We start from the raw sequence: 113,744 nt of genomic DNA on the forward strand, positions 1-113,744 counted from the left end.
ACATGCGCGCGTACGGCGCTCGGGCCGGCGTGGGCATGACCGAGGTCATGGACATCGCCGAGCGCTCCGGCGCCGCCGTGCACGTCTCCCACCTGCACGGCCCGGCCGACGTGCTGCTCCCGCTGGTCGAGGAGGCGCTCGGCAAGGGCGTCGACCTCACCTTCGACACCTACCCCTACCTGCGCGGCAACACGATCCTGGCCATGGTCGTGCTGCCCGGCTCCGTGCCGGGCGCCGAGACCGACCGGGCGCTGGAGATGATCGCGTCCGACGAGCTGGACGACTGGTGGCCGACGCTCGACGCCGTCTGGCCGCGGCTGACGGTCTCGCACGCCCCGGGGATGGAGTGGGCCGAGGGCCTGACCATCGTGGCGGCGGCCGAACGGGACGGGTCGGCGCCCGCCGAGTTCTGCCGCCGCCTCCTGACGGAGACGCGGCTGGAGGCGGGCGTCGTGTCCGCCCGTCCCGACGAGGGCCCCGAAGGGGAGGAGTCGGTACGCAGGATGCTCCGGCACTCCTCGCACACCGGCGGCTCCGACGGCATCTACGTGGGCGGTCATCCGCATCCGCGGGGGTTCGGGGCGTTCGCCAGGTTCCTCGGCCGGCACGTGCGCGAGCTGGGCGACTGGACGTGGGAGCAGGCCGTCGTGCACCTGGCCTCCCACCCGGCCAGGCGCTTCGGGCTGGCGGACCGGGGGCTGGTGCGGAGCGGGTTCGCGGCCGACGTGGTGGTGTTCGACCCGGCGGCGGTGGGCGACCGGGCGACCTACGAATCGCCGCGCACGCTCGCGGCCGGGGTGGACGACGTGCTCGTGTCGGGGGTACGCGTGCTGGCCGGGGGAGAGCTGACCGGCGCCACTCCGGGACGCGCGCTTCGTCCATGATTGCGGCGAAGGTCTGAGATAAGGTCGGACGCGGAGAAAGGGGCGTTGTGCTCGGGCAGCAGGTCTTCGCGGGTGGTCTCGAACTCCCCCTCATGGTCGTGCACCGGGACGCGCTGGAGCACAACGTCGAGACGATGGCGGCCTTCGTCCGCGATCACGGCATGGAGCTGGCACCGCACGCCAAGACGCACATGTCCGCTGAGATCGCCGCGCTTCAGCTCGAAGCGGGCGCCTGGGGGCTCACCGTCGCGACGCCGCGCCAGGCGCGGGTGGTCCGCGGGTTCGGGGTGGGCCGGATCCTGGTGGCCAACCAGGTCGTGGACCCGGCGGGGCTCGACTGGGCGGCGGGCGAGCTGGAGCGGGATCCCGCGTTCGAGCTCCTGAGCTTCGTGGACTCCGAGGCCGGGGTGGACATTCTCGCTCGGCATGCCGCGTCCCGGCCGTTCCGGGTGCTGGTGGAGCTGGGGCACGAAGGCGGACGAGCCGGGTGCCGGTCACTGGACCGGTTGCTGAGCCTGGTGTCGTACGTGCAGGGGGTCGCGGGCGTCGAGCTGGCCGGGGTCGCCGGCTACGAGGGCGCGCTGAAGACCGCCGCCGATGTCCGGAAATATCTGGACTTGTTGCAGGAGGCCGTCGAGCACGTCCGCCTCAAGAACCCCATCCTGACCGTCGGCGGCAGCCAGTGGTTCGACGTGATCGGACGCGAGCTCGTCACCACCCAGGCCAGGATCCTGCTGCGCAGCGGCGCGTACGTCACCCACGACGACGGCTACTACCGCGAGCGCACCCCGTTCAACCGCATCGACGGGGAGCTGCGCCCGGCGCTGGAGGTCTGGGCGCACGTGCTGTCCACGCCCGAGCCAGGGCTGGCGGTCGTGGGCATGGGCAAGCGGGACGCGCCCTACGACGAGGGTCTGCCCATCCCGCGCCGCGACGGCGTCACGATCGTGAAGATGCAGGACCAGCACACCGTCGTGCGCGCCGACGGGCTCAAGCCCGGTGACCTGCTGGCCTTCGGCATCTCCCATCCCTGCACCGCGTTCGACAAGTGGCGCGTGCTGCCCCTGGTGGACCAGGACTACCGTGTCGTTGGCCAGATAACCACCAATTTCTAGGGAGACGCGGTGAAAAAGGAGCTCAGGACCACCGAAGGCGCCGCCCCGATCGGCGCCTACTCGCAGGGCCTGGTGGTGGGGGACTTCGTCTACACCTCCGGCATGGGCCCGCTCGACCCGCATACCGGTGAGATCGTCGGCGACGACGTGGCCACCCAGACGCACCAGGTCATGCGCAACCTCGGCGCCATCCTGGCCGCCCACGGCCTCGGCTTCGACGACGTGATCAAGTCCACGGTCCACCTGCAGCACGTCGAACGCGACTTCGCCGCCTACAACGAGGTCTACAAGTCCTATTTCAACCAGCCGTTCCCCGTGCGCACCACCGTCGGATCCCAGCTGCTGGGCATCCTGGTGGAGATCGACTTCGTCGCTCACAAGAGCGCTTAAGGTCTGCTTGTGGACAGTTCGGTGTACGTCTTCGTCGAGGACCTGCGCGGCGAGGGCGTCGAGCGGGTGCTCGACAGGATCAGCGCGTACGGCGTGAGCGGCATCACCGTCGGCGCCGTCCACCACGCCTCCCGCGACGTCACCCCGCACGGACTGTCCCGGCTGACCATCCGCCACGACGGGGCGCACTTCCCCCCGCCGCCCGATCTGTTCGCCGGGCTCCGCCTTTCTCCCGTGCCCGGCTATCTGAACGCCCTCGACGGGCTTCGCGAGGCCTGTGCGAAGCGGTCCATGAAGCTCCACGGATGGACGGTCTTCCTGCGCAACGCCACGCTCGGCACCAAGCATCCGGACGTGACCGTACGCGACTGCTTCGGCGACCGAGGCTCGCTCACCGACCTGTGCCCCGGCCACCCCGACGTGCGCGAATACGCGGTCGCGCTGGCCAGGGCGGTGGCCAGGCTCGGGGTCGACAGCGTGGTGGCGGAGTCGCTGCACTTCAGGCCGCTCAAGCCGCAGCGCTCGTTCGTGCCGCTGGGGCCGATGGACGCCTACCTGTTCGGGCTCTGCTTCTGCGACTACTGCATGCGCCGCGCCACCGACCTGGGCGTGAACGCCGAGGTGGCGCGCGACGAGTGCGCCAGGATCGTGGGCGGCGTGTTCGACGGCGACCCGCCCGCGCAGGGGGAGGTGACCCGGGCCGCGCTCACGGCGTACGCGGGGCCCGACGTCGTGGCCTACGCGCGGGCCCGGTCCGAGACCGTCACCACGCTGGTGTCCGAGGTGGCCTCGGCGGTGGCCGACGAGGGCTCCAAGCTGGTGTTCATCGACTCGACCGGCGCGGTCAAGGGCTACCGGGACGGGCTGCCCACGCCCGGGCTCGCGGCGCACGACGCCTGGCAGCTCGGGGTCGATCTGGTGGCGCTGGGCGACCTCGTCCCGGCCTTCGGCGTGCTCGCGTACGCGCGGGACGCGGCTCGGGTGGCCGACGACGTGGGCGCCTACCTGCGGTCCGTGGGCAAGGACCGGGAGGTGCGGGCGGTGCTGCGGCCCGGCTACCCGGACAGCGACTCGACCGACCGGCTGGTGGCCAAGGCCCGGGGCGCGAAGGCCGCGGGCGCGCTCGCCGTGGACTTCTACGCGTACGGGCTGGTGCCCCACCCCGTGCTGGACCGCATCCCCGCGGCCCTCTCCGAAGCCGGCGTTCACGGCCTCACTTCGTGAGGCGGCCCGGCCGCCGGGGAGCCGTCGCCGGCCCGTCGAGCAGGGCCGAGACCGCCGCGGCGGGGAAGTCGTCGGCGACCGGCAGGCCGCGGAAGACCGCCCGCATCCACACGGCCCCGGCCAGCAGGTCGACGATCAGCATCGGGTCCACCGACTCCTTCAGCTCGCCCCGCCGTACCGCCCGCTCGAAGATCTCCCGCTCCCGCGCGAAGCGGTCGGCGAAGAAGCGGCGGGCGTCCAGCTCGGGGTGGCGGACGGCGGCGGCCAGCGCGGCGACGGCGATCTCGCTGGACGGCGGCTCGGTGAGCAGCCGCCGCACCCCCTCGACCAGCGCGACCAGGTCACCGCGCAGGCTTCCCGTGTCCGGCGCCTCGAACCCCAGCGCGTCGGCCTCCACCAGCGCCGCCCCCAGCAGCGCGGCCTTGGACGGCCACCAGCGGTAGATCGTCGTCTTGTTGACGCCCGAGTGCTCGGCGACCCCCTCGACGGTCAGTCCGTCGTAGCCCTTCTCGGCCACCAGCCGCAACGTCGCATCGAAGATCTCCTGCTGCTTCCTCGGGGCCATAAGGTCATTTTCTCCCGGCGAACGCCGTGGCCACTCCCAGTCCCAGGTAGACGAAGCCGCTGACGTACCGGAGGGTCCTGGCCCGAGCGGTGAGCCGGGTGCCGAGGGCGCCGGCGGTGCAGGCGTACACGATGTCGGAGATCAGCCCCAGGAGCAGCAGCGTCAGTCCGAACACCACCACCTGGAGCGCGGGCGAGCCCGCCTCCGGGCGCACGAAGTGCGGCAGGAACGCCAGGAAGAACAGCGCCACCTTGGGGTTCAGCACGTTGACCAGCACGCCTTCGAGGAAGACCTTGCGCAGCGGCTGGGGCGGCGGCGCCACGCCCTGAGTCTCCTTGCCGGTGAAGGCGCGGACGCCGAGATAGACGAGGTACGCGACGCCGGCCCACTTGACGACCGCGAAGAGCGTCGCCGACTGCGCGATCACGTACGACAGGCCCGCGGCGGCGGCCGCGATGTGCACGAGCGTGCCGGCCTCCACGCCGAACGCGCTGGCCAGGCCCGCCGCCCTGCCCTGGGCGAGGCCCCTCGCGGTGATGTAGAGGTGGTTCGGGCCCGGGATGAGCACCAGGGCGAGCGAGGCCGTGACGAAGAGGACGAAAGTCGTTGGCTGAATCACGAAACAGCAGCGTAAAATGCCTTTGGTATGTCGATGAGGGCCAATCTTGCTTGAGTTTCCTGGACCAATAAAGTTGTCGGCGCAGCGTGGCATAGTTTCTGGCGTGAACGGTCTTCTCGTCGGGCGCTCTGCAGAGTTGTCCGGACTTGTGCGGGTGCTGCAGTCGGCAGCCGAGGGCACGGCCGGGGTGGCGCTCGTCGGCGGAGACGCGGGCATCGGCAAGACCCGGCTGATCTCGGAGCTGGTGTCCGAGGCCCGCGAGCGCGGTTTCCACGTGCTGGTCGGCCAGTGCGCGGAGCTGGGCGACGCGCTGCCCTACCTGCCGCTGGCCGACGCGCTGCGCGGCGCCGAGCCGGCCGTGCGCGAGGCCGCCGCCGCCCATCCCATGCTGGGCCAGCTGCTGCCGGGCGTCGAGAGCGCCCCGTCGGCGGGGCTGACCCAGCAGCGGCTGTTCGGCTCACTGCTGGGGCTGCTGGCCGACGTGCAGCCGGTGCTGTTCGTGATCGAGGACCTGCACTGGGCTGACCGGTCCACCCGCGACCTGCTGGTCTTCCTCAGCCGCATGGTGCAGAGCGAGCGGGTCTGCGTGGTCGGCACCTACCGCACCGACGACCTCCACCGCCGCCACCCGCTCCGCTCCGTGCTGGCCGAGCTGCGGCGGCTGCCCACGGTGATGGGCGTCGAGCTGGGGCCGCTGGGCTCCGGCGACATGTCCGACTATGTCGCCACTATGGGTGAGGTGGGCGCTCAGGAGCTCGGCCTCATCGTGGCCCGCGCCGACGGCAACCCGTTCTACGCCGAGGAGCTGTTCGCGGCGATGGCCGAGGGCGACAGCCTGCCCGACGGGCTGGCCAGCCTGCTGATGACCAGGGTCGAGCTGCTGTCGGAGGCCGGGCAGCGGGTGCTGCGGGCCGCCGCCGTGGCGGGCCGGCGGGTGGAGGACGAGCTGCTGCGGGAGGTGTCGGGGCTGCCGCTGGCGGAGTTCGAGGAGGCGGTCAGGGAGATCGTCTCGCGCGGGCTGCTCAGGGTCGACGGCTACGGCTACACCTTCCGCCACGCCCTGCTGCAGGAGGCGGTCTACACCGATCTGCTGCCCGGCGAGCGCACGCGGCTGCACGCCGCCTTCGCCAAGCTGCTGACCTCACCGGCCGAGCTGGCCCACCACCATCTGGCCAGCCACGACCTGGCCGGGGCGCTGGCGGCCTCCGCCGAGGCGGGGCGCCTGGCCGAGCGGCTCGGGGCCCCCGCCGAGGCGCACAGCCACTACGACCAGGTGCTCGGCCTGTGGGACCGGGTCGAGGGCGCGGCGGAGCTGGCCGGGGAGAGCCGGTTCGCGCTGGCGCTGCGCAGCGCCGTGTCGGCGGCCGACAGCGGCGACAACCATCGCGCGATCATCCAGCTCAAGGCCCTGCCGCCGACGTCCGAGGTCAGCGAACGCCTGGCCTACTACCTCTACGAAGCCGACGACCAGCCGGGCGCCATCGCGGCGGCGGAGCGCGCGGTGGAGAGCGCCGAGGATCAGCCCGCGCTCGCCCGCGCCCTGGCCACGCACGCCCGCACCCTGCTGTGGAGCTCGCGCCACCGCGACATCGAGACCCTGACCGCGCGGGCGCTGGAGACCGCGCGCGCGTCCGGCACCCGGGACGCCGAGGTGGGCGCCCTGCTCACGCTGGCCGTCTACGTGGAGCACCAGGGCGACGTGGACAGGGCCCACGAGCTGGTCGAGAGCGCCTCCGCCGAGGGCTCCGGCGACCTGGCGATGGACCTGCGCGCCCATTTTCAGCACGCCCGCATCCACTACGAGCAGGGCCTGCTGGTCAAGGCCGCCGAGGTGGCCGACGCCGGCGTCCGCATGGCCTCCGAGACCGGGCTCAAGTGGAGCACCTACGGCACCGACCTGCGCTTCCTGCGGTTCCTGATCCACTACGTGGCCGGCGAGTGGGACCAGGCCGAGGCGGTCGCGTCCGGCTTCGGCGCTCGGGTGGGCACGCTGCCGGAGGCGACCCTGTCGTCGTTCGCGCTGTTCGTCGAGGTGGCGCGGGGTCTGCCCGCGGTCGAGGCGCGGCTGAGCTGGGTGCGGCCGTTCTGGCACGAGGAGTTGCCCGCGTACATCTCCCGGGGCCTGGCCGCCGAGCACGCGCTCTGGAACGGCGACCCCGCGACGGCGCTCGACCACGTGCGGGCGGTCATGACGCCGATGGTCGATGGCTACGCGTGGGTGCTGCGGGTGGCCGCCATCGGGCTGTGGGCGCTGGCCGAGCTCGGCACCACCGAGGGCGCCGACGAGCTGCGCGCCCGCGCCCGCCTCGCCGTCGACTCCGGGCCCACCGGCGAGCCCGGCCACGTGGGGCCCGAGGGGCTGGCCTGGGCGGCGCGGGTGGAGGCCGAGTGGCATCGCGTGCACGGGCGGCTCGACGTGGAGCTGTGGCGCCAGGTCGTGAAGGCGTTCGACTTCGGGTTCGTCTACGAGGTGGCGCGGGCCCGCTGGCGGCTGGCCGAGGCGCTGCTGGCGGCCGGCGACCGGGAGGGCGCGCAGGCGGAGTGGGCCCTGGCGTGGGAGACGGCGGAGCGGCTGCGGGCCGCGCCGCTGGCCGGCGCGCTGCTGGAGTTCGGGCGGCGGGCCCGGTTCGGGCCTGCCGGCGGGCACGGCGGCGGCCAGGGCGACGGCGGGCTGACGGCCCGGGAGGCGGAGGTGCTGCGGCTGGTCGCCGAGGGCATGACCAACCGGGAGATCGCGGAACGGCTGTTCATCGCGCAGAAGACGGTCAGCGTGCACGTGTCCAACATCCTGGGCAAGCTGGAGGTCTCCACCCGCACGCAGGCGGCCGCGGCCGGGCGGCGGCTGGGGCTGCTGGCTTAGCGCGGGATCAGGCGGGCCAGGTGAGGGCGGCGGCGTGTGGGGCTGCTGGCTTGGCGCGGGGTCAGGCGGGCCGGGTGAGGGCGAACGCCTACGGGGTCAGGCGGGCCGGGTGAGGTGGTCGATGAGCAGGTCGATCCTGACCTCCTGGTGCTCGGCCGGGATCCGCCGGTCGTGGGCCAGGGTGGCCAGGCCGTGCAGGGCGGCCCACACCACCTCGGCGAAGACGCCGGGATGGTGCTCACCGGCCACCGGCTCCAGCGCGAGCACGAACTCGCCGAACGCCGCCCGCAGCTCCTCCGGCGTCTCCTCGGTGGCGAAGGGGATGGCGACGGGCATGACGAACATGGCCTCGTACAGGGCGCGGTGGGTGCGGGCGAAGTCGAGGTAGGCCGTCGCCACCCGGCGCAGCGCCGCCTGGGGATCGCCGCCCGCCGTCCGCGCCGCCCGGAGCCGGCCCGTCAGCTCCACGAACCCCTCGATCGCCACCTCCCGCACGATGGCGTCCTTGCCCTTGAAGTGGCTGTAGAGCACCGGCTGGCTGTATTCGACGCGTTCCGACAGTCGCCGGGTCGTCACGGCGTCCCAGCCCTCGGACTCGGCCAGTTCGCGGGCGGCGGTGATGATCAGCTGGTGGCGCTGCGCGCGTTCGCGTGCTCGGCGGGCGGCTATCGACATACCCGGAACGCTAGCATGACTAGCGGACCTAGCGCTGCTCCCGTCAGCTGGTGATGGTCAGGTCGCGGAAGAGGAAGTAGTTCGCGATGTCGCTCTGCAGATACTGGTGGTAGTAGGTGGCCATGGGCTTGGCGGCCTTGTCCGCGGTGAGGACCGTGATGACCACGTACTTCTTGGACGCGCCCGAGCGCATCTTGCCGTAGGCGTAGCTCTTGTGCGTCTTGTCCGTGTGCCACTTGACCGCGTCCGAGGTGAGCGACGCCAGGCGCGTGGCCGTCGTCTTGGCGGCGCCCTCGCTGGGGAAGGACAGCACGAGCTGGACCGCCTTGATGTGCCCGCCGTACGCCGAGTACGCGAGCTGGACGGCGTTGCGGCAGTTGTTCCTGGCCAGCACGCCCTGGCCGTCCACCGGGTCGCAGCTGTCGTACGTCCAGCCGGCGACCTTCTTGGCCTGGAGCTCCACGTCTCCCAGCTTGAAGTCCCAGTCCTCGAACTCGTCGTCGGTGAGCGGCGAGCCCGGATCCACACGCTTCGAGGTGGCGGACCTGGTGTCGCTGGGGGCCGGGGTGGGCTCGGCGGGTTCGGAGGCGGGTGGGTCCGACGGGGTGGTGGACGGCGGGTCGGACGGCGGTGCCGTCGTGGCCGTGGGGACCGGGTCGGCGGTCGGCAGCGCGACGGGCGGTTGCCGGCCGGAGTCGCGCACGTAGAGGAACGCGACGACGCCGCCGCCGATCAGGAGGACCGAGACCACGCCCACGACCAGGCCGATGACCAGGGCGTTGGTGCTCTTCCGCGGCGGGGCAGGGGCTGGAGGCGGGCCAGGGATGGGGCCTGGGGCGGGGAGCAGCAGCGTGCCTTGGGGGCCGGTCGGGTTGCCGTACGGCGGAGCGCCCGATCCCGGCGGCTGCCCCTGCCCGTAGCCGCCCTGCCCGCTCGGCGGGCCGTACCCGGGCGGCGGGGCTCCTTGCCCGGGAGGGGGCCCGTATCCGGGCAGAGGGGAGCCCTGTCCAAGGGGCGACCCGTATCCGGGCTCCGGCGACCCTTGCCCGGGGGCCGGGCCGTATCCGGATGGAGGAGCTCCTTGCCCGGGGGGACGGCCGTATCCGGGCGGAGGGGACCCTTGTCCGCTCGACGGGCGGTATCCGGGCGGAGGAGACTCCTGCCCGGGAGGGGGTCCGTATCCGGATGGAGGAGCTCCTTGCCCGGGGGGACGGCCGTATCCGGGCGGAGGGGACCCTTGTCCGCTCGACGGGTCGTATTCGGGCGGAGGGGACCCCTGCCCGGGAGGGGGTCCGTATCCGGATGGAGGAGCTCCTTGCCCGGAAGAGGGGCCGTATCCGGAGGTGGGGGGACTCTGTCCAGGGGGTGGGCCGTATACAGGTCCGGGGGCGCCGTGCCCGGGTGGAGCAGGGTGGCCGTATCCCGGTTGGCCCTGACCGTGGCCGGGCTGCGGCGGGCCGGCTTGGCCGGGCGGCGGGCCGTAGTGCTGCTGCTGCGGGCCGTACCCCTGCGGCGCTCCTTGCGCGCCCCACGGGCCTTCCGGCTGGGGCTGGGGCGGGGGAGGTTGCGGAGGGTATGCCATTGCTCCATTGTGGGGTAGCTGATCCCCATCTGCCCCAGCCACCCCCCGAATCTCACGAGGCCGTCCGCGCCTCCTCGCACACCTGGCGGCGGTATTTACCGGGCGCCAACCCGTACTGCCGCTTGAACGCGTTCCCGAACGCGAACTCCGACCCGTACCCGACCCGCTGCGCCACCTCCGCCACCGAGACGTCGGACTCGCGCAGGATGCGGGCCGCCGTGGCCAGGCGCCACCACGTGAGGTACGCCAGCGGCGGCTGCCCGACGAGGGTGGTGAAGCGGCGGGCGAAGCCGGCGCGCGAGAGCCCGGCGTGGGCGCCGAGCGACTCGACCGTCCAGTGGTGGGCGGGGGCGCGGTGGATGGCGTCCAGCGCGCGGCCGATGGCCGGGTCGGCCAGCGCGGCGGCCCAGCCTGACTCCCTGCACGCGTCGGACTGCAGGTCGAACCAGGCCCGCAGGATGTAGAGCTGGAGGACGTCGAGCAGGGACGTGACGACGGTGTCGGCGCCCGGCCGGGGGTTGTCGATCTCGCCGGCGAGCAGTTCGACGGCGGCCCGGAGCTCGGGGTGGTGGCCGAGCGTCGTCGGCAGGTGGATCACGTCGGGCAGCGCGTTCAGGATCGGGTGAGTCCTGGTGGGGTCGAGCTGGTAGCCGCAGCAGAGGGTGACCGTCTCGGCCCCGTCGCCGCCCTCGACGGTCGAGGCGAACAGCTCGGACTCCAGGTACGGGTCGCAGACCGGCGCGGCGAGCGGCGTACCGGGACTGTCGGCCAGGCCGTACCCGTCGCCGTGCGGGAAGAAGACCACGTCGCCCACGCTCAGCGGCATGGGCTCGCCGTCAGGTGGGATGAGCCAGCAGGACCCGCGCAGCACTATCTGGAATCCGGCGGACCCGGGCGCCTTCGGGAACTCCTTACCCCACGGGGCCCGCCAGGAGATGCGCACGGAGGTCGGGCGGCCGGTACGCATGAGGGCGACGACGTCGCTCAGCACATCCATGCCCACAGTCTATGTCAGGAGACTCTCGCGTATAAAAAGTAGTGTTTCGAGCATTGGATATCTCAACCCCGGCTCCTACTGTGGGTCAGGCATTCCCTGACCTTCTGAAAGGACCGATTGACATGATCAAGGTTGGCATCATCGTGGGCAGCACCCGTCCCGGCCGCAACGCCGAGGCGGTCGCGCAGTGGGTCCACGATCTGGCGGTCAAGCGCGGCGACGCCGAGTACGAACTGGTGGATCTGAAGGACTACGCCCTGGGCAACCTGGACGAGCCGCAGCACCCCGCCGCGGGGAACTACGCGCACGAGCACACCAGGCGGTGGGCGGCGAAGATCGCGTCCTTCGACGCGTTCGTCTTCGTGACGCCCGAGTACAACCACTCGATCCCGGGCTCGCTGAAGAACGCCGTCGACTTCCTGTACGCGGAGTGGACCAACAAGGCGGCCGGTTTCGTGGGTTGCGGAGTGGGCGGCGCGGTCCAGGCCGTCGGGCACCTGCGCGACGTCCTGTCCAATGTCGGCGTGGCCACCGTGCAGCAGCAGGTCGCGCTCTCGATCTTCACGGACTTCGAGAACATGACCGCGTTCAAGCCCGCCGCCGTGCACGAGGACAAGCTCGGCGTCCTGCTCGACCAGGTCCTCGCCTGGGGCGGCGCCCTCCGCCCGCTGCGCGCGGCCTGACCGCGATTCGCGACCGGCCGGGTGTCCTGGGCGCTCGGCCCGTCGGTGGTACGGCTGCGGCCCGGCGAGCCTCACCGCCCACCGATGGGCCGAGCGCGGGGGCCGGGACGGGCTCCCTGGCACGCGCGGTTCGAGAGGGCGAGTGCTGGGAGTCGCCCCCGACGCTCCGCCGGACGCCGACGCGGGGGATGGCGGCGTCGGGATGACGCCGTAGGACGGCGGCGCCGGGGTGACGGCACCGGAGAGCCGGGGCGGGGGGAGCGCCTGGCTTCGCGGTGACTGCCCGGCGGTGGGCTTGGCGCGGCGCCTGGAGGCGGTGGCCGGCCGTCCGTCTGAGGGCGCGGCCGGTCGGTGCCGTAGTGAGGCGGTGGGGGAGCGCGGCCAGGAGGGGGCGGGGGCTTGGGCGTTTTCCCGGTGGTGGAGGGGTGGCAGATCTTGGGGGCGTGCCGGGGGAACGGCTGATCGGGGGTGGGGTGGCGGGATGGGCGGGTGGCGCAATCCGACCGTTATCCCTATTTCCCTACCGGATTGCTAGGTTGTGCTTGTCGGAGGCCGATTGAGGACCGCCGGGAGGCACAAGTGGGACCCACACGGCGCCGGGCCGACCATGCCCGGCAGGTGGCCGACCTGCTGCGCAGGCAGATCGTCCACGGGCACTTCCCGCGCGGCCAGTTGCCGCTGGAGGCGGCGCTGGCGCGCGAGTTCGGCGCCTCGCGCAACACCGTGCGCGAGGCGCTCGGGCTGCTGCGCGAGGAGGGCCTGGTCGAGCGGTGTCCGGGCGTGGGCACCACGGTGGCCAGGGAGAAGTACCCCCATGGCCTGCACCGGCTGCTCGGCCTGGCCGAGACCCTGCACGAGCACGGCGAGGTCACCAACCAGGTCAGGACCATGACCCTGATGGAGCCGCCCAGGGCGGTCAGTCACCGGCTCGACCTGCCCGCCGGCGAGCAGGTCGTCTACCTCGAACGGCTGCGCCGCCTCAACGGCCTGCCGCTCTCGCTGGACCTGACCTACCTGGTGCGGGACGTCGGAGAGCCGCTGTTCGACGCCGACCTGGAGCACAACGACATCTTCGTGCTGCTGGAGAGCATCACGGGCAAGCCGCTCGGCACGGCGGAGCTCACCCTGGAGGCGGTCAACGCCGACGCGCACACCGCGGCCGTGCTCGACGCGCCGCCCGGCGCCGCGCTGCTCATGGTCGAACGGCTCACCCACCTGGCCGACAGCCGACCGGTCGACCTGGAGTTCATCCGCTTCAGGGGCGACCGGCTGACCATGCGCGGGCACCTGAACCGCGCCACGGACAAGGAGTGACGATGGCCCTGATCACCCAGCGGGTCGAGGTCCCGGTGACCATCGACGAGGCGCTCTGCATCGACGGCTGCACGCTCTGCGTCGAGGCCTGCCCGCTGGACTCGCTCGCGATCAGCGACGAGACCGGCAAGGCGTACATGCATGTGGACGAGTGCTGGTACTGCGGGCCTTGCGCCGCGCGGTGCCCCGTGGACGCGGTCACCATCAACATCCCCTACCTGCTGCGATGAGGGAGAGCACGATGCGCAGGGCCCTGGCGGCCGTCGCGCTGCTGGCGGCGGCCGGGTGCTCGGTCACCGGCGCGGCGGGCGGCGACGGCAAGACGAAGATCGTCATCGGATACCAGTCGAAGACCATCAATACGGTGACCGCGGGCACGCTGCTGCGCTCGCTCGGCTACCTGGAGAAGCGGCTCGGCGGCAGGTACTCCGTCGAGTGGCAGGACTACGACACCGGCGCCCCCATCACCGCGAAGATGGTGGCCGGGAAGATCGACATCGGCTCGATGGGCGACTACCCGCTCCTGATCAACGCCTCCCGCACCCAGGGCATCCCGGCCGCCCGCACGGAGCTGGTCTCGATCACCGGCTACAACCTGCGCGGCGGCCTCAACATGGTCGTCGTCCCGCCCGGCTCCGAGGCGAGGACCCTCGCGGACCTGAAGGGTGCGAAGATCTCCGCCAGCCTGGGCTCGGCCGGGCACGGGACGCTGGTCCAGGCCCTGGAGAAGGCCGGCGTCACGGGGGTCGAGGTGGTCAACCACCAGCCCGCGGTGGGCGCCTCCCAGCTCGAGTCGGGTGGCGTGCAGGCGTACGCGCAGTTCGTGGCCTGGCCGGGGCTGCTGGTCTTCCAGCACAAGGGGCGGCTGATCTACGACGGCTCCGCGCTGGACGTGCCCACGTTCCATGGTGTGGTGGTGCGTCAGGCGTACGCGAAGGAGCACCCCGAGGTCGTGGACGCCTTCCTCAAGGCGCAGATCGACGCCACCCGCTACCTGCACGAGCACCCGCTGGAGGCCGCCGAGTCCGTGGCCGGGACCACGGGCCTGCCCGCCGAGGTCGTCTACCTCTACAACGGCCCCGGCGGCATCTCCACGTTCGACGTCACGTTGAAGCCGCAGCTCAAGGCGGCGCACGAGCACGACGTGCCGTTCCTCAAGCGCATCGGCACCGACTTCGCCGGGGTGGACGTCTCCTCCTTCGTCGACGACGCGTACCTGCGCAAGGCATACGGCCCCTCGTACGACAAGGACCTGGCCTCCACCGCGAACCCCGCCCGGATCACCGGCGCCGACCCCGTCTGCGGCGGTCAGGTCACCGACCCGAGGACAGCGTCCGAGCTGTGGCCGGCCGGCGCGGCGACGACGCAGCCCGCGGCCACGCCGACCTGCCTGCTGCGCCAGATCGCCAAGGCCGGTACGGCGGTGCGCGCCGCGTACGTGCCCGACACGACCACGGGCACCCGGTGGTTCGCCGACGGCTCGGTCTGGCTCCGGGACCCGGCGGCGCCCGAGCGGTCGCGGTTCCTGCCGTTCACCACGCAGGACGGCGCCGACGCCTACCGCAAGGCGCACCCCAGGACCGAGCCCGTCACCTACGAGGCCGCGCTGAAGGCGGCCGGGCGGGGCGGCGACGCATGACGAGCGCCGAGGTACTCCCACGCGAGACGACCGGCTCGCAGAAGGCGCGCAAGGTCCCCGCGCCGCCCCGAGCCGGGAAGGGGCGGTGGGCCGTCAGGGTGGCGTCGGTGGCGGCGGCGGCCGGCCTGTGGCAACTGCTCACCGTCACCGACGCCCGGCTGTGGCTCAGGTTCGACCGGTTGCCGACGCTCGACGAGATCGCCCGCGAGGCGGCCAGGCAGCTCGCCACCCAGGTCTACCTGCTCGACCTGCTCCAGAGCCTGATCCGCATCCTCACCGGCTTCGGCCTGGCCACGGTGGCGGGCATCGGGGTGGGCGTGCTCGTGGGCAGGTCGGGCCGCACGCGTGACGTGCTCCTGCCGCTGCTCGAAGCCGTCCGCCCGATCCCGGCCATCGCGCTGGTGCCGGTGGCGATCCTGCTGTTCCCGACGGACGAGCAGGGGATCGTGTTCATCACGTTCGTGGCCGCGTTCTTCCCGATCATGGTGAGCACGCGCCACGCCGTGCGGGCGCTGCCGACGCTCTGGGAGGACGCGGTCAGGACGCTCGGGGGCGGACGCCGCCACGTGCTCCGGTACGTCGTGCTGCCCGGGATCCTGCCGGGCGTGTTCGGCGGGCTGTCGGTCGGCATGGGCGTGTCGTGGATCTGCGTGATCTCGGCCGAGATGATCTCCGGCGAGTTCGGGATCGGCTACCGGACCTGGCAGTCGTACACGCTCGTGGACTACCCCGCGGTGATCGTCGGGATGATCACCATCGGCCTGCTCGGCTGGCTCACCTCGGCCGTGGTCGAGCTGGTCGGCCGTCGGATCACCCGCTGGCTGCCCCGGGCGGAAGGGAGCGGGCGATGACGGCGGGGCTGGGGTTCGCCCTCGACGGGCTGTCCCTCGGCTACGGCGGCGGCCTGGTGCTGCGCGAGGTCGATCTGGAGATCGTGCCGGGCGAGGTGCTGGTCGTCGTCGGGGCCTCGGGCTCCGGCAAGTCCACGCTGCTGCGGGCGCTGGCCGGGCTGCTGCCGCCGTACGAGGGGCGGATCCTCGCGGACGGCGCCGCGGTCGCGGGCACGTCGGGAGAGCGCGCGATGGTCTTCCAGGACGACGGCCTGCTGCCGTGGCGGTCGGTCCGGCGCAACGTCGAGCTGCCGTTGAAGATCCGGGGAGTGGCGCGGCGCGAGCGCGCGGAGCAGGCCCGCGAGTGGATCGAGCGCGTGGGCCTCGCGGGGGCGGAGGACAAGCTGCCCCGCGAGCTGTCCGGCGGAATGCGGCAGCGCGTCCAGCTCGCCCGCGCGCTGGCCGGGACGCCCAGGGCCGTGCTGATGGACGAGCCGTTCGGCGCGCTGGACGCCCAGACCCGCGCCCAGATGCAGCGCCTGCTGCTCGACGTGCTGCGCGGCACCCGGGCCACCGTGATCTTCGTGACCCACGACGTGGACGAGGCGCTGCTGCTCGCCGACCGCGTTGTGGTGCTGGGCGGCCAGGACGTCCGCTCGGTGCTCGGCGTGGCCGGCGGCGACCGGAAAGAACTGCGCGCCAGGATTCTGGAGGAGTTGTAGATGGAGATCCCCCCGATCGAGGACCGCCTGAGCCTGGAGTGCGAGGTGCTCGTCGTCGGCGGCGGCACCGCGGGCACGATGGCCGCGATCACCGCCGCCGAGCGCGGCGCCGACGTCCTGCTGCTGGAGAAGGCGCACGTACGGCACAGCGGCGCGCTGGCCATGGGCATGGACGGCGTCAACAACGCCGTCATCCCCGGCAAGGCCACCCCCGAGGACTACGTCGCCGAGATCACCAGGGCCAACGACGGCGTCGTCAACCAGAAGACGATCTACCAGACCGCCACGAGGGGCCACGCGATGGTCCGGCGCCTGGAGCGGTACGGCGTGAAGTTCGACAAGGACGAGTACGGCGAGTACGCGGTGCGCAGGGTGCACCGCTCGGGCAGCTACGTCCTGCCGATGCCCGAGGGCAAGGACGTCAAGAAGGTCCTCTACCGGGTGCTGCGCCGCCGCGACATCAGGGAACGGGTCCGCATCGAGAACCGCGTCATGCCGGTCAGGGTCCTCACCTCGAACGGCCGGGCGGTCGGGGTCGCCGGGTTCGACACCAGGTCGGGGCGGTTCGTCACGGTGCGGGCCGGCGCCGTGATCCTGGCCACCGGCGCCAGCGGGCGGCTCGGGCTGCCGGCCAGCGGCTACCTCTACGGCACGTACGAGAACCCCACCAACGCCGGCGACGGCCACGCCATGGCCTACCACGCGGGCGCGGAGCTCAGCGGCATCGAGTGCTTCCAGATCAACCCGCTCATCAAGGACTACAACGGCCCGGCCTGCGCGTACGTGGCCAACCCGTTCGGCGGCTACCAGGTCAACAACCAGGGGGAGCGGTTCGTCGACTCCGACTACTGGTCGGGGCAGATGATGTCCGAGGTCGCCGCCGAGATCGCCTCGGCCCGCGGGCCGATCTACCTCAAGCTCACCCACCTGCCCGAGGAGACGATCTCCGCGGTGGAGGGCATCCTGCACACCACCGAGCGCCCCACCCGCGGCACCTTCCACGCCGGGCGCGGCCACGACTACCGCACCCACGACGTGGAGATGCACATCTCCGAGATCGGCCTGTGCGGCGGCCACTCCGCCTCGGGGGTCTGGGTGGACGAGCACGGCGCCACCACCGTGCCGGGCCTGTACGCGGCCGGCGACCTGGCCTGCGTGCCGCACAACTACATGATCGGCGCGTTCGTCTTCGGCGACCTGGCAGGGGCGCACGCGGCCGAGCACCACGTCCGGCCGCAGGACCTGCCGGAGGACCAGATCGCGGAGGCGCACGCGCTGGTCTACCGCCCGCTGGCCAACCCCGACGGGCCGCCGCAGCAGCAGGTGGAGTACAAGCTGCGCCGCTTCGTCAACGACTACGTGGCCCCGCCGAAGACGGCCGCCAAGCTGGACATCGCGCTGGAGTCGTTCGAGCGGATGCGCGAGGAGATCGCGGCGATGGGCGCGCGTACCCCGCACGAGCTGATGCGCTGCGCGGAGGTCACGTTCATCCGCGACTGCGCCGAGATGGCCGCCCGGTCCTCGCTCACCCGCACCGAGAGCCGGTGGGGTCTCTACCACGAGCGCGCCGACCTGCCCGGCCGCGACGACAGCACGTGGCTGTTCCACCTGAACCTCCGCAAGCGGGCCGACGGCGCGATGGAGTTCGTCAAGCGGCCGGTGGAGCCGTACCTGGTGCCCGTGCCCGAGTTCGAGCCGGTCGCGGGCGAGCCGGTGCTGCTGGGCGCGCAGTCGGCCGCCACCGTGCGGCGCCCGGACGGCGTGCGCGAGGAGCGGGCGGCCGTGGGCCGCTCGCCCCGGATCCTGGAGCTGCACCGGCTGGCCGAGGAGCAGCCCGACGTGCGGCGGCTCGCCCCCTACCTCGCCGACCCCGACCCCAAGGTGCGGCGGGCCGCCATCGCCACGCTGACCGAGACCGTCCCCGAGGGGGCGGGGGAGGCGCTGGTCGCCGCGCTCGGCGACGGCCACGGCACGGTGCGGCGGGCCGCGGCGACCGGGCTGAGGGAGCTGGTCGAGGTGCTGCCCGCCACCCCCTCGCTGGGCGCGGCCCTGGCCGGGTGCCTGACCGGCGCGGACGCGGTCGTCCGGGCCACCGCGCTCGACGTGCTGCGCGCGCTGCGGCTCGGCGACAGGGAGGCGTTCGCGGCGGGGATCGGCGACCCCGACCGCCGGGTGCGCATCGAGGCGATCCGCGGGCTGGTCTCGCTCGACGAGGCCGACCTGGTGGCCACGGCCGCCGCCGATCCGTCGCGCGAGGTGCGGGTATGGGTGGCGAAGGGCCTCGGCCTCATCGGCAAACCGGCAGGGTCGCTGGCGGTGCTCGCGGACGACGCCGACCCGCTGGTCAGGGCCGCCGCGCTGGAGGCGTCCGGCGCCGTGGGCGTCCCGCTGGAGTCGCGGGCCGTCAAGGGGCTGGAGGACCCCGACTGGCAGGTACGCGTGGGCGCGGCCCGCTGCCTGGCCGCCGCGGACCCGGCGACGGCGATCGAGCCGCTGGTCGGGGCCCTCTCGGACGCCAACCAGGATGTACGCAAGGCCGCCGTGCTCGCCCTCACCCCCTGGGCGACCGCCTCCGAGGCGGCCGCCGGACTGCGCGCCGTCGTTGACGATCCGGACGCCGACGTACGGGCCTACGCCCGCCGGGCGATCGGGAACGGCTAGCCGGCGGCGGGGTCCTTGGCCGCCGTGGTGACGACGTCGGCGAGCGTGACTTCGGTCAGCAGGGCGTGCTCGTGCTCGCGCATCGCCGTCCAGATGTCGGTGAGCGGGCCGGCCACGCCGGGGAAGCGCTCTATCTCCTCCTCGATCCCCTCCGTCACGCGGATGACGTCGGCGAGGGTGATCTCCTCGGCCGGCCGGGCCAGCCAGTAGCCCCCGTCAGGTCCCCGCTGGCTGCGCACGAGCCCGGCCCGGCGCAGCTGCAGCAGGATGTTGTCACAGAACCGGCGCGGGATGTCCTGGCTGGAGGCGATCTTCTCGGCGGGCACCGGGCCGGGCGGCGCCGCCGCGAGGGCGACGGCGGCGCGCAGGGCGTAGTGAGTTCGGGCAGAGATCCGCATCACGCCGTGGTCGTGCTCAGGGCCAGGGAGCGGGCGGCCGGGCTGGGCCACACGTGGATTACCTGGTCCGGACGCAGGTTCAGGCGTTCGACGGTGCTCCGGGTGACCTGGGCCCAGGCCTCCTGGCCGTCGATGAGCAGCTCCACGCGCACCTCGAAGCCGAGGCGGACGACCCGGGTGACAGTGGCGGCGACGCTGCCGTTCTCGGGGGCGGTGCCGATCTCGATGTCGTGCGGGCGGACCAGGTGGCCGTCCAGCTCGGTGACCGGACCGAGGAAGCGCATCACGAACGGGTCGGCCGGGTTGTCGTAGACCTCCGTGGGGCTGCCGATCTGCTTCACCTGACCATCGGCCAGCACGACGATGGTGTCGGCGACCTCGATCGCCTCCTCCTGGTCGTGGGTGACGAAGACGGTGGTGACGTGAACCTCGTCGTGCAGGCGGCGCAGCCAGGTCCGCAGCTCCTTGCGCACCTGGGCGTCCAGGGCGCCGAAGGGCTCGTCGAGCAGCAGGACCTGCGGCTCGACCGCCAGCGCGCGGGCCAGGGCCATGCGCTGGCGCTGGCCGCCGGACAGCTGGGCCGGGTAGCGGTCGGCGAAGCTCTCCAGATGGACCAGCTCCAGCAGCTCCATCACGCGCTTGCGGGTCTCGTCCTTGGGGCGTTTGCGGATCTCCAAGCCGAAGGCGACGTTCTTGAACACGGTCATGTGCTTGAACGCCGCGTAGTGCTGGAAGACGAAGCCGACGTTGCGGCGCTGGGGTGACAGCCTGGTGGCGTCCACGCCGGAGATCAGCACGGTGCCCGTGTCGGGGGTCTCCAGCCCGGCGATGACGCGCAGCAGCGTCGACTTGCCGCCGCCGCTGGGGCCGAGCAGCGCGGTCAGGGATCCGGGGGCCACGTCGATGGAGACGTCGCTCAGCACCGGCGTTCCCCCGAACGCCTTGTTGACGCCGCTTACTTGGATGGCCATGAGGTTCAGCCCTTCGGGCGCAGGATCTTGGTGAGCAGGAGCGTGACGACCGCCACCAGCGCGAGCGCGGTCGCGGCGGCGAAGGCGGAGGCTTCGTCGAAGTTCTGGAAGCGTTCCTCCACGAACAGGGTCAGCGTCTGGGTCTTCTCGACCAGGCGGCCGGAGACGACGGCGACCGCGCCGTACTCGCCCAGCGCCCGGGCCAGGCACAGCACGACGCCGTAGGCGAGCGCCCAGCGGATCCCGGGGATGGTGATGCGGCGGAAGGTCTGCCAGGGGCCGGCGCCGAGCGTGCGGGCCGCCTGCTCCTGCTCGTCCCCGAGCTCCTCCAGTACGGGGATCACCTCCCGGATGACCAGGGGCAGGGAGATGAAGACGGCCGCCATGACCATGCCGGGAACGGAGAAGATGATCTGGACACCGAGGTTCTCCAGCCAGCCGCCCACAGGGGCGAAGCGGCCGTAGACCAGGATCAGCGCCAGGCCCACCACGACCGGGGAGACGGCCATGGGCAGGTCGATGAGGGCGTTCAGCAGCCGCTTGCCGGGGAAGTCATGCCGTACCAGGAGAATCGCGGTGCCGACCCCGAAGACGGTGTTGGCCAGCACGGCCCAGAACGCGACGATCAGGGTGACGCGGAAGGCCGACTGGGCCTGGGGCGTGGTGAGCGCCTCCAGCACCGGGCCGAGACCGTTCTCGAAGGTGCGCCAGCCGATGAGCACGACCGGCAGCACGAGCAGGAACAGTAGGTAGAGGAGGGCGAGCGCGCGGAGTCCGTATTTAGCCACGGCGGCTGCCCCATCGCTGCAGCAAGTCCAGCAGGACCAGCGTGACCAGGGCGACGACGAGCAGGACCGTGGAGACCGCCGCCGCGCCGACCGGGTTGTCGGTTTCGATCTGACCGAAGATTTGCACCGAGGCCACCTGGGTCTTGAACGGGAGGTTTCCCGAGATCAGCACGACGGAGCCGATCTCGGCCATCGATCGGGAGAACGCCAGCGCGGTGCCCGACAACATGGCCGGCACCAGGTTGGGCAGGATGACGCGCCGGAAGATCTGCGCCGTGCTCGCGCCGAGCGAGGCCGCGGCCTGCTCCATGTCCCTGTCGAGCTCCAGCAGGACCGGCTGGACGGTGCGCACCACGAACGGGAGCGTGACGAACAGCAGGGCCAGCACCACGCCGGCGCGGCTGTAGGCCAGGTCGAGGCCGAGCGGGCTCTTCGGGCCGTACAGCGCCAGCAGCACCAGCCCGGCGACGATCGTGGGCAGCGCGAAAGGCAGGTCGATGAGCGTGTCGACCACGGCCTTGCCGGGGAAGCGGTCCCGGACCAGCACCCAGGCGATGACCGTCCCCATGACCAGGTTGATCACGGCCACGACCGCCGAGGCGCCGATCGTCAGCGAGAGCGCCGCCCAGGCGTCCGGCGTGGTGACCGCGTCCCAGAAGTAGGCGATCCCCCGCTCCTGCGAGCGCAGCACCACGGCTGCCAGGGGGATCAGCACGATCAGGCTCAGGTACAGGACGGCCGCGCCCAGCCCGAGCGCGGTTCCCCGCTTCTGGCCGAGCGCCGCCCTGGAGACGACAGTCTGTGTGGACACGTGGTCGCTACTTCTCGATCGAGACCCCGAGCTTGCGCTCGACGTCGGCCATGACGCTGCCCTTGGGGTCGAAGAACTCGGTGGTCACCTTCGGCCAGCCGCCGAGGTCGGCGATGGTGAACAGGGCCGGCGGAGCCGGGAAGGAGACGCCCTGCACGCCCTTGACCACCGGCCGGTAGCCGTTGTCGGCGAAGATCTTCTGGGCTTCCGTGGTGTAGAGGAACTTCAGGAACGCCTTGGCCTCGTTCGGGTGCGCCGAGTTCTTGGTCACCGCGACCGGGTTCTCGATCAGGATCGTGGAGTCCGGGACCGTGTAGTCCAGCTGCTGGTTGTTCTGCTGGGCGAAGATCGCCTCGTTCTCGTAGGCGAGGATGGCGTCGCCCTTGCCGCTGGTGAAGGTCTGCAGGGACTTGCGGGCGCTGTCGTCCTGCACCGGGACGTTGGCGAACAGGGCGTTGAGGTAGTCCACGCCGGCCTGCTTGTCGGCGCCCTTGTTCGACTTGGCGCCGTAGCCGGCCATGACGTTCCAGCGGGCGCCGCCCGAGGTGAACGGGTTGGGGGTGATGACCTCGACGCCCGGCTTGGTCAGGTCGTCCCAGGTCTTGAGGTTCTTCGGGTTGCCCTTGCGGGTGGCGATGACCACGACCGAGTCGGTGATCATGCCCTTGTTCTCGCCGGTGCTCCAGTCCTCGGCGACCAGGCCCTTCTTGACCAGGCGGGTCATGTCCGGCTCGAGGGAGAACGCGACGATGTCGGCCTTCAGGCCGGCCTCCACGGCCCGGCTCTGGTCGCCCGACGCCCCGAAGGACTTGGTGAAGGTGACGTTCTTGCCCTCCGGCGTGGCCTGGAAGGCCTGGATGATCTTCTCGTAGGCCGCCTGTGGCGTGGAGTACGCCACGAGCGACAGCTGTACCTGACCGCCCGACGCGCTGTCGGACCCGCCGCCCCCGCACGCGGCGAGAGTGGCGATCGACGCCATGACCGTAGTCGTCGCCAGAAGCCTGCGCACGTTCACCGATTCTCCTAATTCCCTACTTAACAAGTCGATATATGGATGTTAGAGCGCGCGACTTTTCTTGGCAAGACCGTGACCCGGAGTATTCCCTTCTTTGTAGGTAGGTTATAGTGCCTTTAGAGTCATCCCGCCTCGTTCATGAAGGGCAGATCCATGTCATCCTCCAGACTGCGCACCACAGCCGTGGCGAGCACCGCGATGTTCGCCGTCGTGGGGCTTCTCGGCGCCTGTGGCGGCGGCGGAGCTGCCCAGTCGGCCACGAGCGGCGGGCAGCCGGTCTACGGCGGCACGCTCACCTACCTCGAACACCAGCCCCCGACCTGCCTCTACCTGCCGGCGGCCGGGTTCTATCCCAACGGCGGCATCCTCAACCAGATCACCGACAAGCTCACCTGGCAGAACCCGAAGACGCTCGAGATCGAGCCGTGGATCGCCACCAAGTGGGAGGTGAACAAGGACGCCACCGAGTACACGTTCCACCTGCGCGACGGCGTGACGTTCAGCGACGGCAGCCCGCTGGACGCCTCCGCCGTGGCGGCCAACTTCGACGTCTACGGCCTGGGCGACGACAAGCTCAAGCTGCCCGTCGCCGAGTTCGTCAACAACTACGAGCGCAGCGAGGTCGTCGATCCGCTGACCGTGCGCTTCCACTTCGACCAGCCGTCGCCCGGCTTCCTCCAGGGCACCTCGGTCATCGGCGCCGGGCTGGTGTCCAAGAAGACGATCTCGCTGCCGTACGAGCAGCAGTGCCAGCTCAAGAACATCGTCGGCTCCGGCCCCTTCACGCTGAAGAACCAGGTCGTCGACAAGGAGGTGGACCTGGTCGCGCGCAAGGACTACAACTGGGCGCCGCCGTCGTCGAAGCACCAGGGCCGCGCGTACCTGGACGAGATCAAGATCATCGTGACGCCCGAGGACAACGTGCGCGTCGGCGCCCTCACCTCCGGCCAGGCCGACTTCGTCAGGTACGTCCAGGCGTACGACGAGAAGACCGTCAAGGACGCGGGCTTCCAGATCTACGCCGAGCCCACGCGGGGCGTCAACAACGGCCTCTACCTGCGCCCGCGCAACAGCATCCTGAAGGACCTCAAGGTCCGCAAGGCGCTCCAGGCCGGCACGAACGCCAAGGAGGTCGTCGACACCCTCTTCACCGGCAGCTACCCGCCGGCCACCTCGGTGCTCAGCCACCTGGCGCAGGGCTACGAGGACCTGTCGAAGGACCTCGCCTACGACCCCGCCAAGGCCAACCGGCTCCTCGACGAGGCGGGCTGGGCCAGGGGCGCCGACGGCACCCGGGCCAAGGACGGCGTGCCGCTGCAACTCGGCGTGTTCGTCTCCGGCCCGCAGCCGCTGTCGAAGCAGACGCTCGAACTCGTCGGCCAGCAGTGGGCCAAGCTCGGCGTGAAGCTGGAGATCCGCCCCGCCGACGCGGGCACCCAGGCCGTGGACATCAAGAACGCCGAGAAGACCGCCATCCAGCACGGCATGGTCGGCCGCGCCGACCAGGACGTGATCAAGAGCCACTTCCACAGCAAGAACCGCGACGTCATCCTGTCCGACGACACCAAGCTGGACAAGCTGCTGGAGGAGGAGTCGGCCGAACCCGACGTCGCCAAGCGCAACGCCAAGGTCGCCGAGATCCAGCGGTACGTGCTCGACCAGGGCTACGCGATCCCGCTCTTCGAGGAGCCGCAGGTCTACGGCGGAGCGCCGTACGTCCAGGGGGTGGCCTTCGAGGCGGTCGCCAGGCCGTGGTTCTACTCGGTGTGGAAGTCGCAGCAGTGACCAGATACCTGCTCGGCCGGGTCGGGCAGGCGGCGCTCGTGCTCTGGATCGCCTTCACGGCGAGCTACGTGCTGCTGCGGCTGCTGCCCGGCGACTCGATCCTGATCAAGTTCCAGAACCCCGAGCTGGGCCTGTCACCGCAGCAGATCGCCGAGATCCGGACCTACTACGGCGCCGGCGACCCGCCGCTCCTCGACTACCTGAACACCCTGCTCGGCTTCCTGCGCGGCTCGTTCGGCTACTCGATCGACACCGGCACGCCGGTCGTCGAGCGGCTGGGCGAGGCGCTGCCGGAGACGGCGAAGCTGGCCTCGGCCGCGTTCGTGCTGGCGGTGCTGATCGCCGTGCTGATCGCGTTCGCGGCCGGCTACAGCAGGACCTCCTGGATCAGGAACGCGCTGCTGTCGGTGCCGTCGGTGTTCGTGTCGGTCCCGGCGTTCTGGCTGGGCATCCTGCTCATCCAGGTGTTCTCGTTCCGGCTCAAGCTGGTGCCCGTCATCGGCGGCGGGCCGGTGCAGCAGCTCGTCCTGCCGGTGCTCACGCTGGCCGTGCCCATCTCCGCGCCGATCGCCCAGGTGCTGGCGCGCAGCATGGACCAGGTCTCCACGCAGGCGTTCGTGCCCGTGGTGGCGGCCAAGGGCGCCTCGCGGTGGTGGATCCTGTGGCGGCACGTGGCCCGCAACGCCGTGCTGCCGACCCTGACCGTGGCGGGGCTGACGCTGGGCGAGCTGATCGCCGGGTCGGTCGTGACCGAGACGGTCTTCGGGCGCGGCGGCATCGGGCGGCTGACCGAGCAGGCCGTCAACGCCCAGGACACGCCGGTGATGCTGGCGATCGTGGTGCTCGCGGCGGCCGTGTTCGTGCTGGTCAACCTGGTGGTTGACGTGCTGTTCCCGGTGCTCGACCCGCGGCTGAAGGCGGCCTCGTGAAGCGCCGGGGCGGGCTGGTGCTCGCGTGGGCGGTGATCGGCCTGGCCCTGTTCTGGGCCGTGGTGCCGGGCCTGTTCACCGGGTACGACCCGATCGCGGGCGTCCCGGCAGAGAAGCTGCAGGCGCCGAGCGCGTACCACCTGTTCGGCACCGACGCGGTCGGACGCGACCTGTTCGCGCGGGTGGTGCACGGGTCCGTGCACTCGCTGTCGGGCGCGTTCGTGGCCGTGGCGGTGGGCCTGGTGCTGGGCACGCTGCTCGGGCTGCTGGCCGGATCCGTCGGCGGGGTGCTGGACGAGGCCGTCATGCGGATCGTGGACGTGCTGCTGTCGGTGCCCGGCCTGCTGCTGGCCCTGACCGTGATCATCCTGCTCGGACCCGGCACCGTGAACGTGGCCGTCGCGGTCGGCGTGGGCTCGGTCGCGGCCTTCGCCAGGCTGTCGCGCTCGGAGGTGGTCCGGGTGCGGCGCACCGACTACGTGGAGGCCGCGTTCGGCAGCGGCGGCCGCTTCCCGGCCGTGCTGTGGCGGCACGTGCTGCCCAACTCGCTCGGCCCGGTCATCGCGCTCGCGGCGCTGCAGTTCGGGATGGCCATCCTGGCCATCTCGACGCTCGGCTTCCTCGGGTACGGCGCCGAGCCGCCCACGCCCGAGTGGGGCCTGCTCATCTCCGAGGGGCGCAACTACCTGGCGACGTCATGGTGGCTGACCACGCTGCCGGGCGCCGTCGTGGTCGCGGTGGTGCTCGCCGCCGGCCGCATCAGCCGTTCGATCGGGAGGCACGCGTGAGCCTGCTGGAGGTCCGCGACCTGGCCGTCTCCTACGACGGCAGGCGCGCGGTCGAGGGCGTCTCCTTCACCGTGGAGCCCGGCGAGGTCGTCGCCGTCGTCGGCGAGTCGGGATCGGGCAAGTCCACCACCGCGCACGCCGTCATCGGCCTGCTCCCCTCGAACGGCGCCGTGGACGCGGGCCGCATCCTGCTGGGCGACGCCGACCTGGCGACCTGGTCGTCGAAGCGCATGGAGTCGGTACGCGGCGCGCAGATCGGCCTGATCCCCCAGGACCCGTCCAGCTCGCTGGACCCGGTCAAGACCGTCGGGGCGCAGATCGCCGAGGTGCTGCGCATCCACAAACGCGGCGACCGCCGGGAGATCCGGAGCCGGGTCCTTGACCTGCTGGCCCGCGTGGGCCTGCCGGACCCGGAGGTGCGGGCCCGCCAGTACCCGCACGAACTGTCCGGCGGCATGCGCCAGCGCGTGCTCATCGCCATCGCGATCGCCCTCGAACCCCGCCTGATCATCGCCGACGAGCCCACCAGCGCCCTGGACGTCACCGTGCAGCGGCGCATCCTGGACCTCATCGACGACCTGCGGGCGGAGTCCGGCACCGCGCTGCTGCTGGTGACCCACGACCTGGGCGTGGCCGCCGCCCGATCCGACCGGCTGGTGGTCATGAAGGGCGGCCGGATCGAGGAGCAGGGCCGGACCTCCGAGGTGCTGGCCTCCCCGGCGGCCGGCTACACCAAGCGCCTGCTGAACGACGCCCCGTCGCTGTCGGCGTCCCCGTTCCGCGACCCCCCTGCCGGGAGCGAGCCCGCGATCGTGGTGCGCGACCTGGTCAAGGAGTTCAAGGGGTTCAGGGCGGTGGACGGGGTCTCGTTCGAGGTGGCCCGCGGCACCACGCACGCGCTCGTGGGCGAGTCCGGCTCCGGCAAGACGACCACGGCCCGGATGGTGGTGCGGTTCGCCGAGCCCACCTCGGGAACGGTGACCATCGCCGGGGCGGGAGATGGCCGCGGGTTCCGCCGGCACGTGCAGCTCGTCCACCAGAACCCGTACGGCTCGCTGGACCCCCGGCAGCCGATCGGCGACATCGTGGAGGAGCCGTTGCGCAACTTCCGGCTGGGTGACCGGGCCGAGCGCCGCGCCCGCGTGCTCGACCTGCTGGACCGGGTCGCGCTGCCGCGGGACGTGCTCGCCCGCAGGCCGCGCGAGCTGTCCGGCGGGCAGCGGCAGCGGGTGGCCATCGCCCGCGCGCTGGCGGCCGGGCCCGAGGTCGTCGTGCTCGACGAGGCCGTCTCCGCCCTCGACGTGACCGTGCAGGCGCAGATCCTCGACCTGCTCGATCAGCTCCAGCGCGACCTGGGGCTGACCTATCTCTTCATCTCGCACGACCTGGCGGTGGTGCGCCAGATCTCGCACACCGTCTCCGTCATGAACAAGGGAACAATCGTGGAATCAGGAACGACCCGGCGGGTCTTCACCGAACCCCGGCACGAATACACCCGCGAGCTCCTGGCCGCCATCCCGGAGCCGGCGATATGAGGCTCGGCTTCTTCACCCGGCTGCTGGACGACGCGCCCGCGGGCGAGCGCTACCGCCTGGCCACCGAGCAGATCGCGCACGCCGAGGCGTACGGGTTCGACACGGCCTGGGTCGCCCAGCACCACTTCGACGGCACGGAGGGCGGCCTGCCCGCGCCGCTGGTGTTCCTGGCCCACGTGGCCGCCCGGACCAGCCGCATCAGGCTCGGCACCGGGATCATCACGCTCCCGCTGGAGCAGCCGGTGCGGGTGGCCGAGGACACCGCCGTGCTCGACCTGCTCACCGGCGGGCGGCTGGAGGTCGGCGTGGGCAGCGGCGGGACGCCCGCGTCGTTCGCGCCGTTCGGGCACGACAGCGCGCGGCGTTCGGCCGTCTACGCCGAGCACCTGGCGGTGCTGCTCAACGCCTGGTCCGGGGGCGACCTCGGCGCCGGCAACCGGCTCTACCCGCCCGCGCCGAGGCTGCTGGAGGCGGTCTGGCAGGCGACGTTCTCGGTCGGCGGCGGCGTACGCGCCGGGCAGGCGGGCCACGGGCTCATGCTCTCGCGCACGCAGCCCCGCCCGGCCGACGACCCGCAGGCCACGCTGGCCCAGATCCAGCGGCCCATCGTGGACGCCTACCTCGAACACCTGCCGGCTGGCGCGGCCCCGCGGATCATGGCCTCCCGGACCGCGTTCGTGGCCGACAGCCGGGCCGAGGCGCTGCGCTACGCCGAGCTCGGGCTCGGGCGGGGGCGGCTGCCGTTCGAGCTGCCGGACAGCGACCTCGACCGGCGCATCGCCGCGTTCGACGTGCACGTGGGCACGCCGCAGGACGTCATCGAGAGCCTCAAGGCCGACCCGACCCTCGAACGGGTCACCGACCTGGTCCTCCAGGTGCACTCGGTGGACCCGCCGCACCCGCTCATCCTCCGCTCGATCGAGCTGCTGGCGACCGAGGTCGCGCCCGCGCTCGGCTGGGTTCCCTCCACAGAATTGAGCTCCACATGATCGCCGACGTCATCGACCACCTGGCGGGCATCCAGCCCGGCTCGCCGCTCGACCGGTTGCGCGCCCGCCGGCCCGCCGCCCGCGAGCACGCCCAGCGCAGCTACGACGCGCTGTTCACCCCCGAGACGGAGGAGGAGATCACGCTCGTCGAGCGGGACGCGGTCGCCGCCTTCGTGGCCGGGCTGCACGACGACCCCGGCATCGCGCGCTTCTACGCCGACCGGCTGGCCGAGCTCTCGCCCGGGCTGCTCGCGGCGGTCGAGTCGGAGGTCTCGGCCGGGGCCACGACGGGGCCGTACGGGGTCTACCCGGGCGAGGGCCCGCTGTCGGCGGAGAGCGACGAGGGGCTGCGCTACCGCGTGCGGCGTCCGGGGGACCTCGGCGTGCGGCTCGCCGCCGCGTTCGAGCACGCCCACCTGCTCGTGTTCCGGCCCAGGGAGGCCGGCCGGGAGTCCCTGGACGCGCTGGCCCGGGCGGGCTGGAGCACCACGGGCGTCGTGACACTGTCGCAGCTCGTCGCCTTCCTCACCTTCCAGATCCGCGTGGTGGCCGGCCTGCGTCACCTGCAGAACGGAGCGACCTCATGACCCAGCTGGCGTTCACGCGGGATCAGCTCGGGTGGGAGCCCTGGCTGGCGCCCCTGGAGACGGACGAGCTGACCGACGAGCACTACGAGGCGCTGGTCGACAAGGCCCGCGCGAAGTCGCCGTACTTCCTGCTCCTGGCCAGGGACCCGGCGATCCTGCAGGCCAGGACCAGGACCGACAACGACATCTTCTACAACCCCGACGGCGGGCTGCCGCGGGCCGAGCGCGAGCTGGCCGCGACGGCGACCTCGCGCCGCAACGGGTGCGTGTTCTGCGCCTCGGTGCACGCCCGCTTCGCCGCCCACTACTCCAAGCGGGCCGACGACGTGCAGCGGCTGCTCGACGAGGGGGCCGGCGCGCCCCAGGACGGGGAGTGGCAGGCGATCATCGACGCCTCGGTGGCCCTGGCCGCCACCCCTGCCGAGTTCGGCGCGCACCACGTCGAGGCGCTGCGCGCGGCCGGGCTCGACGACCTGGCGATCAGCGACGTCATCCACGCGGCCGCGTTCTTCAACTGGGCCAACCGCCTGATGCTCTCGCTCGGCGAGCCCGTCGAGGAGCCGGCGTCATGACGGCGGAGCTCGACCACCTCGTCTACGCGGTGCCCGACCTGGCCGCGGGTGTCATCACGTTCGCCGAGGCCACCGGGGTGACCCCGGTGGCGGGCGGCAGCCACCCGGGCGGCACCGCCAACTACCTGGTCGGCCTGGGGCCGGCCGCGTACCTGGAGATCATCGGCCCGGACCCGGCGGTGCCGGGCGCGCGGCCACGCGCGTTCGGCCTGGAGACCCTCACCGTGCCCCGGCTCGCCGGGTGGGCGGTGCGGCCCGCCGACATCGACGAGACGGTACGGCGGGCCCGCGCGCTCGGCGTCGACCCCGGCGAGGTCCAGCCGCTCTCGCGCCGCACGCCTGCGGGCACGCTGCTGGAGTGGCGCCTGACCAGGTGGGCCGACCCTGCGGCGATCAATCCGGTGCCGTTCCTCATCGACTGGGGCCGGACCGCGCACCCGGCCGCCTCCGGGCTGCCGCAGGCGCGCCTGGCCTCCTTCACCGCCACCCACCCGGATCCCGGCGCGCTGCGCCGCGAGCTGGCCGCGGTCGAGGCGGAGCTGGAGGTCTCGGAGGGGCCGGAAGCGGCGTTGCGGGCGATCCTGGACACGCCCCGCGGCTCCGTGATCCTGAGCTGACGATCACCCGTGCCCGTCCCCGCGCGGACGGGCACGGGTGTCCCCACGGCTCAGGGCGCCTTGTACTCGGCGGCCCTGCCGCAGTAGCCGATCCCGACCGGGGAGCTGCTGAACCGGCACACCTGCACGACCACGCGATCGATGGACGCGACCCCCGCCGGGTCGGACAGCGCGAGGGCGATCGTGAACTGGCTGTCGTCCGCCTTGGCCACCTCGGAGTCGACGAGGGTGGTGCCCTTGTAGGCGGAGAAGGTGGCCTGCGAATACATCTTGTCCGGGGCGCACGACGAGATCGGCGCGTCGTCGGCCAGAAAGCCGTTCACCCTGACGACGGGCTCTTCGGCCCATTCCAGGGTCCCTTCCGTGACCCCGCGCAGGCACTGGTCCCCGGAGTCGGCGTGGAAGGGGAGCGCGGCCTGGGCGGCGAGCGCGGGTTGAGCCGTCAGCAGGCCGGCGGCGAGCACCGCCCCTGACGCGAGCCGAGCACGTAATCGCATGGTGTCGACCTCTTTCGGGTGATGGATGGTGGTGCCGGGTCACGCACCCACGAGGGTGACCAGGATGCGCGAGGGGTCGTTCCCGGCGAGGGGGACGGCGAAGACCGCCGTGCGCTCGCGGGCCCCGAAGACGACGAACCGCAGGCCGTCCTCGTCCCAGGTGTCCTGGACGTCGGAGGTGATCTGCGCGGACGCCGAGCAGTAGGCGGGGCTGCGGTAGAGCAGGTGCAGCGAGGCGCCCAGCGGGACCTGCTCCGACGGCGGCACGGCCAGCGGGCCGCGCAGCCGTACGCGCAGCTGCCGCAAGGGGGTCAGCCAGTAGCGGTCCAGCTCCGCGGAAAGCGCCATCAGGGCCACGGCCTCCGCCAGGCCGAGCGCGACCAGCGGCGGGCCCTGGTCCGCCGGGACGGCCAGCAGGCTCGCGGCCAGCAGGAGCCCCGCGCGGGCGAAGGCCCGCACGTCCACCGGCTTGGAGTGGGCGCCGAGGCAGCCGCACGACGCGGCGGGCGCGGCCACGTACGAATAGGTGAGATACGCCAGGAACCCGGCGGAGAGCAGCGCGGCGATCGCGCCCTCCCACGGCGAGACGGGCGGCAGCAGCAGGACGGAGGCCACCGCGAGCTCGGCCACTCCGACGATCCGGAGCGCCGGGACCGCGCGCGCCGCGCCGACCAGCCGGGCCAGGGCGGTCTGCCCCGCCTGTACCCGCATCCGCCGGCTGAACAGCTTCATCAGGCCTGCCCAGGCGAGGAACAGGGCGATCACGTACGGCTGCGTCGCGGCGATCCCGTTCATGCTCAGGCTCCTTGGCTAGTGCGGGGAGAAGACGGTGGCGATGTCGACCTCGTTCGTGTCGGGCCGCCAGGCGCCGAGGATCTGCACGTGCTGGGCGACCCTCAGCATCGACAGGTCCGAGGTGGCCGGCGACTCGGAGTGGATCGCGACCGACTTGCCGGCCACGACGTGGCACAGCACCTCTTTGCCGTTGTGGTCGAGGTGGATGGTCTTGTCGGTGATGTTCTTGATGTGGCCCTTGATGTTGACGATGTTGAGCCAGACCGACTCGGCGGCGAGGGTGCCGTCCGGCATCCGCACGCCGCGGGCGTACAGGCCGTCGCCGGGCTTGGCCGCGTCGAACGCCACGGGGCCGAGCTTCCACAGGCTCGTGCCGTCCACGACCTTGATGTTGTGGATGACCATGTTCGAGCCGAGGACGAGCAGCGTGTTGTCCTTGATCGAACGGATCCGGCCCTCGGCGAAGTTGGGGTCGGGGGCGCCCGGGTCGACGTCGAGCGCGGTGTTGGCGAAGGCCGCCTCGGGACCGAGCGAGCCCATCGCGCTCGCGGCCACGACCGTGGCGCCGCCGCCGAGCAGGGCGGACCTGAGCATGTCTCTTCTGCTGGTCATCGTCGCCCCCTCACGCCGCGTCGATCGAGCAGGGACGCAGGCCGGTGGAGAGGCTGGCGATCTTGCTGTACGCCGCCGGCGTGAGGTCGATGATCCGGTCGGTGGCGCACGTCGAGCCGCAGCAGCTCCGCTCCCCGCAGAACAGGTCGGTCTGCGGGCCGCAGTCGGCGATGGAGGTGACGACGCTGACGCCGCTGCACAGGTTGGTGGTGCGGTGCTGGAAGCCACAGGTCCGGCGGGAGAGGTTGAAGCCGCAGGTGTCGGGGTGGGTGATGGCCCAGCAGGCGTCGGAGGTGTTGGGCCAGGCGTGCTGGAGGCTGCCGGAGTTGCAGGTGCCACAGGCGCCCTTGCCTGTGGTGCTGCACGGTCCCCAGGCGGTGCCGCAGCAGAACCAGGAGACCTCTCCTTGGACCGCGGCGTATAAGTCGATGGGGGTCTCGGGGGGCTGGGTGCGCGCCATGCGCGTCCTCCTCGGGTGAGCTCTGGACGGTCTCGGTGGGGGGTCCTGAAACTTTCCGACTCGATCTATGAGTACCATGTAAGGATTTTTCGTCAATGCCCCTATTTTTCGGCCTTTATCGGGTCATGGGATCGTCCCATGATCTACTGGGGGCATGACGACGACAGGCGTGGCGCAGGTGGACGGAATCCGGCTGCACTACACGCGGGCCGGCGACGGGCCCTTGGTGGTGCTGCTGCACGGCTGGCCGCAGACCGGTCACTGCTGGCGGCACGTCATCGAGCCGCTGGCGGCCGAGTTCACGGTGGTGGCCCCCGACCTGCGGGGATACGGGCTGAGCGACAAGCCGGCCGGCGGCTACGACAAGCGGCGGATGGCCGCGGACATGGCTGGGCTCGTGGACGCGCTCGGGTTCGGGCGGGCCGCCGTCGTCGGGCACGACCGCGGCGCGCGGGTGGCCCACCGCTGGGGGCTCGACCGCCCCGACCAGGTCGGCAAGGTCGCGGTGCTGGACATCGTCCCCACGCGCGAGATGTTCCGCCGCCTGGACGCGTCCGTGGCCGCCGGCTACTGGCACTGGCTCTTCCACCTGCAGCCCGACCTGCCCGAACGCCTGGTGGGGCATGACGTACGGGGCTATCTGGAGTACTTCTTCGAGCGCTGGACGTACAACCGGCACGGCCTGCCCGCCGAGGCGGTCGACGTCTACGTCCGGGCGTTCGGCCGTCCGGGGGCCCTGCGCGCCGGGTTCGACGACTACCGGGCGCACGAGCACGACCTCGCGCTCGACGACGAGGACGCCGCCGCGGGGCGCCGCCTGACCATGCCCGTGCTGGCCCTGTGGGGGTCGGTGGGGCTGCCGGCGCGGTTGCCGTCGGAGGAGATCTGGCGGCAGTACGCCGACGACGTCACCGCCGCCGAGATCCCCGAGTGCGGGCACTTCATCGCCGAGGAACGCCCGGAGGCCCTGCTCGCCCACCTGCGGGAGTTCCTGCGCCGCTGACCGCGCCTCGCCCGCGCCGATAGATCGCTACCGCACCGGGGTTAGCAGTACGTGTCCATCAAGACACTCTACGGATTGTGTCAGCCTGACTACGTTCAGTGGTGAATGCCTCACGGACATCTGCTGTCACAGGCGAGCGATTGCGAGGGAAAATGTCGACGGAGCCTCGGTTGAGCCTGGACACCCGGGCCGCGCGCAACCTGGCCACCACCACCAAGACGCGCCCGCAGATGCAGGCCATCACCTCCCGCTGGCTCCTGCGCCGGCTGCCGTGGGTCGACGTGCGCGGCGGCACCTACCGCGTCAACCGCCGGCTGACGCACCACATCGGCCGCGGCCGGGTGAGCGTGGTGCTCAACGGGGCGGATGACGTGCTCATCGTCCCGCAGACGCTCCAGGAGCTGCCCTTGCTGCGCGGGTTCGACGACCTCGACGCGCTGGCGGCGATCGCCTCGACGTTCGCGCCGCGCGAGTTCCAGGCGGGGGAGGTCATCGCCGAGGCCGGCACCCCGGTCACCGACACCTACGTGATCGCCCACGGCCGGCTCGAACGGCTGGCCGCCGGCGCGTACGGCGACGCGCAGCTCCTCGGCGTCATCACCGACGGCGCCCACCTGGGCGACGACGCGCTCGTGCAGGAGAGCCCCCGGTGGCCGTTCACGGTCAGGGCCGCCACCTCCGGCACGATCCTGGTGGCGCCCCGCCACGAGATCCAGCAGCTGCTCGGCGACACCCCCGCCCTGCGCGAGCACGTCGTCCACTACCTGGAGGAGACGCGCAAGCCGGTCAACCGCCGCGGCGAGGCGGCCGTCGCGCTCGCCTCCGGGCACGTGGGCGAGCCGGTCATCGACGGCACGTTCGTCGACTACGACATCCGGCCCCGCGAGTACGAGCTCAGCGTCACGCAGACCATCCTGCGGGTCCACACCCGCGTGGCCGACCTCTTCAACGACCCCATGAGCCAGCTCGAACAGCAGCTGCGCCTGACGGTCCACGAGATCCGCGAGCGCCAGGAGTGGGAGCTGGTCAACAACCGCGAGTTCGGCCTGCTCCACAACACCGACTACGACCAGCGGATCAGCACCTGGTCCGGCCCGCCGACCCCCGACGACCTGGACGACCTGATCAGCATGCGCCGCAAGACCAAGATGCTGCTCGCCCACCCCAAGGCGATCGCCGCGTTCTTCCGGGAGTGCAACAAGCGCGGGCTGGTGCCGGGCAGCGCGGACGTCGACGGCCACGAGATTCCGGCCTGGCGCGGCATCCCGATCTTCCCCTGCGGCAAGATCCCGATCTCCGGGCACCAGACCACCTCCATCCTGGCCCTGCGTACGGGTGAGGAGGACCAAGGGGTCGTCGGCCTCTACCAGACCGGCCTGCCGGAGGAGCACGAGCCGGGGCTCAACGCCCGCTTCATGGGCATCAACGCCCAGGCCGTGATGTCCTACCTGGTCAGCGCCTACTACTCGGCGGCGATCCTGGTGCCCGACGCCATCGGCATCCTCGAGAACGTCGACGTCTCCGCGCCGCGCTCCTGACCGCTCGACTCCGGCTCGACTCCAGGAAGGGGCGCGTCATGCCCGAGATCGCAGCAGGTCCCACCGGTCTGGGCACCTCCGCGCTGCGCTTTCCGCTCTTCGACCGCCATCCCGTGCCACGGCCCGACGAACGGGACGGGCACGAGCCGCCCAGGCCCGCTCCGATGGACCCCGCGCAGGCGGCGCGCGGCGCCGCCTACCGCCACAGTCTCGCCCCGCTGCCCTACCGGGAACGGCAGTGGGGCGACGGGACCTATCCGCCGCTCTACTGCCCCGAGCTCGTCAGGAACGACCAGGCGCTGGCCGACGAGGTGGACCGGCGGCTGCTGGCGTGGGCGGAGCGGATCGGCCTGCACGAGGGGCGCATGGAGGAGTTCGGCGCGACCGGCTACGGGCGGCTGGCCATGCTCGCCCATCCCGACGCCGACGACCCCGACCTGCTGCTGATCGCGGCGCAGACGAACGCCGCCTGGTGGGCGGCCGACGACTACTACGCCGACGAGACCGAGCTGGGCGCCACGCCGACGGAGCTGCCGCCGCGCCTCGCCCTCGTGACCTCGGCCATGGACCCGCCTCCGCCCGCGGGCGACTACACGCGCCAGCTCGAGGAGGCGATCGAGGCCGACCCCGTCCTGGTCTCCCTGCGGTCGTCCGTCAGCCACATCACCCGCCACGCCACCCCGTCGCAGGTCATGCGGATCTGCAACATCACCTCCCAGATGTACGTGAGCTGGGCCGCCTACGCCGCCTGGCGCTACCTGGAGACGCCGCCGCCCGTGTGGCGCTACCTCGCGGCCCGGCAGCACGACAGCTTCTACACGTCCATGACGCTCATCGACATCGTGGGCGCGTACGAGCTGCCCGCCAATCTCTTCGCCGACAGGAGGTTCCACACTGCGCTCATGCAAGCGGGCACCGCCAGCGTCCTCGTCAACGACCTGCACTCCGTCGCCAAGGAGGCGGCCGACGAGCTGCCCGACTCCAACGTGATCCTGCTGATCGCCGCCGAGGAGGGCTGCCCCATCCGCGAGGCGACCGAACGCGCCGTGGCCATGCACAACGACTTCGTCAGAGGGTTCGAGGCCAGCCGGCGAGCGCTCGACGCCATCCCGTCCGTCGAGCTGAAGCGGTTCCTGCGCGGGGCGCAGGGCTGGATGGCCGGCTGCGTCGAATGGCACGACACCACCAGCCGCTACAAGTCCTAGAGAGAGGAGCATTGCCGATGACGGCCAGTCCCGTACTCAGCACCTACTACCAGCACTCCGTCGCCGACTACTGGAACACCGAGAAGAACCCGGTCAACCTCCGCCTGGGTGAGGTCGACGGGATCTACCACCACCACTATGGCGTCGGCGAGGTGGACTGGTCGGTCCTTGAAGGCCCGGAAGACACCCGCGAGAAACGCGTCATCGAGGAGCTGCACCGGCTCGAGCACGCGCAGGCCGACCTCCTCATCAGCCAGCTCGGCGCCCTGCGGCCGGAGCACCGGGTCATGGACGCCGGCTGCGGCCGGGGCGGCTCCAGCCTCCTGGTCAACCGCAGGTACGGCTGCCAGGTCGACGGCGTGTCCATTTCCGAGTCCCAGGTGGCCTTCGCCAACGAACAGGCGGAAAAGCGCGGTGTGTCCGACAAGGTGCGCTTCCATTTCCGCAACATGCTCGACACCGGCTTCGAGCCTGGATCGTTCCAGGCGATCTGGAACAACGAGAGCACGATGTACGTCGAGCTGTCGCTGCTGTTCGCCGCGCACGCCCGCCTCCTGAGCCGCGGCGGCCGGTACGTGTGCATCACCGGCTGCTACAACGACGCCTACGGCCTGCCCTCGCGCGCCGTGAGCCAGATCAACGCCCACTACATCTGCGACATCCACCCCCGTAGCACCTACTTCAAGGAGATGGCGGCCAACCGCCTCGTCCCCATCGACGTCATCGACCTCACCGCCGCGACCATCCCCTATTGGGAGCTGCGCGCCAAGACCCACCTCGCGACGGGGATCGAGCAGGCGTTCCTCGAGGCGTACAAGGACGGCAGCTTCCAGTACCTGCTCATCGCCGCCGACCGCATCTGACGGGGTGATGATTCCCCCTCCATTCAACAAATCCAGCGCCAGGTCCGTCTGAGGGGAGACGGATCACGGAAAGGCGATGTCAGTGGAAGACGACCCCCGGTTCGCGGAGTTCGTCGCCGAACGCGCCAACGCGCTGCTGCGCTACGGCTACGCCCTGAGCGGCAATCCGCACGACGCGGCGGATCTGGCGCAGGAGGCGCTGGTCAGGCTGCATCGCGCGTGGGCGCGGGTGCGCAGGAAGGAGGACCCGGAGCGCTACACCAAGGCGATCATGGCCAGGCTGCACATCAGCGCCTGGCGGCGGCGCCGCCGCGAGCAGCTCGCCTGGGCCCTGCCGGAGACGCCGATCGAGGACGTGCTGCCCTCCGACGCCGACCAGGAGCTCTGGCAGGCGCTCGAAGGGCTGCCACGCAAGCAGCGCGCCGTCCTCGTCCTGCGCTTCTATGAGCAGCTCCACGACGCTGAGATCGCCGGCGTCCTCGGCATCTCCCAGGGGACCGTACGCAGCCACGCGTCGCTCGGCCTGGCCAAGCTCCGTTCCGCGATCGCCCACCGTACGCCCGCGAGGAGGAGCGCCCCATGAGCACGGAGCTGGAAGACGACCTGAGCCGGGTGCTCGGCCGCGCGGCCGAGGGGGCGCCGCAGGCCCCGACCGGCTTCCCCGGCCGGATCGCGGCCCGCTCGCGCCGCCGCAGGACGCGTACGCGCACGCTGGTGGCGGCGGTCGCCGTGGTGGTCGTCGCGGGCGGGCTCGGCGTGACGCTGCGCGGCGCGGACGAGGCGCGACCCGCCCAGACCAGGTCACCCGACCCCGTCGAGCAGGTCTGGCCCGACGCGGTCTGGAAGATCCCCCGGCAGCTCCCGAACCTGCCGGGTTTCCGCCCGCTGATCTTCATCGACGATCGCACGGTGCTCCTGTGGACGCCGAAGAGCGACGGGCGGGCCGACGCGATTCACGCCTACGATCTCGGCACCGGCCGGACCCGGAAAATCGCGGACATTCCCTCCGCGAAGTGGGAGTACTCCTCCTACTTCGCGGTCGGCGCGGGCCGGATCGTCTGGCAGATGATCGACAAGAACGACCACACGCGATTCTGGTCGGTGCCGGTCTCCGGCGGGAAGCCCGCCGCCATCGACACCGGCGGCCCGGTCAGGGCGCGCAGCGAGAAGCTGGCCGTGGCCGGCGACCGGGTGGCGTTCTCACTCGTCGACGGCGGAGTCTTCACGTTCCCTTTGAGGGGCGGGAGCGTGACCCCCGTCGCCGGCGCGGAGCGGCACCACATCCTGCGCTGGCCGTGGGTGGCGACGCCGAGCGACTACAGGCAGGACCGCGAGTCCAGCTTCCGGGAGCTGCTCAACGCCGAGACCGGGCAGGCGAGCAACGCGGTCGTCCGGCCGGGGGAGAGGTACGTCAGGTGCGGCGTGACGACGTGCGTCGGCATGAGGCCCGACGACACGCGCTTCTACCGGCTGCGCGACGGCTCGCGCGAACGGGACCTGCCGGGCTCCCCGGTGCTCGGGCTGGGCGACGACCGGTTCCTGGCCGCCGATCCGCCTGGTGCCTCGGGCGGTCAGGTGCTGCTCGATCTGGCCACCGGCAAGCAGGGCGACCTGGGCCTGCGGCCGAGCGGCAAGGGCCGGATGACCGGGGTGGAGCCGAACATCCTCGACGGCGGCCTGGTGTCCTATCAGCTCAAGGACCAGTACATGATCATCGACCTGGCCAGGATCCGCTGATCTCCGCTCAGGGCGAGACGGGTCTCGCCCTGAGCCGCTACTTCCCGCTGGCCTTTCCAGGCAGGATCAGGCCGTTCATGCGCCCGTTGTCATAGTCGGCCAGGTGCCGGGCCTTTCCGGTTTGGATGTTGACCACGTAGGTGCTGTAGTGCTTGCTCCCGCTGACGATCACGACCTCGGACGGGCTCTGCCAGACGGTGGCGCCCTGGAAGCCGCTGTTCTTCGGCAGGCCGCGGACCGGCACCTTCCGCACGATCCGCCCGGTCTTGGCGTCGAGGACGGTGAGCGTCAGTTTTTTGCTCTTGTAGTCGTCGTAGTCGTGGGCGACCAGCGTGCGGCCGTCCGGAGCGATCTCGCTGAAGAGAATGAACGTGCCGTCGAAGCGCACCGGCTTGCCTCCGCCGATGACGGGCATCAGCCACATGTCGGTCTTGACGTAGCGGACCAGCTCGGCGATGCCGTCCTTGATGCTGATGATCTCGAACTTGTCGGGGACCCGCACCGTCTTGCCCGTGCGCACGTCGATCACCAGCCCGGTGTCCCTCTTGCTCCCCACGCGCGGATCGAAACCCACGTACCGGCCGTCGTCGGAGACGACGAGCTGGGTGCCGATCTGGATCTGCTCCTCCTTCACCTTGAAGGGGGAGGTCGTCACGGTGCCGGTCGTCAGGTCGCGGACCACGTGGGCCTGGGCCTCGCGGCTGTAGTAGGCGAGCATGCGCCCGTCCCGGCTGATCGCGATGGGGCTGTAACCGCCCTTGCGGGTGGATACCAGCGCCTGCGGCACCCGGTACGTCGTGCCGGCTCGGGTGACCACCCGCCATTCCTGGACGCGGCAGTTGATGACCTGCTGGTCCTCGGACACGTCGCAGGGCGTCTTGTACCCGTACTCGACCGCCCCCACCTTCCCGTCGGGAAGGTCGGCCACCGTGTCGGCACTTTGGGGGGCGGCCGGATAGGCGTCACGGGGCCAGACCACCGCCCCGACCGCCACCGACGCCACCAGCGCCGCGATGGTCGCGACGGTGGTCGCCGCCATCGTGGCGCGCCGCCTGCGCCGGTGACCGGCGATGGCCGCGTCGGCCAGGCTCACCAGCGGCGCCTCCTCCGCGAGACCGCTCAGCGCCTCGCGCAGCCTGGTCATCGAACTACCTCCTGAAGGTACGGGTCAGCCAGCTCCGGCGCGAGCGCGCGCAGGCGGGCGAGGGCATGGTGGGTCTGGCTCTTGACGGTGCCGATCGAGCAGCCGAGCGCTTCGGCCGTCTGCGCCTCGGTGAGGTCCTCCCAGTAGCGCAGCACGATCACCGCCCGCTGCTTGCGGGTCAGCTTGGCCAGCGCCTGGCGCAGGACGATCCGGTCGAGCGTGGCGTTGTCGTAGGAGGCGGCCCGCTCGGGCGGTGCGGCGCTCAGCACCTCGGGACGGGGACGGCGCCGCCAGGCGAGGTACTGGTTGACCAGGGCCTTACGCGTGTATGCCTCGGGATTGCCCTCCTTGGCGAGTTTGGGCCAGTGCTTCACGATCTTGGTCAGGACGCTCTGCAGCAGGTCCTCGGCGAGGTGGGCGTCCCCCACGAGCAGGTACGCGGTCCGCATCAGCGCTTGCTGGCGGGCGAGCACGAACTCGCGGAAGCCGTCGTCACGATCCAATGTGCTCTCTCCTCTCGCCCCTTACCAATGCCGGCCATGGGACGAAAGGTTGCACATCCGTCTCTGCTTTCACATGGTGAGGGGGCCCCGCTCTGGGACCCCCTCGCATCTGATAGATCGCGTTTACGCGGGTGCGTAGACGCGGTGGACGAACTCGGCGAGCTTGTTGTCCGGCAGCTCCTTCGCCAGATCGGCCTCGGAAACCATGCCCACGATCCGGTGGTTCTCGATCACGGGCAGCCGCTTGATCTGGTGCTGCTCCATCTTCTGCAGCGCCTCCTCGACGCTGCTGCGGGCCTCCACCCAGACCAGCCCGTGTGCGAGCTCGCTCGCGGTGGTCTGGTCGATGTCCTTGCCCTCGGCGCAACACTTGATCACGATGTCGCGGTCGGTGATGATCCCTTTGAGCCGGTCGTCGTCCCCGCAGATCGGCAACGCGCCGACTGAGAGGTCACGCATCATCTGCGCGGCCGTGCGGAGGGTGTCGTGTTCGCCGACGCACTGCGCTCCGCGGTGCATCACGTCCTGGACTGTCTTGTCGACTCCCGATGTGCCCATTTCTACCTCCTCCGAGAGGGGTCGAAGGAATCTTCAATCTGAGCCCTACCCCGCCTGCGGGAGATCGCACGAGGTTTGGCGAAGGCCCTGGGCGGTATGCTCCCATCAGGGGACATATGAAAAAGATCGCCGCTGTCGCAGGACTCGTGGTCATGGCCACGTCCGGCGTGACCGCCGCCTTCGGAGACGGTACCGCCCAACACGAAGTGAGTCAGCAGCAGTACGACACCCTCATCTCCCAGTGCCGCTATGCCGACCAGGGCAAGGCGAAGTGCCGTGAGGCGGTCAAGGAGATGTACCGCATCGGCAAATACGACAAGACGCTCGACTGTCGCACGTATTCCGGCGTGACCGTATGCGGCACGCTCAAGCTCAGTAAGGCCGAACGCCAGTGCGTTCGCGAGTCCGTCTCCGCGGGGCTGACGTACCGCCGCGCCGAGGTGGAGTGCTACGCCTTCACCTGAGGAGCCAGTTCCATGATCATCGTGGGCGTTGACGGCTCGAGAACCGGGCTGGACGCCGCCGGCTGGGCCGCCACGGAAGCGGCGCTGAGACAGGTGCCGCTTACCGTGGCGCACGCCGTTCCGAAGTGGGTGTGCGAGGAGGGCGACGGCCACTACGCCGAGGTCGGCCGGTGGCTGCGCGAGAGCGCGAGATCGGTGCTGGTCTCCGCACGGGACCGCGCGCTGCGGGAGCGGCCGCAGATCACGGTGGAGACCGTCCTGCTGCCGGGCGACCCCCGCTCCGCCCTGGTCAAGATCTCGGAGAACGCCGAGCTGCTGGTCACCGGCAGCCGGGGCGTCGGCGGCGTGCGCGGGCTGCTGGTGGGGTCCGTCGCGTACGGTGTCGCCGCGCACGCGGTCACGGACGTCGTCCTGGTACGCGCCCGCCCCTCGACCCCGCGCGGCGAGATCGTGGTGGGGGTCGACGGTTCCCCCGGGGGCGTGCGGGCGCTCGGCTTCGCGTTCGCCGAGGCGGAACTGCGCGGTACGAAGCTGCGCGCCGTACACGCGTGGGCCTGGCCGCATCCGAGCGGGTTCGAGCCGGCCGGCCGCGAGGGCGAGCTGGACCAGTCGCGTGAGCTGGACGAGCTGCTGGCGGGGCACCGGGAGCGGCATCCGGGGGTGGAGGTGGTGCCGGAGATCGTGCACGGCCACCCCGTCGAGGTGCTGCGGGAGGCGGCGGCCGACGCGGACCTGCTGGTGGTCGGCACGCACGGGCGCAGCCAGCTCGCCGGGATGCTCATGGGCTCGATCAGCCAGGCCATGCTCCACCACGCCCCTTGCCCGCTCGCCGTGATCCGCCGGGGCCGGGCCTGAAAGTCACCCGCCCACGCCTCCTGCCCGCCCGCCGGCACCGGGCCTGAAAGTCACCCGCCCACGCCTCCTGCCCGTGCGCCGTGATCCGCGGAGGCCGGGCCTGAAAGTTACACACCGATCCCGGCGTTCGCGCAGGTCGCCGCCCCGGGCGTGGCCCGCCGCCTTCCCGCCGTACCGGCGCCGTCCTTACGATCTGCGCAGGCTACGACGGGAGAGCAGACGATGCGCAGGACCAGCACCTTGCTGGCGGCGATGCTGGCGTTCGCCGCGGCGGTGTTATTCGCGACGACCACGCAGGCCAGCGGTGCCGCCGCCACCCGGATCATGCCCCTGGGCGACTCGATCACCGGCTCTCCGGGCTGCTGGCGGGCCCTGCTCTGGAACCGGCTCCAGAGCACCGGCCACACCAACATCGACTTCGTCGGCACCCTCCCGCCGCAGGGCTGCGGCGTCTCGTACGACGGCGACAACGAGGGCCACGGCGGCTACCTGGCCACCAACATCGCCAACCAGAACCAGCTGCCCGGCTGGCTCTCCGCGACCAAGCCCGACATCGTGCTGATGCACCTCGGCACGAACGACGTGTGGAGCAACATCGCGCCGGCGACGATCCTCAGCGCGTTCACCACGCTCGTGAACCAGATGCGGGCGAGCAACCCCAACATGAAGATCCTCGTCGCCAAGATCATCCCCATGAACCCGTCCACCTGCGCCGACTGCGGCCAGCGCGCCGTGAACTTCAACAACGCCATCCCCGCCTGGGCGGCCGCGACCACCACGCAGCAGTCGCCGATCACCGTGGTGGACCAGTGGACGGGGTTCAGCACGAGCACGGACACCTACGACGGCGTGCACCCGAACTCGGCCGGTGACCAGAAGATGTCCGACAAGTGGTACCCGCCCCTGGTGAACGCCCTGTCGGGGATCACCCCCACCGCGACGCCCACCGTCACCCCCACCACCGGGGGTGGCTGCACGGCGACGTACAAGAGCACCAACCAGTGGCAGGACGGCTTCCAGGGCGAGGTCACCGTCAAGAACACCGGCGCCTCGGCCATGAGCGCGTGGACGGTGCAGTGGACGTTCGCGAACGGGCAGCGGATCACCCAGCTCTGGAACGGCACGCTGAGCGCGAACGGCTCCGCGGTGACCGTGCGCAACGTGGCCTGGAACGGCTCGCTCGCGCCGGGGGCCTCGACCACGTTCGGCTTCACCGGCTCGTGGAGCGGCACGAACACCGCCCCCACGCCCACCTGCTCCTAGTTGAGGGTGATGGGTGCCACTCTGGGCTCGGCCAGCCGCACGTAGTCGTCGGTGGCCAGTGCGAGGGACCGGTCGAGCCTGGCGGCGTTGAAGTACAGCTCGGGCTGGTCGAGCAGCGTCGGGTCCGCGATCAGCTCGAGCCGGGGATCGTAGCTGAACGGGAGCACGGTCCCGCTCACGCTGCCGGCCAGCTCCTCGGCCTTGTCCTTGGCGGCGAAGGCCACGTACGTGCCGTCCAGCAGCGCCTTGACCGCCTGCAGGTCGAGCCGGGCGTCGCCGGGCACGACGGCCAGCACGTGGCGGGTCTGCTTCTTGCCGATCTTGACCATCACGACCAGGCACTTGGCGGCCTGCGCGACGTCGTGCCCGCGCAGGGCGCTGACCTGGTCGGTGCGTCCCTCCGGCGCGTGCTCGATCACCCGGTAGCGGGCGCCGGCGGCGTCCATGTCGGAGATCAGCCGCTCGTACAGCTCACCAGCCACTGCTCAACAACTCCTTCGCCGCGGCGATCCGATCCTCGTCGCGCTGGTAGAACACCCACTGCTTGATCTTCTTGCCGCGGATCAGGCCCGCCTTGGCGAGCACCTTGAGGTGCTCGCCGCAGGTGGGCTGGCTCACGCCGAGCTTCTCGGCGATGAAGAGCGAGCAGACTCCGTCGCGTACGAGGTCGCCGTCGCGCTGCGGCGGGAAGTGGCGCTCGGGATCGCGCAGCCAATCGAGGATCAGCAGCCGCTTGTCATTGGCCAGCGCCTTGACCAGATCGACGTCCAGAAGCACAAAGTCATTATGGCAATTAGCTAATTACCTGTCTAGCCGCCCGGCTCAGGACTGGGTGACGACGGGCGCCCCTTCGCTGGCCTGCACCAGCACGAACCCCTGCCCACTGAACGCCAGCTGCATGGCCTCCCCGCTGCCCCGCCCGATCAGCGCCCCCACCTTCACCGTCCGGTTGACGCCGACATGCAGCCCCGTGCTCCAGCACACGGCGGACTGGCCGTCGGCGTACGTGGGCATGCGGGCGGCATCGAGCAGCACCGGCGTGCCGTGCGTGGTCACCGCCACCCACCCGGTCCCGGTGACCGTCGTGTTGAACAGCCCGCCCGCCGCGATCCCGGCCCCCTGCACGCGCTGGATGTCCCAGGTGAGCTGCGGCTGGAACGCCAGCAGGTTGCGCCCGTTGACGGTGATCCCCTCGTTCTCCAGGTAGAACAGGTGGATGTCGTCGGCGTTGTCGGCGAGGTAGAGCAACCCCTCGCCGCGTACGCGCATGAGGGACGCGCCCTCGCCCGTCACGGCCTTCTTGAACAGCTTGCCGAGCCCGCCGCCCTCGTAGTCGAAGTCCATCTTCCCCTGGAAGGCGACCATGGAGCCCTGCTTGGCCAGGACCTCGTGTGGCAGCTGCACGCGCAGCATCTTGCCGTTCTGGAGCGCGAAGCCGGGTGGCAGCTGCTGGGACTCGAGATTGCCGAAAATGGAGCTACGCACGGTTGACCTTCCTAGGTTCGGGAGGAGACGCTACGGCCCACCGTACGCAAACTTTTCACAAAAGAAGCGGCGAGCTAGAACTGCCCCCGGGCCTCCTCGACCCACCCCAGCACGGTTGCCGCCCTCTCCGCCTCGGCGATCTCCGCGGCCTCATCCAGCACCGCCACCGCGTCCTCCCGCCGCCCCTCCGCGGCAGCGATATGTGCCAACCCCACCAGATTGGCCGCCACCCCGGTCATGAACCCGATCTCCCTGCGCAGCCGTACCGACTCCTCCAGCCGCTCGCGCGCCGCCGGCAGCCGTCCGGCCATGTGCTCGGCGATGCCCTGGTGGCGCAGGACGTACGAGAGCGTCAGCTTGTCGCCGGTCCGTGTCGCCAGCTCGTGGGCCCGCTCCAAGGCCGCCGCCGCGGGCGCCTCGTCCCCGCGGACGACCTGATGGAAGACCCCCACCCAGAGCAGCGCCTCACCCTCACCGCGGACATCCCCGACCGCCCGATAAAGCTCCGCCGCCCTCTCGAACAGCCCCAGCTCTTCGTCGCCCTGCCCGTCGCTCTGCCCATCGAGAAATCGGGCGTGCAAGACCCGCCCCCGCGCCAACGCCAGATCAGCCTCCACGCCGTCCAGCTCGCGATCGGCGGCCTCCAGCACGGCCACATCCCCGCCGAAAACGGCCCGGTCATAAAGCTCCCCGGCCCGCTCAAGCCGCCCGTCCACGCCCACCACTCCCATCATCGGATCCGGGGGAGCGAGGGCCTCGGGCCGCCCCTAACCCTTGCCGGCCGCCGTCGCCAGATCCCGTACGACCTGGATCAACTCGGCCGGATCGAACGGCTTGGTCAGATAGGCGTCGACCCCGATCCCCAACCCCCGCCGCCTATCATCGTCCTGCGCCCGCGCCGTGATCAACACCACCTTGATGTGCCTGGTGGCCTCCTCGGTCCGCAACCGCTGCGCCGTCGTCCACCCATCCAGGCACGGCATCATCACGTCCAGCGTGATGACGTCCGGCATGACGTCGAGCACGCGATCAAGGCAGTCCTGCCCATCGGTGGCGGTCGAGACCTCGAACCCCTCCAGGTTCAGGTTGACCGCGATGAGCTGCCGGATGACCTCGTCGTCGTCCACGACCAGTACTTTCCCAAGAACCTCGCCCACGGGCGCCAAGGTAACCTGTAGTGGGGTCGTCACGGGTGGTTTTCGCTGGATGTGTTCAAGGACCTTTATCGTGTGCCGAGTGGTGCCGGGATGCTGATAGCCTTATCACTCGTCGAGCCCCCTTAGCTCAGGGGATAGAGCACCGGCCTCCGGAGCCGGGTGCGCAGGTTCGAATCCTGCAGGGGGCACTCGATCTTGATCAGCGGTTCTGGCCGCTGACCAGGGCAAACATCGTACGAACGGGCGGGCCTCCAGTCTCATGGAGTCCCGCCCGTTCTCGTTGACGCTCGCTGGCTGTGGGCCAGTTGTGGGCCAGGATAGAGCTTCTGACCAAGCCTCGAACGGTGAGGTGGCGCCATGCCACCTGTGCTTTCCTCACATGCCGCACTACCTCAATGAAGGGCGGCGTGGGAGAGCGCCGCGACGCAGGGCCAGTGAGCAGCCGTACATCGACATCGGGCCTCAATGAAGAGCGGCGCTGGAAAGCGTCGGGAGGAGTCTCTACCGAGCCCTCGGTAGGGGTTTCCTCGACCTCGATGAAGGGCGCGCCCAAGAGGGCTGCGACACGATGACGCTGACGCAGCTGGTGCAGAGCACCGAGCCTCGATGAAGGGCGGCGCCCATGAGCGCCGCGACATCAGGATCTTCTTGGCCTGGACCACGTCGAACATGCCTCGATGAAAGGCGGCGCCCATGAGCGCCCCGACTCGGGTGGCGCTTCCCGCTTCTTCCCGACCTTCCGGCCTCGATGAAGGGCGGCGCCCAAGAGTGCCGCGACATAAGCCTCGCACGAACCCGATCAACCGCGAGGACTTGCCTCGATGAAGGGCGCCGCGACCTCCGCGGCCGTGTTAGTGAAGGTCGTCTCCTCCTTGCCTCGATGAAGGGCGACGCCCGTGAGCGCCGCGACCTGCGCATCAGATTCAGGAATGGTCAGGTGTACGGGCCTTGATGAAGGGCGGCGCCCATGAGCGCCGCGACATCACTGGAATGGGCACCACGTTCAACCTGCCCAAGCCTCGATGAAGGGCGGCACCCGAGAGCGCCGCGACGGTCAACGACCTAGGCGCTACGCCGCGCGACATGGCGCCTCAATGAAGGTGGCGCCCAGGAGCGCCGCGACCCGGTGACGTTGGGCTGTCATCTTTGCATATCCAGCCTCAATGAAGAGCGGCGCCCAAAAGCACCGCGACTGATCCAGCGTGGCGACGAGTGACGTGTCCAAATGCCTTGATGAAGGGGCTGGCGCCCAGGAGCACCACGACAGATCAAGAGGGAGGCAGGATGGTCAAGGTCGGACGGGGAGTTGCCTCGATGAAGGGCGGCGCCCGAGAGCGCCGCGGCCAGCAAGACGATTACTCTCTCTGTCGACTATGTGACGCCTCAATGAAGGCGGCGGTCAGGAGCGCCGCGACCGTCGCCGGGCCCGGCATCGACGGGTGACCCCAGATGCCTCGATGAAGGGCGGCACCGAAGAGTGCCGCGACACGCCCGGAACACACCGTTGTTGGCAAGGTCATCCCGCCTCGATAAAAGGCGGCACCCAAGCACCCCGCGACTCGGCCACCACCTGTACCGGGGCTGTACTGAGGGTGCCTCGATGAAGGGCGGCGCTCAGGAGCGCCGCAACGAGGACCCGGACCACGTCGGTGGCGCCCCACCGGTCGCCTCGATGAAGGGCGGCGCCCAAGAGCGCCGCGACATCGACATTGACCCTAGAGACGACGGCCTAGCGAAGCCTCGATGAAGGGTGGCGCCCAAAAGCGCCGCGACGGGAGCTGTCAACGCCCTCGTGGCGCTGCTGGTCGCGCCTCGATGAAGGGCGGCGCCTAAGAGCGCCGCGACCCCTGCGACAGCACCCGCACCGGGAAGATGTCGCACAGGCCTCGATGAAGGGCGGCGCCCGAGAGCGCCGCGACCCCCGCACGGCGCGCTGGCCAACAACAGCGCCGTGCCTCGATGAAGGGCGGCGCCCAAGAACGCCGCGACCCCGGGGAATCTCCCTGCTCGGAGACCTGCATAGAGGCCTCGATGAAGGGTGGCGCCCAAGAGCGCCGCGACGCGAGTACGGGCCCGGACCGGGTTGGTGGTCTGCCTGCCTCGATGAAGGGCAACGCCCAGGAGCGCCTTGACCGGGCGACGCCAGCTTCCCGTACGATCTTCGCCACGCCTCGATGAAGGGCGGCGCCCATGAGCGCCGCGACTGCAGATTGCCGTCAACCAGCTGGAGATCCAGTCCTCGCCTCGATGAAGGGTGGCGCTCAGGAGCGCCGCGAAGTCTGCGACTCGATCGGCTGCCCAAGCGTGGACAGGCCTCGATGAAGGGCGGCACCCAAGAGCGCCGCGACATCCTCGGTTGGAAGACGCGGGAGATGGTCGACCAGCCTCGATGAAGGGCGGCGCCCGAGAGCGCCGCGACGAGGGCCGGGTTGGGACGGTCCCACGGCTGGGCATGCGTCGATGAAGGCGGGACCTGGGAGCGTCGCGACATGACTCGCGCTCGTTGCCGTACTTCAGGCCGATCTCGCCGCCTCGATGAAGGGCGGCGCTACACGAGCACCGCGACGTTGACGGCGTCAAAATGGTCGAAGACGACCAAATCCTGCCTTGATGAAGGGCGGCGCCCAAGAGCGCCGCGACCTCGGCCCGCTGGCTGGGTTCATCTTCGCCGTTTTCGTGCCTCCATGAAGGGTGGCGCCCAGGTGCACGGCGGCGGCTTGAGGGGAGGGTTGTAGCCGAGCGCCGGATAGCCTCGATGAAGGGTGGCCCAAGCCGCGACGAGAACTCCGCGGCCACGAGGTGACCGACGTCGCCATGCCTCGATGAAGGGCGGCGCTCAAGAGCGCCGCGACTCCCAGTTTGGCAAGTGCCGCTCCGAGCGAGCGGAAAGTGCCTCGATGAAGGGCGGCCCCCCAAGAGCGCGCGACTGAGGCCGACTACCTCATCCGCGGCCACGCCGACGGGCCTCGATGAAGGGCGGCGCCAAGGAGCGCCGCGACATCCAGGATTTGGCGGCGACGTACTCCTCCCAGGTGCCTCGATGAAGGGTGGCGCCCAGGAGCGCCGCGACAGCTGCTTGACCTTCGGGTCGCCGCCCTTTTTGTCGCCTCGATGAAGGGCGGCGCCCATGAGCGCCGCGACAACACCACCCGCTACACAGCACAGACCGCTGGCTGGCCTCGATGAAGGGCGGCTCTGAGTTAAGCGCCGCCATTTTCTGGGCATCACGCAGACGCCCGGCATTCGGACGCCTCGATGAAGGGCGGTGCCCAGGAGCGCCGCGACCTCCGCGGCCGTGTTGGTGAAGGTCGCCTCCTCCATGCCTCGATGAAGGGGCGGTGCCCAAGGGCGCCGCGACCCGGCGAGGATCACCGACAGAGGGTTGACGGTGCCGCCTCGATGAAGGGCGGCGTCCAAGAGCGCCCCGACCGGGGCGGCCGTGCTCGCGCTGGCCGAGCAGATCGGGCCTCGATGAAGGGCGGCGCTGGGGAGCACCGCGACACCGGACTGGTGTCCAAGATGGGAGAGCGGATCGTGCCTGGATGAAGGGCGGCGCCTAGGAACGCCGCGACCCAACCTCGGGGCCGGCACCAACGGAGACGAGATGCCTCGATGAAGGGCGGCGCCCAAGAGCGCCGCGACCTGTAGTAGCCGTAGACCGCCGCCGTGGGGTATCCGGCGCCTCGATGAAGGGCGGCGCTCGAAAGCGCCGCTACTAGTCACCTATCCGCTCGCGACCATGGCGCACGTCCTGCCTCGATGAAGGGCGGCGCCCACGAGCGCCGCGACGTCTGCCACGTGTATCGCAACGGCGTCATCTGGGGCACGCCTCGATGAAGGGCGGCGCCCAAGAGCGCCGCGACCTGGCAGGCCAGTCCAGGGGCTACGTCCGCAATCGGCCGCCTCGATCAAGATCCTGGGCCGTGATCCGGCAGCCATCCTGCCTCGATGAAGGCCGGCGCCCAGGAGCGCCGCGACTGTACGACATTCTGCGCGAGCGGATTGAAACCGGCGTGCCTCGATGAAGGGGCGGCGTCCAGGAACGCCGCGACTACCTACAGCGCGGCGACTCCGGCAACCTGAGCGTGCCTCGATGAAGGGCGGCGCCCAAGAGCGCCGCGACACGCCCCAGACGACGCCCGGCGGAAACGCGAAGAAGCCTCGATGAAGGGCGGCGCTGGAATGCGCCGCGACGACCAACAGGCAGGGCGACACCTTCGACCTGCCGAAGCCTCAATGGAGCGCGACGCTGGCGAGTGCCGCGGCCCGGGCCGCAGCCGCGACGTGGGGTGTCTCCTCTATGGAGATCTCAAGGATCAGGAGCCTCGATGAAGGCGGCGCTCAGGAGCGCCGCGACCGTCGCCGGGCCCGGCATCGACGGGTGACCCCAGATGCCTCGATGAAGGGGCAGCGCCCAGGAGCGGCGCAACGCCAGATCAACGGCCTGTACTCGAAGCTGCAGGACGCGCCTCGATGAAGGGCGGCGCCCAAGAGCGCCGCGATAGCGGGGCCGGTCATTGTGGGCTTCCGATCGGGTGCAGTTGCCCGGTGCCGGCGCGGCGTTCAGGTGCTTTGTCGCTGCCGGTGATGGTTACGGGGAAGATGATGATTGCGGTGACGCCACGGGCGGTGAGCCACTGCCTGACGCCGTCCTCCGGCAGTCGGCCGTGGACGAATGCGGCGGTGGTGGCGGTCAGTTGCCGAGAGGGAAGAATGGTGCGCAGCCGCGCGGGGTGCCATCGGGTCCGCCATATCGGCACCGCGAAGTGCTCGGGTCTGTCTGGGTGGGTGGATGCGCTGGTCATGGCCGCCCCTCGGGTGGTTTGCAGAGCGAGCGAGATCTGGGAGATGCCCCACAGTGCGCACCACACGACGGCGTTGTCGGCGGGGCCAGGGGCGTCCAGCCCGGTTGCGGAGCGGCTGTCGGGAGCGTTACCCGCGGCTTCGTCTTGTATCCGATCGCCGAGGAGGCCGTCGAGGATCTGGTCTGGTGTGCGGGCGGCGACGGCTTGTGCGATCTTGTTGAGGCGGGTGCCGACGAATTCGGCTCCGGTGTTGCGGGGCTGCAGTTCCAGCCGGCTGGCGGCGTCGTCCTGAAGCCTTTTCCCTTTTCGGTCGAAACGCCAATAGCAGGGCTCGCCGAGAGCGCCGAGCATGCGCAGGTCGAGATCGGCGCCGGCGGCGGTCAGCGAGTCGAGGACCTGATGGCGGCGAGCCTGGAGGTGCTGCCAGCCGGCGTCGTCGGGGATGCCGCTGAGGCGGGGGCTCATGAGCCCGCGGGCGGTGCCGGACAGGGTGATGGTCTCCTTCACCCACCCGCGATTGCGGGCGTGGGCTTGGACGATAGGGCCGACGATCTGCGGTGAGATGTCGAGATGGGGGCGTGGGCTCATCCCGGGTGTCCAGCTGAGGCGCAGGCCGGTATGGCCAGCGTCGGCGCAGATCGCAGCCAGGCCGTACAGGGCCAGGTGGGTGATGAGGCGGCGCGGGTCGCCGCTCAGCGTGACGCCGTTCATGATCCCTCACTGGAGACTTGTCCGTCCGCCGCCCGGAGCAGCGCTTCCAGGTAGGCGCATCCCCACACCCCGAAGGCCGTGTGGGTGCGCTCGATCAGGTGGTCCCATTCGCCCTCGTCGAACAGCAGCCGGGCGAGATCGGTGAAGCGGGGGTCGCCGGTGAGTTCGGTGCTGGTGTGGGGGAATCCGGGGCGTCCTTGGCCGTGGCTGGTGCCGACCAGGCGGGCGACCAAATCCCGATGATCGCAGGGGAGGTCGGCCAGCGCGTCCCAGCAGGCGAGGACGGACAGTTGCTCGTGACGCCAGTTGCTCGGCAGGCCGGACATGGCTCGGGCCCGGTCGATCTCCCGGCGGGTGGTCATGCCGCTTTTGGCGAGGAGCTCGGTGCTGGTCTGGTCAGGGTCCAGGCTGAGCTGAAAGCGGGCCTGGGCTTTGCCGTCGTCGTGGTGGAGACCGGCGAGGGACAGCAGGTCGGCGAGGGGCCCCAGGCCGAGGCGGTCGCCGATGGACTTCGCACGGGCGGCGACGGCGTGGGCGTGGGCGTGGAGCGTGACGCGTTCTGTGGGTGTCCACTGCTGGCGGGCCGCCTCGTCGCGGATCAGCCGGCGGTTGTCGGTGATGAGCAGTCTGCTGGGTGGCTCGTCGGGGTCGGCGAGTGTCGTGACCTCGAAGTCCTTGATTCTGCCGCGGAGCGCTTTGATCGCTTCGTGGATGCTGCGTGCGGCCGATTCCTCCAGCAGGGGAGCGAGCTTGGCCAGCGCGTCGGCCACGTTGTGGCGTCCGGGCCGGCTGTTGAGGTACCCGGCGTTATCGGCGGTGGCCGCGGAGAGGACGTGCGTGATCGCGGAGCTGATCTCGTCGTCGTTGGTCGTCGCGGGATCGAGGCAGGAACCGCGGCCGAGTCGGAAGACGAACTGCCCGACCTTGGCTTTCTCGGGGCTTTCCAGGACATCGCTGGCCAGGTCGGTGCCGGTCCGATCGACCAGAGACATGTCGTCGATCACGGTGAAGATCGCGGCGCTGGTGCCGACCACGACGATGTCACCCGGGCGCAGGTCCCGATCAGCGGTCTGTGGTTGCGGGTCGGGGCGGCTGGGGTCGTTGTCCTGGCCCGTGTGGATGGACACCTGGTCGTCGCGCACCCTGAGCATGAGCGTTTCGACCTCGGCCAGCCTGTCGCGGGCAATGTTGATCCTGACCGGAATGGCCTCGTAGTCCAGCGGGGGAAGCGCTCGGATAAGGTCGATGGCGGTCGCCGGGTCGGCGGGCAGGTCCTGGCGGACGACGATCCCCACGTCGAGGTCGTCGGCCAGGTCGTCGGAGAGCCATAGATCCAGGTCGGCGGTGGCGAACAGCTGGTCGTTGGTCCGCGACCACATCCAGGCATCGCTGAGCTCTGGCCGCTGGAGCAGGGTACGGCGTCGGCGCTGAGGGGGTGGGGGGTGCTCGCGCAGCGTCCAGGGGGCCAACCCGTCCGGATCGGTGGTCCGCTCGCGCAGCCAGGCCAGCGCATCGTTCAGGTCGTCGACCTCGTATGGGGCGACGTTGGTCTTGTCGGTGAGTTGTTTGTCCGGCCCGGCCACGACGATGCGGGTGTCGGTGCGGTTGCCGCGCCGGTTGACCCGCCCGGCCCGTTGGGTGATGGCCGAACCGGGGGCCAGCTCGACTAGGGCGGCCGCCCAGTCGAGGTCGGCGCCGACCTCCAGACTTTGCGTGGAGATCACGTAGTCGACCTCAGGGTCACCATCGGGAGTCAGCAGCTTCGTGTTGTGTAGCCGGTCCAGGTCGTAGGGGCGGAGCCGGCCGCACACCAGGCGAGTTCGGCCGGCCTGGCCGAGCTGGGCGGCCAGATCGGTGGCGGTGGCCACGTTGTTGACGAAGCAGCCGATCGTCGGCCCGTACTGCCCACGCAGCGCGATGGCCCGTTCAGCCATCGTCGCCAGCGCCCTGGTCCGTGCGGCGCCCTTGGCCGGGATCGGCCACACGGGCAGTTCCAGCAGTTCGACCGGCTTGGGGCGGCACAGCCGCTGCTGGAGCACAGGGCTGTCGGCTAGGTCGCCTTCCTCTACATCGACGTGGCTGACCGATCCGGATCGGTCCGGTGTCGCGGTCGCTTCCACCACCTGAAGGACCGGTACCGGCAGCGGGCGGTCGCTGATCGCGGCCAGTTGCGCGACCCGCCTGGCCGTGTAGATCAACTGCCGGGACAGGTGGGCCTCATCCACGACCACGACCGAATCGAACGTGAGCAGCCCGGCCTCCCGCGGCCGGGAGGCCGGGCTGGACCCGTAGCCGCTGAGCAGGAGCCTGCTGCCCCACATGTCGGGGGTCGCGCAGATGATCTGGCAGGCTGTCGCATCGTCGCGCCAGGCCCTTGGGGCAGGCACTCCGCCGCGCAGCCTGGTGACCAACAACGGGGACGTCCCGTTCTCGGTGACCAGGAGCGATCGGAGCAGGTCGGCGACCTCGGCCAAGATGCCGCCCGTAGCCGCGTGCAACCGGTCACGTACCTGGCAGGCGTGCTGGTGCTGGTCGTCGACCAGCACCCGCCGGTCGACGACCATCGACAGCCGGCGCGGCAGCCGTGGGGCGGCACCGGCGGCCATCAACGCGACTGCGAAGATGTGGATGTCGATCACACTGGTCTTCCCGGCACTCGTGGGCGCCGCGATGACCTCGGGCCAGCGGCCGTCAGTGACGAGCCGCTCTAGCAGCCGGCGCTGCCAACCGTACGGCCTGATCTCGCCCGTGCCGTGCACGGCGGAGAAGTACTCGTCGAATCGCTCGATCGACAGCCTCACGCCGCCACCTCCCCAGCCGGCACGTCGTCGGGGATGAGCAGCCCGTTGCCCAGGTGCCTGGCCTGGCCAATGGCCAGCAGACCGCGCGCCGGTGCCAGGTCGGCGAGGTCGATAAGCGCCCGGTAGGGCCGCAGCGGCAACCCGTCAGGAATCTTGTGCACGAACCTGCTCACGTCGCCGTCACGCACCGGTATGGCATCTCTCACGCCCAGCCCGCGCTGCCGGACAGCATCGGCGACCTGCCGATACCACGCGCCCCCCTTCCCGGGGGAAATACCTAGCTGGTCGCGGAGCACCAGGCCGACCGACAGCCGTACCGCGTCGGTCAGCGTCCAGTTCCGGCCCTGCCCGCGAGTTTCCGGTACGGCCGCCGGGACCGTACGCCACAACCGGACAAACCCCTCCTCTGGCGCGTTCCAGAACTGATCTGCGCGCGTTTCCCGATGCCGGCTCAAGGTCAACCGCCGCCCGGGGCGGACTTCGGTGAGCGTCTCCCAGGCCCCCTTGATGACCTGGTAGTCGGCCCCGTCGATGTCAGCGGGCAGCAGCAGCGCGAACACCGCCTGCGCGCCGGAGATGCCACAGAGCGCGGCCTCGGCGCAGGTGAGCGCCTGGATGGCGCACCGGTTGGCCGGGCGTTCGGCACCGGCCGCGTACTTGCCGGTCAGGACGGGCGGGGCACCATACCCGATCGTCTTGATCAGCGCCTTGTGCATGGTGACAGCCCAGCGGACCCGATCAGCCTCACCGGTCAACGGCGTGCCGACTTCAGCGAGCAGCGCCGTGTTCCACGGCACGGCCGCAGGCACCGGGCGGCGAGAGGCGTACCGGGCCGGGGAGAGTGCCGCCGTGATCCGCGTTGGCCGCACATGGCTCTCGTTGGTGACCAGCCGATCCTTGGCCGCAGACGGCACTGCGCCATTGTCATCCTGGTAGGCGGCGACCAGTGCCTCGGCACGGCCTGGCGCCGCCACCTCCAGGTCCAGATCGCTCGCCGAAATGTCCCACCAGTCCGCGTCAGCAACCAAGTCGTGAGTGGGCTCGGCCGTGCCGACCCACATCCGCACCGGTGTCTCGGCCATGCCCAGATGCGACACCTCCGCGCACAGCGCCTCGATCGCCTCCCGCAGCGCAGCCGGCGGCCCCACCTGCCACGTCCAGGCGTAACCACCGTTCACCGCAACCGAACTCAGCCGTTGCGGCGTACGGGAGAAGACTCGCCCCGTCGGCCGCTTTTCCAGCAGCCGGATCCGGTACGCCAGCCCTTCCGGGCGGTTCACATGCAGCTCAGGAACACGAATGCCGTCTGGTGGATGCGCCTCCAGCCAGCGCAGCGCGGCCAGGTCCACCTCACACGGACGCAGCACGCCGCCGTCCTGGACGGCCCGCGGCCCCTGTGCGGCGGCGCACAGCAATGCGGCGGCCAGCCGAGCGGGTGAGGGCACCGTGTCGACCTCACCGTCCCCAGTGTGACCGCGGTACGTGCCGAGTGGTGGTTCGGCGATGATCGCGTACGGCACAGCCGCTCACTCCTCCTCAGCTGCATCGTCGGCGACAGCACCTGCGACGATCGCCGGGTTTCCGTCGACCTCCAGTACCGGGCCCTGCCACCGGACGCCCGCTTCCCGCTCCGCTCGCTCCAGCGCCTGCGCCAGCAACGCGTCCGCCTCCTTGATCCCCAGCGGAGCGAGCTCGGTGGTTCGTCCGCCACGCTCGTCCAGGGTCACTCGGGTGGCCCCTGCCTCGATCAGGTCGCAGTTGGCCCGCAGATACAACTCCGCATCCGACCGGGCTAGCCCGTTAAGAGCCAGCGCCGCCAGCAACGCCCGGCATGCCTGGTCACCGTCGGGGCCCGCGCCGAACCGCATCTGCCGCAGCGTGGCGAAGGACAGGACGTGACTGCGGATAATGCGATCGCATGCCACGCCGGCCAGTTGGTCGAGCGCGGGCGGGATTCCCCCCAGACCGACTGCGGAAGCGGAGATCTGAGTCTTGTCCTTGGTGGCCTTGTCCGCCTCTTTACGGAGCTTGTCGGCTGTCCTCACGCTCAGCTCGCCAGATTGGCGCTCCACGATCTCCCGCAGATCCTTGCCCGAAAGCAGCATCTGCATGCCGACGCCGTCCACGCGCGCACCGCCTCGCAACGATGGCTTCCCGTCCGCGCAGAACCCGATGATCTCGCCAACCAGCGCGCTGCGCCACCTGCCCTGCCGAGCTCTACGGCTTGCGTCCCATCCGCCATAGATCAGGGTGATCGGGCTGGCCTCTAGCAACGCCCGCGCGTTCAGTGGTGTCGCATCCCTGATCGCGCGGTACTCCGGCAGATCCGTTACCGGAACCCCGTCCCTCGTCGCCGCCCGAATGTGGCCGTCGTACGCTCGGTGCGGCAGGGTGAGATCGGAAAACCGCTGCGCTTGCCCGTCGATTTCGTACGTGACGACGATGCACGGCATACGCGACAGCACCGGATTCTCGTCGTCGATAGCCAGCGCCAGCCCCGCTTCCGCTCGGTTGAGCTGGCTCTGCTTCGAGTCGACGATCACTGCGGTGCGAAGTTCGCCTTCGAGATACCGCCGTTCGTAGGCGTAGACACTCTCCTTCCCCCGCGGAGCCGCGAACTTGGCCGGGGCTACGGCGCTGTGCGGCCCTCCAGCGGGGGCCAGTTCCGTGATGGAGGTGAGGCAGCTACCGCCCCCAGGTGCGGTGGTGGTCAGCAGGGTGTCGAGCGTGATCGCCGACATGGTGGCTCCCTTTGTCGATGAACGCGGAAATGTCACTCCTGGCTGCTATGACCAGGAGTGCCGAGCGATGAAGGGCCCAGGAAGGCGGGCTGCGCTGTCAGTTCGCGGACGGAAAACGCGAGGACAAGCCTCGATGAAGGGGAAACAGGGATTGACGCTACATCTAGGGAAAGCGAGACGAGAAGTATTCGAGGGATTTCACATGTTGTAGTGAAGCGCGTAAGCTCTCGCAGTTCGTGGCGGCAGGCAGACGATGGTCCGAAGCCGATGCCCTACCACACGTCATCGCGCTTTCTGCTCGGACGGCTAAGGATCCAGCTCGCTCGCCCACTCCACAGCTCGGCGGGCGCCGCACCAATTCGCTAGATCATCTGGACTCGTCAACGAAAGGGTCAGGTCGTCGGAGCTGTCGCGGCGCTTCTCAGCGCTGCCCTTCATCCTGGGCCCGCCCTGCCGGAGATAACAGCCGAGGCGGGAAGCCTCGCCAAGTATGCCTTTCCGATGTCTCCGCTCGCGTATCGATGGTTCCGCCCGTCCTTGCTGACCCTGCCCTCATTGTTCGAGGGCATGGTCAGGTTCCCACCATGAACTCGATCAGGCTTCGAGGGCGGCCTCGATGCGGCGGTTGATCTGGCTGTCGCGTCCATCGAGGCACTTGGCGTACCGCTTGAGAAGGACCTCCACGCTGTTGCCCGCGCGCTCTGCGACCACGGTCGCGTCGACGCCAGCGTTGAGCCACGTGGACAGGGCGGCGTGGCGCAGGTCGTAGGGCTTTCCGGCTAGGGGTGAGGTGACCTGTTGCGGGGTCAAGGCGAAGCGGCGGGCCTCTTCCCAGGCTCGCGAGTAGGTGGATGCGCCAAGGACGCCACCACGCTCGTTGCGGAACAGACGTCCGTCCGGGGCCGTGCCGAACTCTTCGAGGTGTGCCCGCAGGATGCGGACCAGTTCCGGCGGGATCGGTACGGGCCGGACCTCGCGTTCCTCTCGCTGCTTGAGCCCGCGCTTGTCGTGCACGGTCCCGCTGTCGGTCCACTGCTTGCCGCTACTCGGGCGGGTGACTTCGAGCGTGAGCAGTCCCCATCCCTCCTCCGGCAGAAAGCAGTCCGTTTCGTACTGGGTCGAGGCAGCACGGCCGGCGCCTGACGGGTCGTCTCCCATCACCCTGCGTCCGCGGCCTGCCTCGCTGGCCACCAATCCCGTACGCTCCAGCTCGGCGACAGCCTGGCGGACAGTCCCTCTCGCCACGCCGTACCCGCGAGCGAGGTCTGCCTCGGAGGGCAGCATTGCGCCGGCGGGAGGATCTCCTTCGCGAATGCGGCGGCGAAGGTCCTCAGCTATTCGTAGGTAGGTGGGGCCAACCTTCGCCTTGCTCATCGCGCTCCCTCGCCGAGACACACTGCCTCTAGGGTAGAGCGGACGGGCCCGGATCTGCGAAGCATCGCAGCCCAACGCCTCTGTTGTTGTCCTTCCCGCCGAAGCGCAGAGAGACGCCGTGTGGCTCCAGGTCGAGGGCAGGCCAGAGGGGCTCGCTCAGGCAACAGGCTTGGTGCGTGCCCTTGGGCGGCGACTCCGGGACTTGGCGGCTAGGGAGACCATGGCATCTCTCCGGTGCTCGTCCTCGTGAGCGGTAATGAGAAGGATCCAGATCGGGCGCGCCTGCCTATAAATCCCTCTCCCGGTTTCTTCGTAGCCCCCCGAGCGTCTGGCTCGAAGGATGAGAAACTGTCCTCCCTGGCAGGCCCATTCGTAGGCGCCACAGCATGAGGTCTCGGTGATCCGAATGCGATCTCTCGCGGGACGCGCGTATCGCTCCCATCGCGGGACCGTTCCATCAGGAAGCTGAACCACGACACGTCCTCTCAGGGGCATACTCCTGCAGGTAGCGATGGACGGTGCGGCGGCTCCGCTGCCATGTACAAGCGAAGGCAAGCTTGAGCGGCGTATCGGCCACCAGCTCTTGCCTGATGCCGAAAGCGACCTCATCGGGGGCCAGCATGGGCAGCGGCCGTGCCCGCCATCTGCCTTGGGTGTCGCGCCAGACGTAGAACCGCCTGAACGCACCTCGCAGGTCACCGGGCAGGGCCCTAGCTGCGGGAGGCTCCGGTGGTTGATCGTCTGGTGTTGCGCTGGACAGGGAAGTCAGTCCGCCCCCGCACGCCGATCGACGGCCTCTCCACGCGACCGCGAGCTCGGCTCCTCTCCAGCCACGACTGTGCTCATCATCCGAGGTCATGATGCGCCTCCCCGAACCAGCGCAGGATGGCCCACGTCCGATGCCCGTTGTGGTCGCCGGACGCGCCGAAGGATGTGGTAGCGCTGGATAGTTCGGCCGTCTCGAAGCCGCCGATGTTGTCGTAGCCGCCCGGATCGTGAACCTCGATGCACAGGCTGTCATGGGCCACGTCGATCCGCGTTTGGATGAGTTGGCCTCGCTTGGTGCGCCGGATGGCCGCAGCCATCAGGGCGCGGGCGACCCGCTCGGCGTCGCTTGCGAGATCGGGGCGTTCAGCCTGAGCGATGCCGCGTGCCCAAACGCCGACGATGTCGATGCTGTCCGGAATGGGCGGTAGGTGCTGCTGATACATCACAAGCAGAACCTTCCCAGGTAGGGTGCGCTGCGTCCCGGTAAGCTTGAAGCTTACCGGTAAGGCTGTCAAGCTACCCGCGTGAATCGAGAAGACGAGCGCCACTTGTACCTGCGGGTCGCCGATCAACTGCGCGAACGCATCAGGTCAGGAGAATTGCGGGAGGGAGATCGCCTGCCCTCCGTCCCAGGGCTCGCGAACGACCTCGGCATCTCGCGCTCCACCGCCTCGGAGGCACTGAAGGTGCTTGTGTCCGAGGGCCTCGCCGTTGCACGGTCCGGAGCCGGCACGTTCGTTCGGCTGCCGCGTGAGCCGCAGCGCCTGATCCGTGCGTGGTACCGAGCGACGCCGTATGGCTCGCCGTTCATGCAGGACATGGAACGGCAGGGCCGTGAGGCCGGGTGGGCCTACCAGTCGCAGACCGTCCAGGCTCCGCCCGAGATCCGCGACCGCCTGGGCCTCAATGAGGCCATGGGCGATGTGGAAGACGTCGTTCGGACTGACTATGTCTTCTCGGCCGATGGCGAGCCGGTCATGCTCTCGACCAGTTGGGAACCGCTGGCGATCACGCGCGGAACGCCGATCGTGCTGCCGGAGGATGGCATGCTGGCCGGCCGTGGAGTAGCCGAGCGCATGCTGAGCATCGGCATACCCATCGACGACTGGGTGGAAGAGGTCGGGGCGCGACCTGGGACGACTGAGGAATGCGAGCGACTACGGCACGCGCCGGGCTCGATCATGATGACCATCCGGCGCACGTACTACTCGGGGGAGACCCAGGTCGAGACGGCCGACATAGTGGTACCAGCTGACCGGTTCACGCTGGTCTACAGCGGCAAGATGGGGCGCGCCTCTGGCCAATAGCCATTCGTCGGGCCTCTCACTTCACTTGATCGACGACCACAGAATGATTCCGAAGACTTCACTGTGGCCGCTATCGGCTGGGAGCTTAACTACCCTCAGGGTTCTGATTAGGCTGAGAGCCTCCTGATTACAATGGCCCAGCGACCGGCGAAAACCCTCGCATCGACAGCAGTGCTTGGACATCGTTGATGCGTGCGACTGCAGCGACTACGGGCACGAAGTGCAGATCTAGCGAGCCGCGTCTGGCGAGGCATCGCTGCCCGGCGAACCCTGTTGGCGTCCAGTCCTTGCTCGGCGAGGTCCTTGCGGAGCCGGACGTCAGCTCGACGGTGTCGGCCTCAATCGCGTTCGGCGAGGTGTGCGGGCATCGCGACCGGGACTCGAACGCTGCCTCGCCCTCAGCCTGGTAACGCGCGATGAGCTCGGACACTCAGCCCTTGGACAGGTCGGTGCCCATGGGTGTTCGACGCCTACCACCACGCCGAGTTGGCCTCCGAGGAGTCTCCGGGAGATGCTGCCGGTGCGGGCTCTTAAACGCCATCCCTCATGCCATAGAATATCGCCATGGACGCCCCCATATTCTCGACGTTCGATGCGGAAGAGTTCGAGAAATTCTGCCGCGACCTATTGAGCAGACTGGGATTTCAACAGATCAACTGGCGTAAAGGCGCCACACGCGGAGTGAACGCGGGCGATGGTGGGCGGGACATCGAGGCGGTCTATCCTCGCATCGACCCGGACAGAAATCAATTTTTCGAGCGATGGTTCGTCGAATGCAAACATCATGCTAAAGCTGTCTCCCGTGGACAGCTTAACGAATTGCTGGCGGCTGCGGAAGCCAACGGAGCAGACGTAGCGCTTTTCATGGTCAGCGGACACTTGTCCAACAGCGCCAAAGACCATCTCGAACAGTATGCCAGAAATAGGAAACCCCCTTTTCGGATCAAATACTGGGAGGGTCACGATCTGTACGCACTGATCGAGCGCTCCTATGGTGTCGGCCAGGCGACAGCCATGCAGGACACCTCCGAGATGCGTTTCATCGACGCGCTCATCCGACTCAACCACGAGAACGCGAATGTACGAGCAGGGGCTTTGTCTCTGCTCGAGAGGGTCGGCGAAACCACGGCCGAGTGGCGGCAGCGAGTGATCGACCGAATCTGTCACTACCTGCGCCACGGTCATCACGGGCATATCGATGACGAGACCCGCAAGGTCGCGCAGAAGATTCTCACGGACCACCTCTCTCCCTATGGCGAAGGCAGTCCTTGGAGCGGCATACGACTGGATCTGGCCGGAGCCCATCTAGTGAGCCTGGACCTGACCAAGGCCGACATCATGGCCGCCGACTTCACCGGTTGCCGTTTCACCGGCGCTACGCACTTCAATGGCGTCCGCTTCGGCGACAATGCTATGTTCGACGGCTCGACTTTCGACGACGGCGTAGATTTCCATGGGGCCAAATTTGAAGGCCCCGCTTCCTTCCAGAGATGCTCCTTCCAGGACCACGTCTCTTTCTCCCATGCCCGTTTTCAATCGATGACCGATTTCAGCGACACCGTCTTCTCGTGCATCGCCGGGTTCAGCAGCACTGCGTTCGACAACGTGGCAGTATTCATCGGCGCTGTCTTCAAAAAAGATGCCTTGTTTCCCGGCGTCCAGGTCCGCAATGATGCGATATTCACAGACGTGCGCTTCGAAACTGAGGCATGCTTCGAGCTGGCGAGGCTCGATGCCGTGGTCGACTTTGGCAATTGCCATGTGGGGATTGACATGGATTTCTCGGTCGAGCTCAACGGTCTCTACTCTCCCACGCTTCCGCCCGGATTCCGGCTTGTTCGCAAGGGGTTCCTCGAGGTCGCCGTCGTCAAGGAACGTCGAAGGGGACGTACCGAGCGCATCGGCAGCTCAGGGCGGACTCGGGGACCTCATATATGAAACAAGGAACCGGCCTTCGTTAGCTCCAAGGCGGTGGCGAGCCGAGGCCCATCTCAACCCCGGGTCGCACATACTGGCTCACAGCGAGGATCAACTCCTGCGGGCCCTGCTGTGGGCCAGTCGTGGGCCATCAAGCCACCCACCTGCGTTGCCGAACGCGTAATGCCTGGTCAGATCGCTAGCGTGGGCGAAATCCGCAGCCCTCTCCGGAGCCGGGTGCGCAGGTTCGAATCCTGCAGGGGGCACTCGATCTTGATCAGCGGTTCCGGCAGCTGACCAGGGCAAACGCCGTACGAATGGGCGGGTCTCCAGTCTCACGGAGCCCGCCCGTTCTCGTTGAAGCTCGCTGGTTGTGGACCGTGACCGAGCTGCCGTCCCAGTCTCGAACGGCGAGGCGGCCGGGCCAGCGATTTGGTATGCCTCGCGAAGCGTCGCACGTGCTTCTTGAGAGGTGAAGAGGGGCACGTGGGAGGTCACCTAGGGCCCCTTCGGCTGCCGAGCGCATGCTGAGCATCGGCATGCCCGTTGACGACTGGGTGGAAGAAGTCGGGGCACGGCTAGGGACGGCCGAGGAATGCGAGCGGCTACGGCGCGCACCCGGAACGATCATGGTGACGATCCAGCGGACGTACTACTCGGGGGAGACGCAGGTCGAGACGGCCGACATCGTGGTACCGGCCGACCGGTTCACGCTGGTCTACACCGGCAAGATGGGGCGTGTCTCCGGCCCCGGCAAGCCACCCGCCGAGGAGGGCTCCTAACCTCGACCCGTGCCCCGAGTTCCTCTGGGACTGGCGGAGGGCTTCAACCGCCCTGGCTGGCAGCGGTGCACGGCATGTAATTTGCGTCGTCGGGTAGCTGGGCCCCTTGGCATGTCTCAGGCGATGCCGTACTTCCGCCTGATCGAGGCGGCCTCTTCCTCGGTCACCTCGCTTGGTGTGCGGCTCAGTGCCTGACGCAGCTCGTCCATGATTGCTTGCCCGGAGGTGCGCGCTCGGCTGCTGAACTGCATGAGCTGGGCGTCGAACTGCTTGGCGGTCGGCCCGGTCCAGACCTTGCCGGTACGAAACATCCGGCAGGGCCGGTCAATGTCGGCATCGATCTGCTCGATTATCGGGCCGATTGTGCGAATGGCCTGCTGGAGCGCTTCGTGCAGCGGGTTGCGGACCATCGCTGTCATCGGCTCAGCCCTTCGTCTGCTTCGGGGCGGGAGTCGCGCTGGAGATCAGCTTCGGAGCGACCAGCTTCATCAGAGCTACCACGTCGGCTGTGTTATCCCGTCCTTTGACGCCCCGCAGCAGCTCGACGATCAGGAGGCTGTCCCCGCGCACGAGTGTCGCTGCGGCTTGGGTGTTGCCGGCGCTGCCGTCCTGACCGTAATAACCGACTGCGCCGGGAACGATCTCCGGTAGACGCCGAGCGCCCTGGCTGATCTGAAACTCGGCCTCTTTCTGAGACCCGCCGGGGGACAAGGTAATGTCCAGAACCTTCAGCTTGTTGCCGTTTGGTTGGTAGACGAAACACCCTCCGGAACCCCAGCCATCGCTCGCCGGCATGTTGAAACGCCCCTTGACGATGGGATCGTGCACGCCGGTCATCAACCGCACGGCGTCAAGCGGGACATAATCACAGATGTACGGTGGAGCTGCAACCGATGGGAGCGACGCTTTATTTACTGGGGCTTCTTCCTGTTGACATGCGGTTACCAGGGCAAATGCGCTTAGCGCTGCGGCGCACCATGCGAGACGTGATCTCATGACGGCTTGTACTCCGAGAACCCTCTTTCGAACCCCGCGTCCAAATCGCCAGCGATCTTCTCCCACGGATCCCCGGCGAGGCCGTCGTAGAGCCATCTTTGGTAGGCCTGGAGCCGTGGGTGGATGTCACCCTGGTACGGAGCCATCTCATGCAGCGTCATCAGCGAGTTCCCGTCGTCTTTCAAGAAGTTATTGGGTGACTTCCGAGGGTCTTCTCCCTTTCCCAGCCCTTCCAAAGAACTCCATGGATGCGTGGCGGTGGCAGACTCTGCCTTGCCGAACAGCCCATGCTTGAGCATAGCGTCGACGGCCATTTGATCGAGCAGGAACTTCGCCTTCTCCTTCGCTGTGTTGGCGTCGTACGTCGCCTTGTTCGTATTCTTTTCGGTCGCGGCGGAGCCTTCGATCATGCTGTTCCACGAGCCCACGACTCCGGCTGTTATCGCCCAGGGGGCTGTCTGCGGAATCGCGAGCCCAGTGCTGACCACCGCCATGAATATCTGCATGTTCCGCTCCTGCGCCTCGTCCAGTTCCTTGCCTTTTTGGATGGTGGCGAGCCCGCTTGCGTCGGTAATCAGCCCGAAGCCTGCTCCGGTTTCTTGTGCGTTGGCTTTCAGAGCTTTGATGCCCGTGCCGTCTGCAGCCTGTGCGGCGCCGTAGTCCAGCAGTTTTCTCGACCATGTGGTCTCGGCCGCCAGAACCGTGGCCAGCGCTTTTGGATCCTGCTTGAACGCATCTTCCATGACCTTGCGCAGATCCTCTCTATTGAACTGCGCGCCCCAGATCTGACCCTCTTTCGGCTGATAGACACGGTCGGGTCCGTAGATTTTTGAATCACTGACATCGGCCATCTTGGCGGCGCGGTTGACGTCGTTGATGTAGGCGGCGAGGATGCGGGCTGTGGTGCCGGTGGTCGCGAAGGAAGGGCCTTCGGTGCCTGCCAGGACTCGCTGAGCCTCCCAGTGGATGAAATCCCGGGCTATTGCGGCCGAGGTAAAGCCCGGCGATGGTTCCTGTGGCGTGCCGTCGCGGTCTCGGTAGGTCATTGTCGCGGCCTCCAGCGCCATGCCGAAGGCTGCCCCGTCGTCGTACATGGGGCGTTCGGTCACATAGCGCTTCAGCACGCTGGGATCGCCGGCGAAGAAGTCCTGGGCCGCTTTGGGGTGGTTGGCCAGCGCCTTCATCACGCCGATCATCGGATCCTGCGGGATACCTCCCGAGAGGTTGTCCTTCGCCGTCTTCCGATCCAGAGCCTCCAGCGTCTTGGCCGTTGCCACCAGGAAGTCCCGGTTGAACGTGCCGTACGGGAGCAGTGCTGCCAGCGCGTGCTGATCCACCGGCACCCTGAGGTTGGTGAGCAGTTCTTTTCGCCATGACGTGCTCAGCCGCGAGCTGGCCGAGCCGAGCGCTTTACCCAGTGCTGCCTGCACACGCTGCTTCCTTGCGTCCTTCTGGTACGCGAGCGCCGCCATGAGATGACGAAACCGCTCGGTCCCGAGCGCGTACATCAGCGACGTGGCGAAATCTGTGTCACCCGCCCGCTTCTCCAACTGGGCGACGGTCTTCTCGTCCACCTCACTGGACCGGTCGAGTTCGCTCAACTTGGCCGCGGCGGCGTACACCTCGGCATCGCCGGAGGCGCCGCTGTACAGGGCCTCGTCGAAGGGTCTCATTCCTCCTGGTGCCGCTGGGCCCCATTCCGGGCTCACGGCCTGGATCGTGTCGTTGCGGCGGCGTAACTCCGGACGCTTGGCGCCGATCCAGTTGCCTAGTTCCCGTATTGCGTTCAACCGAGAGGTGTCCAGATCGAGGTCCTGCAACGTGCGGCGGATCAGTGGTTCGTTCCTGACCAGCGTGGCCTCCGCCTGGCCCAGGTCGCGTTCGAAGTCGCCCATCAGCTTTGGGTCGATCCCCGAGTATCCCCAGTCGGGCGGCTGCGCGACCGCCGGCGGTGTCAGAGAGGGAGGCGCCGGGGTTGTGTTGGCGCGGGCCGGAGGATCTCCCGGAGGATGTATCGGTGGTTGTTCGGGAGACGGCAGAGGAACTGGCGAGGGCGTCGTCATGGCGGGTCTCCGGCCTGCTCGACAACAGTCGGATCCTCCCACAACCCAAGATTCCCGGCGAAGGCGGCATAACGTAACGGCATGCTCATCCCCGGTTCTTTGAAACGCCCAGACGCCGGGATGTACGCAGAAGACGCCCTACGGGTTCACCACTGCCGATAATAGAGACGTTCTTGTTGAAGCTCGCAGGTGGACCATCCTGTGCAAGGCCCCACCGATGTGTCCGTGGCAATGTAAACGTGGGTCTGGCCTAGACGCACTTGGCCATTGACACGACGGGGCCGAACGTTCGCGAACGTATAACTACCTTGCCGAGACAACCTGGCTGGCATATGTGTGAGACATCGCCTGCTGGAGGAAACTTTGGCACCCAACCGATGGCCGATCGGCACCTTCATGCACCGTCTGACGGACGAATTGCGCTCGGAGCTTCTTGGGCTCGGGACCTTGCGCTCGCTCCCGGCCGGACACGTGCTGATCAGGCAAGGAGATCGCGGCACATCGGTTTGGATCCTGTTGGACGCGCTGGTCAAGGTGGCTGGGGGCGTTGAGAACGGTGTGGAGGCGACCCTGGCGATCCGGGTGTCGGGTGACATCGTGGGCGATATGGCCGCTATGGATGGGTCGCCGCGGTCAGCGACCGTGACCACTTGCGGGCGCGCTGTCTGCCAACAGGTCAAGGGCCCGGTGTTCCGCTCTTTCGTGGCCCGGCGCCCGGCTGCGGCACTGGCGCTGACGCAGGTCGTGGCCGAGCGGCTGCGTTGGGCCAATCAACGGCGCCTCGACTTCGCCGGGTATGAGACGAAGGTCTGCTTGGCACGTGTGTTGATCGGGCTGATCTCGCGGCACGGCCGTACCACGGATGACGGCGTGAGCATCGGCGTCCCGCTCACGAGAGCCGAGCTGGGCATGCTGGTGGGCGCCAAGGAGATCACGACGCAGAAGGCGCTGCGCGAACTGGCCGCGGAGGGGGTCATTCGGCGAGGGCACCGCGATGTGGTGGTGAAGGACCTGGCAGGGCTGACTGCGCTCGCCGACATCCCGTTCCTCGCCAAGCCATATTTCTAAGGCTTCTCCCGCCGGGTCGTGCCTCACTGTTGAGCTCACCCGCTCATTGGAGATGCCATGGTTACGCACGATTACCGCGTACTGCTCACAGCTGACATCGAGAACTACGGCGGCCGCACCGACGCCCAACACCGAACCCTTCAGTCCGGCCTGATCAGCGCCATCGAGACGGCGGCGGACCGCGTTCAGCTGGACCATGGGTTGTGGGAGCGGCAGGTGGGCGGTGATTCGCTGACCGCCGTCCTTCCCGCCGAGCCAGGACCTTTCGTCACGATTCCTCTTCTCCTCGACCAGTTCCTGACCGAGCTGGATGTGGCCATCGCGGCGCACAACAGCCGGCGCGGCGATCCCACCTGGGCGCGGATGCGCATGCGGCTGGCCATCCATGTCGGACCGCTGCAGTTGGATGGTGCGGCCGGGTGGCCTGGGCAGCACGCGGTACAGCCCGCGAGGTTGCGTGATTCGGCACCGATCCGGGCCGCGCTCGACACCTTCCGCGACGCCGACCTTGCGCTGATCATTTCGCGGGAGGTGTTTCGCGACTACGTGTCACAGGGCCCAGGGCGGCCCAGGCCGTCGGAGTTCCTGGAGGTTGCGGTGGCGGAGAAGAAACAGGAGTACCCGGCATACCTGTACGTGCCGCACTTCGATGTCCACGACATGGAGCCTCCGGAATCCCCGCTGCCCAGCGGCGACGCCCCGTCCACACCTCCGTCGGGCAGCGGATCGATCAAGAACCGGGTCAACAAAGGCGACATCTTTTTCGCGCAAGGAAACATCAACCTCACTCATGACCCTGAGCGGAGGAAGAAATGAGTGACTCCCCGCCTGAGGAATCGGGCCCTGAAGTCCCGCAGCCGGAAGAACCGCAGGTCGAGGACGCCTCGCCCGAGGAGGAGGACGAGACATTTCAGGAACCCGACAACCAACCAATCCGTCATGAAATGGCCACCTCCCGGCAGGAGTGGCAGGAACGCCGGCAGAGCTTGGACGACCTGTACGCCGACGAACTGTCCAGCCCCGGCACCCGGGACCTGAGCGGCCGCGTGAGCAACCGCGTCAAGAAGGGAAACCTCTGGTTCGCCCAGGGCGACATCCACGTAGGCCAGGGGCGGCCACAACCGACAGCGACGATCAACGAACTGACGGAAACCGAGATCGCGCACCTACGGCGAACGCTGGTACCGACCCAGTCGCAAACCGAAATACGCAGGCTGCTCGACAGCCAGCGCCTGATCCTGCTCGGTGGAGCGGCAGAGACGGGAAAGGCGACCACGGCCCTGGCGGCGCTGCTCGACTGGGGTGGCAGGGTGAGCTGGATCATGCCGTACGGAGCGAGCACGCCGAACCCCCGCGACTGGAAACTGGAATCGGGGCACGGCTATTTGCTGGACCTGGTCGATACGCCCAATGCCGTCGACAGGGTGACCACGAGTCTCAAGCGTGCCGGTGTCAACGCGGACTACAGGATGATTGTCCTGGTGCCGGAGCACATCCAGTCCTCCATCGCGCCCGTGATCGAACACGACCCACCGCCGAACCGCCGAATCTACACCAAGCATCTGTCCGTTCAGGCATCGGGCGCACGGCTTGCCGCAGACGATCAGCAGATTCTGGACGAGGAGCTCCGCGCCCTCTCCGCGCCCTGGCAGGTGGTCGAACTGGTCAGGCAGGTGGCCGCCACCCTAGAGGCTGGCACCTCCATCGAGACCATGCTGAACCGGCGATTCCATCGAATGCGCGCGAAGGTGGGCGAGAACCTCGAAAAGCGCAGGCCGACTCTGGGCCGGTGCTTCATGACCAGTATCGCCGTACTTCACGGACTGCCCGAGGCGGAAATCTCCGGCGCGGCCCTGGCCCTGGCCGAACGGCTCGACGAGAAGTGGCGTCGTGATCATTCGCCGAAATCGGTCCAGCTTTGGGAGAACCTGCCGGCCTGGCTGAAGTACGTGGATGCCGAGGCCACACCCGCCGGGCCCGGCGGCGGGCGAAGCATCAGGCTGAGACGCCCCGAGCTGGCGGCCGTCATGCTGCGCGTGATCTGGGAGGACCAGCCGACCATCCGCGATTCGCTGGTCGACTGGCTGATCTGGCTCGGCGGCGAGGGATCCTGGCATACGAGGATCAAGGTCGGGCACGCGGTCGGAAAGCTCGCGACCTTCGACTTCTCCCTCGTCAACGAACGGTTCCTGGAGGTGTGGAGCCGCTCCCGCCGATCCCGGGACCATCAACTCGCCGCACTGGCACTGGAAGCCGCCGCCGAGAACCCATCGATGATCCGCCGCGTCCACATCCATCTCGATTCGATGATCCATGGCAACGACGCGAAGAAAGCGATCGCGATCCGCGCCTACGCCTCGTCCGTCGGCCTCTCCGCACCCGACCAAGCCCTCGCCGCGTTCAGGACCCTGGTCCTGAGCAGGGGCGTCAAGTTCCACCGCGACGTGGCCCAGTCCATCGCCTACCTCTATCGCAGGAACACTGCGCCCACCATCATGAACCATCTCGCTGACTGGGTCCGTGACGGAGGAGCGGTCGGTCGTCGCGGCGCCGCCCTCGCCTTCGGACGACTGGTCGCGCTGCCCGTCTCGAGCCCCGAGCGGCCGCATCCCAGTGACCTCGATCCCCATCCCTCCCTGGTGATGCTCTGGCGCAACGCGCTCAGCTACGAGGAAGAGGGGGGCCTGGTGGTGCCTGAGTCCTGGGACCTGCTGCTGAACGAATGGCTGCGCCATTACGGCGAGCGGCCGACCGTACGGGAGATCACGGACCAGATCTTCAGCCTGACCGATGCGCGGAACGCCGAGCGAGCACTGCTCTACCTCCGGCTCTGGCGGCACCACGGCGAGATCTCCGCCGAACTTCACCATCACCTGCGTCAACTCGTTCACAGGAGCTGATCTCATGCGCAAATGGCTGGCACCCATGCTCTACCGCGTCCAGCAGAACCAGCCCGAGGCCGAACCGTCCATCGACATCGAGCCGTTCGTGCTGTCCTCGCCCGCTAAGGGCGACGCTTACGACTTCTCCGTCACCCTGTTCCGTACCGCGACCTCGGGCGGGAAACGGACCTCAGCTCTGTTCAGTGATGAAGTGCCCGAGGCGGAGGCGGTCCTCCAGCGCGCGTGTCAGGAGGTACGTTCGACCACCCGGCGATTCGAGATCACCGCGCCGGGCGCGGCGGAGCAGGCCACGAACGAGAGACTCCAGGCGATCTCAGGCTCGATGACGGGTGTCTATCGGTGGGCGGTCAGAGCCGAGGTCAACGTTCCCGAGGAGATACGCCAGCTCAACCGGGATGCCCACAAAAGACAGCATGACATCAGAGCCGACGCCGACGCCGCGCTGCTCCGGATCAAGAGCACCGACGAGGTCCGGCGGGAGTGGCAGGACTTTCTCACCGCTGTGGTGGGAAGCGCCCAGGTGGAGCACGCGATCAAATTGGCCGTCTCCCCAGAGCAACTACCGCAGATCATCGCGGAGCTCGTCGAGCAGCGGCAGCAGGGAGCGCAACAACTGCTCGGCACCGTCGACTCGATCATGCAGCGGTACGAGACGGTGGACATGCTCAATTTCATGGTCAAGAACGAAACTGTGCTGCGCAGGACCCTGGAACTCCTCGGCCTGCCCGTTCCGCCGCTGGAGGACGACACGCTGCTGGTGGGCCGAGCGTGAGGTGCTCGCCGGAGCGGCGCCATCCAGCGACCGCGCGGTCACTGCGAAGATCCGGTGAGCACAACGTTGATGAGCGTCGCGCTCACCGTGGCCGCCATTCCACCGAGGAGCAGCCAGAACCCCCAGCGGATAAGACGATACTTCTGCCCGACGATGTGGCTGACCCGGTACAGCTGATCAGCGACCCGCTCCAGGTCCCGTGTCGAGGACCGCATGAGAGCGCCGGCGACGGTCGCCGGTGAGTCGAGGTGAAGGATGTCGGCGTAGTACATGGCGGCACCGTGAATTCTTCGCCGATCCAACCGCGGATAGACCGCGCCGGCGAGGACCACCGCGGACGCCAGAGCTGCCGCCGCCCCAACCCACCACAACCACTCCACGGCGTTCGATAACGCGAAAGGTGACCAGCTTCCCGCGAGGAGGCCGCCAGTGACGGCGCCAAGGCCGATGCCAACGATACCGAGAAGGACCTGGGCCTTGGTGTCCGCCCTGTTGAGCTCCTCGCGGGCCTCTCTGAGCAACTGTGTTCCGTAGGTGCAAGCATCGTCCTCGGCTGCCTGCCGTTGGTCTGGAGTGGTCTGGGTGAGGGCTCGCACGATCTTGTGGAACACGAGATACCTCCTGGCCGGGGGGCGATCACAACGCAGAGCATTCCACGACCACCGTGGGTTGAAGCCCGTGATGCGCTTCGCGCCCGCTCTACACCACGGCAACAGGAGGCTCTCGGCATGATCGTGGGCCATGTGTGGGCCATCCATGGCCTTGATCGAGTGACATTCATGCGTCGTCCCTGGCCAAGGGCATGCCCACCAGCAAACCTGCAACCCTCTCCGGAGCCGGGTGCGCAGGTTCGAATCCTGCAGGGGGCACTCGACCTTGACCAGCGGTTCTAGCCGCTGACCAGGGCAAACGTTGTAGGAACGGGCGGGTCTCCAGTCTCACGGAGCCCGCCCGTTCTCGTTGTCGCCCCCTGGTTTTGGGGCCAATGATCGAGCTTCCCTCCAAGCCTCGAACGGCGAGGCGGTGTCATGCCACCTGATGCTTCCTCGGCCTGTGATTTGGCAGGGGCGCAGCTCGGCGAGGCGTTGTCCGGGGGTAGAGAGCCACGGTGTCGTGTGCGTACGGTTGCGCATGGTTGAGCTGCGGCCCGCCGTGCGGCGCTGGGTGATCGACGCTGCCGTGGCGGTCGCGGTGCTGACGGCGGCGGAGATCGCCATCGCCACCGGCAGAGAGACGGCACTCCGTTTCCCGGGACTGGTTGGCGTACATGCTCGGGGTCGCGATGGCCGCGCCGTCGCTGCTGCGGCGGCGGAGTCCCGCTGCCGCGCTGTACATCGTCTCGGCGGTGCTGTTGCTGTTCTACGCGCTGGGTTATCCGGGCTTCCCGCCATCAGTGGTGCTGGCTTCGAAGCCGACTCCATCCGGCGCCGCCGTTCCCGCTGACCTCAACACGGCGATCGGTCGCTCTCAGCCGCTCGGCGGGTGCGCGAACTCGGCACTCAGGGAGATTCGGAACGGAATCCGGCGTTAGCGGGGGTTCCTCCTGGTCAGCTCGCCCAGCCCTTCCTTTCGGATGCGCGGGGGAAGACGATTCCGGCCTGCGGCGAAGGATGGGTGATCGTGACCGCCGACCGGAAGGCCGACCTCATGCCGGAGACAAGGACGTGAGCGCCGAAGTGAGCGAACAGGTGACCGACGCCGAGCTCGTCGCCCGGTACCGGCGCGACCCCGACCTGTTCACCGCCGTCCACGACCGCTACTACCGCGACATCTACCTGTACGTCGCCGGCCGCCTGGACACGCAGATCGCCGAGGACCTCGCCGCCGAGACGTTCTTGCTGGCCTTCGACCAGCGCGACCGGTACGACCCGGAACGCGGAGACCTTCGGCCCTGGTTGTTCGGCATCGCCACCAATCTGATCGCCAGGCACCGCCGCAAGGAGACGCGCCACTACAAGGCGCTGGCCAAGCTCGGGCCCGAGCCCGTCGTGGAAGGCCACGAGGACCGGGTCGTCACCTCTGTCGCCGCCGAGCGCATGCAGCCGTACCTGGCCAGGGCGCTCGCCGCCCTGTCCGGTGGCGAGCGCGACGTGCTGCTGCTCGTGGCCCTGGGCCAGCTCAGCTATGACGAAGTGGCTCAGGCGCTCGGCATCGCCGTCGGCACCGTGGGCTCCCGGCTCAGCCGGGCCCGCAGCAAGATCCTCGCCCTCGTTGACAAGGAGAACGCCCGTGGATGACCTGAACGCCGTCGCGAGCCTGCTGGCCAAGCCCGAACCGTCCGCCGAGGCGATCAGCCGCAGCAGGGGACGTCTCCAGGACAGGATGACGCGGGGCCGCGCCCGTCGGCACCGCGGCCTGCTCCTACCGGTGCTGGGCATGGCGGTCGCCGCCGCGGTGGCCGTCGCCGTGATCGTCACCAGTGTGTTTCCGCCCGCCGCCGCGCCGGTCTCGGGCAGGGACGTCCTGCTCATGGCAGCGGCCAGCGCCGAGCACATCCCCCAGGGCACGGGGACCTATTGGCACATCACGCGTACGTGGCAGGGCCCGGACGGGCTCCAGGAGCAGGAGAGCTGGACCACCCGCGACGGCCACCGCTGGTCCAGGAACGAGCCGTACGCCACTCCCGGCTCCGTCGTCGAGGACCCGGCCCCGTTCAGGCTCATGGGCGCCGAGATCGGTTTCGAGGAGCTCGAAGGACTTCCGGCGGATCCGGAGCAGCTGAAGGAGCGCATCGCCGGGCTTCCCCGGCGTGAGAGCGCCATGATCCTTGCCGACCGGCAAGGCGAGCTCGTCTCCCCGCTGATCACCTTGATCACGGAGCTGCCGACGCCCGCGCAGGTCCGTTCGGCCGCATTCGAGGTCCTCGCCGCGACGCCGGGGGTCAAGAACGCGGGGCCGGTCGAGGGCGGGCAGGAACTGCTGATCCCGCTCTCAGGGAACCTGGAGATCAGGATGGTCGTCGATCCCGAGGCCGCCCGGGTGGCGCGCGCCAACGTCCTGCTGACCGCCGAAGGGGGCTCGATGATGAGCAACTCGTATATCTCGGTGACCACCGAGTGGACGGACCAGCCGCCGCGGTGAAACCCGTCGTAGCCGAGGCGGGCTCGGCCGCCGCCGACGCAGTGAAATAGCTCGGCTTCGGCGGCAGGTGGAGCCGTCAGTTCACGTCCTTTCTGACGACGCGCAGGAACCCGAGCCCGCCGGGGATGACGATCCAGGCCAGGACCGATGTGGCCAGGCGGGCGGCGGCTTCCCACGTCCAAGTGCCGCCCATGAGCGGGTTGGTCGTCGCGTTGAGGTCCAGCCATGCGGCCAGGGTCTCGCCCGTCTCGCCGAGTTGGGCGACGAAGCTCCACAGCGCCGTACCGGCCATGCAGATCACGATGGCCGCCGGGGCGTTCAGGAGCAGCAGGCCCATCGCCAGGCCCTGCGCGGTCATCAGCACCATCACCGTGATCCATCCGAGGACGGTCTGCGGGGCGACGTTCCAGGACGGCTCCACGCCCCGTACGGTCGCCGTGACGGCTGTCGCCGGTACGGCCGCCGCCAGTGCGAACAGGCATGCCACCACGGCGGTGCCCAGTGCCGGGAGGCACTTGGCGGCCAGCACCCGCGCCCGGCGCGGCTCCAGTGCGAACGTCGTCAGCGCCGTACGGTGGCTCCACTCCGCCGTCACCGTCAGCACGGCCAGGACGGGCAGCAGGATTCCCAGGGCGATGGCCGCGCTGCCGGCCAGGGTGAACAGCTTCGGCGGCTCGGTCAGCACGGCGGCCCGGCCGGCGACGAGGGCGAGCGCCAGGACGGCCATGAGCCCCGTCATGATCATGCTGCTGCGGGTGTCGAACAGCTTGCGGGTCTCGGCCCGGAGCAACCGGCCGAAGGGGATGTGGCCCGTGCCGGGCTCCTGTTCGGGGGTCAGGGCGGGGGTCATGTCCAGCTCCTGTCGGCGTCGGAGGTCAGGTCGAGGAAGGTGCGTTCGAGGCCGTGGCCGCGGCTCAGCTCGGCGACCGTGCCCTGGGCCAGCACCCGGCCGCGGCCGATCATGACGATGTGGTCGGCGACCTGCTCGACCTCGTGCAGCAGGTGCGAGCTGAGCAGCACCGCGCACCCGTCGTCGGCCAGGCCCCGCAGCAGCCCGCGCAGCCACTGGATGCCCTGCGGGTCGAGGCCGTTGGCCGGCTCGTCCAGGATGAGTGCCCGTGGCCGGCCGAGCAGCGCGTGGCCGATGCCGAGGCGCTGGCGCATGCCCAGCGAGTAGCCGCCGACGGCCCGCCCGCCCTCACGCCCGGACAGGCCCGCCATCTCCAGGACCTCGCCGACGCGCGATCTGGGCAGGCCGAGCATCAGCGCGCCCAGGGTGAGCACCTCCCTGCCGCTGCGGCCGGGATGGTGGGCGCCGGCGTCGAGCAGCGTGCCGACGTCGTAGCCGGGGCGGTCGAGCCGCGCGTACGGCCGGCCGAGCACGGTCGCCGAGCCCGACGTGGGCCGGGTGAGCCCGGCCAGGATGCGCAGAGCGGTGGATTTTCCGGCCCCGTTGGGGCCGAGGAAGCCGGTGACGGCGCCCGGCGGCGCGGTGAAGGACACGTCGTCGAGAGCCTTCACCCCTTTGTACGCCTTGCTGACCCGCTGGAATTCGATCACGGACGCAAGTCCACAGGAACGGGGCCCGCCCGCTCATCGGACCTGGGGCGACGACCGCACCGCCCCGGGTCCAGACCTCGCGGACGGATGTGGACCCAGGTCTGCACGACGGTAGACCCTGGTCGCTAAAACCGCAGGCCGGCGCTCCTTAGGCTGGAGCCGTGCACGATTCGTCCCCCGGCCGCATGGCCGCCGCGCTGCCCTACCTGCTCGCCGCGCTGCCGCTCGCCCTGCCGCTGATCGTGCTGGCCGCCCGCGCGCCCGTGAGTCCTCCGCCCAAGATGTTCGCGGACATGGCCGTGGGGGCCGCCGCGCTCGTCCTGCTGCGGTGGCGGCATCGCGGGCCGTGGCAGACCGCGCTGGTCACCGCGCTGGCCACCGCCTTCTCGTTGACGGCGCTCGGCCCGGCCGTCGTCGCGTACGGGTCGCTGGCCGCGCATCGGCGTTGGCGGCAGACGGCGGCGGTGGCAGTCGTGTTCTGGGTGTGCGTCGCGTCCTCCACCCGGTGGTCGGACAACCGGCTGCTGACCCTCGTGTACGCGGTGGCCGCGGCCGTGATCCTGGCCGGGAGCACCCTGTTCGGGCTCTACCTGGCGAGCCGGCGCGACCTGGCCGCCGCCCGGCGAGCCGCCGAGGTCGCGGCGCGGGCTCAGTGGGCGGAACAGGCCAAGCTGGAGGAGCGGCTCAAGATAGCCCAGGAGATGCACGACGTGCTGGCGCACCGGATCTCGCTGCTGGCGATGCTGGCGGGCGGGCTGGCCTACCGGGAGGACCTGTCCGCCGAGCAGACCCGCGAGACCGCTCTGGCCATCCAGGAGAACGCGCACCAGTCGCTCAACGAGCTGCGCGCCGTGCTCGGCACGCTGCGGCGCGAGGACGGCCTCGCGCCGCCGCAGCCGACGCTGGCGCACCTGGACGCCCTGTTCGACGAGGTACGGGCCGCCGGGCAGCGGGTCGAGGTGGACGACGCCATCTCCTGCCGCGACGCGCTGCCGGCGCAGACGGGGCGGCACGCGTACCGGATCGTGCAGGAGGCGCTCACGAACGCGCGCAAGCACGCGCCGGGCAGCGCCGTGACGGCCGAGCTGGGCGGGCGGCCGGGTGAGGGCCTGCGGATCAGGGTGAGCAACGCGGCCCCGCCCGGCGGTTCCGCGGGGCCCGGAGGGCGGCTGGGGCTGGTGGGGCTGGCGGAACGGACCCGGATGGCCGGGGGCACGCTCACGCATGCCGTACGAGGTGGGCGTTTTGTCCTGGACGCCCGGTTGCCGTGGGAGGCTTGAACCCGTGATCAGAGTGGTGATCGTGGACGACGACCCGATGGTACGCACGGGGTTGCGCCTCATCCTGGGCGGCGAGCCCGATCTCGACCTGGCCGGCGAGGCCGGGGACGGCAAGCAGGCCATGGACGTGATCCGCGACCTGCGGCCCGACGTCGTGCTGATGGACATCCGCATGCCGGAGCAGGACGGCCTCGTCACCACCGAGCTGCTCCTCAGCCGGCCGGCGCCGCCCCGGATCCTGGTGCTGACGACGTTCGACGCCGACGACCTCGTGCTGCGCGCCCTGCGGCTCGGCGCGCACGGCTTCCTGCTGAAGGACGCGCCGCCGCCGAAGATGATCGAGGCCGTGCGGGCGGTGGCGCGGGGGGAGCCGGTGCTGTCGCCGAGCGTGGCGCGCCAGGTCATCGCCGTCGCCACCGGCGGCCACGAGCCGCGCCGGCCACGGGCGCTGGCGGAGCTGGCCGTGCTCACCGAGCGCGAGCGGGAGGTCGCGATCGAGGTGGCCAGGGGCGGCTCGAACGCCGAGATCGCCGCGAGCCTGTCGGTCAGTGTGGCGACCGTGAAGGCCAACATCACCCGCATCTTCGCCAAACTGGGCACCGACAACCGGGTCCACGTCGCGATGAAGGTCCGTGACGCCGGTCTCCTCTGAGGTGACGTGCTGGGGCGCCGCCGGATGGGCCGGGCTCTCAATCGATGATCGCGGTGACCTCGGCCTCGATGAGGATGCCGGGCTCGAACAGGACGTCCACCCCGATCAGCGCGAGCGGCGGCGTGGCGAGATCGAACTCGAGGGCCGCCTGCTCGATTCCCGCGTTGAAGGCGTCGTACATCTCCCTCTTCCAGCCGGCGGCGTACCACGTGAAGCGGACGACGTCGTGGAACGTCGCTCCTGCCGCGTCGAGCGCCTTGGCGACGTTGCGGTAGACCTGGGCGACCTGTCCGGCGAGGTCGCCCGGTGCCACGAGGTCGCCGTTCTCGTCCCAGGCGACTTGTCCCGCGATGTGGACCTGCCTGCTGCCCGTCGCCACCGCGACGTGGTGGTAGATCGGGACTCGGACATGCCGGTCGGGGTTGATGAGCGAGACGGCCATGAGAGTTCCCATCGGTCTTTTGGTTACGTCGGGTGCCGGCGCGAGGCGACTGCCCCGTGGTCTCTTGCGGTTACTGAGAAACCATAGGAGAGTGTTCGCTGACATGGAAGGACGCACTTTCTAGTGACTGGGGAACCAGATGGTGACCAAGCAGTTCATGGGCTCGGCCAATGAAGCCGATGAGGCGGACCTGAGGCGCGCGGACTCCCTGGCCCGGGAGATCTTCTCGGACGTCGCCAACAAGTGGGCGTTGCTGATCATCGAGGCGCTCGGTGAGCGCACCCTGCGGTTCAGCGAGCTGCGGGACGAGGTCGAGGGCATCAGCCACAAGATGCTCACCCAGAACCTGCGCATGCTGGAGCGCAACGGCCTGGCCGAGCGGAAGGTGCACCCCACCGTGCCGCCGCGGGTCGAGTACACCCTCACCGAGCCGGGCCAGGCCCTGCGGGCGACGGTCGACCTGATCTGCGGCTGGACCCACCAGTACTTCGGTCACATCGAGGCCGCCCGCCGCGGCTTCGGCGCCTGACGGCTCACGTTCACAGATCGAAGGTGATGTCCTGTTGAGGCAGCAGTCGCCGTAGAGCGGCGCGGTTGTCAACGTACGGCTGCTGGAACAGGTCGGGGTCGCGGGCGGCGAGCTCCCGGTAGAGGTCGACCACTTCCCGCGTCACCTGGATCTGCTCGCGGTGCTCACCCGCCCGCTCCAGCGCGGCCGACAGGTCGAGCAGGGCCCGGGCGAGCGCGGGCCGGTGGGTGGGGTCGTCGTCGGCCAGCTCGCGGTACAGGTCGACCGCTTCCCGCGCCACCCGCACCTGTTCGCGAGGGTCACCGACCCGGTGCAGCGCGACCGACACGTTGCCCAAGGATCGAGCGAGGGCGGGCCGGTGGGCGGGGTTGCCGGCCACCAGCTCCCGGCACAGGTCGACCGCTTCCCGTGCCACCTGCAACATTTCGCGGTGCTCACCGGCCCGGTGCAGCGCGACCGACAGGTGGTCCAAGGATCGAGCGAGGGCGGGCCGGGGGGTGGAGTTGTCAGCCGCCAGCTTGCGGCACAGGCCGACCGCTTCTCGCGCCACCCGCACCTGCTCGCGGCGCTCACCCACCCCGTCCAGCGCGCCCGCGAGTCTGACCAGGGCCTCGGCGAGGTCGAACCGGTGGGCCGGATTGTCGGCCACCAGCTCGCGGCACAGATCGACCGCTTCCCGCGCCGCGCCCAGCTGCTCGTGAGGGTCGTTCACCCGTTCCAGCGCGGCCGCGAGGTGGATCAGGGCCTGGGCGAGGGCGGGCCGGTGGGCGGGGTTGTCGTCTGCCACCCAGCGGCAGAGCTCGACCGCTTCCCGTGCCACCCGCACCTGCTCGCGGTGCTCACCCACCGCGTCCAGCGCGATCGCGAGGTCGGTCATGGCCCGGGCGAGGTCGGGCCGATGGGCGGGGTCGCCGTCCACCAATTCACGGCACAGGCCGACCGCTTCCCGCACCACCTCCACCTGCTCCCGGTGCTGACCCACCCTGGCCAGCGCGACCGCGAATCTGATGAGGGATCGGCCGAGAACGGGCCGGTGGACGGGGTCGTCGTCCGCCAGCTCGCGGCACAGGGCAAGCGCTTCGCGCGCCACCCGCACCTCCTCGCGGTATTCGCCCACTCCATCCAGCGCGACCGACAAGTTGCTCAGGGCTCGGTTGAGGCCGGCCCGGTGGACGGGGTCGCCGTCCGCCAGCCCGCGGAACAGGTCGAGCGCCTCCCGCGCCGCCTGCAGCTCCTCGCGGTGCTCACCCACCCTGTTCAGCGCGACCACGAGATCGGTCAGGGCGTCGCCGAGCTCAGGTGGGGTGCCGGTGGCGCGGGTGTGACGCACGTGGTGGCGGGCCAGGGCGAGTACGCAGCGGGGCAGGGCGTAGGCCGGGGTGAGCCGCAGGAGCCGGGTGGTGGTGTCGGGGTCGAGGTCGGCGGTGGCAAGAGCGGTGGCGGTGGTCTGGTCCAGTTCGCCACGGTTCGTGGCGGTGGTGAGGGCGGCGTAGACGGCGTGGTGTGCCAGCCGTACGGGGTCGCCGCCCAGCAGTTGCTCGAACAGCAGCCGGGCGGGTGGATGATGTTCGCCGGCCCGGGCCAGCAGGGTCAGGATCCGGGCGGCCTGCTCGTCGGTCGGGTCGTTCAGCAGCTGGCGGGCGAAATGGCGGTCGCCCTCGGTCCGGGTCAGGCTGGTGGTGATGAACCAGTCGGCCAGCAGGTTGGGGCCGATCCGCAGCCCCGCGCCCGCGGTGGGCGGATAGAGGGCGTGAGCCCAGCGGACCAGGTTGGTGACCCGTTCGGCGGGCGCGTCGGCCAGCTCCGGGACGCGCCGCAGCACTCCGACGGCGCTCGGCTCGTCGGCGGGGGCGAACAGGGCCAGGCCGGTCATGACCCGGGCCAGCAGCGGGTCGCTGACCGGGGCGAGCGCCCACCGGTCCAGGGCGGCGGTGCCGCGCCACCAGCGCGCCTCGTGCTCGAACAGCACCCCGGCCACCTCGTCCAGAGGTGCGGGCGAGCCGGTCGGCGAGGCTCGGCGCAGCACCGTCACCATCGCCTGGGCCAGCAGCTCTGCCATGGTCTGGCCCTCGCGGACCGGCGCGTTCGTGTCGGAGACCGGTGGCGGCGGCGTCCCCCACGCCGAGGCGAAGGCGCGTACGGCCTCGCCGTACCAGCGGATCAGGTCGGAGGTCTCACCCAACGGCAGCAGTGACATCAACGGGGCGTTCCTGACCAGCAGGGCGTGTCGTTCGGGGAGGTGGGCCTGGAGCGCCTGGCCGAGTTCGACGCCGTGCCGGGTGATCAACACCACCCGCAGCAGGGCCGGTCCCTGGTAATGAGCCAGCGCCTCCAGCAGGCTCGCCAGGTCGGTCCGGGTGTCGGCGTTGTCGACCAGGGCCAGCACCCGCCGGCCGGCCGCGGCCGCGGCCGCGGCGACCAGGTCGGCGGCCTTGCCCTCGCGCAGCCATCCGGTCACCCACCCATCCGCGGCGGCCTCCTGGGCGGCCCGTAACGCCAGCCGGGTTTTGCCGCACCCGCCCGGACCGTCCACGACCAGGAGTCCCGACAGCTCCTCCTCCTGGCACCAGGCCCACCACCAGTCCCGCTCGGCGCGCCGCCCCCAGAACGGGGTCGGGCAGGACTGCGGCGCCAGCAACTCGAACACGCTGCGCTCCCCGCCGGCCGGGCCCTGCGGGCGGTGGAGCTGCGGGGGGTTCAGCGGGTCGAGAGCCACGTGCAGCGCCCCGACGGCCGCGGCAGCGCTCTCGGCCCGGGTCAGCACCACGCCGAAGTACGATCCGCTGGCGCCGGCCAGCGCGGCCACCACGGCCGCGATCAGCGCCCGCCACACCAGCGGCCAGTCACCCGGCACGACCAAGGGCGTCACCCCGGCACCGATACTGGCCACCGCGCCCAAGACCCACGGGCTCTTCAGCTTGGTCAGTTTCTTGAGCCGGCGCCCCATGACACCAGCATCGCGTCAGAGCACGTCGTATCAACAGAAAGGCTGGGATCGATTGCATCCGGTTACCAAGCCCGGGGCTAAAGCGCGGGACGGTGATTAGGACGACGGGCCGAGCACGAGTGTGGGGGGGACGTAATGTTCGCCTGGAATGCGGTCGTCGGCGAGAACGTTCGTGGCGGCGAGTTGTCCCATGGACCTGAGTTCGAGGTCAATTGTCGTCAGCCGCCGGACCCCTTGGTCGACGATGATTCCCTCCCAGTTGTCGACTCCGACAACCGCCAGATCCTGCGGCACGCGTAGCCCCTTGGCCTCACACACATCGAGTACGCCGCGGGCGATATGGTCATTGCCGCAGAACACCGCGTCGACCTTCGCGCCGGAGTCGAGCAATTCCTGCATGGCCTTGACGCCGGACCCCTCGGTCCAGGAGCCGTAACGGGTCGGAGCGGCGGGGCGGAGCCCGGCCTCGTCCAGCGCCATGAGCATGCCGCGCTCCCGCAGGCCCACGGCGATGCTCGACGGATCGCCGGTGAGGTGGGCGATATGGGTGCGCCCGCGTTCGATCAGATGGCGGGTGGCGAGAGCTCCCGCGCCCTCGTTGTCCGGCAGGTAGACGACGTCCTCGGGGTGGTCGGAGGCCGCGAAGGCGTATGTCACCGGCACGGTGAAATGGTGCGTGATCGACGGCGATCGGCGCTCGTGCCCGTCGCCGATGACGATCAGACCGTCAATTTGGCGTGCCTGGAACTGGCGGATGCTTTCGGTTATCTCGCGATGGACGAGAACGTCCTCGTCGAAAACGAGGGCGGCTTGCTGGAGCCTTCCGAGTTGCAGGACCGCGCCTATCACCACCGGCCCGGAAAACGTACTCGCGGCGCGGTGGGTGAGCACGCCGACCGTGCGGCTGCGGCCCAGCGCGAAGGAACGCGCGAGCGCATTCGGCCTGAAGTCGAGGCGTTCGGCGACGGCGAGCACCCGAGCCCGCGTCGCCTCGGAAATCCGGTCCGTTCCGTTGAGCACTTTAGAGGCGGTCGAGAGCGACACTCCGGCAATCGCCGCCACATCACTCAGCCGGACACTGCCCTTGCGGTTGGACGGCACTGGCTGATTGTACCGAAGGCGGGTCAATGAGCCGCTCCCGGTCGCAGGCGCGGGGGAGACCGGAGGGTGTTCCGCCGGCTCACCTCGCGCGTTCGAGCGTGTGCGTTGTCCGGAAAAAACGGAGAGTGCGCCTTGACAGTGCCCTCGGCCGCCGCTCACACTTCGCCCAATGCGAAATCGGTTTCGCAGCCATGATCATGTCGTCGTCCAGCGAGGAGAGCGAGCATGTCGATTGGCCCCACCCCCGCCCGCCGATTGACACGGAGTCCATTACGCCGAGCGCTCGTGGCGCTCGCCGTCGCGGTTACGGCACTGGTCTCACCGGCCGCACCGGCCCAGGCCGTACCGGGCGACGTCGTGCTCGGGGACTTCGAGAACGGCGTCACCCCGTGGTTCACGGCGACCGGCGGCGGCGCGAGCGTGTCGCTGAGCGTGACCTCGGACGCGCCGGCGAGCGGCAGCGGCGCCGCCCGTCTCCAGGTGAACGCGCCCGGCGGGACCGCGGAGCTGGTGCGCGGTGTCCCCTCGATCGATGCCCGCTCGCTGACCTTCGCCCTGCGCAGCACCCAGCTGAAGGGCATCGTCGTCCGGATGATCGACGGCACCGGGCAGGCGCACCAGCAGACTCGCCCGCTCACCCCCGGAGCGCAGTGGCAGACCGTCACCGTGAGTGATTTCGCCCCGGCCGGCGCGGCGGAGTACATCCACTGGGGCGGCGCGAACGACGGGGTCTGGCACGGGCCGCTCAAGCACCTGTCGCTCCTGGTCGACGCGTTCCGCGTGGTCAACGGCCCGACTGCCACGATCGACGTCGACGACGTGATCGTGCAGGGCCCCGCGCCCGACCTCGCGATCGTTCCGACGACGACCGGTAACGCGTTCACCACCGGGCAGGAGGTGTCGTTCGGCCTGCGCACCGCGGCGCAGTCCTTGGAGTGGACCGTACGCGACGCCGACAACGCCGTGGTGACCTCCGGCGCGAAGGAGACCTCGGAGCTGGGGGGCACGCTGGCGCTCGGCAAGCTGCCCACCGGCTGGTACTCGGTCGATCTCGTGGCCGTGCAGCCTGACGGCCGCCGCGTATCGGGCGGCACCGACGTGTCGGTGCTCCCCGCGTCCGACGCGCGCGAGGAGCGCATCGGGGTCGCGACGCACTACGGCCAGGCCTGGTCGACCGACACGATCCCGCTCATCGCCGAGGCGGGAGCCGGCTTCGCCAGGGACGAGGCCTATTGGGCCCAGGCGGAGAAGGTCAAGGGCACGATCGACTTCCCCGCGAAGGTGGACGCGTACACCGCCGCGCTGTCGAGGAACAACCTCGAGTTCTTCGACATCCTCGCGTACGGCAACAGCCTCTACCACGAGGGCGAGGCGCCGGCCACGCAGGCCGGGCGTGACGCGTTCGCGAACTACGCCGACGTCTCGGTCGCCACGTTCGGGACGGACGACACCTTCTACGAGGTGTGGAACGAGTGGAACCTGCGCGACAGGAACGGGCCCGCCGGCGCGACCGCGGCGAACTACGCGGCGCTGCTGGCGACGACCGCCGACCGGGTCCGCGCGGCTCACCCCGGCGCGAAGCTGGCCGGCCCGGCGCTGGCCCCGATGGACGAATGGTCCAAGTGGGTGGACGATTTCATCGCCGCCGGTGGCCTCGACGACCTCGACGCGTTCACCACGCACCCGTACGACTTCGCCTCCGAGCCGGAGGCGTTCATGGACCACGTGGGCGTGATCCGGGCGAAACTCGACGCCGCCGGGCACCGCGACATGCCGATCTGGCTGAGCGAGCACGGATGGCACACCTCCGACACGCCGCTGGGAGCCGACGAGAAGGCGCAGGCCCGCAACCTGTCCCGGGCGCAACTGCTGGCCCTCGGCAAGGGGATCGGCAAGTACACCGTCTACGACTTCAAGGACGACGGCACCGACCCGAAGAATCCCGAGCACCGCTTCGGCATGATCCGCAACGAGAACGACCCCCGAGGCGCGTACACCCCGAAGCCGGCCTTCGTCGCGCAGGGGATCCTGACGCGCCAGACCGACGACCGCGCGGTCCGGCAGGTGCTGGCCCTGGGCAGTGGCCGTTACGGCGTGGAGTTCGGCGCCCGAGCCGGCGAGCCCGCCGCCACGCGCATGCAGGCCCTGTGGGCGCTGAAGCCGGAGACCTGGAGCGTCAAGGCGGCGGGCGAGGTCAAGGTCACCGACCTGTACGGCGCCGAGGCGACCCTGCGGCCGGACGCCGACGGCCGGGTTCACGTGGCCGTCGGCAAGGACCCGGTCTATCTCACCGGAGAGGTGGGGGAGGTGTCCGCGCAGTCGCCGTACTCGCTCACGGTCGACCAGGCCATCGAGGGTCTCGCGCCCGCGGCGAAGTGGACGGTCACCGCGGGGGACCGGGCGCTGGACGTGTCCCTGCGGACCGGCGCCGGCACGGCGTCGGCGCAGGTGCCGGCGGGCGGGACCCGGTCGGTCGCCGTCACGCTGCCGCCGGCGGGCGTGGGCACGCGGACCTGGACCGCCGAGGTCCGCGAGGGCGAGCGCACGATCGGGCTCCTCGCGGCGACCGCCGAGGTGGTGGCCCGGCTCGGGCTCACCGGTACGCACGCGCTCAACGCCACCGGGGCCGGCCTGCTGCGCCTCACCCTCGTGAACCGCGGCGCGGAACCTGTCGGACTCGACGGGATCGACTGGACCGTGGGCTCGTCGAGCGGCCGGGCTCTGCCCGGCGCCACCGTCGCCGGCAACGACAGCGTCTCCGTCGACGTGCCGCTGTCCGAGCTCGGCGCCTGGTCCGCCACCGCCACCGGTGACGCGACCGCCACCGCGCGCGGCACCCTCGTCGACGCGGATCCGGTGGACGTGCCGTTCCGCCCGGTGAAGGTGGACGGCAAGGCCGACAAAGCCGTATCGGTGCTTCCGGCGCAGACGCTCGGTGCGGCCGAGCAGGTGATCAGCGGCTGGGCGGGCGATGAGGACCACAGCGGCCGGCTCTGGCTCACCCACGACACCCGGCGCCTCTACCTGACCGCCGTGATCACCGACAACGCGCACGCCCAGCCCGCGCGGGCCATGAACATCTGGCAGGGCGACAGCGTCCAGCTCGGTACGACGCCAGGATGGCCAGGCGAAGGCGCCATGCCGGTCAGCGAGATCGGCACGGCGCTCACCGGCGCCGGCCCGGTGGATCTCACGCGCTGGTTGCCCGCGAACGCCACGACCGAGGGGATCGCGTCGGCGGTGACGCGGGACGAGGCCGCGAAGACGACCACGTACGAGCTGTCCGTCCCGTTCGGCGCGATCGGAGTGAACCCCGGCGACGGGATCTTCTCGGCGACCGTCGCCGTCAACGAGAACGACGGCGGCGGCCGGCGCGGATGGAGCACGTGGGGCAAGGGCGTGGCGGAGTCGAAGGACCCCGCGAAGTTCCGGCCGCTGCGCCTGCTGGCGGCCCCCGCGGGCCACGTCAGGCCTGCCGTTGAATCCGCGAATTCGGGGACCGATGCGGGATAACGCGGTGATTGACACGCTCCGCGATCTTATGGTCTGCTACGAAAGCGGTTTCGCAATCGAAATCGCTGAGACTTTGAGGACTGCTCTTGACTGATTCCGCCTCGCCCGTGAAGCCCGCGCGCGTGCTGGTCACCGGTGCGGACGGCACCATTGGCCGGCCGGTCGTGGAGGCGCTGCTGAGCGCGGGCATCTCCGTGACGGCACTCTCGACCGCATGGTCGGGGCCGTCGCCGGCCGACCGGATCTTCACCGGTGACGCCGCTGACGAGACCCTGGTCCGGCAGGCGCTCGAGGACGCGGACGCCGTCGTGCACCTCGCCGCCATCCCGCACCCTCACCTGGGGACCGCGCGCGAGGTGTTCGTGGGCAACACCTCGGCCACCTTCACCGTGCTGAACGCCGCCGGCGAGGCCGGCGTGCGCCGCGCCGTCATCGCGAGCTCGATCAACGCGTTCGGCGTGCCCCTCAACCGGCATGATCTCACCCCCGCCTACTACCCGCTCGACGAGCTGTCGCCGGTCGCGCATGACGACGCGTACTCGCTGTCCAAGTGGGTCGATGAGCAGACCGGGGCCTGGGCGCACAGCCGCTGGGGGATCACGGTGGTGGCGCTGCGCTTCCCTCTGGTGAGAGATCTTCGCCAACTGCGGGAGGCCGCCGCGCGGCTGAGCCGGAACCCGGGCGAGCAGGCGCGTCTCGCCCGGGAGGGATGGGCGTACCTGGCGATGGCGGACGCGGTGGACGCGGTGCTGCGCGGGCTGACCCGTCCGATCTCCGGGATGCACACCTTGCTCCTGGCGGCGGAGGACACCCTCATGGGGGAGCCGACCGACCTCCTGCTCGATCGCTTCACCCCCACGAGCGAGCGCCGCCGCACCTTCCCGGGCCGCACCGCCCCGATCGACACCTCCGCCGCCCGCCGCGTCCTCGGATGGGTGCCGCGGCACCGGCTCGGCGACCCGGGCGGCCCGATCAACGCGACCTTTCAGGAGACGCCGGCATGAGTGACAACACGACGGCATTCGCACAGCCGTGGGACGCGCCCGACGACGTGCGCATCACGGGCGTCCGGGCGATCGCCACCGCCCCCGAGGGCATCCCGCTGCTCGTGGTGAAGGTGACCACCAGCGACGACGGCCTTTACGGGCTCGGCTGCGCCACGTACACGCAGCGCTGGCGTGCGGTCGCCGCGTACGTCGAGGATCATCTCGCCAGGCTCGTCATCGGGCGATACCCCGGTGACATCGAGGACCTGGTGCGGCTGGCCCGCTTCTCCGGCTATTGGCGTGAGGGGCCGGTGGGCAACAACGCGATCTCCGGGCTCGACCAGGCCCTGTGGGACATCGCCGGCAAACGAGCCGGAAGGCCCGTTCACGAGCTGCTGGGAGGCAAGGTACGCGCCGCCGCCGACACGTACCTGCACGCGGGCGGGTCGTCGATCGAGGAGACCCTCGACCAGGCCGAACGCCTCCGCGAGGCCGGGCTGCGGCACATCCGGCTCCAGCTCGGCCAGTCCGGTCGTGGCACCTACGGCGCTCCTCCGACGGCTGAGGTCACCGAGGCGTCCGCGCCGTACCCGGGCGGGTGGCGCGTGTCGGAGTACCTGAAGCGCACGCCGGAGCTGTTCGCCGCCGCCCGCGAGCGCCTCGGCGAGGAGATCGAGCTGCTCCACGACGTGCACTCCCGGCTGACCCCGAAGCAGGCGATCGTCCTCGCCCGCGCGCTCGAGCCCTACCGGCTCTTCTTCCTCGAGGACGTCATCGCCCCCGAGCATTGGGACCGGCTGCCGGAGGTGCGTGCCGCCTCGCCCGTGCCGATCGCGGTCGGCGAGCTGACGACGTCGGTGACGGACGCCGCGCGCCTGGTCCTCGGAGGCGGCGTCGACTTCATCCGCTCACATGTGTCGGACCTCGGCGGGCTGACGGCCGCGCGCAAGATCGCCGCGGCCGCGGAGCTCGTCGGCGTCCGCACGGCCTGGCACGCTCCAGGCGACACCTCGCCGATCGGCGCCGCCGCCAATGTCGCGCTCGACGTGACGAGCCCGGCCTTCGGCATCCAGGAAGGGCACGTGTACGGCGAACCCGTGCACGAAGTGTTCCCGGGTACATTGCGCATCGAGAACGGCTGGTTACGTCCGAACGAAGGTCCTGGCTGGGGCATCGACCTCGACGAGTCCGCGGCCGCCCGCCACCCCGCGGGGCTGTCGGGACACGACGCCTGGGCCGCCCGCGTCCGAGGTCTGGACGGAGGACTCATCGCCCCCTGACCGCAGCATTGCGAGAACACCGGCACAAAGTACTGAGGAGACCCATGCCCCCCACAAATGTCCGAAAGTCTGCCGCCGCCCTCAGTGCCAGTGCTGCGGCGTTCGCTCTCCTTTCGGGCTGTGCCGCCGAGAGCCCGTCGCAGCCCGGCTCCGTTTCCATCACCGTCGCCGGTCAGCCCACCCAGGAGAACCCTGATCAGCTCAAGGCGTTCAAGCGCAAGATCACCGACTTCACCAAGGCCAACCCGGGCATCACGGTCACCGGGGACGAGTCCGTGTTCGACGTGAACACCTTCCAGGCGCTGGTCGCGGGCGGGAAGCTGCCCACGGTGTCCTACGTGCCCTTCACGGAGATGCAGGGGATCATCGCCCGGCAACAGGCCGCGGACATCACCGGCTACGTCGGCGCGGACGCCGCCGTCAAGCGGATCAACCCGTCGATCCTGAAGGTCGCCACGAGCCCGGACAATCATGTCTACGGCGTCCCCGTCCAGGCCTACAGCATGGGGCTGCTGTACAACCGCGCCCTGTTCACCAAGGCCGGGCTCGACCCCGACGCGCCGCCGAAGACCTGGGACGAGGTGCGGGCCGCCGCGAAGGCCATCCACGCCAAGACCGGCGCGCAGGGCTTCGGCGCCATGACCAAGGACAACACCGGCGGCTGGGTGCTCACGACCATGAGCTACGCCTTCGGGAGCAAGATCCAGTCGGACGACGGCAAGCAGGCCAACATCAACAACGCCGCCACCCGTGGCGCGCTCGAGTTCTACCGCGCCCTGCGCTGGGACGACGACACCTTCGGGTCCGACTTCCTCATCGGGTACAAGGACATCACGAACGCCCTGGCCGGCGGCAAGGTCGGCATGATCGTGCAGGGCGCGGACACCTACACGCAGGTCGTGCAGGCTCTCGGGATGAAGCCGGACGACTTCGGCCTCGCCCCGATGCCGCAGGCGCCGGGGGGTCTCGGCACTCTGGGCGGCGGGTCCGTGGCCATCATCAATCCGCGGGCCTCGGCGGAGGAGATCAAGGCCGCGCTCAAGTGGATCGACTTCGCCGAGTTCGGCAAGTACAACGACGAGCAGGCGGCCGTCACGGGCGCCAAGGCCGCCGCCGCCGACAAGCTGCCGGTGGGCGCGCCGGTGCTCCCGCTCTTCGACCAGGCCACCACCGACCGGTATCTGACCTGGGTGAAGGATTACGTCAACGTGCCGCGCGAGCACTTCACCGCGTACTTCGACTCGGCCAAGACCCTGCCGCTCGTGCCCGAGCCGGCGGCGAAGGCGCAGGAGACGTACGGAATCCTCGACAACGTCGTGCAGGCGGTGCTGACCCGGCGGGACGCCGACATCAACGCCCTGCTCGATGACGCTCAGAAGAAGGTGCAGTCCGCGATCGACGCGGGCTGAACCGTCGCCTCCCGTCGCGCCGGCCGCTCTCTCCGGCCGGTGCGACGGGGTCGACAGTGCAGAAAGGCGCCTCCGGAACGATGACGGACGCAACCATCCCTCCAACGACGCAGCGTTCGCGCGGTGTCGTGCGCTGGGTCCGCCGCGGCGGGCTCTCGACATTGATCTTCTTCATCCCCCTTCTCGCGTCATTCGGCCTGTTCTCCTGGTGGCCGATTCTCCGCTCGCTGCTGCTCAGCCTGCAGCGCACGAACTTCCTCACTTCCGAGTGGGTCGGGCTCGACAACTTCGCCCGCGTCCTGCGGGACCCTCTTCTGCTGACGGCGACCTGGAACACCCTGTGGTTCGCGATCCTGGCCTTCGTGATCGGGTTCCCGGTGCCGGTGATCCTGGCGGTGTTCATCGGCGAGTTGCGGCGGGCGCGGAGACTCGCCTCCGCCCTCGTCTACCTGCCGGTGATCTTCCCGCCGGTCGTCGCCGTGCTGCTGTGGAAGGCGTTCTTCGACCCCAGCCCGCAGGGGGTGTTCAACACCGTCCTGGGCTGGTTCGACATCGGCCCTGTCCCCTGGCTGAACAGCGGCGATCTGGCCATGCCGTCGATCGTGCTGCAGGCGACGTGGGCGTCGTTCGGCACCGCCACGATCATCTATCTGGCGACGCTGATGAGCATCCAGACCGAGTTGTACGACGCCGCCGAGGCCGACGGGGCGGCGGTGTCGCGCCGGTTCTGGCACATCACCTTGCCCCAGATGCGCGGCGTCCTCCTGGTGATGTTCCTTCTCCAGGTCATCGGCACGTTCCAGGTCTTCACCGAGCCGTACATCATGACGAACGGCGGCCCGGAGAACCGGACCGTCACGATCTTGATGCTCATCTACCGTTACGCCTTCATCTCCGGCGACTACGGCCGAGCCACCGCGCTGAGCGTCCTGCTGGCGATCGTCCTGTCGGCCCTGTCCGCCGTGTACCTCTGGGCGACCAGACGCTGGAGCACCTCATGACCACCGAAACCGGGACGTCCGAGCGGAGCATCCTCTCCTTCCTCGACCGTCGCAGACCCGTCGTCCGCGTCTCGGTCGCGGCGGTCGGCACCCTCGTCATCGCCGGCCTCGTGATCCTCTGCGCCGGCCCGCTCTTCTGGCTCTTCAAGGCCGCCACGTCGACCACCACCGAGACGCTGTCAGCGCCGTTCTCCCTCTGGCCCAGCGGCATCCACTGGGACTCCTTCGTTCAGGTATGGACACGAGTCGACTTCGGCCGATATTTCTGGAACACGCTCGCGCTCATGGGCGGGTCGCTGTTCCTGGGGCTCCTCGTCGCGACGACCGGCGGCTACGGCCTGGCGGTGCTCAGGCCGAAGTACGCCAAGGCCGTGTTCGCGGCGCTCCTCGCCACCCTGTTCATCCCCGGCGTGATCTCCCTTGTCGCGCTCTACCTGACCGTCATCGACATACCGCTCGTCCACGTCAGCCTGCTGGGCTCGATGTGGGCGGTGTGGCTCCCGTCCTCGGCCAACGCCGTCAACGTGCTGCTCATGCAGCGGTTCTTCGCCAACATCCCCCGGGAGCTCTTCAACGCGGCCCGCATCGACGGGGCAGGACCCTTCCGGATGTTCTTCTCCATCGTCCTGCCGATGTCACGCCCGATCCTCGGCGTCGTCAGCCTCCTCACGCTCGTCGGCTCCTACAAGGAGTTCCTCTGGCCGCTGCTCGTCCTGCCCAACCCCCAGGACCAGCCGATCTCGGTCGCGCTGCCGAGACTGCAGAGCTCGATCGACTTCTCGCAGTTCATGGCCGCGCTCTTCATCTCCGTCATCATCCCCGTCGCTCTCTTCCTCGTCCTCCAGCGCCGGTTCCTGCAGGCGGCAGGCAACGCCGGCGCGCTCAAGGGCTGAGCCGACGCTCCGTTCGCACCTCCATCAAGGACACTGATGCCTCATTCCGACCTGCCCCGCTTCGGGGTCAACTACCTGCCACGGGAGAACTGGTGGTACGCCTGGGCGGAAGACGACGACGACGCGTTCGCGGAGGATCTCCACCAGATCGCCTCGCTCGGGTTCGACCATGTGCGCGTGCAGTGCCTGTGGCCGCTCTTCCAGCCCAACCCGTCCTGGGTGTCGCCACGCGCGCTCCGACGCCTCGTCGGCCTGCTCGACCGTGCGGCGGAGAGCGGGCTCGACGTCTGCGTGACCGTGCTGGACGGCTGGCTGAGCGGCTTCGACTTCCGGCCGTCCTGGTTGAAGGACGTCGATCCCTTCACCGACGCCGCGGCAGTCGGCGCGGCCGAGCTGCTCGTCGGCGCCGTCTCGCGAGCGGTCGAAGGTCACCCGGCGCTCTGGTGCGTCGACGTCGCGAACGAGCCCAACGTCCTCATGCGTCATCTCGGGCCAGGCGAAGGCGAGGCATGGGCCGCGAGAATGCTCAGCGCCGCGCGGGCGGCCTCCGTGCCGGTCACCGTGGGGGTCGACCATGTGCCGTGGATGAGCGATGAAGCCCCGATCGGGCGGGCCTTCGTGGCCGCCGCGTGCGATCTCGTCCCGGTGCACGCGTGGCCGTTCTTCACCGGCGCCCTCGCCCGGGTCGGGGAGGAGCGGGCCTGGGCCATCCCCGACTATCTCGCGCAGGTCGCCCGCGCGACTCCGGGCGCCGCGGGCAAGCCGGTGTGGATCCAGGAGCTCGGCGTCTCGCCGCTCTGGCTCACGGACGTGGCCGTGGAGGACTTCGCCGAGCGGATGCTGCGGCGGGCCGCCGCCGTCCCCGGACTGGGCGCCGTCACGTGGTGGGCGTCCCACGACATCAGCCGCCGCTTCACCGGGTTCGACGAGCTCGAGTACGGCCTGGGCCTCATCGACGCCGAAGGGCGGGTGAAACCGATCGGATCGCGGGTGGCCGAGGTGGTCGCGGAGCTGCGTGACCGGCCACCCGGGCAGGCGGCCACGGAGCCGGCGATCGCGCTGCCCGCCGGACGGGCACCTGACCTCGACTTCGCCGAAGGCTGGTTCGCGCGCATGGAGGCGATCGCCGGACCCGCGATCGTTCAGGAAAGGGGTAGGTGATGGGCGAGCGTACGCTTCACACGGACCTGCTGGTCGTCGGGGGAGGGCTCGGAGGCGTCGCCGCCGCGTTGACGGCGGCGCGCCTCGGCATCCGCGTGGTGATCGCCGAGCGGTCCGACTGGCTCGGCGGCCAGCTGACCACGCAGGCGGTTCCGCCGGACGAGCACCGGTGGATCGAGAGCGAGCTGGGATCGAGGTCGTATCGGGAGCTCCGCGAGATCATCCGCGCCCACTATCGCCGCCTTTATCCGCTCACGCCGGACGCGGCCGCGGACCCGCGGCTGAATCCGGGGCGCGGCAACGTCTCGCGGCTGTGTCACGAGCCGAGAGTGGGCGCGCTGGCGATCGAGGAGCTGCTGTCTCCGCACCTCGCCTCGGGGGCGATCACCGTGCTGCGGGAACACGACGTGGTGAACGTGGACCGCCGTGACCGGCGGATCGCCCATGTACGGCTGCGCGGCCGGGACGGCGACCTCGTCCAGGTGACCGCCCGCCTCGTGGCCGACGCCACCGAAGAGGGCGACCTCATCGAGCAGGCCGGCATGCTCCACACGATCGGAGCGGAGTCGTACGGCGAGACAGGCGAACTGCACGCACCGCCCGAGCCGGATCCACGGGACCAGCAGGCGGTCACCTGGTGCGTGGCACTCGAATATCGCGAAGGCGAAGACCACACCATCGACAGGCCCGCCGGCTACGAGCACTGGCGCGACACCGTCGACGCCCGGTGGCCCGGCCCGCAGCTGTCCTGGAAGGACGTCGTGCCCGACACGGGTGCGGTGCGGTGGCGGCCGCTGTTCGCCCACTCGCCCGAGCAGGCGGTCCACACGGGCGCCGACGACCTGTGGCACTACCGCCGGATCCTGTCGCGGCAGAACCTCGACCCGGGCTTTCCCGGCGGCGAGATCACGCTGGTGAACTGGCCGCAGATCGACTACTGGGAGCGTCCGCTGCTCGGCGTGAGCCCGGAGGAGCGCGAGCTGGCGCTGGCGGAGGCGCGATCCCTCACCCGCAGCTTCGTCCACTGGATGCAGACCGAGGCCCCCCGCCATGACGGCGGCACCGGCTATCCCGAGCTGCGCCCCAGGGGCGATGTCATGGGCACCTCGGATGGCTTGGCGAAGGAGGTGTACATTCGCGAGTCACGCCGGATCCGTCCCCTGTTCCGGGTGACCGAGGCGCACATCGGGGTGGAAATGCGGGGGGCCGGCGCGGGAAGCGCACTCTTCGACGACAGTGTCGGCATCGGCCACTACCGCATCGACCTGCATCCCAGCACCTCCGGCCGAGGCTACGTCGACATCGACTGCTTCCCGTTCCAGATTCCGCTCGGAGCCCTCATCCCGGTCGACGTCGACAACCTCGTCGCCGCGAACAAGAACATCGGCACCACCCACGTCGCCAACGGCGCGTACCGGTTGCACCCGGTCGAATGGTCCATCGGCGAGGCGGTCGGCGCTCTGGCGGCCCAGGTCGCCGAGACGGCCCAGACCCCGGCGCAGCTCCGGGCCGATCCGGCGGGCCTCCGCCGCCTGCGGCAATGTCTTCGTGATGAGCTCGGCGTCACTCTCGAGTGGCCTGATGACATCCGCACCGGCCGGTCCGCGAGCTGAGTTTCCTGAGGGCGGCGAATGAGAGCCGGCCGGTTCTCACCCGGATTCCTGGGGGCTCCAGGCGATGATCTGGCCTCTCTCGGTGATGCGTTTCCGGAGCCGGCCGGTGTCGATGTCCTGAACGGCGACCTGGTTCCGGATCGACAACGTCGCCGCGACGGCGGCCGACTCCGCGAGGACGCAGAAGACCGGTTCCATGCGGGTGGCCGCGTACGCGATGTGCGTCGCCGACAGGCACACGGGCACGAGCAGATTCGCGCAGTCGCTCTTGTGCGGCGTGACGGCCCGGTAGGGGACGGGGTACGGCCGGCCCGTTCCCATGTGCCCGCCGATGAACATGTCCCCTTCGGTCGCCACCCCGAGCCGCCCTGTTCCGGAGTCGCGATGAGCGATGCGCCGGGCAGGGTAGACGTCCACGCCGAAGAGGGCGAGCCCGATGGCGTCGGCGGGATCGGTCTGGTTCAGCACGTCCGAGTGGGTGAGGGTGTAGCGGCCCTTGAGGCGCCGGGACACCCGTACGTAGAGCTGGTGCGGCCACCCGCCGGTCTCCGGGAAGACCCCGGCGTCCAGACCGTACGCGGCCGTCTCCCGCCGGAACTCCTCGGGCACCTCCGGATGGGTCGAGAGGAAGTGGTGCAGGCCGCGGAGATAGTCGATGTGGTGGCGCCAGATCCGAGATCGGGTGTTCCAGTCGCCGTCCTGGTAGTCGTGGCTCACACCGACGGGCGCGTTCGTGACCAGGGAGGCGCGCTGGTAGTTGTATTCGCCCGAGTTGAGCCATCCGGGAAACACGGCCCGGAGTCTGTCCAGTTGCTCGCCGGTGCTCGTGCTCACGGACTTGATGTGCTCGACGTAGCGGCGGACCAATTCGAATGTGTCAGGGGAGTAGTCGTCCGGCGCGGTGATCTCAGCCCGGTGACGCTTGTCGGTCGTCAGATAGAAACGGAAATTGTATGCCTGCGTGTAGCCGTCCGCCGAGCCGATCGGCAGTCCGTGGTCCTCGTCGATGAGCGGGATGAGCCCGCTGGTGGCGTCACCCGGAACGACATGGGGGTCGATCGGCGTCCAGTTCGTGACGGGGCCGACGCCGGCCGGTGCCTCGCCGAACGCCTGGCGTGATTCGCGTCCGGTTCGATAAGGAACCTCCGCGAGAGCCATCAGGTCGCCTTCGTAAGAAGCGTCGATGAAAATCGACGCCGAGATGCTGAAAGGCTCTTCCGGCTCGGAGGCCGGCGGGGGGACTCCCCATTTGCTCGGCGGTGAAGGCTCGAGATGGATGGTGTCGACCCGCTCGCCGTTCCGCGTCGCCGAGCGGATGCGGTGCTCGAGGATCACCTTGATGCCGGCCTCGGCGAGCCACTCGTGGAACCCGCGCACGATGTCCGGGGGGTGGTTCCCGAAACGGAAGATCACCTCTTTCGTCAGTCCTCCCACCGCCTCGGGAAGGGGGCAGTCCTGGAGCGGTTTGATTCCCGAGCCCAGCATTCCTCCCAGCCAACGACTCGGCTCGACGAGTATTACGGAGTTGCCCTCCTGGTGTGCCGTGATGGCGGCGACACAGCCTGCGGGCGTTCCTCCGTACACGCAAATATCGGCCCTCAGCGTCATCGATTCCGTCCTGCTCGAGATTGTTTCTCGGATTTTTTCGGACCGTGCGGGTCCACGGAATGGCGATTTTGGTGGAGATCATGCACATTTTTGATGCAGCCGGTTCGAGTCTTGACGGTTACCTGCTGGCGCCGCGGCGTCCCCGGTTCAGCTTCGGCTCCGACACGTACGAGGGGTGGTGCATGCTGCTGCCGAGAAACGGAGCGTTCTCCTATGAAGTCGAGGAGGTGGCGGCGCGCAGAACCAGGGCGGTGGGTGAGGCCGGACTCCGTGGCGAGGCGGGTTTCGGCGATATCGTCATCAGCCCGCCCGGCAGCACGCTGCGGCGACGGATGCGGACGCCGACGTCGTTCTTCTTCGCGCGATTCCGCACTGCCCTGGAGCCGCCGATCGGGTGCAGCCGGTTGCGCGACGTCGACCGCCTGCGCGCCAACCTCTCACTTCTCGAATCCATGCAAGCCGCTTGCGACGAAGGTCGTCAAAGGTTGGACGCGGGGCTGGTGGCGGCTCATGTGGTCGACGACGTGCTCATCACCATGCTCTGGGAGCGGACGCGGGAAGGCGCGCGTGAGGACGTCCTGGTGCGCAAGGCGATCGCCTTCATCCAGGAGTGCTTCGCCTCGCCGGATCTTTCGCTCGGCGACCTCGCGAGAACGCTGGGCGTCAGTTCTTCGCTGCTCTCGCGACGCTTCCGGGACGTTCGAGGTGTCACGCCGGTCCAGTACCTTCGTGGCGTCAGGTTGCAGAGGGCGCGGGAGCTGCTGACCGGGACCGACCTCACCCTGCAGACCATCGCCGAACAGTGCGGATATCGCAGCGCGTTCTACCTCAGCCGAGTCTTCAAGGCCACCACTGGTCAGTCGCCTTCCGAATATCGCGCGGGGTAGCGCGTGCGCCCGATGGCGGCCGGAAAACGGGTTTTCCCTGGCTACGGCGGTTCAGTAAGGTCACGCCATGACGATCTTCGGTCCGGTCATCGACGTACGTCCGCTGTTCCCGCGTGAGCGGCAGGCCATGCTGGACCTGCTGCGAGCCCTGGACCCGGCGGACTGGGCCAAGCCGACGATCTGCCCAGGCTGGGACGTACACGACATAGCCTGTCACGTCCTCAACGACTACATGCGGCGCCTGTCGGGCAGCCGCGACGGCCACGGGGGCGCCGTCTTCGCCGACGACGAGACGCTTCCGGCCTACCTCGCGCGGACCAACGACGAGTTCGTCCGGGCGTGCCGACAGCTCAGCCCGCAGCTGCTGATCGACCTGCTCGAGCACCTGGGGCCGCAGCTCGACGCCCTCTGGGCGGCACGCGACCCGCAGGCGCCCGCCGACCTGAACGTGTCCTGGGCCGCCACGGACCTCGACAGTCCCGCCTGGCTCGACATCGGCCGCGAATACACCGAGTTCTGGGTTCACCAGCAGCAGATCCGCGACGCGGTCTCCCGGCCCGGAGCCACGCAGCCCGAGCTCATGGCGCCGGTGCTGGACCTCTTCGCGCGCGCCCTCCCGCATGCCCTCCGGACGTACGAACGCCCTGACGGCGCAGAGGCTCACCTGGAGGTGCTCGGCCCGGCCGGCGGGCAGTGGAGCGTGGCCCGGCAGGGCGGCCGGTGGCAGCCGGTGACGCCCGGCGACCGGCCGGCCGCGCGTGTCTCGATGGACCAGGACACCTTCTGGCGGCTGGCGACCAGGGGCATCACCGTCGAGGAGGCTCGCGCGCGTTCGCACCCGAGCGGCGACCCGGAGCTCACGGCGGCCATGACGACCCTGCTCGCGATCGTCGCCTAGAGCCGGCCGGCCCGGCCGCCGGAGGCGGGGGCAGCGGGCCGGCGCAGGTGCGCGAGTTGCCGGTCGTGCAGGCGGGTGAGGAGCAGGAGGGACGCGACGGCGCCGATGAGGGCGCAGGCCATGTCCCACTGGGTGTCCCACTGGTCGCCCTGGACGGCGAGGAAGGCGTCGGCCGCCTCCCCGGCCGCGAGCGCCGACCAGCACGTCCCGCAGCCAGTGCCCGAACGGAACCCGCGCATAGGTGTAGTGCCCCCCGACGATCAGAACCAGCGCGTGCACGGCCAGCAGGCAGCACAGCAGCGTGGTGAGCGGGAAGCGGCGCCAGAGCACCGCCAGGAGCGGCAGCGCGCCGATCACCCAGAAGGTCTCCAGGATCCAGGTGAGCCGGTCGTAGGGACGCAAACCGGAGACGACCAGAGCGAGGAGGACCACGGCGGCCAGGACCAAGGGCAGTCGCCGGGCGGCGGAAGCAGGAGTCATGCGATCAGCATCGGAAGCGGTGGGGGGGCGAGGCACGGCACAGGACCGGAAACGCCTACATGGCCGGCACCGGTCGTCGGCACCCTTCAGAGCTGACGGCGTCGGCGTTCAGTACATCTTCGTGGTGGTGCGCTGGACGGTGGTGGGAGTCAGGCGGACGCCGTCGGTGGTGACCCGGTGGCCGCGGGTGTCGGTGACCCGTACGGCGAAGGGGCCCCGGCCCGCGCCGGACTCGGTGATCCAGTAGTTGTAGTCGGCCCGGGCCAGCTTGCGCCACGCGCCGCCGGCGGTCTTCACCTCGACCGAGGCGAGCGGGTTGCCGTGGTCGATGACCAGCAGGGCCAGCCACCACTGCGACGAGCCCTCCTTGACGCGGAAGGAGAGCGGCTTGCCGAGCTTCGGGTTGGCGGCCGGGCTGTAGGTGACCCCGACCATGCCCTCGCCGGGGTCCGCGACGCGGGCGAAGGCCTTACGGCTGAGGTCGATGTGCCCGGCGGGGCACTCCGGGCACTGGTCGACGACCTTGACCCGCACGGAGCCCTTCGGCCCGGTGACGGTGAGGTAGCCGCCGCAGGCTCGCGCGGCGCGGTACTCGGCGGGGGAGAGCGCGACGTAGAGGTCGCCGGCGGGAGGCGACGGATAGGAGCAGTTGCCGCCCCCGGACCGGAGCCGGTAGAAGGTCGCCTTACCGCTGGTCGCCTTGCCCTTGATCGTCTTGCCCTTGGTCGCCTTACCGCCGGCCGTCTTCGCGGACGCGCCGGTGGACGCGGCGCTCTCCCGGCTCCGGGTGGAATCGGCCAGGGCGGAATCGGCCAGGGCGGAGGCAGGGAGGAGCGAGGTCGCGGCGAGCGCGGCGGCGAGAACGGCTGTTAAACGGCGCATTCCGGTGTTCCTCCCGTATGTGATGGATGTGACAATAGCGAGATCGGTATATCTCGGTACGGTAAAGCGGCAGATCTTCCGTGATATGTCCGGGAAATAGCCGGTTATTGCCCTGGATGTTCAGGCAGCGGAAATCGGCACTCGCGCCGTCCTGTGCCTACGGGCCGGTCGCGGGCAGCTGATGCGAATCGGCTGACGCCAGGTGGGCGCTGATGCTCTCGACGTCCACCCCCGTCTCCTCGGTCCGGTCGATGCCGAGGGCGGACATGATGGTCAGGGCCTCGGTCCAGTGGCGCCGGGCGTGGCGGGGCCGGCCGAGCGCGGCGTGGGCGTGGGCGAGGCCGTCGTGGGCGCGGGCCTGGTCGCTCGGCTGGCGCAGGTCCGAGGCCAGGACCAGCGCCTGGCTGTGACAGTCGAGCGCCTCATTGGCCTGGCCGCGGGCATGCTGCAGCCGGCCCAGGCCGTGCAGGGCCTCGAACTGCCAGTTGCTGTTGCCGATCTCGCACGCCAGGCGGAGGGCCTGCTCGTAGCAGTCGTACGCCTCCTCGTACCGCCCCTGGAGGCGGTGCAGATGGCCCAGGCCGTTGAGGCTGTCGAGCTCGCCGAGCCGGTGCCCGGTGCCGCGGGCCAGGCCCAGGGCTCGCGTGAAGTAGTCGGTGGCCGGGCTGTGCGCGTCCTGCCCGAGGTGGATGAAGCCGATGCCGAGCAGCGCGCGTAACTCGCCGGTGCGGTGGCCGATCGAGCGGGCGAGGACGAGCGCCCGCGCCAGCTCGTCGGCGCTCCGCTCGTACCACCCCATGATCCGGTGGACGTTGCCGGCGGCGATCAACGCGTCCAGCTCACCCGTACGGTGGCCGATCGCCCGGGCGATGTCCAGCGCCTGCGCGAAGTGCTCGGCGGCCCGCGCGTACTCTCCCTGGAACCCGCGGACCATGCCGATGCCGTTGAGCGCCCGTAACTCGCCCGCCCGATGGCCGATGGCGCAGGCGATGGCCAGGGCACGGGAGGAGTCGTCCAGGGCCGCTTCGTACCGGCACTGCATCTGACGGATCTCGCCGAGCCCGAGGAGGGCCTCCAGCTCGCCCGTACGGTATTCGGCGGCCCGGGCCGCCGACAGCGCCCGCTCCAGGAGCGCCTCGGCCTCGGCATAGCGGCCGCGGGTGCGCAGGCACCGGTGCAGGGTGGCCGACAGGTGCCGGACGTGTTCGGGGAAGCCGTGCTCGGCGGCCAGCTGCGCGAGGCTGAGCAGGTTGGACAGCTCGGCCTCGAGCCACGCGGCGGCGTCGGCCACCGCGGGCGGCGCCACCTCGCCTGGCGCGAGCCGCGGCCGCATGTCCGCCTCGTAGGGATAGAGCAGGTCCATCGCCGCCGACGCGGCGCGGCTGTAGTGGTTGAGCAGCCGCGCCGACGCGGCGCGCCGGTCGGACTCGGGCTCTTCGCCGGCGGCCCGTTCGGCGGCGTGTGTCCTGATCAGGTCGTGGAACCGGTAACGCCCGGGGACCGGCTCCTGCAGCAGGTGGACCTCCAGCAGCCGGTCCAGCAGCGTCGCGGCCTGCTTGACGGAGGCGGCCGGCGGCGCGGCGGCCGCGTCAGGGGCGAGGTCCGGGCTGGCATGCGCGTCAAGGGCGAGGTCCGCGCCGGGATGTAACCCCAGCAGCGCGGCGGCCGCGTCGGGCGCGAGGTCCATGCCCGGATGCAGCCCCAGCAGCCGGTACGCCCGCCGCTCGGCGGCGGTGAGCTCCTGGTAGGACAGGTCGAGCGCGGCGGTGACGCTGTGCTGCCCGGCGCGCAGCTCGCTCAGCGGGTGCTGGTGCTCCTCCAGCCGCTGCAACAGGTGCCGCACGCTCCAGGCCGGATGGGCCTTCAGCCGGGCCGCGGCCAGGCGGATGGCCAGCGGCAACAGCCCGCACCGCCGTACGACCGAGGCCAGCACCTCCCGCGGCACCCCCGCGACCCGCTCCTCGCCGGCGGTGCCGGTGAACAGCGCGATCGCGTCCGCGAGCGGCAGCACGTCGACCGACACCGTACGGGCGTCGTCCAGCCCGACCAGCCGCCGCCGGCTCGTCACCAGCACCAGACAGCCGCCCGCACCCGGCAGCAGCGGCCGCACCTGGGCCTCGTCGGCGGCGTTGTCCAGGACGATCAGCATCTTCCGGTCGGCCAGCACGCTGCGATAGAGCGCGGCCCGGTCGTCGAGGTGCCGCGGGATCGACTCGCCGGGCACGCCCAGCACCCCCAGCACGCGGGCGAGCGCGTCGGCCGGGTCGGCCGCGGCGATGCCCCGCGTGTAGCCGTGCAGGTCGACGAACAGGTCACCGTCGGGAAAGCGCGGCGCGAGCTGGTAGGCGGCGTGCACGGCCAGCGCGGTCTTGCCCACCCCCGCCATGCCGTCGATGGCGGTGACCACCACCGTGGCCGCGTCACCTACGTCGTCGAGAACGGCCAGTTCCCGTGCCCGGCCGACGAACGCCGCCACGTCGGCGGGCAACTGCCGCGGTGTCGGTCGCGGTGTCGGCCGCGCTGCGGGCCGAGCGCTCTCCGGCAGACCGCTCGCGGCGCGCGTCAGAACGGACACCTCCGCGGCGTCCAGGCCCAGCGCCTCGGCCAGCGACCGCACCGACGCGCTGCGCGGCCGCCGCAGCTCGTCCGCCTCCAACCGGCGGACGGTCCGGACATTGAGCCCCGCCCGCGCCGCCACCTGCTCCTGGGTCAGCAGCGCCCGCTCGCGCCAGCCCCGTAACAACTCGCCCAGGCCCGGCCCTCCGACCGGACGGCCCGCCTCGGCGCCGTCGCGTGCTCCTGACGGCATGAACCCATCTCCCCATGGTCAGCTGTCCGGATCAGCAACGAGCCTATGTCATTTCCCCATCGGCCCGCTGGCCCTGGAATAGGCGCTACAGGAGGGTGTCGCGCGCGTAGGCGGCGGCCTCCGTGCGGTTGCGCACGCCGATCTTGGCGAAGGCGTTGTTGATGTGCGTCTTGACGGTCGTCTCCGCGATGAAGAGCGCCGAGCCGATCTCCGCGTTGCTCAGGCCCCCGGCGACGAGCCGCAGCACCTCGACCTCCCGTACGGTCAGCCCGTCGGGACACGCCGAGACCGGCGGCGGCGCGGCGCGGGAGAGCGCGTCCACCAGCCGGCGGGACACCGCGGCCGAGAACGTCGACTGCCCGGCGGCGGCCGAGCGCAGGGCGGCGGCGATCTCCGCGCGCCCGGCGTCCTTGGTGAGGTAGCCGCGGGCCCCGGCCAGCAGGGCGGAGTCCACGGACCGGTCGTCGTCGTACGTCGTCAGCACCACGACGGCCACCTCCGGATGCGCGCGGGCGATCCGCCGCGTGGCCTCGACGCCGTCCATCACGGGCATGCGCAGGTCCATGAGCACGACGTCGGGGCGCACCTCGGCCACCAGGCGCAGGGCCTGTTCGCCGTCCCCGGCGTCGCCCACCACCTCCACGTCGTCGACCAGGTCCAGCAGCGCCACCAGGCCCTCGCGCATGAGCTGCTGGTCGTCCACGACCAGGACCTTCATTCCGGCACCTCCGCCCGTACCTCCCACAGGCCCCCGACGGTCCCGCGCTCAGCGTCCCGCCCGCGAGCGCCAGCCGCTCGCGCATGCCCTGCAGTCCGTGCCCGGACGACGGCCCCGTGCCCGTGGCCGCGTACGGATTGCGCACCACCAGCCGGACGGCGCCCTCACCGTAGCCGATCTCGACCGTGACCGGCTCGCCCGGCGCGTGCCTGGCGGCGTTGGTCAGCGCCTCGCGTGCCGTACGCAGCAGGCAGACCTCCGCCGCCGGGGTGATCGGCCGCCGCGCGCCGGTCGTACGCAGCTCGGCCGGCGCCTCGTGGTCCCTGCGGTGCTCGGTGACCAGCAGTCTCAGCGCGTCCGGCAGCGGCGGCACGTCCTCGCGCAGCGCCGCCACCGCCGAGCGGGCCTCGACCAGCCCTTCCCTGGCCAGCGCCCGCGCCCTGCGGACGCGCGCCACCGCCCCCGCCACGTCGCCCCGTTCGGTGAGCATGGCCTCGGCGACCTCCAGCTGCACCCCCAGGGCGCCGAGGGAGTGCGCGAGCACGTCGTGGAGCTCCCTGGCGATGCGGGTCCGCTCGTCGAGCGCCATGGCCCTGGCCCGGTCGTGCTGGGCCTGCCGGTACTGGCGCCGCTGGAGCGCGAAGAGCACGGTGAGCAGCACGACCGTTCCCCGGACCACGATCGCCGATCGCGGCTGCTCCCACCAGAGCAGGCTGCCGACCATGAGCGCCAGGTCGGTCACGGTGACCGCGACGATCGCCGCCATGCTCGGCGTCATGTGCGCCGCGAACAGCAGCAACATCGCGAACACGAACACCGTGGGCGCCGGCTCGGCCGACCCCGAAACCGACGCCGCGACCGCCGAGCCCGCCGCCAGCGCGGCCACGGCCACGCGCGGGAACCGGCCGTCGAGCAGGACGAACGCGAGCCAGCACGCCATGGACCCGCCGAGCGCGGACCACAGCAGCGGGGGGACGCGATCGGGCTCGGCGGCCACCAGCGACCAGGCGAGGACCAGGCTCAACAGCAGCCTGACCAGGCGGCCGGTCTCGGGGTCGTCGGCCGCCAGGAGCCGTACGACCCGCCCCCACACCTCCCGCATCGCCTAGCGCGAGTCCTTCAGGGTCAGAATCATGTCCACCAAGATAAGCCGGAAGGCCACGAATCCGACGACCACCAGCAGCGCCACGACGACGATCGCGAGCAGGAACTTGCCGTTCATCTTTCCCCCGTTGGCGTCCAGGAGCCGGTGCAGCAGTTCGAGCCAGAGGCTGCCCGGTCGTCCAGAGTGCTTGTCCATACCCGGGACGGTAGGGACGGGGCGGGGTGGAGCGGCACCTCCGAAAGGTGGAGCGTGGGGTGGAGCCGCTCTGTCGACGTCGGCTGCGGGGCCGGGCATTACGCGGCAGAGCTGCTGGCCCGCGGGGCCGAGGTGGTCGGTGTCGACGGGAGCGCCACGCTGCTGGGCCACGCGCGGGCGCGGGTGGGGGAGCGGGCCGAGCTCGTGCTGCGCGATCTGGAGGAGCCGCTGGACTTCGCCGATGACGCGTCGTTCGACGGGGCCGTGTGCGCGCTGGTGTTCCCCCACGTCACCCGTCGCGCGCAGTTGCTGGGTGAGCTGCGCCGGGTGCTGCGGCCCGGAGGGTGGCTCGTGGTCTCGACCGGCCATCCGACCGCCGACTGGCAGCACTTCGGGGGCTCGTACCACTCCGACGACTGGGTCGAGCTCCCCGTGGGCGACGGCCCGTTCTCCATCCGCTTCCAGCGGATGTCGCTGGAGGTGTTCCTGGGGGAGCTGCTGGCGGCCGGGTTCGTCCTGGAGCGGGTCGTCGAGCCGCGCCCGGTGGCCGCCCTGCGGGAGATCGACGAGGCCGCCTACGGCAGGCTGAACGAGCGCCCGCCCTTCCTCGCCGTCAGGCTCGTACGCCCTTGACCGCGGCCTCGAGGGTCGTCAGGCTCGTACGCCCCTGACCTCGGCCTCGCGCGCCGTCAACCGGGGCGGCGGTCAGACGGTCGCGGGGGTGAGCTTGCGGGACGGGGTGAGCCGGTTGCGGACCCATGAGGCGGCGGCCGCGGCCGGCCAGAAGCGGCTCGCCAGGTTGCGCGCGGTGATCCCGGCGCGGGTGGCGGGGACCATCATGGCCGCGGCCGTCGCGACGTTCCCCTGGCGCGGGTCCACCAGGGTGCGGTGCTGGGCCTCGTACCGCGCGAAGGCCGATCGGGGGTCGGCGGGGGTGGCGGCCAGCTCCTCGGCGAGGGTGTAGGCGCCGGCCATGGCCAGGGTGGAACCGTCGCCGAACAGCGACACCGACGAGGCGGCGTCGCCCAGCAGCGCGACGCGCCCCTCGGCCCAGGAGTCGAGGCGCACCTGGCTGACGGAGTCGAACCAGAGGTCGTCGGTGGCGCGGACCTGGTCCAGCAGCTCCGGCACGCGCCACCCGTCGCCGGCGTAGGCGTCGGTCAGGATCCGCTTGTGCTGCGCGAGGTCGCGGTGGTTGAAGCCCCGCACCTCTGGGTGGCGGAAGATGAAGGCCGCAAGGGCCCGGCCGTGGACGGGGTGGACGGAGGCCAGCCGGCCGGGGGCGTTGTGCAGGACGACGTCCCGCTGGTTGTAGGCCGGGCCGTCGAGCTGCATCGTCGCGACGTAGAGGCCCATGTGGCGGACGAACTCGGACTCGGGCCCGAAGGCCAGCCGCCGGGTCGTCGAGTGCAGCCCGTCGGCTCCGATCACGAGGTCGAACCGGCGCGGCGCGGCCTTGTCGAAGGTGACGTCCACGCCGTCGCCGTCCTGGCTCAGCGCCGTCATCGTGTCGCCGAACATGACCTCGGCCGAGTCGCGGCTCGCCTCGTACAGGATCGCCGCCAGGTCGGTACGCGTCACCTCCACCTCCCGGCTGCCGGACGCCTGCTGCAGCGCCCGCATGTTGACCCGCCCGACCTGGCGGCCGGAGGCGTTGACGAAGCTCATCGCCGTCACCTGCGTGGCCGCCTCGCGCAGCCGCGGCATCACGCCCATGCGGTCGGCCACGCTCACGGCGGGGCCGCGGACGTCCACGGGGTTGCCGCTGGAGCGCAGGCCCGCGGCGCGTTCGACGACGGTGGGCCGGAAGCCGCGCCGCGCGAGCCAGTACGCCAGCGTGGTGCCGCCGATGCCGGCTCCGGAGATCAGGACTGTCGGTTCGGCCTTCATGACTCGCTCCTTGGGGTTGCCGTGGTTTCGACGTGACCATATGACGAGATTTGAAAGTTAGTCAATTGCTAGTTGATGAGTTGACCAGATTTCGTATTTGGTCATATGGTCTTCCGGTGAGTGCCGAACGACTCCGCGACCCGCGGCAGCGCGCCGAACGGGCCGCGCGGATCCTCGACGTGGCGGCGGACCTGCTGCTGCGCCACGGCTACCGGCGGGTGACCATCGACGACGTGGCCGCCGGGGCCGGCATCGGCAAGGGGACCGTCTACCTGCACTGGAAGACGCGGGAGCAGCTGTTCGGCGCGGTCTTCGCGCGCGAGGTGCTCCGGGCGATGGACGAGCTCCGCCAGGCGCTCCGGGACGATCCGCGGGCCTGTTTGCTGCACCGGTTCGCGCGCGCCTATTTCCTGGCCATCGTGAACCGGCCGCTGCTGCTCAGCTTCCTCCTGGCCGACCCCGACCTGGTCGGCAAGCTGACCAGCTCCCCCGACCCTGCCCGCGACGAGCGGCACGGCGCCATGGCCCACGACTACCTGGGGCTGCTCGCCGGGCACGGGCTGCTCCGCGACGACATGAGCGTCGATGAACTCGGGTACGCCTACCAGGCGACGTTCGAGGGGTTCCTGCGGGCCGGAGGCGCCTCGGACGGCCGGGAGCGGCGGGCGGACCTGCTCGCGCGTACCGTCCGGCGGGCGTTCGAGAGCGAGTCGGCGGTCCCCGACGCCACGTTGCGAGAGGTCGCCGCGGCCGTGGTCGCCCTGCTCGGCGATCTGATCGACGCCGACCGCACCGAGTCCGGCATCCCCGAGGAGTAGAGCGCCGGGCCTGGTCCGGCCGGGTGCCCGCGGCGCCTAAGCGCGGGTCCGGCCGGGTGCCCGCGGCGCTTGAGTGCGGGTCCGGCCGGGTGCTCGCGGCGCTTGAGCGCGGGTCCGGCCGGGTGCTTGAGCGCGGGTCCGGCTGAGTGCTCGCGGCGCTTGAGCGCGGTACGGCCGAGTGTCCGGAGCGCTCAGGGCTGGTCCGCCCCAGCGCCCGAGGCGATGCCGAGTTGGTCGAAGGGCGCGCCGACGCTCGGCCACAGCGCGGCCGGGTCGTCCCCCGCGACCTCGTGGCCGGCTTGGTAGCAGGCAGGCACCACCTGCGAGGCCGGCGCGGAGGTCTCCGCCGAGGTTCCTTGCTGCCGCAGGAGCTCGCCGGCCGGCTCGACGGGTCAGCGGCTTCTGGCTGGTGAACGCCTTCGCCCACCCGGAGGTCCTCGCCAAGGCGTACATGGAGATGTCCGGGCAGGTCGCGGCGGGTGAGCTGCGCGTGGTCCGCGGCGGCGACCACCCGATGTCGGAGGTACGGCGCGTGCACGCGGACCTGCGTGGCCACCGCACCGTCGGCAAGCTCGTCCTCGACCCGACAAGATAGAACCGATCGGTTCGATCTCTGTTAGAATCCTGACTTGTGGCGACATATGTCTTGATCCCCGGGATGTGTCATGGCGGCTGGTGCTTCGACGAGCTCGCCGGGCAGTTGCGGAGCCGGGGGCATCGCGCGTACCCGCTGACTCTGACCGGCATCGCCGAGCGCGGCCACCTGCTGACCGGCGGGGTGAACCTCGACACGCACATCCAGGACGTGACCGGCGTCCTGGACGCCGCGGACATCACCGGAGCGATCCTGGTCGGCCACAGCTACGGCGGGATGGTGATCACCGGGGCCGCCGACCGCGCGCCCGCGCGGGTGCGCGACCTGGTCTACCTCGACGCCGTCGTGCCAGGCCACGGGGACTCCTGCTGGAGTCTCGTCACCGAGCGGGAGCGGCGGTGGTACGCGGACGTGGTGGACAGCGGTTACGCGACCCGGCCGCTGCCGTTCTTCGACCCGCGCGCCACGGGCCATCCGATCGCCTCGCTGCTCCAGCCGCTACGGCTCACCGGAGACCTCGGGCACGTGCGCCGCAGGGAGTACGTGTACGCGGCGGGGTGGGAGGGGGAGTCGCCGTTCACCCCCGTCTACGAGCGGCTGCGCCGCGACCCGGCATGGACGACGCACGCGCTGGCCGCCGCGCACAACCTCATGCGCGACGCGCCGCAGGACCTGCTGGAGATCCTGCTCGACGTCGCCTGACCGGCCACCCGGCCGGGGAAATCAGGATCCCGGTGTCAGGGAGTCCACGAAGCGCGACATCCCGGCCAGCCACCGGTCGGGGTTCTCCGCCTTGCGGTGGACGAACTCGGCCACCTCCGGGTGCGGGAAGATGTGGAAGCGCTCGGCTTCGAGGCCCTCGACGACCGCCGCGGCCACGTCCGACGGGTCGAGGATGGCGCCCGAGGCGGCCACGGCCCTCGCGGTCAGATGCTCCTCCTCCAGGCCCTGCTCCAGCATGCCGGTACGCACGCCCTGCGGGCACAGCACGCTGACCTTGACGCCCCGCGAGGCGTAGTGGATGGACCCCCACTCGGCGAACGCGATCGCCGCCGCCTTCGTCACCGCGTACGGGGCGTCGCCGGGGCAGCTGATCAGGCCCGCGGCGGAGCAGGTGTTCAGCAGGTAGCCGCCGCCTCGGGCGATCATGGAGGGCACGACGGCGCGGGCGGCGTACACGTGGGCCAGCACGTTCACCGCGTACAGGCGGCTCCACTCCTGGTCGGGGGCGTCCAGGCCGTGGCCGCCGATGATGCCGGCGTTGGAGCAGAACAGGTCGACCGGGCCGAACGGGGTCTCGGCCAGGGCGGCCACCTCCGGCTCCGAGGACACGTCCACGCGTACCGCGGTGGCGCGGTCGCCGATCTCCTCGGCCACCGCGATCGCCCCGGCCTCGTCGAGGTCCGCGACGACGACCCCGGCCGCTCCTTCGGCGGCGAACCTGAGCGCCATCGCCCTGCCGATCCCGCCGGCCGCGCCCGTGACGACGACGACCTTGTCCCGTACCCGCATCTGCACTCCTTCGATCCCGAGCGCGTCCGCCCGCTCCGGCCGGCACTTCCCCCCGGCGCCGCCCTTCCGAACCCACCCTGAGCGCCTCCCGCCGCGAATCCACCGCCCGGGAACAGGCGATATGGGCGGCGAACCCCAACAATTAGAGCGCGATTCTACTGCGGCTCAGGGCGATCAGATGAGAGGTTTCTCATCTGGGCTTCAGCGTGGTCTCCTCGAAGGGCGTCAAGGTCAAGGTCATGAAGCATCGGGGAACGTTGGTCCTGTTCGCCTTGGCCGCGGCGCTGGCGGGGTTCATGTCGGTGGGGCTGGTGCGCGCGGCCGACAGCGAGCCCGATCTGGGTGAGGCCGTCGTGGTGTCACACACGCCCGCGCTGGGCGAGGCCGGCATGTCGGCCCCCGCGGGGAGCGGCGCCCCCGGGCCGGGCTCCGGCCCGGCGATCCCGGGCGCGGGGGCAGACCTCACCCCGGGCGCGAAACCGGAGCTCACCCCCGGCGCGAAACAGCAGCCCACGCCGGGCGCGACACCACCGCCGGCCACGGGCCCGGTGTCACAGCCGGCCGCCGACGCCGGATCCCGGCCCGCCGCCGACGCCGAACCCCGGCCCGCTGCCGGTGTGCGGCCCCAGCCCACCACGGGCGTGAAACCGAGGCCCACCGCGAGCGCCAAGCCGAAGGCCGGCCCGAGCACCGCCCCGAGACCCGCCAGGAGCACCGGGGCGCGCGACGGCGACGATGCCGCGGCGCGCGGGAGCCTCGTGCGGCCCGCCCCGCGCCAGACCAGGGCCGAGCCGGTCAGACCGCCGGCCCCGAGGCCGGGTGGCGGTGACGATGACGACGAGGGTGGCGGTGGCGGTGGCGGTGGCGGTGGAGACGACGATGACGCCGACGACTGACCAGGCGATCGCATGCGGGTGAGCGCCCGTGCCCGGATCGTGGGCTGGATGCTCGCCGTCGTCGGCCTCGCCCTCGCCGTCTCGATCTTCGCGACCTGGACCATCCTGCTGGCCCGTCTCGACGACCGTACGAACCTCGAGCTCAGCAACGAGGCGGAGAAGCTGCGCCGCTACGCCGCGACCGCGCGCGACCCGGAGACCGGCCGCACGATCACCGACGTAGGAGACCTGCTCACCGGATATCTGGCGCTCAACGCGCCCGACAGGTGGGAGACGTTCTTCAGCATCGTCGACGGCAAGGCCGACAAGATCACCGCGATTCCGCCACCCGTACGCCTCGACACCGACGACGCGCTGGTCACGCGGCTGGCCGCGGCCACCAAGCCCGGCGGCGGTGAGATCCAGAGCCCGAATGGAACGGTCCACTACGCGGTGATCCCGGTGACGGTGAAGGCCGACCCCCGCCCGGGCCACTTCGTCGTGGCGATCCTCTACGACCGCCACCGCGACGAGATCGTGGACGCGGTGCGGGTCCTCGGGCTGTCCGCGCTGGCGGCGCTGGCGTTAGCGGGGGCGGCCGGGTGGTTCGTGGCGGGGCGGGTGCTGGCGCCGGTCCGGCTGATCGGCCAGACGGCCGAGCAGATCAGCGACTCCACCGATCTCACCCGCAGGCTCGACGTGCCGGGCGACGACGACGTGGCCGCGCTGGCCGCGACGTTCAACCACATGCTCGACCGGCTCGAGAACGCCTTCGTCGTGCAGCGGCACTTCATGGACGACGCCGGCCACGAGCTGCGCACACCGATCACCGTCATCCGCGGCCACCTGGAGCTCATGGGCGACGATCCGCGCGACCGTGCGGAGACGCTCGCCCTGGTCACCGACGAGCTCGACCGGATGAACCGCATCGTCGAAGACCTCCTCACCCTCGCCCGGGCGGAGCAGCCGGGCTTTCTCGACATCCACGACGTCGAGGTGGCCGACCTCACGGTCAGTGTCGTCGCCAAGGCCCGCGCGCTCGGCAACCGGCGCTGGCGGGTCGACGAGGTGGCCGAGGCCCGCGTGCCCGCCGACCGCCAGCGGCTCACGCAGGCGCTCATGCAGCTCGTGGCCAACGCCGTCCGCCACACCACCGACGACGACCTGATCGCCGTCGGCTCCGCCGTCCGCGACGGATGGGTCGAGCTCTGGGTACGCGACAGCGGCCCCGGGGTGGCCCCCGCGGAGCGCGAGCGGATCTTCGGGCGGTTCGTGCGCGGCGCGGGCCGCACCGTGACCTACGAAGGCGCAGGTCTGGGCCTGGCCATCGTCCGATCGATCGCCGAGGCCCACGGCGGCAACGTCAAGGTGACGGAGGCGCAGGGCGGCGGCGCCCGTTTCGTCATGTCCATCCCGCTGTGGGAGCTCTGGAGGCTGGGATGAACCGGATACTGATCGCCGAGGACGAGGCCAGGATCGCGTCGTTCGTGGAGAAGGGGCTGCGGGCCAACGGCTTCGTGACCGCCGTGGTGGCGGACGGGGTCGCGGCGTACGATCTGGCCTGCGCGGGCGGGTTCGACCTGCTCATCCTGGACATCGGGCTGCCGTTGAGCGACGGGTTCACGGTGCTGCGGAGGCTGCGGCAGTCCAGGGTGGCCCTGCCAGTGATCATCCTGACCGCCCGCGACAGCGTGAGCGACACCGTGGCGGGGCTGGAAGGCGGCGCGGACGACTACATCGCCAAGCCCTTCGCCTTCGAGGAGCTCCTGGCCAGGGTGCGGCTGCGGCTGCGCCTGCGCGCCGACCGCACGCCGGAGGTGACCGTGCTGCGGGTGTCGGACCTGTCGCTGGATCTGCGTACGCGGCGGGCCTACGTCGGGGACCGGGTGGTGGACCTGTCGACCAGGGAGTTCGCGCTGGCGGAGATCTTCTGCCGGCACCCCGACCAGGTCCTGACGCGCGAGCAGCTCCTCAGCCACGTGTGGGGCTTCGACTTCGACCCCGGCTCCAACGTGGTGGACGTCTACGTACGCTACCTACGCCGCAAGATCGGCGCCGGCCGCATCGAGACCGTCCGCGGCACCGGCTACCGCATGAGAGCCGCCTAATCATCACCTCACTCTCGCCTCACCCCGCCCCGGCAAGCTGTTCTCAGCAGCACCGACGGAGGGAGCGCCGTGACAGCCGGACTGGTAATGGATCTCGCGTCGATCGTCGCCCTGGCCTACGGCCTCTACTACCGGCGACATCATCGACGCGACCTGCTCTTCGCCTATGTGGCACTCAACGTGGGCATCTTCGCGGTGGTCTCGCTCCTGCTCGTCCAGCGCGTGGACGTCGCCGTCGGCTTCGGCCTGTTCGGCGTGCTGTCCATCATCCGCCTGCGCTCCAGCGAGATCACCCAGCAGGAGATCGCCTACTACTTCATCGCCATCGTGCTGGGCCTGGTCAACGGCATCGCGGGGGCGTGGCCGCTGACCGCCCTCCTGCTGGACGCCGTCCTGCTGGCGGTGATGTACGTCGCCGACCACCCGTCCCTGCTCGGCCGCACCCGCCACCAGGTCATCACCCTGGACGTCGTCCACTCGGACCCGGACCTGCTCCGGGTCGACCTGGAGAGCCGCCTGCGGGCACACGTCCTGCACTGCGTGGTCACCCAGATCGACTACGTCCGCGACACAACGGTGGTCGACGTCCGCTTCGTGACCCCTGCCCAACGGGCCGGCGTCCGCTGAGTCCCGTGAGTCCGGAGTCATGCAGAAAGTGGTGGAGGTGCGGTGATGGGTGAGTTGGACGCGGATGTGCTGCTGGCCGGGATCGCGGCCGAGGTGGCGCCGATCGGGCTCGGGGACGTGCCGGAGCTGATGAGCCGGGTCGATCGCAAATACATCGTGACGGCCGCCACCATGGCGGCACTCGCGGCCGAGCTGGGAGACCGGCTCGCCGTGCTGCGCATCGGGGCAAGACGCCAGTTCCGCTACACGTCGACCTACTTCGACACGCCTGACCTGCTCACCTTCCACCAGCACCGGCAGGATCGGCGGCGCAGGTTCAAGCTGCGCACCCGCACCTACCTGGACGGGGGCGGCCGGTGGCTGGAGCTCAAGCTCAACGGCGCCCGTGGCAGCACCGACAAGCACCGCATCCCGTACGACGACGCACCGGGCCGGACGCTCACCCGGGAGGCGTCCGACTTCGTGCGCGACACCCTCCTCACCGAGCTGCACCTCATCGCCCCGGAGACGCTGGGGCCGGTGCTGTCCACCGACTACAGGCGGGTGACCTTCATCGACCCCTCGGGCGCGGCCAGGCTCACCTGCGACACGGGCCTG

General features: G+C 70.1%; 106 protein-coding genes, 1 tRNA gene and 3 pseudogenes (2 of these 110 running past the window's edge). 62 read left to right on the plus strand and 48 right to left on the minus strand.

Annotated features, from left to right (window positions below):
* The 4 genes in view from H4W80_RS43075 to H4W80_RS43090 are tightly spaced (at most 47 nt apart) and all read left to right on the plus strand, a layout consistent with a single transcriptional unit that may run on beyond the window.
* Positions 1-884: the 3' portion of an N-acyl-D-amino-acid deacylase family protein gene (locus tag H4W80_RS43075; RefSeq protein WP_192790329.1), read on the plus strand. 682 nt of this gene lie to the left of the window's left edge; the window shows 884 of its 1,566 coding nt (coding positions 683-1,566); its start codon lies off the left edge, out of view; its stop codon occupies positions 882-884.
* A 47-nt stretch (positions 885-931) separates the two neighbouring features.
* On the plus strand, positions 932-1,999 hold the full coding sequence (locus H4W80_RS43080) for an alanine racemase (protein ID WP_318787316.1): 1,068 nt from the start codon (positions 932-934) through the stop codon (positions 1,997-1,999).
* Between the two features lie 9 nt (positions 2,000-2,008).
* Positions 2,009-2,389 carry a RidA family protein gene (locus H4W80_RS43085; protein WP_192790330.1) on the plus strand — a complete coding sequence of 127 codons (381 nt, stop codon included), beginning with the start codon at positions 2,009-2,011 and terminating at the stop codon, positions 2,387-2,389.
* A gap of 9 nt (positions 2,390-2,398) precedes the next feature.
* Complete coding sequence (locus tag H4W80_RS43090) at positions 2,399-3,613, plus strand: hypothetical protein (protein WP_192790331.1); 1,215 nt, start codon at positions 2,399-2,401, stop codon at positions 3,611-3,613.
* On the opposite strand, the gene H4W80_RS43095 is transcribed toward H4W80_RS43090, so the two are convergent.
* Positions 3,603-4,178, minus strand: coding sequence for a TetR/AcrR family transcriptional regulator (locus tag H4W80_RS43095; RefSeq protein WP_192790332.1), 576 nt, complete (start codon positions 4,176-4,178; stop codon positions 3,603-3,605). The genes H4W80_RS43090 and H4W80_RS43095 overlap by 11 nt on opposite strands.
* A 4-nt stretch (positions 4,179-4,182) precedes the next feature.
* Positions 4,183-4,797: a LysE family translocator gene (locus H4W80_RS43100; RefSeq protein ID WP_192790333.1), complete on the minus strand. Its 615-nt coding sequence runs from the start codon at positions 4,795-4,797 to the stop codon at positions 4,183-4,185.
* A 103-nt stretch (positions 4,798-4,900) separates the two neighbouring features.
* Between H4W80_RS43100 and H4W80_RS63980 the strand changes: the two genes are divergently transcribed.
* Complete coding sequence (locus H4W80_RS63980) at positions 4,901-7,657, plus strand: ATP-binding protein (protein WP_192790334.1); 2,757 nt, start codon at positions 4,901-4,903, stop codon at positions 7,655-7,657.
* A 96-nt stretch (positions 7,658-7,753) separates the two neighbouring features.
* Here the strand turns inward: H4W80_RS63980 and H4W80_RS43110 are convergent, their stop codons facing one another.
* The 3 genes from H4W80_RS43110 to H4W80_RS43120 all read right to left on the minus strand — a co-directional run bounded on the left by H4W80_RS43110 (position 7,754) and on the right by H4W80_RS43120 (position 10,911).
* Positions 7,754-8,332 carry a TetR/AcrR family transcriptional regulator gene (locus H4W80_RS43110; protein WP_192790335.1) on the minus strand — a complete coding sequence of 193 codons (579 nt, stop codon included), beginning with the start codon at positions 8,330-8,332 and terminating at the stop codon, positions 7,754-7,756.
* A 43-nt stretch (positions 8,333-8,375) separates the two neighbouring features.
* A complete protein-coding gene (locus H4W80_RS43115) occupies positions 8,376-9,089 on the minus strand; it encodes a hypothetical protein (protein ID WP_192790336.1) in 714 nt (237 codons plus the stop codon).
* 877 nt (positions 9,090-9,966) lie between these two features.
* On the minus strand, positions 9,967-10,911 hold the full coding sequence (locus H4W80_RS43120; protein ID WP_192790337.1) for an AraC family transcriptional regulator: 945 nt from the start codon (positions 10,909-10,911) through the stop codon (positions 9,967-9,969).
* A 122-nt stretch (positions 10,912-11,033) separates the two neighbouring features.
* On the opposite strand from H4W80_RS43120, the gene H4W80_RS43125 reads away from it, so the two are divergent.
* The 7 genes from H4W80_RS43125 to H4W80_RS43155 all read left to right on the plus strand — a co-directional run bounded on the left by H4W80_RS43125 (position 11,034) and on the right by H4W80_RS43155 (position 18,760).
* Complete coding sequence (locus H4W80_RS43125) at positions 11,034-11,594, plus strand: NADPH-dependent FMN reductase (protein ID WP_192790338.1); 561 nt, start codon at positions 11,034-11,036, stop codon at positions 11,592-11,594.
* A 579-nt stretch (positions 11,595-12,173) separates the two neighbouring features.
* Positions 12,174-12,908, plus strand: a complete 735-nt coding sequence (locus tag H4W80_RS43130; RefSeq protein ID WP_318787317.1) for a GntR family transcriptional regulator — start codon at positions 12,174-12,176, stop codon at positions 12,906-12,908.
* Between the two features lie 2 nt (positions 12,909-12,910).
* Positions 12,911-13,138 carry a 4Fe-4S dicluster domain-containing protein gene (locus tag H4W80_RS43135; RefSeq protein WP_192790340.1) on the plus strand — a complete coding sequence of 76 codons (228 nt, stop codon included), beginning with the start codon at positions 12,911-12,913 and terminating at the stop codon, positions 13,136-13,138.
* Between the two features lie 11 nt (positions 13,139-13,149).
* Entirely contained in the window at positions 13,150-14,547 is a 1,398-nt protein-coding gene (locus H4W80_RS43140) for an ABC transporter substrate-binding protein (RefSeq protein ID WP_225963968.1), read from the plus strand.
* Positions 14,544-15,398 (plus strand): ABC transporter permease, encoded by an 855-nt coding sequence (locus tag H4W80_RS43145; protein ID WP_192790342.1) that lies wholly within the window; start codon positions 14,544-14,546, stop codon positions 15,396-15,398. Before H4W80_RS43140 ends, H4W80_RS43145 begins: the two co-directional genes overlap by 4 nt.
* Entirely contained in the window at positions 15,395-16,099 is a 705-nt protein-coding gene (locus H4W80_RS43150) for an ABC transporter ATP-binding protein (protein WP_192790343.1), read from the plus strand. Before H4W80_RS43145 ends, H4W80_RS43150 begins: the two co-directional genes overlap by 4 nt.
* Positions 16,100-18,760 carry a fumarate reductase/succinate dehydrogenase flavoprotein subunit gene (locus H4W80_RS43155; RefSeq protein ID WP_192790344.1) on the plus strand — a complete coding sequence of 887 codons (2,661 nt, stop codon included), beginning with the start codon at positions 16,100-16,102 and terminating at the stop codon, positions 18,758-18,760. It begins immediately after the preceding gene.
* Here the strand turns inward: H4W80_RS43155 and H4W80_RS43160 are convergent.
* Genes H4W80_RS43160 through H4W80_RS43180 form a run of 5 tightly spaced genes read right to left on the minus strand, consistent with a single transcriptional unit; the run spans position 18,757 to position 22,737 of the window.
* The gene (locus tag H4W80_RS43160) at positions 18,757-19,158 is read right to left on the minus strand and encodes an RrF2 family transcriptional regulator (RefSeq protein ID WP_192790345.1); all 402 of its coding nucleotides are present in this window, start codon (positions 19,156-19,158) and stop codon (positions 18,757-18,759) included. The genes H4W80_RS43155 and H4W80_RS43160 overlap by 4 nt on opposite strands.
* Positions 19,158-20,129, minus strand: a complete 972-nt coding sequence (locus tag H4W80_RS43165; protein ID WP_192790346.1) for a sulfate/molybdate ABC transporter ATP-binding protein — start codon at positions 20,127-20,129, stop codon at positions 19,158-19,160. The genes H4W80_RS43160 and H4W80_RS43165 overlap by 1 nt, the downstream gene beginning before the upstream one ends.
* 5 nt (positions 20,130-20,134) lie before the next feature.
* Positions 20,135-20,917: a sulfate ABC transporter permease gene (locus H4W80_RS43170; RefSeq protein WP_192790347.1), complete on the minus strand. Its 783-nt coding sequence runs from the start codon at positions 20,915-20,917 to the stop codon at positions 20,135-20,137.
* A complete protein-coding gene (cysT, locus tag H4W80_RS43175; RefSeq protein ID WP_192790348.1) occupies positions 20,910-21,728 on the minus strand; it encodes a sulfate ABC transporter permease subunit CysT in 819 nt (272 codons plus the stop codon). The genes H4W80_RS43170 and cysT overlap by 8 nt, the downstream gene beginning before the upstream one ends.
* Before the next feature lie 7 nt (positions 21,729-21,735).
* A complete protein-coding gene (locus H4W80_RS43180) occupies positions 21,736-22,737 on the minus strand; it encodes a sulfate ABC transporter substrate-binding protein (protein WP_318787318.1) in 1,002 nt (333 codons plus the stop codon).
* Positions 22,738-22,896: 159 nt separating this feature from the next.
* Here H4W80_RS43180 and H4W80_RS43185 point away from each other — a divergent pair, with 159 nt between their 5' ends.
* The 8 genes from H4W80_RS43185 to H4W80_RS43220 are packed head-to-tail and all read left to right on the plus strand — an operon-like array spanning position 22,897 to position 30,545.
* Positions 22,897-24,528, plus strand: a complete 1,632-nt coding sequence (locus H4W80_RS43185) for a TIGR04028 family ABC transporter substrate-binding protein (protein ID WP_192790349.1) — start codon at positions 22,897-22,899, stop codon at positions 24,526-24,528.
* Positions 24,525-25,457 carry an ABC transporter permease gene (locus tag H4W80_RS43190; RefSeq protein ID WP_192790350.1) on the plus strand — a complete coding sequence of 311 codons (933 nt, stop codon included), beginning with the start codon at positions 24,525-24,527 and terminating at the stop codon, positions 25,455-25,457. Before H4W80_RS43185 ends, H4W80_RS43190 begins: the two co-directional genes overlap by 4 nt.
* On the plus strand, positions 25,454-26,245 hold the full coding sequence (locus tag H4W80_RS43195; RefSeq protein ID WP_192790351.1) for an ABC transporter permease: 792 nt from the start codon (positions 25,454-25,456) through the stop codon (positions 26,243-26,245). The genes H4W80_RS43190 and H4W80_RS43195 overlap by 4 nt, the downstream gene beginning before the upstream one ends.
* Positions 26,242-27,780, plus strand: a complete 1,539-nt coding sequence (locus H4W80_RS43200) for an ABC transporter ATP-binding protein (protein ID WP_318787319.1) — start codon at positions 26,242-26,244, stop codon at positions 27,778-27,780. Before H4W80_RS43195 ends, H4W80_RS43200 begins: the two co-directional genes overlap by 4 nt.
* Positions 27,777-28,769, plus strand: a complete 993-nt coding sequence (locus H4W80_RS43205) for a putative FMN-dependent luciferase-like monooxygenase (protein ID WP_192790353.1) — start codon at positions 27,777-27,779, stop codon at positions 28,767-28,769. Before H4W80_RS43200 ends, H4W80_RS43205 begins: the two co-directional genes overlap by 4 nt.
* The gene (locus H4W80_RS43210; protein ID WP_192790354.1) at positions 28,766-29,356 is read left to right on the plus strand and encodes a CMD domain protein; all 591 of its coding nucleotides are present in this window, start codon (positions 28,766-28,768) and stop codon (positions 29,354-29,356) included. The genes H4W80_RS43205 and H4W80_RS43210 overlap by 4 nt, the downstream gene beginning before the upstream one ends.
* The gene (locus H4W80_RS43215; protein WP_192790355.1) at positions 29,353-29,928 is read left to right on the plus strand and encodes an alkylhydroperoxidase domain protein; all 576 of its coding nucleotides are present in this window, start codon (positions 29,353-29,355) and stop codon (positions 29,926-29,928) included. Before H4W80_RS43210 ends, H4W80_RS43215 begins: the two co-directional genes overlap by 4 nt.
* Positions 29,925-30,545, plus strand: a complete 621-nt coding sequence (locus H4W80_RS43220; protein WP_192790356.1) for a VOC family protein — start codon at positions 29,925-29,927, stop codon at positions 30,543-30,545. Before H4W80_RS43215 ends, H4W80_RS43220 begins: the two co-directional genes overlap by 4 nt.
* Before the next feature lie 50 nt (positions 30,546-30,595).
* Here the strand turns inward: H4W80_RS43220 and H4W80_RS43225 are convergent, their stop codons facing one another.
* From H4W80_RS43225 to H4W80_RS43240, 4 genes are read right to left on the minus strand one after another with little or no spacing between them, the layout of a single operon-like run.
* The gene (locus tag H4W80_RS43225) at positions 30,596-31,042 is read right to left on the minus strand and encodes a hypothetical protein (RefSeq protein WP_192790357.1); all 447 of its coding nucleotides are present in this window, start codon (positions 31,040-31,042) and stop codon (positions 30,596-30,598) included.
* Between the two features lie 39 nt (positions 31,043-31,081).
* A complete protein-coding gene (locus H4W80_RS43230) occupies positions 31,082-31,837 on the minus strand; it encodes a MauE/DoxX family redox-associated membrane protein (RefSeq protein ID WP_192790358.1) in 756 nt (251 codons plus the stop codon).
* Between the two features lie 15 nt (positions 31,838-31,852).
* Entirely contained in the window at positions 31,853-32,449 is a 597-nt protein-coding gene (locus H4W80_RS43235) for a cell wall protein (protein WP_225963969.1), read from the minus strand.
* A gap of 10 nt (positions 32,450-32,459) precedes the next feature.
* Complete coding sequence (locus H4W80_RS43240; RefSeq protein ID WP_192790359.1) at positions 32,460-32,909, minus strand: RlpA-like double-psi beta-barrel domain-containing protein; 450 nt, start codon at positions 32,907-32,909, stop codon at positions 32,460-32,462.
* 154 nt (positions 32,910-33,063) lie between these two features.
* Here H4W80_RS43240 and H4W80_RS43245 point away from each other — a divergent pair, with 154 nt between their 5' ends.
* The 6 genes from H4W80_RS43245 (at position 33,064) to H4W80_RS43270 (ending at position 39,255) form a co-directional block, all read left to right on the plus strand.
* On the plus strand, positions 33,064-33,912 hold the full coding sequence (locus H4W80_RS43245; protein WP_192790360.1) for an alpha/beta fold hydrolase: 849 nt from the start codon (positions 33,064-33,066) through the stop codon (positions 33,910-33,912).
* Between the two features lie 152 nt (positions 33,913-34,064).
* Positions 34,065-35,450 carry a family 2B encapsulin nanocompartment shell protein gene (locus tag H4W80_RS43250; protein WP_192790361.1) on the plus strand — a complete coding sequence of 462 codons (1,386 nt, stop codon included), beginning with the start codon at positions 34,065-34,067 and terminating at the stop codon, positions 35,448-35,450.
* Positions 35,451-35,488: 38 nt separating this feature from the next.
* Entirely contained in the window at positions 35,489-36,655 is a 1,167-nt protein-coding gene (locus H4W80_RS43255) for a family 2 encapsulin nanocompartment cargo protein terpene cyclase (RefSeq protein WP_192790362.1), read from the plus strand.
* A gap of 17 nt (positions 36,656-36,672) precedes the next feature.
* Entirely contained in the window at positions 36,673-37,518 is an 846-nt protein-coding gene (locus H4W80_RS43260) for a geranyl diphosphate 2-C-methyltransferase (protein ID WP_192790363.1), read from the plus strand.
* Between the two features lie 76 nt (positions 37,519-37,594).
* Positions 37,595-38,101: a SigE family RNA polymerase sigma factor gene (locus tag H4W80_RS43265; RefSeq protein ID WP_225963970.1), complete on the plus strand. Its 507-nt coding sequence runs from the start codon at positions 37,595-37,597 to the stop codon at positions 38,099-38,101.
* Positions 38,098-39,255, plus strand: coding sequence for a hypothetical protein (locus H4W80_RS43270; protein WP_192790364.1), 1,158 nt, complete (start codon positions 38,098-38,100; stop codon positions 39,253-39,255). Before H4W80_RS43265 ends, H4W80_RS43270 begins: the two co-directional genes overlap by 4 nt.
* A 37-nt stretch (positions 39,256-39,292) precedes the next feature.
* Here H4W80_RS43270 and H4W80_RS43275 read toward each other — a convergent pair whose 3' ends face one another.
* The 3 genes from H4W80_RS43275 to H4W80_RS43285 form a co-directional block, all read right to left on the minus strand.
* A complete protein-coding gene (locus tag H4W80_RS43275; protein ID WP_192790365.1) occupies positions 39,293-40,399 on the minus strand; it encodes a WD40 repeat domain-containing protein in 1,107 nt (368 codons plus the stop codon).
* Positions 40,396-40,902, minus strand: coding sequence for a SigE family RNA polymerase sigma factor (locus tag H4W80_RS43280; RefSeq protein WP_192790366.1), 507 nt, complete (start codon positions 40,900-40,902; stop codon positions 40,396-40,398). The genes H4W80_RS43275 and H4W80_RS43280 overlap by 4 nt, the downstream gene beginning before the upstream one ends.
* 123 nt (positions 40,903-41,025) lie before the next feature.
* Positions 41,026-41,460, minus strand: a complete 435-nt coding sequence (locus H4W80_RS43285) for a CBS domain-containing protein (RefSeq protein ID WP_192790367.1) — start codon at positions 41,458-41,460, stop codon at positions 41,026-41,028.
* A gap of 116 nt (positions 41,461-41,576) precedes the next feature.
* On the opposite strand from H4W80_RS43285, the gene H4W80_RS43290 reads away from it, so the two are divergent.
* The 3 genes from H4W80_RS43290 (at position 41,577) to H4W80_RS43300 (ending at position 44,042) form a co-directional block, all read left to right on the plus strand.
* Positions 41,577-41,924, plus strand: coding sequence for a hypothetical protein (locus tag H4W80_RS43290; RefSeq protein ID WP_225963971.1), 348 nt, complete (start codon positions 41,577-41,579; stop codon positions 41,922-41,924).
* Positions 41,925-41,936: 12 nt separating this feature from the next.
* A complete protein-coding gene (locus H4W80_RS43295; RefSeq protein WP_192790368.1) occupies positions 41,937-42,779 on the plus strand; it encodes a universal stress protein in 843 nt (280 codons plus the stop codon).
* Positions 42,780-43,001: 222 nt separating this feature from the next.
* Positions 43,002-44,042 (plus strand): cellulose binding domain-containing protein, encoded by a 1,041-nt coding sequence (locus tag H4W80_RS43300; protein WP_192790369.1) that lies wholly within the window; start codon positions 43,002-43,004, stop codon positions 44,040-44,042.
* Here H4W80_RS43300 and H4W80_RS43305 read toward each other — a convergent pair.
* From H4W80_RS43305 to H4W80_RS43325, 5 genes are all read right to left on the minus strand, one after another.
* Complete coding sequence (locus tag H4W80_RS43305; protein ID WP_318787320.1) at positions 44,039-44,524, minus strand: YbaK/prolyl-tRNA synthetase associated domain-containing protein; 486 nt, start codon at positions 44,522-44,524, stop codon at positions 44,039-44,041. The two genes, H4W80_RS43300 and H4W80_RS43305, sit on opposite strands and share 4 nt — an antisense overlap.
* Complete coding sequence (locus tag H4W80_RS43310; protein ID WP_318787321.1) at positions 44,514-44,819, minus strand: ArsR/SmtB family transcription factor; 306 nt, start codon at positions 44,817-44,819, stop codon at positions 44,514-44,516. The genes H4W80_RS43305 and H4W80_RS43310 overlap by 11 nt, the downstream gene beginning before the upstream one ends.
* A gap of 45 nt (positions 44,820-44,864) precedes the next feature.
* The gene (locus tag H4W80_RS43315) at positions 44,865-45,527 is read right to left on the minus strand and encodes an AIM24 family protein (protein WP_185071157.1); all 663 of its coding nucleotides are present in this window, start codon (positions 45,525-45,527) and stop codon (positions 44,865-44,867) included.
* Positions 45,528-45,601: 74 nt separating this feature from the next.
* Complete coding sequence (locus H4W80_RS43320) at positions 45,602-46,261, minus strand: hypothetical protein (RefSeq protein WP_225963972.1); 660 nt, start codon at positions 46,259-46,261, stop codon at positions 45,602-45,604.
* A gap of 33 nt (positions 46,262-46,294) precedes the next feature.
* Positions 46,295-46,684: a response regulator transcription factor gene (locus tag H4W80_RS43325; protein WP_192790370.1), complete on the minus strand. Its 390-nt coding sequence runs from the start codon at positions 46,682-46,684 to the stop codon at positions 46,295-46,297.
* Positions 46,685-46,800: 116 nt separating this feature from the next.
* Here H4W80_RS43325 and H4W80_RS43330 point away from each other — a divergent pair.
* A tRNA-Arg gene (locus H4W80_RS43330) sits at positions 46,801-46,872 on the plus strand.
* Between the two features lie 4,326 nt (positions 46,873-51,198).
* On the opposite strand, the gene H4W80_RS43335 is transcribed toward H4W80_RS43330, so the two are convergent.
* The 6 genes from H4W80_RS43335 to H4W80_RS43360 all read right to left on the minus strand — a co-directional run bounded on the left by H4W80_RS43335 (position 51,199) and on the right by H4W80_RS43360 (position 60,327).
* Complete coding sequence (locus H4W80_RS43335; protein ID WP_192790371.1) at positions 51,199-52,200, minus strand: hypothetical protein; 1,002 nt, start codon at positions 52,198-52,200, stop codon at positions 51,199-51,201.
* Positions 52,197-55,001, minus strand: a complete 2,805-nt coding sequence (gene cas3g / locus H4W80_RS43340) for a type I-G CRISPR-associated helicase/endonuclease Cas3g (protein ID WP_318787322.1) — start codon at positions 54,999-55,001, stop codon at positions 52,197-52,199. Before cas3g ends, H4W80_RS43335 begins: the two co-directional genes overlap by 4 nt.
* Entirely contained in the window at positions 54,998-56,521 is a 1,524-nt protein-coding gene (csb2, locus tag H4W80_RS43345) for a type I-G CRISPR-associated protein Csb2 (RefSeq protein ID WP_192790372.1), read from the minus strand. Before csb2 ends, cas3g begins: the two co-directional genes overlap by 4 nt.
* A 6-nt stretch (positions 56,522-56,527) precedes the next feature.
* Positions 56,528-57,742, minus strand: a complete 1,215-nt coding sequence (locus H4W80_RS43350; protein WP_192790373.1) for a type I-G CRISPR-associated protein Cas7 — start codon at positions 57,740-57,742, stop codon at positions 56,528-56,530.
* Positions 57,743-58,336: 594 nt separating this feature from the next.
* Positions 58,337-59,116 carry a GntR family transcriptional regulator gene (locus tag H4W80_RS43355; protein WP_192790374.1) on the minus strand — a complete coding sequence of 260 codons (780 nt, stop codon included), beginning with the start codon at positions 59,114-59,116 and terminating at the stop codon, positions 58,337-58,339.
* Positions 59,117-59,961: 845 nt separating this feature from the next.
* Entirely contained in the window at positions 59,962-60,327 is a 366-nt protein-coding gene (locus H4W80_RS43360) for a hypothetical protein (protein WP_192790375.1), read from the minus strand.
* A gap of 81 nt (positions 60,328-60,408) precedes the next feature.
* Here H4W80_RS43360 and H4W80_RS43365 point away from each other — a divergent pair, with 81 nt between their 5' ends.
* The 3 genes from H4W80_RS43365 to H4W80_RS43375 all read left to right on the plus strand — a co-directional run bounded on the left by H4W80_RS43365 (position 60,409) and on the right by H4W80_RS43375 (position 63,890).
* Positions 60,409-61,191, plus strand: a complete 783-nt coding sequence (locus H4W80_RS43365) for a GntR family transcriptional regulator (protein ID WP_192790376.1) — start codon at positions 60,409-60,411, stop codon at positions 61,189-61,191.
* 564 nt (positions 61,192-61,755) lie between these two features.
* Positions 61,756-63,129, plus strand: coding sequence for a pentapeptide repeat-containing protein (locus H4W80_RS43370; RefSeq protein WP_192790377.1), 1,374 nt, complete (start codon positions 61,756-61,758; stop codon positions 63,127-63,129).
* Positions 63,130-63,647: 518 nt separating this feature from the next.
* Positions 63,648-63,890: a UTRA domain-containing protein gene (locus H4W80_RS43375; RefSeq protein WP_192790378.1), complete on the plus strand. Its 243-nt coding sequence runs from the start codon at positions 63,648-63,650 to the stop codon at positions 63,888-63,890.
* Positions 63,891-64,006: 116 nt separating this feature from the next.
* Here the strand turns inward: H4W80_RS43375 and H4W80_RS43380 are convergent, their stop codons facing one another.
* The 3 genes from H4W80_RS43380 to H4W80_RS43390 form a co-directional block, all read right to left on the minus strand.
* Positions 64,007-64,309 carry a hypothetical protein gene (locus tag H4W80_RS43380; protein WP_192790379.1) on the minus strand — a complete coding sequence of 101 codons (303 nt, stop codon included), beginning with the start codon at positions 64,307-64,309 and terminating at the stop codon, positions 64,007-64,009.
* A 4-nt stretch (positions 64,310-64,313) separates the two neighbouring features.
* A complete protein-coding gene (locus tag H4W80_RS43385) occupies positions 64,314-64,727 on the minus strand; it encodes a hypothetical protein (protein WP_192790380.1) in 414 nt (137 codons plus the stop codon).
* 155 nt (positions 64,728-64,882) lie between these two features.
* On the minus strand, positions 64,883-66,781 hold the full coding sequence (locus H4W80_RS43390; protein ID WP_192790381.1) for a DUF6571 family protein: 1,899 nt from the start codon (positions 66,779-66,781) through the stop codon (positions 64,883-64,885).
* A gap of 504 nt (positions 66,782-67,285) precedes the next feature.
* Between H4W80_RS43390 and H4W80_RS43395 the strand changes: the two genes are divergently transcribed.
* The 4 genes from H4W80_RS43395 to H4W80_RS43410 are packed head-to-tail and all read left to right on the plus strand — an operon-like array spanning position 67,286 to position 71,692.
* Positions 67,286-68,017, plus strand: a complete 732-nt coding sequence (locus H4W80_RS43395; protein WP_318787323.1) for a Crp/Fnr family transcriptional regulator — start codon at positions 67,286-67,288, stop codon at positions 68,015-68,017.
* A 57-nt stretch (positions 68,018-68,074) separates the two neighbouring features.
* The gene (locus H4W80_RS43400; RefSeq protein ID WP_192790382.1) at positions 68,075-68,833 is read left to right on the plus strand and encodes a hypothetical protein; all 759 of its coding nucleotides are present in this window, start codon (positions 68,075-68,077) and stop codon (positions 68,831-68,833) included.
* Positions 68,830-70,917, plus strand: a complete 2,088-nt coding sequence (locus tag H4W80_RS43405; protein ID WP_192790383.1) for a hypothetical protein — start codon at positions 68,830-68,832, stop codon at positions 70,915-70,917. The genes H4W80_RS43400 and H4W80_RS43405 overlap by 4 nt, the downstream gene beginning before the upstream one ends.
* A 4-nt stretch (positions 70,918-70,921) precedes the next feature.
* The gene (locus H4W80_RS43410; RefSeq protein WP_192790384.1) at positions 70,922-71,692 is read left to right on the plus strand and encodes a hypothetical protein; all 771 of its coding nucleotides are present in this window, start codon (positions 70,922-70,924) and stop codon (positions 71,690-71,692) included.
* 38 nt (positions 71,693-71,730) lie between these two features.
* On the opposite strand, the gene H4W80_RS43415 is transcribed toward H4W80_RS43410, so the two are convergent.
* A complete protein-coding gene (locus H4W80_RS43415) occupies positions 71,731-72,303 on the minus strand; it encodes a Pycsar system effector family protein (RefSeq protein ID WP_192790385.1) in 573 nt (190 codons plus the stop codon).
* A gap of 656 nt (positions 72,304-72,959) precedes the next feature.
* On the opposite strand from H4W80_RS43415, the gene H4W80_RS43420 reads away from it, so the two are divergent.
* From H4W80_RS43420 to H4W80_RS43430, 3 genes are all read left to right on the plus strand, one after another.
* On the plus strand, positions 72,960-73,223 hold the full coding sequence (locus H4W80_RS43420) for a hypothetical protein (RefSeq protein ID WP_192790386.1): 264 nt from the start codon (positions 72,960-72,962) through the stop codon (positions 73,221-73,223).
* A 133-nt stretch (positions 73,224-73,356) separates the two neighbouring features.
* Positions 73,357-73,929 (plus strand): RNA polymerase sigma factor, encoded by a 573-nt coding sequence (locus H4W80_RS43425; protein ID WP_192790387.1) that lies wholly within the window; start codon positions 73,357-73,359, stop codon positions 73,927-73,929.
* Positions 73,922-74,773, plus strand: a complete 852-nt coding sequence (locus H4W80_RS43430) for a CU044_5270 family protein (RefSeq protein WP_192790388.1) — start codon at positions 73,922-73,924, stop codon at positions 74,771-74,773. The genes H4W80_RS43425 and H4W80_RS43430 overlap by 8 nt, the downstream gene beginning before the upstream one ends.
* A 76-nt stretch (positions 74,774-74,849) precedes the next feature.
* Here the strand turns inward: H4W80_RS43430 and H4W80_RS43435 are convergent, their stop codons facing one another.
* Positions 74,850-75,623, minus strand: coding sequence for an ABC transporter permease (locus tag H4W80_RS43435; RefSeq protein WP_192790389.1), 774 nt, complete (start codon positions 75,621-75,623; stop codon positions 74,850-74,852).
* Positions 75,620-76,333: an ABC transporter ATP-binding protein gene (locus H4W80_RS43440; protein WP_192790390.1), complete on the minus strand. Its 714-nt coding sequence runs from the start codon at positions 76,331-76,333 to the stop codon at positions 75,620-75,622. Before H4W80_RS43440 ends, H4W80_RS43435 begins: the two co-directional genes overlap by 4 nt.
* Before the next feature lie 161 nt (positions 76,334-76,494).
* Here H4W80_RS43440 and H4W80_RS43445 point away from each other — a divergent pair, with 161 nt between their 5' ends.
* Complete coding sequence (locus H4W80_RS43445) at positions 76,495-77,613, plus strand: sensor histidine kinase (RefSeq protein ID WP_192790391.1); 1,119 nt, start codon at positions 76,495-76,497, stop codon at positions 77,611-77,613.
* Positions 77,614-77,617: 4 nt separating this feature from the next.
* A complete protein-coding gene (locus H4W80_RS43450; protein ID WP_318787324.1) occupies positions 77,618-78,265 on the plus strand; it encodes a response regulator transcription factor in 648 nt (215 codons plus the stop codon).
* A 37-nt stretch (positions 78,266-78,302) separates the two neighbouring features.
* Here H4W80_RS43450 and H4W80_RS43455 read toward each other — a convergent pair whose 3' ends face one another.
* Positions 78,303-78,719 carry a RidA family protein gene (locus H4W80_RS43455; protein ID WP_225963976.1) on the minus strand — a complete coding sequence of 139 codons (417 nt, stop codon included), beginning with the start codon at positions 78,717-78,719 and terminating at the stop codon, positions 78,303-78,305.
* 127 nt (positions 78,720-78,846) lie between these two features.
* Between H4W80_RS43455 and H4W80_RS43460 the strand changes: the two genes are divergently transcribed.
* On the plus strand, positions 78,847-79,236 hold the full coding sequence (locus H4W80_RS43460; protein ID WP_192790393.1) for a winged helix-turn-helix transcriptional regulator: 390 nt from the start codon (positions 78,847-78,849) through the stop codon (positions 79,234-79,236).
* Positions 79,237-79,246: 10 nt separating this feature from the next.
* On the opposite strand, the gene H4W80_RS43465 is transcribed toward H4W80_RS43460, so the two are convergent.
* Positions 79,247-82,183 carry a tetratricopeptide repeat protein gene (locus tag H4W80_RS43465; protein WP_192790394.1) on the minus strand — a complete coding sequence of 979 codons (2,937 nt, stop codon included), beginning with the start codon at positions 82,181-82,183 and terminating at the stop codon, positions 79,247-79,249.
* Positions 82,184-82,279: 96 nt separating this feature from the next.
* The gene (locus H4W80_RS43470; protein WP_192790395.1) at positions 82,280-83,284 is read right to left on the minus strand and encodes a LacI family DNA-binding transcriptional regulator; all 1,005 of its coding nucleotides are present in this window, start codon (positions 83,282-83,284) and stop codon (positions 82,280-82,282) included.
* Between the two features lie 285 nt (positions 83,285-83,569).
* Between H4W80_RS43470 and H4W80_RS43475 the strand changes: the two genes are divergently transcribed.
* The 8 genes from H4W80_RS43475 (at position 83,570) to H4W80_RS43510 (ending at position 95,140) form a co-directional block, all read left to right on the plus strand.
* A complete protein-coding gene (locus H4W80_RS43475; RefSeq protein ID WP_192790396.1) occupies positions 83,570-86,797 on the plus strand; it encodes a hypothetical protein in 3,228 nt (1,075 codons plus the stop codon).
* Positions 86,798-86,883: 86 nt separating this feature from the next.
* Positions 86,884-87,801 carry an NAD-dependent epimerase/dehydratase family protein gene (locus tag H4W80_RS43480; RefSeq protein WP_225963978.1) on the plus strand — a complete coding sequence of 306 codons (918 nt, stop codon included), beginning with the start codon at positions 86,884-86,886 and terminating at the stop codon, positions 87,799-87,801.
* Positions 87,798-89,063 carry an enolase C-terminal domain-like protein gene (locus tag H4W80_RS43485; protein WP_192790397.1) on the plus strand — a complete coding sequence of 422 codons (1,266 nt, stop codon included), beginning with the start codon at positions 87,798-87,800 and terminating at the stop codon, positions 89,061-89,063. The genes H4W80_RS43480 and H4W80_RS43485 overlap by 4 nt, the downstream gene beginning before the upstream one ends.
* 44 nt (positions 89,064-89,107) lie before the next feature.
* A complete protein-coding gene (locus tag H4W80_RS43490; RefSeq protein WP_192790398.1) occupies positions 89,108-90,472 on the plus strand; it encodes an ABC transporter substrate-binding protein in 1,365 nt (454 codons plus the stop codon).
* Positions 90,473-90,600: 128 nt separating this feature from the next.
* A complete protein-coding gene (locus H4W80_RS43495) occupies positions 90,601-91,473 on the plus strand; it encodes a carbohydrate ABC transporter permease (protein ID WP_318787325.1) in 873 nt (290 codons plus the stop codon).
* Positions 91,470-92,366, plus strand: a complete 897-nt coding sequence (locus H4W80_RS43500; RefSeq protein WP_192790400.1) for a carbohydrate ABC transporter permease — start codon at positions 91,470-91,472, stop codon at positions 92,364-92,366. The genes H4W80_RS43495 and H4W80_RS43500 overlap by 4 nt, the downstream gene beginning before the upstream one ends.
* 36 nt (positions 92,367-92,402) lie before the next feature.
* Positions 92,403-93,527 (plus strand): glycoside hydrolase 5 family protein, encoded by a 1,125-nt coding sequence (locus H4W80_RS43505; RefSeq protein WP_192790401.1) that lies wholly within the window; start codon positions 92,403-92,405, stop codon positions 93,525-93,527.
* Positions 93,527-95,140: an FAD-dependent oxidoreductase gene (locus H4W80_RS43510; RefSeq protein WP_192790402.1), complete on the plus strand. Its 1,614-nt coding sequence runs from the start codon at positions 93,527-93,529 to the stop codon at positions 95,138-95,140. Before H4W80_RS43505 ends, H4W80_RS43510 begins: the two co-directional genes overlap by 1 nt.
* A gap of 36 nt (positions 95,141-95,176) precedes the next feature.
* Here the strand turns inward: H4W80_RS43510 and H4W80_RS43515 are convergent, their stop codons facing one another.
* Positions 95,177-96,748 carry an FAD-dependent oxidoreductase gene (locus H4W80_RS43515; protein WP_192790403.1) on the minus strand — a complete coding sequence of 524 codons (1,572 nt, stop codon included), beginning with the start codon at positions 96,746-96,748 and terminating at the stop codon, positions 95,177-95,179.
* Between the two features lie 59 nt (positions 96,749-96,807).
* Between H4W80_RS43515 and H4W80_RS43520 the strand changes: the two genes are divergently transcribed.
* On the plus strand, positions 96,808-97,635 hold the full coding sequence (locus H4W80_RS43520) for a helix-turn-helix transcriptional regulator (RefSeq protein WP_192790404.1): 828 nt from the start codon (positions 96,808-96,810) through the stop codon (positions 97,633-97,635).
* 67 nt (positions 97,636-97,702) lie between these two features.
* A complete protein-coding gene (locus H4W80_RS43525) occupies positions 97,703-98,533 on the plus strand; it encodes a maleylpyruvate isomerase family mycothiol-dependent enzyme (RefSeq protein ID WP_192790405.1) in 831 nt (276 codons plus the stop codon).
* Here H4W80_RS43525 and H4W80_RS61720 read toward each other — a convergent pair.
* From H4W80_RS61720 to H4W80_RS43555, 7 genes and pseudogenes are all read right to left on the minus strand, one after another.
* Positions 98,530-98,772: a DUF2238 domain-containing protein gene (locus H4W80_RS61720; RefSeq protein ID WP_225963979.1), complete on the minus strand. Its 243-nt coding sequence runs from the start codon at positions 98,770-98,772 to the stop codon at positions 98,530-98,532. The two genes, H4W80_RS43525 and H4W80_RS61720, sit on opposite strands and share 4 nt — an antisense overlap.
* Before the next feature lie 31 nt (positions 98,773-98,803).
* Positions 98,804-99,013: pseudogene (locus H4W80_RS64775) on the minus strand (DUF2238 domain-containing protein); the annotation flags it as partial.
* Between the two features lie 108 nt (positions 99,014-99,121).
* Positions 99,122-99,895 (minus strand): expansin EXLX1 family cellulose-binding protein, encoded by a 774-nt coding sequence (locus H4W80_RS43535; RefSeq protein ID WP_192790406.1) that lies wholly within the window; start codon positions 99,893-99,895, stop codon positions 99,122-99,124.
* A 157-nt stretch (positions 99,896-100,052) separates the two neighbouring features.
* Positions 100,053-102,704 (minus strand): ATP-binding protein, encoded by a 2,652-nt coding sequence (locus H4W80_RS43540; RefSeq protein ID WP_192790407.1) that lies wholly within the window; start codon positions 102,702-102,704, stop codon positions 100,053-100,055.
* 85 nt (positions 102,705-102,789) lie between these two features.
* The gene (locus tag H4W80_RS43545) at positions 102,790-103,422 is read right to left on the minus strand and encodes a response regulator (RefSeq protein ID WP_192790408.1); all 633 of its coding nucleotides are present in this window, start codon (positions 103,420-103,422) and stop codon (positions 102,790-102,792) included.
* A 433-nt stretch (positions 103,423-103,855) separates the two neighbouring features.
* Positions 103,856-104,524, minus strand: a pseudogene (locus tag H4W80_RS64780) (histidine kinase); the annotation flags it as partial.
* 3 nt (positions 104,525-104,527) lie between these two features.
* On the minus strand, positions 104,528-104,722 hold the full coding sequence (locus H4W80_RS43555) for a hypothetical protein (protein WP_185079465.1): 195 nt from the start codon (positions 104,720-104,722) through the stop codon (positions 104,528-104,530).
* 54 nt (positions 104,723-104,776) lie between these two features.
* On the opposite strand from H4W80_RS43555, the gene H4W80_RS43560 reads away from it, so the two are divergent.
* Complete coding sequence (locus H4W80_RS43560; RefSeq protein ID WP_318787326.1) at positions 104,777-105,355, plus strand: class I SAM-dependent methyltransferase; 579 nt, start codon at positions 104,777-104,779, stop codon at positions 105,353-105,355.
* A gap of 72 nt (positions 105,356-105,427) precedes the next feature.
* Here the strand turns inward: H4W80_RS43560 and H4W80_RS43565 are convergent, their stop codons facing one another.
* Positions 105,428-106,612, minus strand: coding sequence for an FAD-dependent monooxygenase (locus H4W80_RS43565; protein WP_192790410.1), 1,185 nt, complete (start codon positions 106,610-106,612; stop codon positions 105,428-105,430).
* A 116-nt stretch (positions 106,613-106,728) separates the two neighbouring features.
* On the opposite strand from H4W80_RS43565, the gene H4W80_RS43570 reads away from it, so the two are divergent.
* Positions 106,729-107,430, plus strand: coding sequence for a TetR/AcrR family transcriptional regulator (locus tag H4W80_RS43570; protein WP_192790411.1), 702 nt, complete (start codon positions 106,729-106,731; stop codon positions 107,428-107,430).
* A gap of 191 nt (positions 107,431-107,621) precedes the next feature.
* Here the strand turns inward: H4W80_RS43570 and H4W80_RS63060 are convergent, their stop codons facing one another.
* Positions 107,622-107,747, minus strand: a complete 126-nt coding sequence (locus H4W80_RS63060) for a hypothetical protein (protein WP_264086238.1) — start codon at positions 107,745-107,747, stop codon at positions 107,622-107,624.
* A gap of 65 nt (positions 107,748-107,812) precedes the next feature.
* Between H4W80_RS63060 and H4W80_RS43575 the strand changes: the two are divergent.
* Positions 107,813-108,025, plus strand: a pseudogene (locus H4W80_RS43575) (zinc-binding dehydrogenase); the annotation flags it as partial.
* Between the two features lie 36 nt (positions 108,026-108,061).
* The gene (locus tag H4W80_RS43580) at positions 108,062-108,727 is read left to right on the plus strand and encodes an alpha/beta hydrolase (RefSeq protein WP_318787327.1); all 666 of its coding nucleotides are present in this window, start codon (positions 108,062-108,064) and stop codon (positions 108,725-108,727) included.
* A 21-nt stretch (positions 108,728-108,748) separates the two neighbouring features.
* Here the strand turns inward: H4W80_RS43580 and H4W80_RS43585 are convergent, their stop codons facing one another.
* Positions 108,749-109,537 (minus strand): SDR family oxidoreductase, encoded by a 789-nt coding sequence (locus H4W80_RS43585; protein ID WP_192790413.1) that lies wholly within the window; start codon positions 109,535-109,537, stop codon positions 108,749-108,751.
* Between the two features lie 239 nt (positions 109,538-109,776).
* Between H4W80_RS43585 and H4W80_RS43590 the strand changes: the two genes are divergently transcribed.
* The 5 genes from H4W80_RS43590 to H4W80_RS43610 all read left to right on the plus strand — a co-directional run.
* The gene (locus tag H4W80_RS43590) at positions 109,777-110,433 is read left to right on the plus strand and encodes a hypothetical protein (RefSeq protein ID WP_192790414.1); all 657 of its coding nucleotides are present in this window, start codon (positions 109,777-109,779) and stop codon (positions 110,431-110,433) included.
* A gap of 18 nt (positions 110,434-110,451) precedes the next feature.
* Positions 110,452-111,855, plus strand: coding sequence for a sensor histidine kinase (locus H4W80_RS43595; RefSeq protein ID WP_192790415.1), 1,404 nt, complete (start codon positions 110,452-110,454; stop codon positions 111,853-111,855).
* Positions 111,852-112,520 (plus strand): response regulator transcription factor, encoded by a 669-nt coding sequence (locus H4W80_RS43600; protein WP_192790416.1) that lies wholly within the window; start codon positions 111,852-111,854, stop codon positions 112,518-112,520. Before H4W80_RS43595 ends, H4W80_RS43600 begins: the two co-directional genes overlap by 4 nt.
* Before the next feature lie 87 nt (positions 112,521-112,607).
* Positions 112,608-113,147: a DUF4956 domain-containing protein gene (locus H4W80_RS43605; RefSeq protein WP_192794076.1), complete on the plus strand. Its 540-nt coding sequence runs from the start codon at positions 112,608-112,610 to the stop codon at positions 113,145-113,147.
* Between the two features lie 45 nt (positions 113,148-113,192).
* Positions 113,193-113,744 carry the 5' portion of a polyphosphate polymerase domain-containing protein gene (locus tag H4W80_RS43610; protein WP_192790417.1) on the plus strand. It continues 309 nt past the right edge of the window, so the window shows 552 of its 861 coding nt (coding positions 1-552); its start codon is at positions 113,193-113,195; its stop codon lies off the right edge, out of view.

This window comes from Nonomuraea angiospora, from assembly GCF_014873145.1.
Classification (GTDB): Bacteria; Actinomycetota; Actinomycetes; order Streptosporangiales; family Streptosporangiaceae; genus Nonomuraea; species Nonomuraea angiospora.

Coding starts and splice junctions, on each gene's coding strand:
- H4W80_RS43380 (WP_192790379.1), bottom strand. CDS start 64,309: ATGACAGCGATGGTCCGCAACCCGCTGCACGAAGCGCTCCAGCAGGCC.
- H4W80_RS43400 (WP_192790382.1), top strand. CDS start 68,075: ATGGTTACGCACGATTACCGCGTACTGCTCACAGCTGACATCGAGAAC.
- H4W80_RS43505 (WP_192790401.1), top strand. CDS start 92,403: ATGCCTCATTCCGACCTGCCCCGCTTCGGGGTCAACTACCTGCCACGG.
- H4W80_RS43160 (WP_192790345.1), bottom strand. CDS start 19,158: ATGCGGATCTCTGCCCGAACTCACTACGCCCTGCGCGCCGCCGTCGCC.
- H4W80_RS43435 (WP_192790389.1), bottom strand. CDS start 75,623: ATGACCCCCGCCCTGACCCCCGAACAGGAGCCCGGCACGGGCCACATC.
- H4W80_RS43275 (WP_192790365.1), bottom strand. CDS start 40,399: ATGACCAGGCTGCGCGAGGCGCTGAGCGGTCTCGCGGAGGAGGCGCCG.
- H4W80_RS43260 (WP_192790363.1), top strand. CDS start 36,673: ATGACGGCCAGTCCCGTACTCAGCACCTACTACCAGCACTCCGTCGCC.
- H4W80_RS43230 (WP_192790358.1), bottom strand. CDS start 31,837: ATGAACGGGATCGCCGCGACGCAGCCGTACGTGATCGCCCTGTTCCTC.
- H4W80_RS43355 (WP_192790374.1), bottom strand. CDS start 59,116: ATGAGCAAGGCGAAGGTTGGCCCCACCTACCTACGAATAGCTGAGGAC.
- H4W80_RS43225 (WP_192790357.1), bottom strand. CDS start 31,042: ATGCGATTACGTGCTCGGCTCGCGTCAGGGGCGGTGCTCGCCGCCGGC.
- H4W80_RS43485 (WP_192790397.1), top strand. CDS start 87,798: ATGAGTGACAACACGACGGCATTCGCACAGCCGTGGGACGCGCCCGAC.
- H4W80_RS43265 (WP_225963970.1), top strand. CDS start 37,595: ATGTCAGTGGAAGACGACCCCCGGTTCGCGGAGTTCGTCGCCGAACGC.
- H4W80_RS43185 (WP_192790349.1), top strand. CDS start 22,897: ATGTCATCCTCCAGACTGCGCACCACAGCCGTGGCGAGCACCGCGATG.
- H4W80_RS43370 (WP_192790377.1), top strand. CDS start 61,756: ATGGACGCCCCCATATTCTCGACGTTCGATGCGGAAGAGTTCGAGAAA.
- H4W80_RS43585 (WP_192790413.1), bottom strand. CDS start 109,537: ATGCGGGTACGGGACAAGGTCGTCGTCGTCACGGGCGCGGCCGGCGGG.
- H4W80_RS43215 (WP_192790355.1), top strand. CDS start 29,353: ATGACCCAGCTGGCGTTCACGCGGGATCAGCTCGGGTGGGAGCCCTGG.
- H4W80_RS43565 (WP_192790410.1), bottom strand. CDS start 106,612: ATGAAGGCCGAACCGACAGTCCTGATCTCCGGAGCCGGCATCGGCGGC.
- H4W80_RS43110 (WP_192790335.1), bottom strand. CDS start 8,332: ATGTCGATAGCCGCCCGCCGAGCACGCGAACGCGCGCAGCGCCACCAG.
- H4W80_RS43590 (WP_192790414.1), top strand. CDS start 109,777: ATGAAGCATCGGGGAACGTTGGTCCTGTTCGCCTTGGCCGCGGCGCTG.
- H4W80_RS43375 (WP_192790378.1), top strand. CDS start 63,648: ATGCCCGTTGACGACTGGGTGGAAGAAGTCGGGGCACGGCTAGGGACG.
- H4W80_RS43455 (WP_225963976.1), bottom strand. CDS start 78,719: ATGGGAACTCTCATGGCCGTCTCGCTCATCAACCCCGACCGGCATGTC.
- H4W80_RS43165 (WP_192790346.1), bottom strand. CDS start 20,129: ATGGCCATCCAAGTAAGCGGCGTCAACAAGGCGTTCGGGGGAACGCCG.
- H4W80_RS43510 (WP_192790402.1), top strand. CDS start 93,527: ATGGGCGAGCGTACGCTTCACACGGACCTGCTGGTCGTCGGGGGAGGG.
- H4W80_RS43600 (WP_192790416.1), top strand. CDS start 111,852: ATGAACCGGATACTGATCGCCGAGGACGAGGCCAGGATCGCGTCGTTC.
- H4W80_RS43605 (WP_192794076.1), top strand. CDS start 112,608: ATGGATCTCGCGTCGATCGTCGCCCTGGCCTACGGCCTCTACTACCGG.
- H4W80_RS43405 (WP_192790383.1), top strand. CDS start 68,830: ATGAGTGACTCCCCGCCTGAGGAATCGGGCCCTGAAGTCCCGCAGCCG.
- H4W80_RS43150 (WP_192790343.1), top strand. CDS start 15,395: ATGACGGCGGGGCTGGGGTTCGCCCTCGACGGGCTGTCCCTCGGCTAC.
- H4W80_RS43410 (WP_192790384.1), top strand. CDS start 70,922: ATGCGCAAATGGCTGGCACCCATGCTCTACCGCGTCCAGCAGAACCAG.
- H4W80_RS43240 (WP_192790359.1), bottom strand. CDS start 32,909: ATGGCGCGCACCCAGCCCCCCGAGACCCCCATCGACTTATACGCCGCG.
- H4W80_RS43120 (WP_192790337.1), bottom strand. CDS start 10,911: ATGGATGTGCTGAGCGACGTCGTCGCCCTCATGCGTACCGGCCGCCCG.
- H4W80_RS43140 (WP_225963968.1), top strand. CDS start 13,150: ATGCGCAGGGCCCTGGCGGCCGTCGCGCTGCTGGCGGCGGCCGGGTGC.
- H4W80_RS43515 (WP_192790403.1), bottom strand. CDS start 96,748: ATGACGCTGAGGGCCGATATTTGCGTGTACGGAGGAACGCCCGCAGGC.
- H4W80_RS43465 (WP_192790394.1), bottom strand. CDS start 82,183: ATGGGGCGCCGGCTCAAGAAACTGACCAAGCTGAAGAGCCCGTGGGTC.
- H4W80_RS43155 (WP_192790344.1), top strand. CDS start 16,100: ATGGAGATCCCCCCGATCGAGGACCGCCTGAGCCTGGAGTGCGAGGTG.
- H4W80_RS43420 (WP_192790386.1), top strand. CDS start 72,960: ATGCTCGGGGTCGCGATGGCCGCGCCGTCGCTGCTGCGGCGGCGGAGT.
- H4W80_RS43535 (WP_192790406.1), bottom strand. CDS start 99,895: ATGCGCCGTTTAACAGCCGTTCTCGCCGCCGCGCTCGCCGCGACCTCG.
- H4W80_RS43295 (WP_192790368.1), top strand. CDS start 41,937: ATGATCATCGTGGGCGTTGACGGCTCGAGAACCGGGCTGGACGCCGCC.
- H4W80_RS43205 (WP_192790353.1), top strand. CDS start 27,777: ATGAGGCTCGGCTTCTTCACCCGGCTGCTGGACGACGCGCCCGCGGGC.
- H4W80_RS43270 (WP_192790364.1), top strand. CDS start 38,098: ATGAGCACGGAGCTGGAAGACGACCTGAGCCGGGTGCTCGGCCGCGCG.
- H4W80_RS43500 (WP_192790400.1), top strand. CDS start 91,470: ATGACCACCGAAACCGGGACGTCCGAGCGGAGCATCCTCTCCTTCCTC.
- H4W80_RS43385 (WP_192790380.1), bottom strand. CDS start 64,727: ATGACCGGCGTGCACGATCCCATCGTCAAGGGGCGTTTCAACATGCCG.
- H4W80_RS43525 (WP_192790405.1), top strand. CDS start 97,703: ATGACGATCTTCGGTCCGGTCATCGACGTACGTCCGCTGTTCCCGCGT.
- H4W80_RS43245 (WP_192790360.1), top strand. CDS start 33,064: ATGACGACGACAGGCGTGGCGCAGGTGGACGGAATCCGGCTGCACTAC.
- H4W80_RS43540 (WP_192790407.1), bottom strand. CDS start 102,704: ATGCCGTCAGGAGCACGCGACGGCGCCGAGGCGGGCCGTCCGGTCGGA.
- H4W80_RS43390 (WP_192790381.1), bottom strand. CDS start 66,781: ATGGGCGACTTCGAACGCGACCTGGGCCAGGCGGAGGCCACGCTGGTC.
- H4W80_RS43490 (WP_192790398.1), top strand. CDS start 89,108: ATGCCCCCCACAAATGTCCGAAAGTCTGCCGCCGCCCTCAGTGCCAGT.
- H4W80_RS61720 (WP_225963979.1), bottom strand. CDS start 98,772: ATGCGCGGGTTCCGTTCGGGCACTGGCTGCGGGACGTGCTGGTCGGCG.
- H4W80_RS43290 (WP_225963971.1), top strand. CDS start 41,577: ATGAAAAAGATCGCCGCTGTCGCAGGACTCGTGGTCATGGCCACGTCC.
- H4W80_RS43300 (WP_192790369.1), top strand. CDS start 43,002: ATGCGCAGGACCAGCACCTTGCTGGCGGCGATGCTGGCGTTCGCCGCG.
- H4W80_RS43145 (WP_192790342.1), top strand. CDS start 14,544: ATGACGAGCGCCGAGGTACTCCCACGCGAGACGACCGGCTCGCAGAAG.
- H4W80_RS43545 (WP_192790408.1), bottom strand. CDS start 103,422: ATGAAGGTCCTGGTCGTGGACGACCAGCAGCTCATGCGCGAGGGCCTG.
- H4W80_RS43125 (WP_192790338.1), top strand. CDS start 11,034: ATGATCAAGGTTGGCATCATCGTGGGCAGCACCCGTCCCGGCCGCAAC.
- H4W80_RS43285 (WP_192790367.1), bottom strand. CDS start 41,460: ATGGGCACATCGGGAGTCGACAAGACAGTCCAGGACGTGATGCACCGC.
- H4W80_RS43210 (WP_192790354.1), top strand. CDS start 28,766: ATGATCGCCGACGTCATCGACCACCTGGCGGGCATCCAGCCCGGCTCG.
- H4W80_RS43520 (WP_192790404.1), top strand. CDS start 96,808: ATGGCGATTTTGGTGGAGATCATGCACATTTTTGATGCAGCCGGTTCG.
- H4W80_RS43350 (WP_192790373.1), bottom strand. CDS start 57,742: ATGTCGGCGATCACGCTCGACACCCTGCTGACCACCACCGCACCTGGG.
- H4W80_RS43250 (WP_192790361.1), top strand. CDS start 34,065: ATGTCGACGGAGCCTCGGTTGAGCCTGGACACCCGGGCCGCGCGCAAC.
- H4W80_RS43335 (WP_192790371.1), bottom strand. CDS start 52,200: ATGAACGGCGTCACGCTGAGCGGCGACCCGCGCCGCCTCATCACCCAC.
- H4W80_RS43360 (WP_192790375.1), bottom strand. CDS start 60,327: ATGTATCAGCAGCACCTACCGCCCATTCCGGACAGCATCGACATCGTC.
- H4W80_RS43555 (WP_185079465.1), bottom strand. CDS start 104,722: ATGGACAAGCACTCTGGACGACCGGGCAGCCTCTGGCTCGAACTGCTG.
- H4W80_RS43235 (WP_225963969.1), bottom strand. CDS start 32,449: ATGACCAGCAGAAGAGACATGCTCAGGTCCGCCCTGCTCGGCGGCGGC.
- H4W80_RS43460 (WP_192790393.1), top strand. CDS start 78,847: ATGGTGACCAAGCAGTTCATGGGCTCGGCCAATGAAGCCGATGAGGCG.
- H4W80_RS43255 (WP_192790362.1), top strand. CDS start 35,489: ATGCCCGAGATCGCAGCAGGTCCCACCGGTCTGGGCACCTCCGCGCTG.
- H4W80_RS43095 (WP_192790332.1), bottom strand. CDS start 4,178: ATGGCCCCGAGGAAGCAGCAGGAGATCTTCGATGCGACGTTGCGGCTG.
- H4W80_RS43135 (WP_192790340.1), top strand. CDS start 12,911: ATGGCCCTGATCACCCAGCGGGTCGAGGTCCCGGTGACCATCGACGAG.
- H4W80_RS43220 (WP_192790356.1), top strand. CDS start 29,925: ATGACGGCGGAGCTCGACCACCTCGTCTACGCGGTGCCCGACCTGGCC.
- H4W80_RS43320 (WP_225963972.1), bottom strand. CDS start 46,261: ATGATGGGAGTGGTGGGCGTGGACGGGCGGCTTGAGCGGGCCGGGGAG.